At 63.9% G+C, this 109250-nt stretch carries 116 protein-coding genes and 1 pseudogene (2 of these 117 cut by a window edge); 52 read left to right on the top strand and 65 right to left on the bottom strand.

Annotation, left to right across the window (positions count from 1 at the left end; all coding sequences use genetic code 11):
- The 6 genes from AB4M76_RS05580 to lpdA all read left to right on the top strand — a co-directional run.
- Positions 1-1162, top strand: the 3' portion of a protein-coding gene (locus AB4M76_RS05580; RefSeq protein ID WP_368440818.1) for a 2-oxoglutarate dehydrogenase E1 component. 1799 nt of this gene lie to the left of the window's left edge; only the last 1162 of its 2961 coding nucleotides appear in the window; its start codon lies beyond the left edge, outside the window; the stop codon is at positions 1160-1162.
- Between the two features lie 3 nt (positions 1163-1165).
- Positions 1166-2755: a 2-oxoglutarate dehydrogenase complex dihydrolipoyllysine-residue succinyltransferase gene (odhB, locus tag AB4M76_RS05575; protein ID WP_368440817.1), complete on the top strand. Its 1590-nt coding sequence runs from the start codon at positions 1166-1168 to the stop codon at positions 2753-2755.
- 79 nt (positions 2756-2834) lie between these two features.
- Entirely contained in the window at positions 2835-3218 is a 384-nt protein-coding gene (locus tag AB4M76_RS05570) for an MAPEG family protein (RefSeq protein ID WP_368440816.1), read from the top strand.
- A gap of 12 nt (positions 3219-3230) precedes the next feature.
- Positions 3231-3494: a hypothetical protein gene (locus AB4M76_RS05565; RefSeq protein ID WP_368440815.1), complete on the top strand. Its 264-nt coding sequence runs from the start codon at positions 3231-3233 to the stop codon at positions 3492-3494.
- Positions 3491-3886: an MAPEG family protein gene (locus AB4M76_RS05560; RefSeq protein WP_368440814.1), complete on the top strand. Its 396-nt coding sequence runs from the start codon at positions 3491-3493 to the stop codon at positions 3884-3886. The genes AB4M76_RS05565 and AB4M76_RS05560 overlap by 4 nt, the downstream gene beginning before the upstream one ends.
- A gap of 94 nt (positions 3887-3980) precedes the next feature.
- The gene (gene lpdA / locus AB4M76_RS05555) at positions 3981-5369 is read left to right on the top strand and encodes a dihydrolipoyl dehydrogenase (RefSeq protein WP_368440813.1); all 1389 of its coding nucleotides are present in this window, start codon (positions 3981-3983) and stop codon (positions 5367-5369) included.
- 419 nt (positions 5370-5788) lie between these two features.
- On the opposite strand, the gene AB4M76_RS05550 is transcribed toward lpdA, so the two are convergent.
- The 4 genes from AB4M76_RS05550 to AB4M76_RS05535 all read right to left on the bottom strand — a co-directional run bounded on the left by AB4M76_RS05550 (position 5789) and on the right by AB4M76_RS05535 (position 8595).
- A complete protein-coding gene (locus AB4M76_RS05550) occupies positions 5789-6166 on the bottom strand; it encodes a hypothetical protein (RefSeq protein ID WP_368440812.1) in 378 nt (125 codons plus the stop codon).
- A gap of 115 nt (positions 6167-6281) precedes the next feature.
- Complete coding sequence (locus AB4M76_RS05545) at positions 6282-7016, bottom strand: lysophospholipid acyltransferase family protein (protein WP_368440811.1); 735 nt, start codon at positions 7014-7016, stop codon at positions 6282-6284.
- Entirely contained in the window at positions 7013-7921 is a 909-nt protein-coding gene (locus tag AB4M76_RS05540; protein WP_368440810.1) for a cell division protein FtsX, read from the bottom strand. The genes AB4M76_RS05545 and AB4M76_RS05540 overlap by 4 nt, the downstream gene beginning before the upstream one ends.
- Positions 7918-8595 carry a cell division ATP-binding protein FtsE gene (locus AB4M76_RS05535; RefSeq protein WP_368440809.1) on the bottom strand — a complete coding sequence of 226 codons (678 nt, stop codon included), beginning with the start codon at positions 8593-8595 and terminating at the stop codon, positions 7918-7920. Before AB4M76_RS05535 ends, AB4M76_RS05540 begins: the two co-directional genes overlap by 4 nt.
- Before the next feature lie 177 nt (positions 8596-8772).
- Between AB4M76_RS05535 and AB4M76_RS05530 the strand changes: the two genes are divergently transcribed.
- A complete protein-coding gene (locus AB4M76_RS05530) occupies positions 8773-9738 on the top strand; it encodes a zinc-ribbon domain-containing protein (RefSeq protein ID WP_368440808.1) in 966 nt (321 codons plus the stop codon).
- A 6-nt stretch (positions 9739-9744) separates the two neighbouring features.
- On the opposite strand, the gene AB4M76_RS05525 is transcribed toward AB4M76_RS05530, so the two are convergent.
- From AB4M76_RS05525 to argH, 6 genes are read right to left on the bottom strand one after another with little or no spacing between them, the layout of a single operon-like run.
- Complete coding sequence (locus AB4M76_RS05525; RefSeq protein ID WP_368440807.1) at positions 9745-12303, bottom strand: DUF4175 domain-containing protein; 2559 nt, start codon at positions 12301-12303, stop codon at positions 9745-9747.
- Positions 12304-12338: 35 nt separating this feature from the next.
- The gene (gene lysA, locus AB4M76_RS05520) at positions 12339-13604 is read right to left on the bottom strand and encodes a diaminopimelate decarboxylase (RefSeq protein WP_368440806.1); all 1266 of its coding nucleotides are present in this window, start codon (positions 13602-13604) and stop codon (positions 12339-12341) included.
- Between the two features lie 53 nt (positions 13605-13657).
- Complete coding sequence (locus AB4M76_RS05515; RefSeq protein WP_368440805.1) at positions 13658-13975, bottom strand: DUF2834 domain-containing protein; 318 nt, start codon at positions 13973-13975, stop codon at positions 13658-13660.
- Positions 13975-14106: a hypothetical protein gene (locus AB4M76_RS05510; protein ID WP_368440804.1), complete on the bottom strand. Its 132-nt coding sequence runs from the start codon at positions 14104-14106 to the stop codon at positions 13975-13977. The genes AB4M76_RS05515 and AB4M76_RS05510 overlap by 1 nt, the downstream gene beginning before the upstream one ends.
- Positions 14107-14114: 8 nt before the next feature.
- Positions 14115-14294: a hypothetical protein gene (locus tag AB4M76_RS05505; RefSeq protein ID WP_368440803.1), complete on the bottom strand. Its 180-nt coding sequence runs from the start codon at positions 14292-14294 to the stop codon at positions 14115-14117.
- On the bottom strand, positions 14291-15682 hold the full coding sequence (gene argH, locus AB4M76_RS05500) for an argininosuccinate lyase (RefSeq protein WP_368440802.1): 1392 nt from the start codon (positions 15680-15682) through the stop codon (positions 14291-14293). Before argH ends, AB4M76_RS05505 begins: the two co-directional genes overlap by 4 nt.
- 23 nt (positions 15683-15705) lie before the next feature.
- Between argH and AB4M76_RS05495 the strand changes: the two genes are divergently transcribed.
- Entirely contained in the window at positions 15706-16275 is a 570-nt protein-coding gene (locus AB4M76_RS05495; protein WP_368440801.1) for a TlpA family protein disulfide reductase, read from the top strand.
- A gap of 87 nt (positions 16276-16362) precedes the next feature.
- Here the strand turns inward: AB4M76_RS05495 and AB4M76_RS05490 are convergent, their stop codons facing one another.
- A complete protein-coding gene (locus AB4M76_RS05490) occupies positions 16363-17442 on the bottom strand; it encodes a Hint domain-containing protein (protein WP_368440800.1) in 1080 nt (359 codons plus the stop codon).
- Positions 17443-17652: 210 nt separating this feature from the next.
- Between AB4M76_RS05490 and AB4M76_RS05485 the strand changes: the two genes are divergently transcribed.
- Positions 17653-18180 (top strand): winged helix DNA-binding protein, encoded by a 528-nt coding sequence (locus AB4M76_RS05485; RefSeq protein WP_368440799.1) that lies wholly within the window; start codon positions 17653-17655, stop codon positions 18178-18180.
- Between the two features lie 22 nt (positions 18181-18202).
- Here AB4M76_RS05485 and gap read toward each other — a convergent pair whose 3' ends face one another.
- Complete coding sequence (gene gap / locus AB4M76_RS05480; protein WP_368440798.1) at positions 18203-19204, bottom strand: type I glyceraldehyde-3-phosphate dehydrogenase; 1002 nt, start codon at positions 19202-19204, stop codon at positions 18203-18205.
- 161 nt (positions 19205-19365) lie between these two features.
- On the opposite strand from gap, the gene AB4M76_RS05475 reads away from it, so the two are divergent.
- Positions 19366-20700 carry an aspartate aminotransferase family protein gene (locus AB4M76_RS05475; RefSeq protein WP_368440797.1) on the top strand — a complete coding sequence of 445 codons (1335 nt, stop codon included), beginning with the start codon at positions 19366-19368 and terminating at the stop codon, positions 20698-20700.
- A 9-nt stretch (positions 20701-20709) separates the two neighbouring features.
- Here the strand turns inward: AB4M76_RS05475 and AB4M76_RS05470 are convergent, their stop codons facing one another.
- The 5 genes from AB4M76_RS05470 to AB4M76_RS05450 are packed head-to-tail and all read right to left on the bottom strand — an operon-like array spanning position 20710 to position 23536.
- The gene (locus AB4M76_RS05470; protein WP_368440796.1) at positions 20710-21669 is read right to left on the bottom strand and encodes a TonB family protein; all 960 of its coding nucleotides are present in this window, start codon (positions 21667-21669) and stop codon (positions 20710-20712) included.
- On the bottom strand, positions 21666-22055 hold the full coding sequence (locus AB4M76_RS05465; protein WP_368440795.1) for an ExbD/TolR family protein: 390 nt from the start codon (positions 22053-22055) through the stop codon (positions 21666-21668). Before AB4M76_RS05465 ends, AB4M76_RS05470 begins: the two co-directional genes overlap by 4 nt.
- 2 nt (positions 22056-22057) lie before the next feature.
- The gene (locus tag AB4M76_RS05460; RefSeq protein WP_368440794.1) at positions 22058-22435 is read right to left on the bottom strand and encodes a biopolymer transporter ExbD; all 378 of its coding nucleotides are present in this window, start codon (positions 22433-22435) and stop codon (positions 22058-22060) included.
- Entirely contained in the window at positions 22428-23081 is a 654-nt protein-coding gene (locus AB4M76_RS05455; RefSeq protein WP_368440793.1) for a MotA/TolQ/ExbB proton channel family protein, read from the bottom strand. The genes AB4M76_RS05460 and AB4M76_RS05455 overlap by 8 nt, the downstream gene beginning before the upstream one ends.
- Complete coding sequence (locus tag AB4M76_RS05450; protein WP_368440792.1) at positions 23081-23536, bottom strand: hypothetical protein; 456 nt, start codon at positions 23534-23536, stop codon at positions 23081-23083. Before AB4M76_RS05450 ends, AB4M76_RS05455 begins: the two co-directional genes overlap by 1 nt.
- A gap of 205 nt (positions 23537-23741) precedes the next feature.
- Here AB4M76_RS05450 and AB4M76_RS05445 point away from each other — a divergent pair, with 205 nt between their 5' ends.
- Positions 23742-25139: a rhodanese-like domain-containing protein gene (locus tag AB4M76_RS05445; RefSeq protein ID WP_368440791.1), complete on the top strand. Its 1398-nt coding sequence runs from the start codon at positions 23742-23744 to the stop codon at positions 25137-25139.
- Positions 25136-25600: a sulfur transferase domain-containing protein gene (locus AB4M76_RS05440; protein WP_368440790.1), complete on the top strand. Its 465-nt coding sequence runs from the start codon at positions 25136-25138 to the stop codon at positions 25598-25600. The genes AB4M76_RS05445 and AB4M76_RS05440 overlap by 4 nt, the downstream gene beginning before the upstream one ends.
- A gap of 36 nt (positions 25601-25636) precedes the next feature.
- Here AB4M76_RS05440 and AB4M76_RS05435 read toward each other — a convergent pair whose 3' ends face one another.
- Positions 25637-25945 carry an ArsR/SmtB family transcription factor gene (locus AB4M76_RS05435; RefSeq protein WP_368440789.1) on the bottom strand — a complete coding sequence of 103 codons (309 nt, stop codon included), beginning with the start codon at positions 25943-25945 and terminating at the stop codon, positions 25637-25639.
- A 98-nt stretch (positions 25946-26043) separates the two neighbouring features.
- On the opposite strand from AB4M76_RS05435, the pseudogene AB4M76_RS05430 reads away from it, so the two are divergent.
- The 6 genes and pseudogenes from AB4M76_RS05430 to AB4M76_RS05405 form a co-directional block, all read left to right on the top strand.
- Positions 26044-26481, top strand: a pseudogene (locus tag AB4M76_RS05430) (YeeE/YedE family protein); the annotation flags it as partial.
- A 1-nt stretch (position 26482) separates the two neighbouring features.
- Positions 26483-26926, top strand: a complete 444-nt coding sequence (locus AB4M76_RS05425; RefSeq protein WP_368440788.1) for a DUF6691 family protein — start codon at positions 26483-26485, stop codon at positions 26924-26926.
- The gene (locus AB4M76_RS05420; protein ID WP_368440787.1) at positions 26923-27840 is read left to right on the top strand and encodes an MBL fold metallo-hydrolase; all 918 of its coding nucleotides are present in this window, start codon (positions 26923-26925) and stop codon (positions 27838-27840) included. Before AB4M76_RS05425 ends, AB4M76_RS05420 begins: the two co-directional genes overlap by 4 nt.
- Before the next feature lie 53 nt (positions 27841-27893).
- Entirely contained in the window at positions 27894-29672 is a 1779-nt protein-coding gene (locus AB4M76_RS05415; protein ID WP_368440786.1) for a SulP family inorganic anion transporter, read from the top strand.
- A 6-nt stretch (positions 29673-29678) separates the two neighbouring features.
- Entirely contained in the window at positions 29679-30140 is a 462-nt protein-coding gene (locus tag AB4M76_RS05410) for a CreA family protein (protein WP_368440785.1), read from the top strand.
- Between the two features lie 105 nt (positions 30141-30245).
- Positions 30246-31394 carry a lytic murein transglycosylase gene (locus tag AB4M76_RS05405; RefSeq protein WP_368440784.1) on the top strand — a complete coding sequence of 383 codons (1149 nt, stop codon included), beginning with the start codon at positions 30246-30248 and terminating at the stop codon, positions 31392-31394.
- Between the two features lie 6 nt (positions 31395-31400).
- Here AB4M76_RS05405 and AB4M76_RS05400 read toward each other — a convergent pair whose 3' ends face one another.
- Positions 31401-32741, bottom strand: a complete 1341-nt coding sequence (locus tag AB4M76_RS05400) for a FliI/YscN family ATPase (protein ID WP_368440783.1) — start codon at positions 32739-32741, stop codon at positions 31401-31403.
- A 70-nt stretch (positions 32742-32811) separates the two neighbouring features.
- Here AB4M76_RS05400 and flgB point away from each other — a divergent pair, with 70 nt between their 5' ends.
- Genes flgB through flhB form a run of 8 tightly spaced genes read left to right on the top strand, consistent with a single transcriptional unit; the run spans position 32812 to position 39028 of the window.
- On the top strand, positions 32812-33216 hold the full coding sequence (gene flgB, locus AB4M76_RS05395) for a flagellar basal body rod protein FlgB (protein WP_368440782.1): 405 nt from the start codon (positions 32812-32814) through the stop codon (positions 33214-33216).
- Positions 33217-33225: 9 nt separating this feature from the next.
- Positions 33226-33636, top strand: coding sequence for a flagellar basal body rod protein FlgC (gene flgC / locus AB4M76_RS05390; protein WP_368440781.1), 411 nt, complete (start codon positions 33226-33228; stop codon positions 33634-33636).
- Between the two features lie 7 nt (positions 33637-33643).
- Positions 33644-33976, top strand: a complete 333-nt coding sequence (locus AB4M76_RS05385; RefSeq protein ID WP_368440780.1) for a flagellar hook-basal body complex protein FliE — start codon at positions 33644-33646, stop codon at positions 33974-33976.
- Between the two features lie 3 nt (positions 33977-33979).
- Positions 33980-34249 carry a flagellar biosynthesis protein FliQ gene (gene fliQ / locus AB4M76_RS05380; RefSeq protein ID WP_368440779.1) on the top strand — a complete coding sequence of 90 codons (270 nt, stop codon included), beginning with the start codon at positions 33980-33982 and terminating at the stop codon, positions 34247-34249.
- On the top strand, positions 34246-35067 hold the full coding sequence (locus AB4M76_RS05375) for a lytic transglycosylase domain-containing protein (protein ID WP_368440778.1): 822 nt from the start codon (positions 34246-34248) through the stop codon (positions 35065-35067). Before fliQ ends, AB4M76_RS05375 begins: the two co-directional genes overlap by 4 nt.
- On the top strand, positions 35064-37148 hold the full coding sequence (gene flhA, locus AB4M76_RS05370; RefSeq protein ID WP_368440777.1) for a flagellar biosynthesis protein FlhA: 2085 nt from the start codon (positions 35064-35066) through the stop codon (positions 37146-37148). The genes AB4M76_RS05375 and flhA overlap by 4 nt, the downstream gene beginning before the upstream one ends.
- A 2-nt stretch (positions 37149-37150) precedes the next feature.
- On the top strand, positions 37151-37906 hold the full coding sequence (locus AB4M76_RS05365; RefSeq protein ID WP_368440776.1) for a flagellar biosynthetic protein FliR: 756 nt from the start codon (positions 37151-37153) through the stop codon (positions 37904-37906).
- A 3-nt stretch (positions 37907-37909) separates the two neighbouring features.
- Positions 37910-39028, top strand: a complete 1119-nt coding sequence (flhB, locus tag AB4M76_RS05360; protein WP_368440775.1) for a flagellar biosynthesis protein FlhB — start codon at positions 37910-37912, stop codon at positions 39026-39028.
- A 9-nt stretch (positions 39029-39037) separates the two neighbouring features.
- Here flhB and AB4M76_RS05355 read toward each other — a convergent pair whose 3' ends face one another.
- From AB4M76_RS05355 to fliL, 4 genes are read right to left on the bottom strand one after another with little or no spacing between them, the layout of a single operon-like run.
- Entirely contained in the window at positions 39038-39667 is a 630-nt protein-coding gene (locus AB4M76_RS05355) for a MotE family protein (RefSeq protein ID WP_368440774.1), read from the bottom strand.
- On the bottom strand, positions 39664-40065 hold the full coding sequence (locus AB4M76_RS05350) for a flagellar motor switch protein (protein WP_368440773.1): 402 nt from the start codon (positions 40063-40065) through the stop codon (positions 39664-39666). The genes AB4M76_RS05355 and AB4M76_RS05350 overlap by 4 nt, the downstream gene beginning before the upstream one ends.
- Complete coding sequence (locus AB4M76_RS05345; RefSeq protein WP_368440772.1) at positions 40046-40999, bottom strand: flagellar motor switch protein FliM; 954 nt, start codon at positions 40997-40999, stop codon at positions 40046-40048. Before AB4M76_RS05345 ends, AB4M76_RS05350 begins: the two co-directional genes overlap by 20 nt.
- Positions 40996-41532 carry a flagellar basal body-associated protein FliL gene (gene fliL, locus AB4M76_RS05340; protein WP_368440771.1) on the bottom strand — a complete coding sequence of 179 codons (537 nt, stop codon included), beginning with the start codon at positions 41530-41532 and terminating at the stop codon, positions 40996-40998. The genes AB4M76_RS05345 and fliL overlap by 4 nt, the downstream gene beginning before the upstream one ends.
- Positions 41533-41716: 184 nt before the next feature.
- Here fliL and fliF point away from each other — a divergent pair, with 184 nt between their 5' ends.
- From fliF to AB4M76_RS05315, 5 genes are read left to right on the top strand one after another with little or no spacing between them, the layout of a single operon-like run.
- Positions 41717-43417, top strand: a complete 1701-nt coding sequence (gene fliF, locus AB4M76_RS05335; protein WP_368440770.1) for a flagellar basal-body MS-ring/collar protein FliF — start codon at positions 41717-41719, stop codon at positions 43415-43417.
- Positions 43414-44082, top strand: coding sequence for a FliH/SctL family protein (locus AB4M76_RS05330; RefSeq protein WP_368440769.1), 669 nt, complete (start codon positions 43414-43416; stop codon positions 44080-44082). The genes fliF and AB4M76_RS05330 overlap by 4 nt, the downstream gene beginning before the upstream one ends.
- Positions 44069-44518 carry a FliM/FliN family flagellar motor switch protein gene (locus AB4M76_RS05325; protein WP_368440768.1) on the top strand — a complete coding sequence of 150 codons (450 nt, stop codon included), beginning with the start codon at positions 44069-44071 and terminating at the stop codon, positions 44516-44518. Before AB4M76_RS05330 ends, AB4M76_RS05325 begins: the two co-directional genes overlap by 14 nt.
- A complete protein-coding gene (gene fliP / locus AB4M76_RS05320; RefSeq protein WP_368440767.1) occupies positions 44505-45344 on the top strand; it encodes a flagellar type III secretion system pore protein FliP in 840 nt (279 codons plus the stop codon). Before AB4M76_RS05325 ends, fliP begins: the two co-directional genes overlap by 14 nt.
- A 23-nt stretch (positions 45345-45367) precedes the next feature.
- The gene (locus AB4M76_RS05315; protein ID WP_368440766.1) at positions 45368-46414 is read left to right on the top strand and encodes a flagellar motor switch protein FliG; all 1047 of its coding nucleotides are present in this window, start codon (positions 45368-45370) and stop codon (positions 46412-46414) included.
- 8 nt (positions 46415-46422) lie between these two features.
- Here the strand turns inward: AB4M76_RS05315 and AB4M76_RS05310 are convergent, their stop codons facing one another.
- From AB4M76_RS05310 to AB4M76_RS05260, 11 genes are all read right to left on the bottom strand, one after another.
- The gene (locus AB4M76_RS05310) at positions 46423-47250 is read right to left on the bottom strand and encodes a DUF1217 domain-containing protein (protein ID WP_368440765.1); all 828 of its coding nucleotides are present in this window, start codon (positions 47248-47250) and stop codon (positions 46423-46425) included.
- Positions 47247-47672 carry a flagellar biosynthesis repressor FlbT gene (locus AB4M76_RS05305; protein ID WP_368440764.1) on the bottom strand — a complete coding sequence of 142 codons (426 nt, stop codon included), beginning with the start codon at positions 47670-47672 and terminating at the stop codon, positions 47247-47249. Before AB4M76_RS05305 ends, AB4M76_RS05310 begins: the two co-directional genes overlap by 4 nt.
- A gap of 1 nt (position 47673) precedes the next feature.
- Positions 47674-48078, bottom strand: coding sequence for a flagellar biosynthesis regulator FlaF (flaF, locus tag AB4M76_RS05300; protein WP_368440763.1), 405 nt, complete (start codon positions 48076-48078; stop codon positions 47674-47676).
- Between the two features lie 105 nt (positions 48079-48183).
- The gene (locus tag AB4M76_RS05295) at positions 48184-49035 is read right to left on the bottom strand and encodes a flagellin (RefSeq protein ID WP_368440762.1); all 852 of its coding nucleotides are present in this window, start codon (positions 49033-49035) and stop codon (positions 48184-48186) included.
- 107 nt (positions 49036-49142) lie between these two features.
- Positions 49143-49520 carry a hypothetical protein gene (locus AB4M76_RS05290; RefSeq protein WP_368440761.1) on the bottom strand — a complete coding sequence of 126 codons (378 nt, stop codon included), beginning with the start codon at positions 49518-49520 and terminating at the stop codon, positions 49143-49145.
- On the bottom strand, positions 49517-49819 hold the full coding sequence (locus AB4M76_RS05285; protein ID WP_368440760.1) for a rod-binding protein: 303 nt from the start codon (positions 49817-49819) through the stop codon (positions 49517-49519). The genes AB4M76_RS05290 and AB4M76_RS05285 overlap by 4 nt, the downstream gene beginning before the upstream one ends.
- A 9-nt stretch (positions 49820-49828) precedes the next feature.
- Entirely contained in the window at positions 49829-50920 is a 1092-nt protein-coding gene (locus AB4M76_RS05280; RefSeq protein ID WP_246253378.1) for a flagellar basal body P-ring protein FlgI, read from the bottom strand.
- Between the two features lie 23 nt (positions 50921-50943).
- Positions 50944-52005, bottom strand: coding sequence for a flagellin (locus AB4M76_RS05275; protein WP_368440759.1), 1062 nt, complete (start codon positions 52003-52005; stop codon positions 50944-50946).
- Positions 52006-52012: 7 nt separating this feature from the next.
- Positions 52013-53431, bottom strand: coding sequence for a flagellar hook-associated protein FlgK (gene flgK / locus AB4M76_RS05270; RefSeq protein ID WP_368440758.1), 1419 nt, complete (start codon positions 53429-53431; stop codon positions 52013-52015).
- Between the two features lie 12 nt (positions 53432-53443).
- On the bottom strand, positions 53444-54712 hold the full coding sequence (locus AB4M76_RS05265; protein ID WP_368440757.1) for a flagellar hook protein FlgE: 1269 nt from the start codon (positions 54710-54712) through the stop codon (positions 53444-53446).
- 98 nt (positions 54713-54810) lie between these two features.
- Positions 54811-56577 (bottom strand): hypothetical protein, encoded by a 1767-nt coding sequence (locus AB4M76_RS05260; RefSeq protein WP_368440756.1) that lies wholly within the window; start codon positions 56575-56577, stop codon positions 54811-54813.
- A gap of 108 nt (positions 56578-56685) precedes the next feature.
- Between AB4M76_RS05260 and flgF the strand changes: the two genes are divergently transcribed.
- From flgF to AB4M76_RS05235, 5 genes are all read left to right on the top strand, one after another.
- Positions 56686-57429, top strand: a complete 744-nt coding sequence (gene flgF / locus AB4M76_RS05255; RefSeq protein ID WP_368440755.1) for a flagellar basal-body rod protein FlgF — start codon at positions 56686-56688, stop codon at positions 57427-57429.
- Between the two features lie 51 nt (positions 57430-57480).
- Positions 57481-58266, top strand: a complete 786-nt coding sequence (gene flgG / locus AB4M76_RS05250) for a flagellar basal-body rod protein FlgG (protein ID WP_368440754.1) — start codon at positions 57481-57483, stop codon at positions 58264-58266.
- On the top strand, positions 58266-58925 hold the full coding sequence (flgA, locus tag AB4M76_RS05245) for a flagellar basal body P-ring formation chaperone FlgA (protein ID WP_368440753.1): 660 nt from the start codon (positions 58266-58268) through the stop codon (positions 58923-58925). Before flgG ends, flgA begins: the two co-directional genes overlap by 1 nt.
- Positions 58922-59692, top strand: coding sequence for a flagellar basal body L-ring protein FlgH (locus AB4M76_RS05240; RefSeq protein WP_368440752.1), 771 nt, complete (start codon positions 58922-58924; stop codon positions 59690-59692). Before flgA ends, AB4M76_RS05240 begins: the two co-directional genes overlap by 4 nt.
- Before the next feature lie 80 nt (positions 59693-59772).
- A complete protein-coding gene (locus tag AB4M76_RS05235) occupies positions 59773-60339 on the top strand; it encodes a hypothetical protein (RefSeq protein ID WP_368440751.1) in 567 nt (188 codons plus the stop codon).
- 18 nt (positions 60340-60357) lie between these two features.
- Here the strand turns inward: AB4M76_RS05235 and AB4M76_RS05230 are convergent, their stop codons facing one another.
- The 6 genes from AB4M76_RS05230 to AB4M76_RS05205 form a co-directional block, all read right to left on the bottom strand.
- A complete protein-coding gene (locus tag AB4M76_RS05230; protein WP_368440750.1) occupies positions 60358-61029 on the bottom strand; it encodes a flagellar hook assembly protein FlgD in 672 nt (223 codons plus the stop codon).
- An 11-nt stretch (positions 61030-61040) separates the two neighbouring features.
- Positions 61041-62297: a flagellar hook-length control protein FliK gene (locus AB4M76_RS05225; RefSeq protein WP_368440749.1), complete on the bottom strand. Its 1257-nt coding sequence runs from the start codon at positions 62295-62297 to the stop codon at positions 61041-61043.
- A 23-nt stretch (positions 62298-62320) separates the two neighbouring features.
- Positions 62321-62998, bottom strand: coding sequence for a hypothetical protein (locus AB4M76_RS05220; RefSeq protein WP_368440748.1), 678 nt, complete (start codon positions 62996-62998; stop codon positions 62321-62323).
- Between the two features lie 217 nt (positions 62999-63215).
- Positions 63216-64154, bottom strand: coding sequence for a flagellar motor protein MotB (locus AB4M76_RS05215; RefSeq protein WP_368440747.1), 939 nt, complete (start codon positions 64152-64154; stop codon positions 63216-63218).
- A gap of 42 nt (positions 64155-64196) precedes the next feature.
- Positions 64197-64652 carry a MucR family transcriptional regulator gene (locus tag AB4M76_RS05210; protein ID WP_368440746.1) on the bottom strand — a complete coding sequence of 152 codons (456 nt, stop codon included), beginning with the start codon at positions 64650-64652 and terminating at the stop codon, positions 64197-64199.
- Positions 64653-64839: 187 nt separating this feature from the next.
- Positions 64840-65955 (bottom strand): hypothetical protein, encoded by a 1116-nt coding sequence (locus AB4M76_RS05205; RefSeq protein WP_368440745.1) that lies wholly within the window; start codon positions 65953-65955, stop codon positions 64840-64842.
- Between the two features lie 93 nt (positions 65956-66048).
- Between AB4M76_RS05205 and motA the strand changes: the two genes are divergently transcribed.
- Genes motA through AB4M76_RS05190 form a run of 3 tightly spaced genes read left to right on the top strand, consistent with a single transcriptional unit; the run spans position 66049 to position 67591 of the window.
- Positions 66049-66915 (top strand): flagellar motor stator protein MotA, encoded by an 867-nt coding sequence (gene motA, locus AB4M76_RS05200; protein ID WP_368440744.1) that lies wholly within the window; start codon positions 66049-66051, stop codon positions 66913-66915.
- Between the two features lie 26 nt (positions 66916-66941).
- The gene (locus AB4M76_RS05195; protein WP_368440743.1) at positions 66942-67169 is read left to right on the top strand and encodes a hypothetical protein; all 228 of its coding nucleotides are present in this window, start codon (positions 66942-66944) and stop codon (positions 67167-67169) included.
- Positions 67166-67591, top strand: coding sequence for a hypothetical protein (locus tag AB4M76_RS05190; protein WP_368440742.1), 426 nt, complete (start codon positions 67166-67168; stop codon positions 67589-67591). Before AB4M76_RS05195 ends, AB4M76_RS05190 begins: the two co-directional genes overlap by 4 nt.
- Positions 67592-67595: 4 nt before the next feature.
- On the opposite strand, the gene AB4M76_RS05185 is transcribed toward AB4M76_RS05190, so the two are convergent.
- Complete coding sequence (locus tag AB4M76_RS05185) at positions 67596-68513, bottom strand: MYG1 family protein (protein WP_368440741.1); 918 nt, start codon at positions 68511-68513, stop codon at positions 67596-67598.
- 503 nt (positions 68514-69016) lie between these two features.
- On the opposite strand from AB4M76_RS05185, the gene AB4M76_RS05180 reads away from it, so the two are divergent.
- The gene (locus AB4M76_RS05180) at positions 69017-70327 is read left to right on the top strand and encodes an NAD(P)/FAD-dependent oxidoreductase (RefSeq protein ID WP_368440740.1); all 1311 of its coding nucleotides are present in this window, start codon (positions 69017-69019) and stop codon (positions 70325-70327) included.
- Positions 70328-70344: 17 nt separating this feature from the next.
- Here AB4M76_RS05180 and pobA read toward each other — a convergent pair whose 3' ends face one another.
- Together pobA and AB4M76_RS05170 are read right to left on the bottom strand one after the other, a co-directional pair.
- Positions 70345-71514, bottom strand: coding sequence for a 4-hydroxybenzoate 3-monooxygenase (pobA, locus tag AB4M76_RS05175; RefSeq protein ID WP_368440739.1), 1170 nt, complete (start codon positions 71512-71514; stop codon positions 70345-70347).
- A 228-nt stretch (positions 71515-71742) separates the two neighbouring features.
- Positions 71743-71889 (bottom strand): hypothetical protein, encoded by a 147-nt coding sequence (locus AB4M76_RS05170; RefSeq protein ID WP_368440738.1) that lies wholly within the window; start codon positions 71887-71889, stop codon positions 71743-71745.
- A 205-nt stretch (positions 71890-72094) separates the two neighbouring features.
- Here AB4M76_RS05170 and AB4M76_RS05165 point away from each other — a divergent pair, with 205 nt between their 5' ends.
- Genes AB4M76_RS05165 through AB4M76_RS05155 form a run of 3 tightly spaced genes read left to right on the top strand, consistent with a single transcriptional unit; the run spans position 72095 to position 75773 of the window.
- Positions 72095-72601 (top strand): 2Fe-2S iron-sulfur cluster-binding protein, encoded by a 507-nt coding sequence (locus AB4M76_RS05165; RefSeq protein WP_368440737.1) that lies wholly within the window; start codon positions 72095-72097, stop codon positions 72599-72601.
- Positions 72598-73587 (top strand): xanthine dehydrogenase family protein subunit M, encoded by a 990-nt coding sequence (locus AB4M76_RS05160; RefSeq protein ID WP_368440736.1) that lies wholly within the window; start codon positions 72598-72600, stop codon positions 73585-73587. Before AB4M76_RS05165 ends, AB4M76_RS05160 begins: the two co-directional genes overlap by 4 nt.
- Positions 73584-75773 (top strand): xanthine dehydrogenase family protein molybdopterin-binding subunit, encoded by a 2190-nt coding sequence (locus tag AB4M76_RS05155; RefSeq protein WP_368440735.1) that lies wholly within the window; start codon positions 73584-73586, stop codon positions 75771-75773. The genes AB4M76_RS05160 and AB4M76_RS05155 overlap by 4 nt, the downstream gene beginning before the upstream one ends.
- 64 nt (positions 75774-75837) lie before the next feature.
- Here the strand turns inward: AB4M76_RS05155 and AB4M76_RS05150 are convergent, their stop codons facing one another.
- From AB4M76_RS05150 to AB4M76_RS05125, 6 genes are all read right to left on the bottom strand, one after another.
- On the bottom strand, positions 75838-76329 hold the full coding sequence (locus AB4M76_RS05150) for a metallophosphoesterase family protein (RefSeq protein WP_368440734.1): 492 nt from the start codon (positions 76327-76329) through the stop codon (positions 75838-75840).
- On the bottom strand, positions 76326-76865 hold the full coding sequence (locus AB4M76_RS05145) for an aconitase X (RefSeq protein WP_368440733.1): 540 nt from the start codon (positions 76863-76865) through the stop codon (positions 76326-76328). Before AB4M76_RS05145 ends, AB4M76_RS05150 begins: the two co-directional genes overlap by 4 nt.
- The gene (locus tag AB4M76_RS05140) at positions 76807-78033 is read right to left on the bottom strand and encodes an aconitase X (RefSeq protein WP_368440732.1); all 1227 of its coding nucleotides are present in this window, start codon (positions 78031-78033) and stop codon (positions 76807-76809) included. Before AB4M76_RS05140 ends, AB4M76_RS05145 begins: the two co-directional genes overlap by 59 nt.
- Before the next feature lie 16 nt (positions 78034-78049).
- Positions 78050-79051 (bottom strand): 4-hydroxyproline epimerase, encoded by a 1002-nt coding sequence (locus tag AB4M76_RS05135; protein ID WP_368440731.1) that lies wholly within the window; start codon positions 79049-79051, stop codon positions 78050-78052.
- Positions 79048-80283 (bottom strand): NAD(P)/FAD-dependent oxidoreductase, encoded by a 1236-nt coding sequence (locus tag AB4M76_RS05130; protein ID WP_368440730.1) that lies wholly within the window; start codon positions 80281-80283, stop codon positions 79048-79050. Before AB4M76_RS05130 ends, AB4M76_RS05135 begins: the two co-directional genes overlap by 4 nt.
- Before the next feature lie 228 nt (positions 80284-80511).
- Complete coding sequence (locus AB4M76_RS05125; protein WP_368440729.1) at positions 80512-82029, bottom strand: aldehyde dehydrogenase (NADP(+)); 1518 nt, start codon at positions 82027-82029, stop codon at positions 80512-80514.
- 105 nt (positions 82030-82134) lie between these two features.
- Between AB4M76_RS05125 and AB4M76_RS05120 the strand changes: the two genes are divergently transcribed.
- Complete coding sequence (locus AB4M76_RS05120; RefSeq protein WP_368440728.1) at positions 82135-83163, top strand: Ldh family oxidoreductase; 1029 nt, start codon at positions 82135-82137, stop codon at positions 83161-83163.
- A gap of 62 nt (positions 83164-83225) precedes the next feature.
- On the opposite strand, the gene AB4M76_RS05115 is transcribed toward AB4M76_RS05120, so the two are convergent.
- On the bottom strand, positions 83226-84188 hold the full coding sequence (locus AB4M76_RS05115) for a dihydrodipicolinate synthase family protein (protein ID WP_368440727.1): 963 nt from the start codon (positions 84186-84188) through the stop codon (positions 83226-83228).
- Positions 84189-84324: 136 nt separating this feature from the next.
- Positions 84325-85023 (bottom strand): GntR family transcriptional regulator, encoded by a 699-nt coding sequence (locus tag AB4M76_RS05110; protein ID WP_368440726.1) that lies wholly within the window; start codon positions 85021-85023, stop codon positions 84325-84327.
- Positions 85024-85247: 224 nt separating this feature from the next.
- Here AB4M76_RS05110 and AB4M76_RS05105 point away from each other — a divergent pair, with 224 nt between their 5' ends.
- From AB4M76_RS05105 to AB4M76_RS05080, 6 genes are all read left to right on the top strand, one after another.
- Positions 85248-85802, top strand: coding sequence for a TetR family transcriptional regulator (locus tag AB4M76_RS05105; RefSeq protein WP_368440725.1), 555 nt, complete (start codon positions 85248-85250; stop codon positions 85800-85802).
- Positions 85789-86937 carry an efflux RND transporter periplasmic adaptor subunit gene (locus AB4M76_RS05100; RefSeq protein ID WP_368440724.1) on the top strand — a complete coding sequence of 383 codons (1149 nt, stop codon included), beginning with the start codon at positions 85789-85791 and terminating at the stop codon, positions 86935-86937. Before AB4M76_RS05105 ends, AB4M76_RS05100 begins: the two co-directional genes overlap by 14 nt.
- Positions 86938-86970: 33 nt before the next feature.
- Positions 86971-90012, top strand: coding sequence for an efflux RND transporter permease subunit (locus AB4M76_RS05095; protein WP_368440723.1), 3042 nt, complete (start codon positions 86971-86973; stop codon positions 90010-90012).
- 135 nt (positions 90013-90147) lie between these two features.
- The gene (locus AB4M76_RS05090) at positions 90148-90567 is read left to right on the top strand and encodes a hypothetical protein (protein WP_368440722.1); all 420 of its coding nucleotides are present in this window, start codon (positions 90148-90150) and stop codon (positions 90565-90567) included.
- Positions 90564-91094: a plastocyanin/azurin family copper-binding protein gene (locus AB4M76_RS05085; protein ID WP_368440721.1), complete on the top strand. Its 531-nt coding sequence runs from the start codon at positions 90564-90566 to the stop codon at positions 91092-91094. Before AB4M76_RS05090 ends, AB4M76_RS05085 begins: the two co-directional genes overlap by 4 nt.
- Entirely contained in the window at positions 91091-91789 is a 699-nt protein-coding gene (locus AB4M76_RS05080; protein ID WP_368440720.1) for an RNA polymerase sigma factor, read from the top strand. The genes AB4M76_RS05085 and AB4M76_RS05080 overlap by 4 nt, the downstream gene beginning before the upstream one ends.
- Before the next feature lie 196 nt (positions 91790-91985).
- Here AB4M76_RS05080 and AB4M76_RS05075 read toward each other — a convergent pair whose 3' ends face one another.
- The 7 genes from AB4M76_RS05075 to AB4M76_RS05045 are packed head-to-tail and all read right to left on the bottom strand — an operon-like array spanning position 91986 to position 100334.
- On the bottom strand, positions 91986-93386 hold the full coding sequence (locus tag AB4M76_RS05075; RefSeq protein WP_368440719.1) for an amidase: 1401 nt from the start codon (positions 93384-93386) through the stop codon (positions 91986-91988).
- A 26-nt stretch (positions 93387-93412) separates the two neighbouring features.
- A complete protein-coding gene (locus AB4M76_RS05070) occupies positions 93413-94609 on the bottom strand; it encodes a M20 aminoacylase family protein (RefSeq protein ID WP_368440718.1) in 1197 nt (398 codons plus the stop codon).
- 12 nt (positions 94610-94621) lie between these two features.
- The gene (locus AB4M76_RS05065) at positions 94622-95290 is read right to left on the bottom strand and encodes a GntR family transcriptional regulator (protein WP_368442383.1); all 669 of its coding nucleotides are present in this window, start codon (positions 95288-95290) and stop codon (positions 94622-94624) included.
- 9 nt (positions 95291-95299) lie between these two features.
- Positions 95300-96904: a dipeptide ABC transporter ATP-binding protein gene (locus AB4M76_RS05060; RefSeq protein ID WP_368440717.1), complete on the bottom strand. Its 1605-nt coding sequence runs from the start codon at positions 96902-96904 to the stop codon at positions 95300-95302.
- The gene (locus tag AB4M76_RS05055) at positions 96904-97743 is read right to left on the bottom strand and encodes an ABC transporter permease (RefSeq protein WP_368440716.1); all 840 of its coding nucleotides are present in this window, start codon (positions 97741-97743) and stop codon (positions 96904-96906) included. Before AB4M76_RS05055 ends, AB4M76_RS05060 begins: the two co-directional genes overlap by 1 nt.
- 14 nt (positions 97744-97757) lie before the next feature.
- On the bottom strand, positions 97758-98726 hold the full coding sequence (locus tag AB4M76_RS05050) for an ABC transporter permease (RefSeq protein ID WP_368440715.1): 969 nt from the start codon (positions 98724-98726) through the stop codon (positions 97758-97760).
- Positions 98727-98780: 54 nt separating this feature from the next.
- A complete protein-coding gene (locus AB4M76_RS05045; protein ID WP_368440714.1) occupies positions 98781-100334 on the bottom strand; it encodes an ABC transporter substrate-binding protein in 1554 nt (517 codons plus the stop codon).
- Between the two features lie 151 nt (positions 100335-100485).
- Between AB4M76_RS05045 and AB4M76_RS05040 the strand changes: the two genes are divergently transcribed.
- Together AB4M76_RS05040 and AB4M76_RS05035 are read left to right on the top strand one after the other, a co-directional pair.
- Complete coding sequence (locus tag AB4M76_RS05040; protein WP_368440713.1) at positions 100486-101550, top strand: ornithine cyclodeaminase; 1065 nt, start codon at positions 100486-100488, stop codon at positions 101548-101550.
- A 3-nt stretch (positions 101551-101553) separates the two neighbouring features.
- Entirely contained in the window at positions 101554-102738 is a 1185-nt protein-coding gene (locus AB4M76_RS05035) for an amidohydrolase (RefSeq protein ID WP_368440712.1), read from the top strand.
- A gap of 320 nt (positions 102739-103058) precedes the next feature.
- Here the strand turns inward: AB4M76_RS05035 and AB4M76_RS05030 are convergent, their stop codons facing one another.
- From AB4M76_RS05030 to AB4M76_RS05000, 7 genes are all read right to left on the bottom strand, one after another.
- Complete coding sequence (locus AB4M76_RS05030) at positions 103059-103901, bottom strand: hypothetical protein (RefSeq protein ID WP_368440711.1); 843 nt, start codon at positions 103899-103901, stop codon at positions 103059-103061.
- Positions 103898-105103, bottom strand: a complete 1206-nt coding sequence (locus AB4M76_RS05025; protein WP_368440710.1) for an amidase family protein — start codon at positions 105101-105103, stop codon at positions 103898-103900. The genes AB4M76_RS05030 and AB4M76_RS05025 overlap by 4 nt, the downstream gene beginning before the upstream one ends.
- Positions 105104-105114: 11 nt before the next feature.
- Positions 105115-106413: a TRAP transporter large permease gene (locus AB4M76_RS05020; protein ID WP_368440709.1), complete on the bottom strand. Its 1299-nt coding sequence runs from the start codon at positions 106411-106413 to the stop codon at positions 105115-105117.
- A gap of 2 nt (positions 106414-106415) precedes the next feature.
- Entirely contained in the window at positions 106416-106925 is a 510-nt protein-coding gene (locus AB4M76_RS05015) for a TRAP transporter small permease (protein WP_368440708.1), read from the bottom strand.
- A gap of 92 nt (positions 106926-107017) precedes the next feature.
- On the bottom strand, positions 107018-107977 hold the full coding sequence (locus AB4M76_RS05010; RefSeq protein WP_368440707.1) for a TRAP transporter substrate-binding protein: 960 nt from the start codon (positions 107975-107977) through the stop codon (positions 107018-107020).
- A 65-nt stretch (positions 107978-108042) separates the two neighbouring features.
- The gene (locus AB4M76_RS05005) at positions 108043-108711 is read right to left on the bottom strand and encodes a hypothetical protein (RefSeq protein WP_368440706.1); all 669 of its coding nucleotides are present in this window, start codon (positions 108709-108711) and stop codon (positions 108043-108045) included.
- 165 nt (positions 108712-108876) lie between these two features.
- A protein-coding gene (locus AB4M76_RS05000; RefSeq protein ID WP_368440705.1) for a LysR family transcriptional regulator crosses the window boundary here: on the bottom strand, positions 108877-109250 show its final stretch. 505 nt of this gene lie beyond the right edge of the window; 374 of the gene's 879 nt are visible here — the last part of the coding sequence; its start codon lies beyond the right edge, outside the window — the gene reads right to left on this strand; it ends in the stop codon at positions 108877-108879.

Genomic DNA, 109250 nt, shown 5'->3' with positions numbered 1-109250 from the left:
GACCACCGTGCCCGAGGGTTTCCCGCTGCACAAAACCATTGGCCGCCTGCTGGAAGCCAAGAAACAGATGTTCGACAGTGGCGAAGGCTTCGACTGGGCCACCGCCGAGGCGCTGGCCTTTGGCTCGCTGATGACCGAGGGCTACAAGGTCCGCCTCTCGGGGCAGGACAGCACCCGCGGCACCTTCAGCCAGCGGCATTCGGCCTTCATCAACCAAGAGAACGAAGACCGCTACTATCCGCTGAACCACATCCGCGAAGGTCAGGCCGAATATGAGGTCATCGACTCCATGCTCAGCGAATATGCGGTGCTGGGCTTTGAATACGGCTACAGCCTCGCCGAACCCAATGCGCTGACGCTTTGGGAAGCCCAGTTTGGCGACTTCGCCAATGGCGCGCAGATCATGTTCGACCAGTTCATCTCCTCGGGTGAAAGCAAATGGCTGCGCATGTCGGGCCTCGTCTGCCTGATGCCGCACGGCTATGAAGGGCAAGGCCCGGAACACTCCTCGGCCCGTCTGGAGCGGTTCCTGACCATGTGCGGCGGCGACAACTGGATCGTGGCGAATTGCACCACGCCTGCCAACTACTTCCACATCCTGCGCCGCCAGCTGCACCGCAGCTACCGCAAGCCGCTGATGCTGATGACGCCGAAATCCCTGCTGCGGCACAAGCTTGCCGTCAACAAGGCCGAGGATTTCACCACCGGCTCCAGCTTCCACCGGGTGCTCTGGGACGATGCGCAAAAGGGCAACTCCGACACGCAACTGGTGGCGGATGACAAGATCAAACGCGTGGTGATGTGTTCGGGCAAAGTCTATTACGACCTGCTCGAAGAGCGCGACGCCCGCGGCATCGACGACATCTACCTTCTGCGCTTCGAGCAGTTCTACCCCTTCCCCGCGCAATCCGCCGTGAAGGAATTGGAACGCTTCAAAGGGGCCGAGATGATCTGGTGCCAGGAAGAGCCCAAGAACCAGGGCGCCTGGTCCTTCATCGAGCCCAATATCGAATGGGTCCTGGGCCGCATCAACGCCGATCACGGCCGCCCGACCTATGTCGGCCGCGCCACCTCTGCCTCGCCCGCCACGGGTCTGGCCAGCCAGCACAAAGCACAACAAGCCGCCCTCGTTGACGAGGCGCTGACCATCAAAGGAAAGTAAACCATGACAAGCGAAGTACGCGTCCCAACGTTGGGCGAATCCGTCACCGAAGCCACCGTTGCCACATGGTTCAAAAAGCCCGGCGATACCGTCGCGGTGGATGAAATGCTCTGCGAGCTGGAAACTGACAAGGTCACCGTCGAAGTGCCCAGCCCCGTCGCTGGCACATTGAGCGAGATCGTCGCGCAAGAAGGCGACACCGTGGGTGTCGACGCGCTGTTGGCCAATGTCAGCGAAGGCGACTCCGGCTCGGACGCCGCGCCGAAAGCCAAGGAAGCCGCGCAGGACCAGCAGGCTGTGTCCCAGTCCGACCGCGGCGGCGATGCGCCCAAGTCGATCGACGCCGGCTCCGCCGAGGTGGCCGCGCGCGAAGGCGAGAGCATCGACGTGCAGGTACCCACTTTGGGCGAGTCGGTGACCGAGGCGACCGTGAGCACATGGTTCAAGAAGGTCGGCGACAGCGTCGAAGCCGATGAGATGCTCTGCGAGCTGGAGACCGATAAGGTCAGCGTCGAAGTGCCCTCCCCCGCCGCGGGCGTGCTGGTGGAAATCCTTGCCGACGAAGGCACCACGGTTGAGGCTTCGGCCACATTGGCCGTGCTGAGCAGCGGCGCAGGCGCTGCGCCCAAGGGCGATGACGCCAAATCCGGCGCCGGCGCCGCGCCCGAGGCGAAAGCCGCCGATACCTCCGGCAAAGACGTCGAAGACGCGCCTTCCGCCAAGAAAGCCATGGCCGAAGCGGGCATCAGCCGCGATCAGGTCACCGGCTCGGGCCGCGATGGCCGGGTGATGAAGGAAGACGTCGCCAAAGCCCTGGCCGCCGGCACCTCCGCCGCGCCCAAGGCCGAGGCCAAACCCGCCGCGCCCCGCGCCGCCTCCGCCCCTGATGACGCCGCCCGCGAAGAGCGGGTCAAGATGACCCGCCTCAAGCAGACCATGGCGCGCCGCCTGAAAGAGGCCCAGAACACCGCCGCGATCCTGACCACCTTCAACGAGGTCGACATGACCGAGGTCATGGCGCTGCGGAATGCCTATAAGGCTGATTTTGAAAAGAAACATGGCGTCCGCATGGGCTTCATGTCTTTCTTCACCAAGGCCTGCTGCCACGCGCTGAAAGAGATCCCCGAGGTCAACGCCGAGATCGACGGCACCGACATCATCTACAAGAACTACGTCCATATGGGCGTCGCCGCGGGCACGCCCACGGGTCTGGTGGTGCCGGTGATCAAAGACGCCGATGCGATGTCCTTTGCCGAGATCGAAAAGGCGGTGAACAGCATGGGCAAGAAGGCCCGTGACGGCAAGCTCACCATGGCCGACATGACCGGCGGCACTTTCACCATCTCCAACGGCGGTGTCTATGGCTCGCTGATGACCGCGCCCATTCTGAACCCGCCGCAGTCCGGCATCCTCGGCATGGCAAAGATTCAGGACCGCCCGATGGCGATCAACGGCGAAGTCGTGATCCGTCCGATGATGTATATCTCGCTCAGCTACGACCACCGGATCATCGACGGCAAGGGCGCTGTGACCTTCCTCGTCCGTGTCAAAGAGATGCTGGAAGATCCGCGTCGCCTGTTGATGGATCTGTGATAGACTGGGCGGGGGGCAACCCCCGCCCTATCTGCCTGACGACATTGGAGGAACGCCTCCTGAACGAAAGGACCGGACCATGAGTGAAACAACCCTCCTCGCCGCCTATGGCCTTCTGGTCATGCTGACGATCCTCTTGCAGGTGCTGGGCGCGACCCGGCAGCTCTCGATGGGCTATCTCATGTCCGCGCGGGACGAGACGCGGACCACCACCGGCATGACCGCCCGTCTGGGCCGCGCGCTGGACAACTCCGTGGTGGCGCTGGCGCTTTTCGCGCCTGCCGTGCTGCTGGTCGAGATGCTGGGCCGCAACAACAGCGCCACGCTGCTGGCGGCGCAGGTCTTTCTGCTGGCGCGGATCATCTATCTTATCGTCTATGCGCTCGGCGTGCCGACGATCCGCACGCTGGCCTGGCTCGCGGGCTATGCCGCCACCGCCGTTCTCTATTTCCACGCGCTTTGAAAGGGCAATCCGATGCAAATGATCTGCCATCTCGACGTCACCGATTTCACCGCTTGGAAAGACGCCTTTGACGCCGACACCGAGGCGCGGCGCAATGCGGGGCTGACGGTGATGCAGATCTGGCAGCACGCCGACAGCAGCACCAAGGCCAGCGTTCTGCTCGATGTGAACGACCGCAAAAAGGCCGAGGAATGGCTGACCCGCTCCAATGCGCTCAGCAGCGATGACAAGGACACCGTGACCCATACTTCCGCTTTCTTCGTGAAAAACGCATGACCCCAGAGCTTACCGTCCTCGCCCTTGCCGCGCTGCTGCAAGGGGTGCAATTCGTAACCTACGCCGTCCCTGCCAACCGCGATCTTGGCCCCGGCTATACCATGTCCGCGCGGGACCGGGCGCCGTCGCGCGCGCTGTCGGACCGCACCGCCCGTCTGGGGCGCGCGCTCGACAACCATTTCGAAGGGCTGATCCTGTTTGGCATCGCCGTCGGCGTGGTGCAGATGTCGGGCCAGAACACCGCTTTCACCGCCACCTGCGCCTGGGTCTATCTCATCGCCCGCATCCTCTATGTCCCCGCCTATGCCATGGGCCTGCGCCCGCATCGCTCGCTGATCTGGATCGTGGGCTTTGCCGCGACCATGCTGATGCTGCTGGCGGCCCTCATTTAACCCTTTCCCCCAACACCCGCAGGCAGCGGCGCTTGCACCTGAAACCCGCGCCTCATACCTTGCCTGCACCACCCGACTGCTAAGGAGACCCCCCATGTCGAGCTATGATGTCATCGTGATCGGCTCCGGCCCCGGCGGCTATGTTGCCGCCATCCGTTGCGCGCAACTGGGCCTGAAAACCGCCTGTGTGGAGGGCCGCGAGACATTGGGCGGCACCTGTCTCAATGTCGGCTGCATCCCCTCCAAGGCGCTGTTGCACGCCACCCATATGCTGCATGAGGCCGAGCATAACTTCGGCGAGATGGGCCTGAAGGGCAAAGCCCCGTCGGTCGACTGGAAACAGATGCTGACCTACAAAGACAAGACGATCGAGACCAACACCAAGGGCATCGAATTCCTGTTCAAGAAGAACAAGATCGACTGGCTCAAGGGCTGGGGTTCGGTGCCCGAGGCGGGTAAGGTCAAGGTCGGTGACGAGGTCCATGAGGCCAAGAATATCATCATTGCGTCGGGCTCCGAGCCTGCGGCCCTGCCCGGCGTTGAGGTCGACGAGAAGACCGTTGTGACCTCCACCGGCGCGCTGGAACTGGGCAAGATCCCGAAAAAGATGGTGGTGATCGGCGCCGGTGTCATCGGCTTGGAACTGGGCAGCGTCTATGCCCGTCTGGGGACCGAGATCACCGTGGTCGAATACCTCGACGCGATCACTCCGGGCATGGATCCCGAGGTGCAGAAGACCTTCCAGCGGATGCTGAAGAAACAGGGCTTCAACTTCATCATGGGCGCGGCCGTGCAAAAGACCGAGGTGAGCAACCAGAAGGCCAAAGTGAGCTACAAGCTGCGCAAGGACGACAGCGAGCATGAGCTCGACGCCGATGTGGTGCTGGTCTCGACCGGCCGCAAGCCGGTGGTCAAGGGGCTGGGGCTCGACGGTCTCGGCGTGAAACTGACCGAACGCGGCCAGATCGCCGTGAACGAGCAGTGGGAGACCTCCGTCAAAGGCGTCTACGCCATCGGCGACGTGATCGAAGGCCCGATGCTGGCCCATAAGGCCGAGGACGAAGGCATGGCCGCCGCCGAGGTGATCGCGGGCAAGCACGGCCATGTGAACTACGGCGTGATCCCCGGCGTGATCTACACCCATCCCGAGGTCGCCAGCGTCGGCGAAACCGAAGCGACGCTGAAGGACGCGGGCCGGGCCTATAAGGTCGGCAAGTTCTCCTTCATGGGCAACGCCCGGGCCAAGGCGGTCTTTGCCGGGGACGGTTTCGTCAAGCTGATCGCCGACAAGGAAACCGACCGCATCTTGGGCTGCCACATCATCGGCCCCGGCGCGGGCGATCTGATCCATGAGGTCTGCGTCGCGATGGAATTCGGCGCCTCGGCGCAGGATCTCGCGATGACCTGCCACGCGCATCCGACCTATTCCGAAGCCGTGCGCGAGGCCGCGCTGGCCTGCGGCGACGGGCCGATCCATATGTAAGCCAATGGGGGCGGGCCAAGGGTCCGCCCCTTTGCGTTGCGCGGCCTGCGTGCGCTCAGGTGATAGGCTCTTCACCCCCGCGCCCTACAACCCTCCCCGTCGCGACATCCACGGAAGATCGGGCCCTTCGGGGTCATGTCGATACGTAGAGACATGCAGAGTGACGCCTGTCTTTTCCACCACAGCCCGGCGGCGCCGCCACTTTTATGGCTTCCCGACTATGTGAAATCTTGGCCCGCGAAGCATCGGCTTCGGCGGTCCCTTTGGCCTGTCAATCACGGAAAAAGCGGCGCCTGCGTCGGCTAGGGAGCGATCGCGCGAGTGAATTTCAGCACGGTGCCGCCAAACAGATTGGGGGCGACCTCAGGCCGCCCCCTTTTTTCATGCCTCAATTGACGGCATGCGTTCTCATTGAGGCTCTAGCCGGTGGTTGTCCGGCGGAATGTAATGCCACAGTTTCTCTGAACGCTGGTTCTTTCCAATGCTTCCAGCTCGCCCTTGAGACGGCCCAACTTCGCTGCCGTCTGCTTATCGCCTTTGATGAGGAAGGCGGCAGGCCAGAACACCACCAACGCAACCCCGGTGGCGACAGCATCGTTGCTGGCTTTCTTGTTCTGAACGCCGGACAGTTCGCCGACCTTGCCGCTAACGCGGTTCGCCTCTTGCACAAGCTGGTTACAGGAGTAGCCCTGATACGCGAGCGGTGAGACATAAGTCGGCCCGACATCCGCTGCCTTCTGTGCGCAACCGCTTAAGGCGGTGGCGATAAGAGCGAGCGGCAGTATAATCTTTTTCATTTAAATTTCCTGAATTTTCCTACCGGGCCTGACTAGCGGCGCCGGGGGGATCATTCCAGAAATAAATGCACTTATTACGAGAGTTATTCAGGCGACTGTGGCCTAAAAAGCGAACTCAGGCTTCCACAGGCCGCCACCCCGCCTCCTGCAACAAGGCGTTAGAGCGGCGCTCCACCTCTTCCTCCAGGCGCGCCATAAAGGCCCGCTTCTCCAGCCCCGGCTCGATCGGTGCCAGAAACTCCACCACCGCCACCCCCGGGCGGCGGTAAAGCCCCCGGCGCGGCCAGAAGTGGCCCGCGTTGGTCGCCACCGGCACGCATACCTGGCCCAATTGGTCATAGAGCACCGCCGTGCCGACCTTGTAGGGCGCGCTCAGCCCCGGCGCCACGCGGGTGCCTTGGGAATAGATCACCACCTGCCCCGGCTCGCGCCGCCCGGCGTTCACATCCGCCATCATCTGCGTAATCGCCTGCCCGCGCTTGCCGCGGTTGACGGCGATCATGCCCATGCGCTTGGCGTATTGCCCGATCACCGGGGTCCACAGCACTTCGCGTTTCATGATGAATTTGGCCCGCGGCAGGGCGTGAAAGATGATCAGGATATCCAGAAACGACTGGTGCTTTGCCGCCACCAGAACCTCGCCCTGCGGCACCTCTCCGCGGACTTCGCAGCGCAGGCCGATCAGCCAGCGCGCCGACCACATCGCCCAGGCGGCATAGGTCTTGCAGGCCCGATAGGCCCCGCGTTTGGAAAACATCGCCCAGGGCGCAAAGGCCAGACCAATGAGCGGCATCGCGATGGTCACCTGCACGATATAGGTGAGCGACCGAACCCATTGCAGCAGCTTCATGTCAATTCCCTCAAGCTGCGCCGCGCGGCGGCCCCGGTGGCGAGAAAGGCCACGGCCCCGACCAGCACCGGCACCAAGAGCGGCACCAGCCAATCGGCCCCGGCAAAGCCCAACCCGGTCAGAAAGCCGCCCGCTTCGCCCGGGTCGGGCAAGAGGATCACCGCCACCATGCCCAGCACCGTGCCAACGGCAGCGCCCAGCAAGGCCCGCAGGGTGAAACGGCGGATGAAAGCGCGGGCGATATAGTCATCTTTCGCGCCCACCAGACGCAGCACCGCGATCACCTGCGCATTGGCCGCAAGCGCGGCCTGTGCGGCCAATGTCACCATCGCGGCCACGGCAGTGGCAATCAGAAGCGTGGAGAGCCAGCCGAGCAGGCGCAGCCGGCTCGCCGCCGCCACCAGCGGCGCGCGCCAGCGGCTGTGGTCATCGAGCACCGCCCCCGGCACCTCGGCCGACAGCCGCAGCCGCAGCCCCACCGGGTCGAGCCCCGCGCCCTCTTCGACCACCTCAATGAGACGCGGCACGGGCAGGCTGTCAATCGCCAGTTCCGGGCCGAACCAGGGCGCCAGCAACGCCTCTTGCTCGGCATCCGTCAGCGCTCGGGCCGAGGCCACGCCCTTGGTGGTCTGAAGCACTTTCAGCGCCGCTTCGGTCTGCGCCGCCCGCTGGTCCAGAGGCGCCACGATCCGCACCGTGGCGGACTGCGCCAGCTCCTGCCCCCAGACCTTGGCCAACCGGCCCGAGGCGAGTGACAGCGCCAAGGCAAAGACCGCCAGAAAGGCCATCGCCCCGGCGGCAAAAAGCGTCAGCTGCGCGGTGAAACCCGATGGCGGCACAACCCGGTCCGCCTGCCGGTCGCCTTTGAAAATCGCGCGCAGCGCGCCCAGATCAAACCGCTTCACAGATCCGCCCCCGCCAGTTGAATGCGCCTATTGGCGATGCGCAGAACCCGCGCCTGCACATGGGCTTTGGTGGCGCGAATGAGGCCCAGATCATGGGTGGCGATCAACACGGTCTTGCCCATGCGGTTCAACTCCACCAGCAGATGCAGCAACCGCTGCGACATTTCCCAATCGATATTGCCGGTGGGCTCATCGGCCAGGATCACATCGGGCGACATGATCACCGCGCGCGCCAAAGCCGCCCGCTGGCGCTCCCCGCCCGAAAGCTCCGGCGGCAGCGCATTGGCCCGGTGGGTCAGCCCAACCCAGGACATCAATTCTTCGAGATCGGTGCCGCCCGCCTCGGCATGGCGGCCCGCGACGCTGAGCGGCAGGGCGATGTTCTCGGTCAGCGGCAAATGGTCGAGGAATTTCACATCCTGATGCACCACGCCCACACGCCGCCGCACCAGGGCGATGTCATCGCGCCCCATGCCGCGCACATCGGTGTTGAACAGGCGCAGATGCCCCGCCGTGGGCAAAAGCGCCCCGTAGCAAAGCTTCATCAAAGTGGTCTTGCCCGCGCCGGAGGGGCCGGTCAGGAAATGGAACGACCCGGGGGCGAGTTTCAGCGTGATGTCCGAAAGCAATTCGCCCCCGCCATAGCTGTAGGCCACATTTTCGAGCTCTATCACGCCACCATCCTAAACACTTCGACCTGTTGTGCCTCAGCACCGGAAAGGATTCAATCACCCAGAACCCGGCACCCCGCCCAGATATCACTTTTCCTACGTAATTCTAGGACATATGCTGCCTGTTGATGATCCAGAAGCCCGGAATACCGTCAGGCTCGAACAATCCTAGGAAGTACCATGCGGCTGATCTGCCCGAACTGCGACGCGCAATACGAAGTCCCCGACGAGGTGATGCCAAAGGCCGGGCGGGATGTGCAATGTTCGAACTGCGGGCAGACCTGGTTTCAGCACCACCCGGACAATGCCGCCGAGGAAGAGGAGGCGGAAGAGCAAGCCGCCTTCGATGCGGGTTTTACCGACCGCTCCGATGAGCTGCTGGAGGAGGATGAACCGGCAGATGTCGTTGCGGATGCCGCAGAGGATGTCTCGCCCGAGCATCCCTTCCCCAATCTGAAATCCGAAGCCGAGGCTGCCGCCGCGCCCCCGCCGCCACCCACCCGGCGCCCGCTGGACCCGGCGGTGGCCGAGATCCTGCGCCAAGAGGCCGCCGCCGAACAGGAAGCCCGCCGCCGGCGTCAGTCAGAAGCCCTGGAAAGCCAGCCCGATCTGGGGCTGGATGACGGCGCCTCGCTGCCGCCCGCGCAAGAGCGCGACGCGGAAGAGCCCGCCCCCGCGCAGCCGCAAGAGACGCCCCCCCATGAGGACGAGGCCGACCACCGCGCGCAGGAGGCCCGTCTGCGCATGGCGCGGATGCGCGGCGAGCCTGAGCCCGCAGAGACGGAGGAGGCCCAGGGCAGCGCCCCGCGCCGCGCGCTCTTGCCGGATATCGAAGAGATCAATTCCACCCTGCGCCATGACCGTGGCCAGACTGCCGGGCCCACCCCCACCGCCGCGCTCGACACGCCGCAGAAAGAGCGCCGCTCCGGCGGCTTCATGCGCGGCTTTGCCCTGATGCTGGCACTGGCTGCCGTCTTGTCGCTGATCTATGTCTATGCGCCGGAGATCGCGCAGACCCTGCCGCAGGCCGACCCCTATCTGTCTTCCTATGTGGCTTGGATGGACGATGCCCGGCTCTGGCTCGACGGGCAGGTGCAAGACCTGCTGGTCTGGCTCGATACCGTGGCCACCCAGTCGCAGGGTTAACCCCTTTTAGAAGCGATCCAACAGCCGGTTGAGGTAGTCGCGTTCCAACTCGGGCCGCTCTGCCTCTCCCGAACGGCGGCGGATTTCGTCCAGCAGACGCCGGGCCCGGCCCTGATCGTCCGGCCCCTGCGCCAGCGGCGCGTCAGAGCTGTTGGCCCCGTTGCCGCCCTGCTCGCGCCCCAGCGGATCACGCGCCTCGGCGCGGCGGTCGCCCTCGGCGCTGCCCTGGCCCGGCTGGCCCGCGCGCTCCTCTTGCTCCAGCGCGTCACCGAGCGCACGCATCCCTTCCCGCAGGGCTTCCATCGCCTGCGCCTGATTGTCGATCGCCTCGGCCAGATCATCGCGGCGCAGCGCCTCTCCGGCGCGGTCCATCGCGGTCCCAGCGCGGCCCAGAGCATCACGGGCGGCCTCGCCTTCCGGCGTGCCTTGCCCAGGCAGACGGCTTTGCTGCCGGCGCAGCTCATCGCGCAGGGCTTGCTGGCGCCCCGCAAGCCCCTCTGGACTGCCCTCCGGGCTGCTCTCTGGGCCCGCCTCGCCACCGTCACCCGGCTGGCCTTCGTGGCGCTGCCCGCGGCCCTGGCCGCCATCGCGGCCTTCATTGCCCTCATTCTCGCCCGCGTTCGCGCCGGGGTTGAACTGTTCCTGCAGGTCGCGGAACGCCTGATCGCTCAAGCCCTGCTGTTCGCGCAGCCTGTCCGACAGCCCCTCCATCGCCTGCTCACCGGGCGAGCCTTCGCCCTCCCCCGGCTGGCCCTGGGTCACGCGCATGTTCTCCATCAACTCCTGAAGCTCGCGCAGCGCCTGTTCGGCCTCGGCCATGCGGCCCTGTTCCATCAATTCCTGAATGCGGTCCATCATGCGCTGAAGATCATCCTGCGTCATCTGCATGGACTCGCCCTGCGGCTGCTGGCCCTCGCCTTCGCCCTCCTGCGCCTGCTGGCGTTGCAACTGCTTCAGGTAATCCTCTGTCGCGCGGCGCAGTTCTTCCATCAGCTCGGCGATCTCGGCCTGCGACGCCCCGTTCTTCATCGCCTCGTTCAACCGATCCTGCGCCCGCCGCATCCGCGCCAGCGCATCGGCCAGAACACCTTCCTCAAGCTCAATCGCCAGCGCCCACATGTCCTCGGCGATCTCGTCCTGCACATCTTCGTCGAGCCCGAAATGCGCGCGCAGTTCCAGCCGCCGGATCAACTGCCGCAGCCGCAGCTGCATGACTTCCGAGCGCAGATCCTCCCCCGGCGCATAGGTCACCGCCCGCAGCACCTGCGCGATGCGCGGCGCATTCTCGCGCGACCAGAGCAGGTCGCGCCGCATCTCGATCACCGCCGCCGCTGCCGGATCAAAAAAGCGCCGCCCCGGCAGGGTCAATTGGCTGACCTCGGTCGCGCCCTGCTGCTCGGCCGCATCCAGCACCGAAAGTTGCAGCGAGACCGGCAGGTTGGCCCAGGGGTGTTTGGAGAAATTCTCGATCAGAGCCTCTTCGAACTCTTGCCGCCCGCCGGCGATTGGCATCGGCAGGGGCACGACGATCTCGGGCCGGGGCTCCGGCGCGGGGGTCAGCCCATAGCGCCGATCGACCGACGCCAGATCAAGGCTGATCCGCGCCTCGCCCGCCTCCACCCCGTAGTCATCCCGCGCCTGAAACGGCAGGCTCATCTCACCAAGCGCCGTGACCTCGGGCGGCCCCTGACGTTCGACCTGTGGCGCGGCATCGGGCAAGAGCGTGATCTGCCATGCCCGCGCCCCCGGCCCGTCGATGGCAATGCGTCCGCTTTGGCGCAGGGTGAAGTCCTGCGCCGGGTCAGATGCCGCAGCGGCCTCGCGGCCCGACACGCTTTCCTCGACCGTCAGCGCGCCAAGCTCGCCATAAAGCCGCAGGGTGATCAGCGTCCCCTCGGGCAGCGAGAGCGCCCCGGCCTCAAGGTCATTGAGATAGAGCGTCGGCTTGCCGGTGTGACGCGGCGGCTCTGCCCAGCCTTCCCAAACCGGGCCGGAAGCCAGCGCACCGCCCGCCCCGCCGGGGGTCAGCGTGACCTCCCCCAGCCGCCAGACCGAGCCGAACACCAGCGCAACCATGAAGGCCAAAAGCGCCAGATAGCGCAGCGCATAGGGATCGGCCTTTGAGACCCGCAGATCGCCCTTCACCGGCTGCGCCTCTGCCGCCCGCGCCGCCATGCGCTTTTGATGCGCCCGCCAGACCGCCGCCGAAGCCGCATCGCCCGCGCCAATCGCCTGATCGTCCAGAAGCGCCCGAATGGGCCGCCCCGGCAGGCTTGCGTCCAGCCGCGCCAGCGCCGCCATTTGCGACGGCAGGCGAAACCGCCGCAGCGCAAAGATCAAGGTGCCAAGGAAAGCAAGACCGACAAAGGCCCAGGCCGCCCAGAGCAGATCGCCGGTCAGCCCATCCTGCACCCCCATCATCAGCAGCGCCATGACCGCCAGACAAAGCGCAAGCATCGGCCAGAGCGCCTGCACCGCCGTCTCCGCCAACATCCCCGCCCAGGTCAGCCGCAGGGGCCAGCGCAATGCGCGCAGCCCGCCTGTCCTATCGGTGGATGTCCTCATGCATTACGCTCCCGCGCTCCGCCGGCGGGATGCCGTCAGAGCCATTCAGGGATGGTATCGCGGTTTATCATTTCGTCAAAGCTCGGCCGTGGGCGGATAACCGCGAATTGATCGCCATGGACCAACACTTCGGGGATCAAAGGCCGCGAATTATACTCGCTGCTCATCACAGCTCCATAAGCGCCCGCCGAGCGGAAGGCCACAAGATCGCCCGCGCCCAGCACCGGCATCATCCGCTGTTTGGCAAAGGTATCGCCCGATTCGCAGACCGGGCCGACGATATCCACCGGGCGCGGCTCTGCCCCCGCTGCGGGCTCATTCAGCGGCACGATATCATGCCAGGCGTCATACATCGCCGGGCGGATCAGATCGTTCATCGCCGCATCAAGGATCAGGAAATCCCGCCCCTCGCCGGATTTGAGGTAGATCACTTCGCTCACCAGCACGCCCGCGTTGCCGGCGATCAACCGCCCCGGCTCAATCTCGACCTCGCAGTCGAGATGCCCCAGCACCCGCTGCACCATCGCCCCATAATCCGTGGGCAGGGGCGGGGCCGAGTTGGACCGCTCGTAAGGAATGCCAAGGCCGCCGCCGAGGTCCAGCCGCCGGATGTTATGCCCCTCGGCGCGCAGCACCTCGGTCAGTTCCGCAACTTTGCGATAGGCCTGCTCAAAGGGGGCGAGATCGGTCAATTGGCTGCCGATATGCACGTCGATCCCGACGATCTCCAGCCCCGGCAGCTTGGCCGCCATAGCATAGACTTCGCGGGCGCGGGCAATCGGGATGCCGAATTTATTCTCGCTCTTGCCGGTGGCGATCTTGGCGTGGGTCTTGGCGTCCACATCGGGGTTCACGCGAATGGTGATCGGGGCCACTTTGCCCAACTCCCGCGCGACCTGATCGAGCAGGATCATCTCCGGCTCGCTCTCCACATTGAACTGCCGAATGCCGCCGGTGAGCGCCAGTTCGATCTCTTCGCGGGTCTTGCCAACGCCGGAGAAGACGATCTTGTCGCCCGACACCCCCGCCGCCTTGGCGCGGCGGTATTCGCCGCCCGAGACCACATCCATCCCCGCGCCGGCCTGCGCCAGCGTGCGCAGGACCGCCTGATTGGAATTGGCCTTCATCGCATAGCAGACCAGATGGTCCATGCCCGAAAGCGCGTCGTCGAAAAGATGGAAATGCCGCAGCAATGTTGCGGTGGAATAGACATAAACCGGCGTGCCGACCGCTGCCGCGATCTCTGCCAGGCTGACATCTTCGGCATGCAAGACACCGTCTTTATAAAGAAAATGATCCATCTCTTCTTGGCCCCAAATATGTCCGCCGGCGGCATGAAACCTATTGTCCGGCCTTATCTGATCGGCGCTGTCCGCAGGAACAGATAGAGCGGCAGGCCACAGCTCACCCCAATACAGAACGTGGCAGGAATGGCAATCAGCGCGCCGAAATTCCGGCGCACCGCGACCTCGGCAATGATCCAAAGCGTGAGGGTGATCGCGGCAATGGTCAGGTCCCAGACCAGCCCGCTGGTGGCGGCGTTCACATGCCAGGCCTCGACCATGGCGCTCAGGCGCCAGCCCTCGGCGCGGAACCATGTGATGAAATAATACATCGGATGCAGCGCACCCCAGACCGCGAGGCCGAGATAGAGCATCCGCAGCAAAGACATCAGAAGGTCTTTACCACGCCAAAGCTGCCATAGCCCGAAACGCTCAGCCCCGGTTCAACCGGCGCGGCCTCAGGGGTTTTGGGCGCAGGCGGCGTGCAAGCTGCCAGCGCCGCCAGGCTCAGGAGCAGCATGGCCCCCTTCATCCGCCGAGCCCAAGCGCCACCGAGAACGGCCCGCGCGCCAGCCCCAGCGTGGTGCCGACCGCCACGCCCGAGGAGGACATGGTGACACTGGTGCTCGCCGTGGGCCGCACCGGCTCGCCATCCGCACCGCAGGCGGCGAGAGTCAGCAGAGAGAGGATCGCAAAGCTGCGTTTCATGTCAGGATTTCCTTCCAACGCGCAATCTGGGCCCGCACCTGCGACGGCGCGGTGCCACCATAGGACATGCGCGAGTTTACCGAATTATCGACGCCAAGCACATCGAAAACATCCGCGGTGATCTCGGCATGCACCGATTGCATCTGCTCCAGCGTCAGATCCGGCAGATCACTACCCTGCGCCTCGGCCATGGCGACCAGCGTGCCGGTCACATGATGCGCGTCGCGGAACGGCAGGTTCGGCACCCGCACCAGCCAGTCGGCCAGATCGGTAGCGGTGGAAAAGCCAGAGCCCGCGGCGGCGGCGAGGTTCTCGCGCTCGGCGGTCATGTCGCCCACCATGCCGGTCATCGCGGCCAGCGCCAGCATCAGGTTGTCGGCGGCGTCAAAGACCTGCTCCTTGTCTTCCTGCATGTCTTTGGAATAGGCCAAGGGCAGCCCCTTCATCACCATCATCAGCGCGGTGTTGGCGCCAAAGATGCGGCCCACTTTGGCGCGGATCAGCTCGGCGGCGTCGGGGTTCTTTTTCTGTGGCATGATCGAGGAGCCGGTCGAGAAACGGTCCGACAGCGCCACGAAACGGAACTGCGCGGAGGACCAGATCACCAGTTCTTCGGCGAAGCGCGACAGATGCATTGCGCAGATGCTCGCGGCGCCCATGAACTCCAGCGCGAAGTCGCGGTCGCTCACGGCGTCGAGGGAGTTCGCGGCGGGACGGTCGAAACCGAGCGCCTCTGCCGTCATCTCGCGGTCGATCGGGAAGGAGGTGCCAGCCAGCGCGGCGGCCCCCAGTGGGCATTCGTTCATCCGTTTGCGGGCATCGCGGATGCGCGACAGGTCGCGGCCAAACATCTCGACATAGGCCATCATGTGATGCCCCCATGTCACGGGCTGGGCGGTTTGCAGATGGGTAAAGCCCGGCATGACCCAATCGGCCCCGGCCTCGGCCTGAGACAAAAGCGCGCGGATCAGCGCTTGCAGACCCTCGTCGGCGGCGTCCAACTGGTCGCGCACCCAGAGTTTGAAATCGGTGGCAACCTGGTCATTGCGGCTGCGACCCGTGTGCAGGCGGCCTGCGGGCTCACCGATCAGCTCTTTCAGCCTTGCTTCGACGTTCATGTGGATGTCTTCGAGCGCGGCAGAAAACTCAAACCGGCCCTCTTCGATCTCTGACAAGATTGTGAGAAGCCCTTCCCGTATCGCGTCTGCATCGCTATCAGTCAGGATGCCCGTGGCTGCCAGCATGGCGGCATGGGCCCGCGACCCTTTGATGTCTTGCGCGGCCATCCGTTTGTCGAACCCGATCGAGGCGTTGATCGCCTCCATGATCGCATCCGGTCCGGCGGCGAAACGGCCACCCCACATCTTGTTCGAGGTCGTGTCGGTCATGTTGAATACCCTTGGAGGGACGTATGAAAAATCTGGTGCTCGGCTTCGTTTATACGCTGCTTGTCGCAGGTGCAAACCCCGCCCTTGCCGATGTCGCCGACATCGCGGGTCTGCGCGAGGGTGATATGAAAAAGCTGGTGGTGCATGACGCACCGCAGGCGGCCTCTGACGCGACCTTTGAACGTGAGGACAGCGGCGAGGCGATGTCGCTGGCGGATTTCGAGGGCCAATATGTGCTGGTCAACTTCTGGGCCACATGGTGCGCCCCCTGCCGCAAGGAAATGCCGCAGTTGAATGCGTTGCAAAAGGAATTTGGCGGAGAGGACTTTCAGGTTCTGACCATCGCCACCGGGCGCAATACGCCCGAGGGGATCAAGCGGTTCTTTGAGGAAGCCGAGATCGACAGCCTGCCGCGGCATCAGGATCCGAAGCAGAAGCTTGCCAGCCAGATGGGTGTCTTGGGCCTGCCGATCACGGTGCTTCTGGACCGTGAGGGCCGCGAGATCGCGCGGCTGCAGGGCGATGCGGAATGGGATTCCGAAAGCGCGCGGGCGATTGTGGCGGCGCTGATCGGGGATGCGGCGGAGGGCTAAGCGCTGCCTTTGGCCGCACCATGTCGCGCGCGTGGCTTGCGGCAGGGCCCCAATGGGGCGGCCCTGCCCTTTCGGGCCCGATAGCTCCTAGGCCACCTGCTGCAGGATCGCCGCTTCTGGGGTCGACAAGGTCCGCCGCGCGAACCCGCCATAGAGATGCGGATCGGAGCCGAGATCGGGAGAGGCGGCAAGCAGCCGCGCCCGATCCGTGGCGGCCAGCGCCTCCAGCGGTGCGGAGGCGGGATGAAAGCTCTCGGTTTCCACGCTATTGGCCCAGATCACCTGATGCCGGTCCAGCATCACATGGATATAGGTCATCCCGCGCAGGCCGGCATCCACGGTCACCGTGCTGTCATTGACCAGATCCTTCGCCGCGACCAGGACTTCATCCGTGTTGAACATCTCGCGCGCCTTGGCACCGCCCAGCAGAATGCGATGCTCGGGCGAGACCAGCAGCCCGCCATCGGGGATCATCTGACCCAAAGCACCCGCCCGAAAGCGCACCGGCCGCAGATGCGGCATGGCATGGAACCGCGCGCCGGTCATCTGGCGGCTGCCGATCCAGGCGATGGGCTGGCTGCCGTTGTCCTTGGTCTGGATCAGATCGCCTTCGCGCAGGTCTTCGATCAGGGCAAAGCCGCGCGGCGTGCGGATGCGGGTGCCGGGGGTGAAACAGATCACCCCGGCCGCGGCGCCCGCCGGGGCCAGATGCGCCTCGGGGCGGCGCCCCAACCGATGGTGCACGACCCAAAGCTCGGTATGGCGCGGCGGCATTTCGTCGATGAACATCAACAGCGGCTGCCGCCCGCACCCGGGATCGATCAAGGTGACCGTGTAGGAACAAACCCCGTCGGTGACCAGAAAACTGTTGTCCATCAAGGGGCTGTCATCGTGCACGACCGGGGGGTCGGGCGGCACATGGTCCGTCTCCTCCAGCGCCGCGCCGATCAGGCGCTGCACCCGCCCCGCCGCGCGCCGGCGCAGTTCTGCCGCCCCGTCTGCCCGGTCCAGCCGCAACACGTCGGTCGGGCCATCCACGCGGATGACATCGCCGCGCCACGCCCAGGCGGCGCCCACCTCAAGCGCCGATACCGGCGCGGCCTCCTGACCGTCGATCTCTGTTTGCGACCAGCCGATGACAAACGTGCCCCGAAAGCCCGTTTTCATCTCTGCTCTGCCTGTTTTACGTCTTTTTGTTATGGCGAGCCTAACAGGCGCGGCGCGTGCCCGGAAGATGGCCGGGACGCGGACCTTCAACCTGTTGCAATTTGATCTTGGCGGCGCGGCGCAGGGCCAATCGCCGCGCAGCACCGCGGAACGCTTGTAAATTATCAGCGTCTTGGTAACGTTATCCCGTCCAACAGCCGGAGGCCGCCCATGTCAGACCCCGACACCCCTGCCCCATCGCGGCGCATCGTTTCCTCGCGGCACCTGGCCGAGGGCGAGGGCTGGGAGGCTTCGGAACTCGAATACGGGATGATCATCGCCTATAACGCCTTCACCCGCTGGATGTCGCGTTGCATGGCGGCGGCGGGCAATGGCGATCTGACGCCCTTGGAAATCCTCGTGCTGCACAATGCCAACCACCGGGGGCGCGAAAAGCGGCTGACCGACATCTGCTTTTTGCTGAACATCGAAGACACCCATACGGTGAACTATGCGCTGCGCAAACTGGTGAAGGCCGAACTGCTGAGCGCCGAAAAACGCGGCAAGGAGGTATTTTATCGCACCTCCGAGACGGGGGCAGAGCTCTGCGAGGCCTATAGGGCGATCCGCAAGGCCTGCTTTCTGGACGGCCTGCCCCGCACGGATATTTCCGGCGAGGAGCTGCGCCGGATTGCGGCGCAGCTGAGGGCGATGTCGGGGCAATATGATCAGGCCAGCCGCGCCGCGGCATCGCTGTAGATAGCCCCCGAAGGATTTTCGATTAAAGCACTGCGGCCATGGCGCGGGCGGTGTCGTTCATCCGGTTGGAAAAGGCCCATTCATTGTCATACCAGCTGACCACGCGGATCATCCCACCCTCGGTGACCCGGGTCTGCTCGGGGGCGAAGATCGATGAATGCGGGTCGTGGTTAAAATCTGAGGAGACCAGCGGGGCGGGCTCCACGGCCAGCACGCCTTTGAGCGCGCCGCCTGCGGCCTCGGCCATCGCGTCGTTGACCGCCTCAACCGTGGCGGGTTTGGCGGGCATGATGCAGAGGTCCACCAGCGAGACATTGGCCGTCGGCACGCGCACGGCGGAGCCTTCGAGGCGGCCCTTGAGATGCGGGATCACCTGGCTGATCGCAGCGGCGGCACCGGTGGAGGTCGGCACCATCGAGAGCGCAGCAGCCCGGCCCCGGTAGGGGTCACGGTGCGGGCTGTCATGGGTCGGCTGGTCGCCGGTATAGGCGTGGATCGTGGTCATATAGCCGGTCTCGATCCCGAAGCTCTCGTCGAGCACTTTGGCCACCGGGGCAAGACAATTGGTGGTGCAGGAAGCGTTGGAGACGATCACATCTTCGGCGGTCAGCTCTTGGTGGTTGACGCCATAGACCACGGTGCGGTCCGCGCCCTTGCCGGGGGCCGAGATGAGCACGCGTTTGCTGCCGTTCTCAAGATGTTTCGCCGCCGCCTCGCGCGCGGTGAAAAGCCCGGTGCATTCATAGACGATGTCCACATCATCCCAGGGCAGTTTGGCCGGGTCACGCTCGGCCGTGACGCGGATGCCCTGCCCGGCGATTTGGAGCCTGTCGCCCTTCAGTGCGGCGTCTACGGGCAGGCGGCCATGGACGGAATCGTATTTCAGCAGGTGCAGCAGGTTTTCAGCATCCGCAAGGTCGTTGATCGCGACCACTTCGAGCCCGTCAAAGCCGTTCTCTACCAGCGCGCGCAGCACGCAGCGGCCAATGCGGCCAAAGCCGTTGATGGCGATTTTCGTGGTCATGGGGTCCTCCGACTGCCCGGCCAGCGGGCGGATTGGTTAGCGCTAACATTCATGCGTAACATAGGGTGGATTGTCGGAAAATCAACCGTTGTATCGGCTTTGCGCTGGCAGTCTTTGATGGGGGCGGTAGATTGGGCCGAGCTTTAGGATCGGAGTCTTCGATGAGCCATGTATTGCACCGTAATCTGCGCGCGACGCAGCCCGTGATCATCCGCGGGGAGGGGAATTTTCTGATTGATGCGCAGGGCAAACGCTATCTCGATGCCTGCGGCGGCGCGGCGGTGTCGAGCCTGGGGCATGACAATGCCGCGGTGCGGGCGGCGATTGCGGCGCAGTTGGATCAGCTTGCCTTTGCCCATACCGGCCTCTTCACCAACCCGCCGGCGGAGGCTTTGGCCGATTACCTCATCGCCCATGCGCCCGAAGGCACCGGAGAAGGCCGGGTCATGTATCTTGGCAGCGGCTCCGAGGCGATGGAGGCGGCGCTGAAACTGGCGCGGCAATATCATCTGGAGCGCGGTGACAGCGCCAGGGCCAAGATCATCGCCCGCAAGCCCAGCTATCATGGCAATACGCTCGGCGCGCTGGCGGTGGGCGGCCATGCCGGGCGGCGCGCGCCATTTGCGCCGATGCTGATGGATGTGGAACATATCGACGCGGCCTATGCCTACCGGCTGCAAGGCCCGGGCGAGAGCGAGGCCGATTTTGCGCGGCGTCTGGCGGATCAGTTGGAGGCGCGGATCATGGAGCTGGGGCCGGAGACGGTGGCGGCTTTTGTGGCCGAACCGGTGGTTGGCGCCTCGCTCGGCTCGCAGCCTGCGCCTGCGGGCTATTTCAAACGGGTGCGCGAGATTTGCGACCGGCATGGGGTGCTGTTGATTGCCGATGAGGTGATGTGCGGCATGGGGCGCACGGGCAGCCTGTTTGCGCTGGAGCAGGAGGGCATCTGCGCCGATATCACCACGATGGCCAAGGGGCTCGGCGCGGGCTATCAGCCGATCGCGGCGGTGATGGCGCGCCAAAGCGTGATCGACGCGATCATGGCGGGCAGCGGCAGCCTGTGGAACGGGCATACCTATATGTCGCATGCGGTGGCCACGGCGGGGGCATTGGCGGTGTTGCAGGAGGTCGAGCGGCGTGACCTGCTGGGCGCCGTGCGGGCGCGGGGGGCACAGTTGGAAACGGCCTTGCGCGACCGCTTTGGCCAGCATGCCCATGTCGGCGATATTCGCGGGCGCGGGCTCTTCTGGTCGATCGAACTGGTGGCGGAGCGGGATGCAAAGCAGCCCTTTGACGTGACGCGCAATGTCGCGAGCAAGGTGCAGCGGGCGGCGATGGAAGCGGGGATGATCTGCTACCCGTCGCAGGGCTCCGCCGATGGCACGGCGGGGGATCATGTCTTGCTGGCCCCGGCCTTTACCTCGCCGCCAGAAGAGATCGACCAGATCGTGGAGATACTGGGCGCGGCGGTGGATCAGGTGATTGCCGCGGGCTGACCCCCTACCCTAACGGCCCTTGATGCGGATCGAGAAATTGCGCTGCGCACCGGCGGGCGGGCGCGGAAAAGGGGCGGCCTTGCGGATGATCCCGAGGGCCGCCCGGTCCAGCGCCGAGGAGCCGGAGCTTTGCGCCACCCGGGCGCTGGCAAGCTGGCCGCTGCCCGCGACAGAGAAGGCGATGACGGCGGTGCCCCGCGACCGCACCCGGGGTTTGCCGGCGCGGGCGATACGGGCCATGACCTTGCCGGGGTAGTTGCTGGCGGCGGCGTTGCCGGAAGGCGCGGCGGCCTGCTTGCGCGCGCCGGATTGGCTGGATTGGCCCGCGCGGGCCGTGGTTTGCGCGCCCTGCGTGTTGTCGCGCTTGGCATTGCCGCGGGCGGTCTGCTTGGGTTTTGGCGCGGGTTTGGGTTTGGCTTCTTGAGCCGCTTCGGCCGCGCGCTCTGGATCGCGACGTTGGGGGCGCTGCGAGAGCAGCGGCGCGGGGGTGGCTTCGGGCTCTGCCGTGAGCGCCTCGGTCGGCGGGGCGCTGGCGGTCTCTGTGGGGGTTGCGGGCGGTGTCACCGAGGGGAGAACAGGTGCTTCGCTCGCGCTCACAGCCGGAGGTGCAAGAGGGATCGTCTCTGGTGGGGGCGCGGCCACAGGTGCGGTGGGCTGAAGTGTTTCGAGCGGTTCCGCTTGCTCTGCGGCCAAGGGTGTGGCTTCGGGCGCGGTGACCGGCTGGGGCGTTTCGGCCTGTAGCGGGAGAGGTTCGACCGCGGGCGTTGGCGTGATCTCCTCCACCGGCTGAGCGGTCAGCGTGCCTGCTGACATATCCTCAAACCGGGTGCCAAGCTGGGCCGCAGCGGGCGTGCCGCCGCCTGCGATCTTGGCGCTGTCATCTAGGCGCAACCACTGGGACGCGCCCAGAACCGCCCCGGCGGCGAGGCCGAGGGACAGCAGCTTGGCGAGGTTCGAGCCGGGGATCATTGCAGCGCCCTTTGGGTGACCAGCAGCACCCGCCCGGCCCCGGCGGCGCGCAGCTCGCGGGTCAGGCGGACGAGGGTTTTGGCGGGCAGCGCCCGGTCCGGCAGGAGCCGCACGCTGGCGCGGGCCTCTTCATCCAGTTGGGCGACGAAATCGGCGGCGTTGGTGATGTCTTGGGCGGCATGGGTCAGACGCCCGTCGGGATGCACGATGAGCGCATCGGGCGGCGCGCGGCCCTCGAGGTCACGGGTCTCGATCAGCTTGAGGTCGGGGTCGAGCGGCTGCGCGAGCGTGCCCGCCACCATGAAAAAGACCAGCATCAGAAAGACGATGTTGATCAGCGCGATGGTCGGTTCGCGTTGCGCTTTGCGTTTGGCGAGCGGGCGCATGTTCAGCCCTCCAGAACCGTGACGCGCAGCGCCGGGAAGGCACGCAGGGCGATGAGCAGATCGGCAAGACGCTGGCTGTCGACCGCGTCAGAGAGCGAGACCAGCAGCGGGGTGCCCTCTTTGGCCTCGGCCAGCGGGCTGGCGCTGAGGCGGTCGAGCGACACCGTCGCGCCGTTGAGGCGCAAGCGGTCCACGTCAAGCTGCAGGAAAAAGGGTTTGGCCTCCACCGCCGCCCCGGCACCGGAAGTGGCGGCGGTGAGTTCGATCTCGCTGAATTTGGAGAAGGTCGAGGTGAGCATGAAAAACAACAGCAAGAGAAAGATCACGTCGATCAGCGAGGTCATCGACAAGCGGTTGCGCCGGCGGCGTGGCCTAGCCATGGGCGGCCTCGGCCAGCGGGGCATGGCTGCTTTGGCCGGGGTGCAGCACGGTCAGGATGGCCTTGTCGGCGATGACCCTTTCGTTCTCCATACGCTGCTCCAGCCAGCTCAGCACCAGCGCGGTGGGCATGGCGACGACCAGCCCGACGGCGGTGGTCAGAAGGGCCACCCAGATGCCGCCCGCAAGGATCGACGGGTCGACCTGCGCGCCTGCGTCCTGCAGGGCGCGGAAGGCTTCGATCATGCCCAGCACGGTGCCGAAAAGCCCCAGCAGCGGCGCGAGCTGCGCCACGGAATCGAGCAGCCGGAAGCCGCGTTCGAGCTTGGCAAAACGCAGCTCTGCTTCGGCCTGCAGCCGGGCCTGACCGGCGCCGGGCGTGGTCATGGCCATTTTGACCACCGGAACGAGATAGCTTTTGGACCGGGTCAACGCGGCCTCTGCCGCCGGCCTGTCGCCCTGTTCCCATGCGCGCACGGCCTCCGACAGCGCCCTGTGGCGGCCCACGGCGGCGGCGCGGAACTGCCATGTCTTATAGAGCGCGACCGCAAGGGTCAGCACCGCGACGACCATCAGGATGACCACGACCGGGCCACCGGTTTCGGCAATGTCGCGCAGCGGGGCGAGCAGATCGGTCAGGGGGTCCATCAGCCCAGCACCTCAATCTCGGTGCGCGACGTGAGGCCGAGATCGCTCTCGCAGGTGCCCGCGTCCACCCCCTCGCCTGTGCAGGTCTGCGCGCCGTTAAAGAGGATGCGGCTCAGATTCTCGCAGCTGGTTTGCGGCACGACAAATTGGCGCACGCGGGGGCGGCCCACGGGCAGCGCGCCGAAATCAAAGAGGGTCAGCCGGTCAACGGTCCCGTTCTGGTCAAAAAGCACGGTCTCATAGACCGCCTTGTCGAGCGCTGTTTCGAGCCTGTTGGTGATGAGGAAGGTGAGCTTGCAATTCGCCTCGCTGGTTTCGGCGGCGTTCAATTCGACCTGGAGCCCAGCGGGGGCCGGGGCGGCTTCGACCCTAGTTTCGACCTTTGTTTCGGCCACCGCCGCATGGGCGAGCAGGACAGGCAAGGCCACGAGGGCGGCGAGACGAGAATGCGACATGGGTGGCTCCCTGAGCGTTTCGAAAGGCGGCGCGCGGCACCGAAAGGTGCGCACCGTCTGAAATCTATGGCCGCTGCCTAACAAAAGCGAAAGCCCTTCGCAATCCCGACTTTATTTGTCAGGTAAAAGGTTTTCACCACGCTGCGCAGCGCGCGGGCTGGAACCTGCAGGCCGCTCCTATCGTTTCCCGCAAAAGGAGAACGACATGACCCTGCGATTTGAACAGATCCTCGCCGATGGCGTCGCCGAATGCTCCTACCTGCTGGGCGACGATGCCACCCATACCTGCGCCGTGGTCGATCCGCGCCCGGATGTGGGCATCTATATCGAGACCGCGCGGCGCTTTGGCATGGCGATCACCCATGTGTTTGAGACCCATATCCACGCCGATTTCCTCAGCGGGGCGCGTGAATTGGTGGACCGTCTTGGCGGTCAGGCCAAGCTCTATGTCAGCACCGAGGGCGGGGCGGAATACGGTTTTGACCATGAAGCGGTGCGCGATGGGGATGAGTTCACCTTTGGCGGCATGCGGATGAAGGCGCGTTTCACCCCCGGCCATACGCCCGAACATATGTCCTACATGCTCTATGACGGCGACAAGGAGACGCCTTGGGGCGTGCTTTCGGGCGATGCGTTTTTCGTCGACAGCGTGGGGCGGCCGGACCTTCTGGGCGAGGATGAGACCGAAGCCTTGACCGAAAAACTGTTCCACACGGTGCGCGATGTTTTCATGGCGCTGCCGGATGATGTGATTATTTACCCCTGCCACGGTGCGGGTTCGGCCTGCGGGCCGAATATCGGTGATCGGATGTCCTCGACCATTGGCTATGAGCGGCGGTTCAACAGCTATGCTAGGATCGAAGACCTCGATGCGTTCAAAGAGACCATGCTGAACGACGCCCCGCCGGTGCCCTCGCATTACCCACGGATGAAGAAGGTGAATGCCAAGGGGCCGGAAGTGTTGCGCAACCTGCCGCGCATTCCGCCGATGACGGTGGAGGCATTTGCCAAGGTGGCCGAGGACGGGGCGCAGCTGCTCGATGTGCGTGACATGATGGGCTTTGGCGGCGGCTATGTGCGCGGCAGCCTGAACATCGGCCTGCGTCCGGAACTGTCGGTCTGGGCCGGGTGGCTGCTGGACCCCGAGCGCCCGATCTATCTGGTGACCGAAGATGATGCCGAAGTGGACGACGCGCTGCGCCTGCTGTGGCGCACCGGGTTCACGGATTTTGGCGGCTATCTCGCCGGTGGCATCGGGGCGTGGCGCGAGGCCGGGCGCGCATTGGCGCAGATCCCGCAGATTTCGGTGCATGAGTTGAAGGAGGCGGAGGACATCACCCCGCTCGACGTGCGTAAGCCGGACGAATGGGAGGGCGGCCATATCCCCGGTGCCACCCACGCCTTTCTCGGCGAGCTGCGCGACAGGCTGAGCGACCTCGACAAGACCGCGCCCTATGCCACCTATTGTGCCAGCGGTTTCCGCGCCAGCATCGCGTCGAGCCTGCTCGCGGCGCATGGGTTCACCAATATCCGCAATGTACCGGGAAGCTGGAAGGCCTGGACCGTCGCCGGCTATCCCATTGAAAAGGAGACTGAAGCATGACCAGTGACGCGCAAAAGATCGCAACGATTGACCCAAATCACACGGTGGCGCTTTTCACCCCCGATGCCGAGACACTGAAGCAGGTGGCATCCTCAGGCGTAAAGACGGTGGTGAATTTCCGCGCTGAGGGTGAGAAAGGCGGGCTGACGCCCGAGGAAGAGCGCCAGCAGGCGGAGCGTCTGGGGCTGAACTATCTTCATTACCCGGTGACGGCGGAAAGCCTCGATGCGGCGCTGGTGGATGAGTTCCGCTGGGCGCTGGATGACCTGCCGCAGCCGGTGTTTCTGCATTGCGCCTCGGGCAAACGGGCGGGCGCGATGACGCTGATGGCGCTGGCGGCGGATAAGGGTTGGGACGGTGAGACCGCGTTGCAGGAAGGCAAGGCGCGGGGCATTGATCTGACGGAAGAAAAGATCGGCCCATTCGTCACATCCTATGCGAATGAAAAGGCCAATGTATAGAACATCAGCGCGTCCGGTATCGCCGGGCGCGCGGCGTCATTCCCCGCGCGCGCAGTAGAGCTTGTGCAGGGTTTCCAACACGGCCGCGGCCTCAGGACCCTTCACGCTATAATAGATCGTCTGCCCCGCGCGGCGGCCTTCGACCAATCCGGCCTCTTTCAGCTTTTTCAACTGCTGCGACATGGTGGATTGCGACAGCCCGCAGGCCTGTGCCAGATCGCCCACCGACCGCTCCCCATGCAGCAAACGGCAGAGGATCTGCAAACGCGCCTCGGAAGCGAGCATCGTCATCAGTGCCGCCGCCCCCGCGATATCGCCGTCCAGAAAATCATCCACGTTTTTCATATTACGTCCATTGAATATTACGAACCTCGAATATATAGTTCTAGGCAGTTGGATACAAGGCCCGCCCGCGCCATGCCGCGGGCGCATCACGGAGATGGAATATGGAAACCGAATTTACCCCTTGGCTGTCGCTTGGCGGCGGCATGATGATCGGGGCCGCGGCGGTGCTGCTGATGGCCACCAATGGGCGTATCGCGGGCATCAGCGGGCTTACGGCCAAGATTTTCACCCGCAGCACCGATGGCGAAGCGCGCGGCGTCTCGGCGCTGTTCGTGTTCGGGTTGCTGCTCGCCGCGCCGCTGTGGTTGCTGGTCTCGGGCGGCTGGCCGCAGCAATGGGTGCCCTCGAACCCGGTTCTGATGGCCGTGGCGGGGCTGCTGGTCGGCTTTGGCGCGAGCTATGGCAATGGCTGCACCTCGGGCCATGGGGTCTGCGGGATCAGCCGCGGCTCGGCGCGGTCGATCGTGGCGACGGTCACCTTCATGGTGACGGCCTTTGCCACCGTTTTCGTTATGCGTCATGTGATCGGAGGCTGACATGAAACAGATTTTCGCCCTTCTCTCCGGCCTGATCTTTGGCATCGGCCTTATCGTCTCTGGCATGGCGAACCCGGCCAAGATCCTGAACTTCCTCGATGTCTTCGGGACATGGGACCCAAGCCTCGCCTTTGTCATGGGCGGCGCCATCGCCATCACCGCGCCGGGCTTTGCCCTGCTCTTCCGCAGCCGGCAGAAACCGCTGTTCGACAATAGCTTTCGCGTGCCGACCCGCAATGATCTGGAGCCGAAGCTGATCACAGGCGCTGCGATCTTTGGCATCGGCTGGGGTCTGGGCGGCTTTTGCCCCGGCCCGGCGCTGACCGCCTTGCCCCTTGCCGCGACCGGGACGCTGATCTTCGTGCCCTTCATGCTCGCAGGCATGTGGGCGGCGCGTCATACACCTGACATTTCACCGAACCCACATAAAGGAACCGCATCATGAGCGATCCGCTGAACTCCCCCATTGTCCGCCACTCCCCGTCCACCGGGGCCGGCAGCCCTGATGTCTGGGGCATCTATGAGCCTGACACCGGGTCGATCCAGTATATCTGCGCGGACCCGGCGACCAAACAGGCCGCGCTGATTGACGTGGTGTGGAACTTCAACCCGAAGAACTACCGTTTCTCGACCGAGAGCATGGATCAGGTCTTGGAGCTTGTGCAAGAGAACGGGCTGACCGTGGAATGGGTGCTGGACACCCACCCCCATGCGGATCACGTCATGGCTTCGGCCCAGCTCAAAGAGCGCACCGGTGCGCCCAATGCCATCGGGGCGCTGGTGCCGGAGATCGCGAAAATCTGGGCGGACCTCTACAACCTGCCTGAGGCCTTTGACCCGGACCGCGATTTTGACCATCTGTTCGAAGAAGGCGAGACCTTCAAGATCGGTGAGCTGGACGTCAAGGTGATGCTCTCGCCCGGCCACACGCTGGGGTCGATCTCCTACATCTGCGGCGATGCGGCCTTCGTGCATGACACGCTGATGCAGCCGGATGCGGGCACGTCGCGCTCGGATTTTCCCGGCGGCAAGACGACGGAGCTTTGGGACTCGATCCAGGACATCCTCGCCCTGCCCGGCAACACGCGGCTCTATGTCGGCCATGATTATGGCACCAAGGAGCGCAAGGAGCCGATGTGGGAGGCAACCGTGGCGGAGCACAAGGCCAACAACATCCACGTCAAAGATGGCACCAAGCGCGAAGACTATATCGAACGCCGCCAGACCCGCGACGCGACCCTGGCGCTGCCGAACCGCATCCTTGCGGCTTTGCAGATCAACCTGCGCGGCGGGCGGCTGCCTGCGGCAGAGGATGATGGCAACCATTACCTGAAACTGCCGGTGAACCGGTTCGACTAGGCTTGGCCGGGCGGCCCTGCGGGGCTGCCCTTTGCTGTGATGGATAATGTGACATGACCTTCCCCACCCTTGCCCGATATCTGCCGATCCTCGATTGGGGCCGGCGCTATGACCGGGACCAGTTCGCCGGAGACCTGCTGGCCGCCGTGATCGTGACGATCATGCTGATCCCGCAGTCGCTGGCCTATGCGCTGCTGGCCGGGATGCCGCCCGAGGCGGGGATCTATGCCTCGATCGCGCCGATTGTTCTTTATGCGATTTTCGGCACCAGCCGGGCGCTGGCGGTGGGGCCGGTGGCGGTTGTGTCGCTGATGACGGCGGCAGCGGTCGGCAATATCGCCGAGAGCGGGACGGCAGGATACGTCACGGCGGCGCTGACGCTGGCCTTTCTCTCGGGCGCGATGCTTTTGGCCTTGGGCCTGTTTCGGCTCGGGTTTCTGGCAAATTTCCTGTCGCATCCGGTGATCGCGGGGTTCATCACAGCCTCGGGCATTCTGATCGCGGCGAGCCAGCTGCGGCATATTCTGGGGATCGAGGCCGAGGGCCATACGCTGGTCGAGATCCTCGCCAGCCTCGCCGCGCATCTGGGGGAAGTAAACCCGATCACCCTGCTGCTGGGCGTGACCGCGACCGGGTTTCTGTTCTGGGTGCGCGGCGGGCTGAAGCCGCTGCTCAAACGCATGGGGCTGGGACCACGGTTGGCGGATATCGGGGCCAAGATGGGGCCGGTGCTGGCGATTGTCGGGACCACGCTGGCGGTCTGGGGTTTTGATCTGGGCGAAAGAGGTGTCGCGATTGTGGGCGCAGTGCCGCAGAGCCTGCCGCCGCTCACCCTGCCCTCCTTCTCGCCGGACCTGCTGTCGGAATTGTTCATCCCGGCACTGCTGATCTCGATCATCGGCTTCGTCGAAAGCATCTCTGTCGCCCAGACCCTCGCCGCCAAGAAACGCCAGCGCATTGATCCGGATCAGGAGTTGATCGGGCTGGGCAGCGCCAACCTTGGGGCCGCCTTTACCGGGGGGTTTCCGGTCACCGGGGGATTTTCACGCTCGGTGGTAAATTTCGATGCCGGGGCCGAGACGCCAGCGGCGGGGGCCTTTGCCGCCGTGGGGCTGGCGCTGGCGGCGCTTTTCCTGACACCGCTGATCTATTTCCTGCCCAAGGCCACGCTGGCCGCCACGATCATCGTCGCGGTGCTGAGCCTGGTTGATTTCTCGATCCTGAAACGCGCTTGGGCCTTTAGCCATGCCGATTTCGCCGCCGTGAGCGTGACGATTGCGCTGACGCTGATCTTTGGCGTCGAGGCCGGGGTGAGCGCGGGGGTGATCACCTCGATCCTCGTGCATCTTTACAAGACCTCGCGCCCCCATATGGCCGTGGTGGGCCGGGTGCCGGGGACCGAGCATTTCCGCAATGTGCTGCGCCATGAGGTCGAGACCCAGCCGCATGTGCTGTCGCTTCGGGTGGATGAGAGCCTCTATTTCCCCAATGCGCGGTTTCTGGAGGATCAGCTGGGCCGTTTCGCCGCCGAGAAGCCGGAACTGACCGATGTGGTACTGATGTTCCCGGCGGTGAATGAGATCGACCTCTCGGCGCTGGAATCGCTTGAGGCGATCAACACCCGGCTGAAGGATGCCGACATCCGCCTGCATCTGAGCGAGGTGAAAGGCCCGGTGATGGACCGGTTGCAACGCAGCCACTTCCTTGATGAGCTGACCGGAGAGGTCTTTCTGAGCCAGCATGAAGCGATTTGTGCCTTGTCGCAGAAGGCATCCGGGGCGGTGGGCAATATCGCGGCCAAGGCGGGAACCGCCCTGCCCCCGGCGCGTTAGGCTGGCATGAAGATGAAACACGCCCTTGCCGCCCTCACCGCCAGTCTGATCGCCACCACCGCCAGCGCCGAACAGGTCGGCAATGTCGACGTCGATTGGCTGGGCAATGATATCGTTGTCGAAGCGGTGGCCGACCCCAAGGTCAAGGGTGTGACCTGTCATCTGGCCTATTTCGAACGCGGGTTGATTGACCGCTTCCAAAAGGGCAATTGGTTTGAAGACCCGTCAAACTCCTCGATCTCCTGCCGCCAGACCGGGCCGATTGAAATGGGCGATATCGAGATGGATGACGAGGGCGAGAATGTCTTTAGCGAACGCCGCTCGATCATCTTCAAAACCCTGCGGGTGAAGCGGATTTTCGATCAGAAGAACAACACCTTGATCTACATCAGCCACAGCCAGCGGGTGCAGGATGGCTCGGCCAAGATGTCGATGTCCACCGTGCCGCTCTATACCCCCGGACAATAGCCCCGATCTTCGGCAAAGCCTTGCCACGGCTGCAAAGTCGCCTTGTCGGGCGGCGGACCTGCGATATGCTGCGTAAAACGCAATGGTGCAGCACAGGCAGGTTACATGAGACAGTCACGCAGAACATTCGCATTTGGTCTTGCAGCGCTCGGGCTGACCTCGGCCTGTTCTACCGGCGGCGGGGTGCTTGGCCCTGTCGCGGCGGCGGGTCTGGCGACGGATATGCAACCCGTGCCCAACGCGGGCTATGACGCTTGGGTGGCCGCCTTCAAAAGCCGCGCGGCGGCGCAGGGGATTTCGGCCAGCACGCTCAGCCAAGGTTTTCGCGGGGCGGGCTATCTGCCCGGCGTGGTCAAGCGGGACCGCAATCAGACCGAATTCAAACGCTCGCTCGAAGATTACCTTGCCATCGCCGCCTCTGACGAGCGCGTGTCGAAAGGCCGTGCAGCCTTTGCGCGGCACCGGAACACATTGAGCGCGATCGAGGCGCGCTATGGCGTGGCGGCGGAGATCGTGGCGGCGGTCTGGGGGCTGGAGAGCTTCTTTGGCGAGCGGCGGGGCGATGTGCCGGTGGTCTCGGCGACCTCAACATTGGCCTATGACGGGCGGCGCGGGGCGTTTTTTGAGAAACAGTTGCTCGCGGCGCTGGAGATCCTGCAACGCGGCGATATCAGCGCGGGCGGGTTGACCGGGTCCTGGGCCGGGGCGATGGGGCATACGCAGTTTATCCCGACCTCCTATCAGGCCTTTGCGGTGGATTTTAACGGCGACGGCCGGCGCGACATCTGGTCGGATGATCCCACCGACGCGCTGGCCTCGACCGCCGCTTATCTGGCGCGCAACGGCTGGCAGAAGGGGCTGAAATGGGGCGGCGAGCTGGGCGATCTGCCGGCCAGCGCGGGCACGGTGCTGCAGCCGCAGCCGGGCGGGCCGAAATTTGTCGTCACCCGCAATTTCAACGCGCTGAAACGCTATAACAACTCCGACAGTTATGCGATTGGCGTGGGCCATCTGGCGGATCGGATCGCCGGGGGCGGCCCGCTGCGCGGCAGCTTCCCGCCCGATGCCAATGGGTTGACCAAGGACGACCGGATGGAGCTTCAGCGCCGGTTGACCGCGCGGGGCTTTGACACCGATGGCGCCGACGGGGTGATCGGGCCGAACAGCCGCAAGGCGATCAGCGCCTATCAGCAGAGTGTCGGCCTGCCCGCCACGGGGGAGCCTTCGCTTGACCTGCTGCGGCGCCTGCGCTGACCGGGCCTAGCCGGGGCTGATCCCGGCGCGGTCCAACAGGCCCGCGATCTCGGCAAAGGCGGTCGCGGGCGGGGTGTGGTCGGATTTGCGCTGGCCGAGGAAAGCCTCGCAGGGGCCGGCAAAGGCGATGGCGCGGTCAAGCTCGGGGTTGCTGCCGCTGCGGTAGGCGCCGATGCGGATCAGTTCTTCCATGTCGGCATGGGCCGCCAGCGCCTTATGGGCCGCCGTGAGCAGCGTATATTCAACGTCACTGTGACAATCCGGCAACGTGCGCGAGACGCTGGCCAAGAGGTCAATCGCCGGATAACGGCCCTTTTCCGCGATGCGGCGGTCGAGCACGATATGCCCGTCGGTGATCCCGCGCACGGCGTCGGCGATGGGATCGTTCATGTCGTCGCCATCCACCAGCACGGTGAAAATCGCGGTGATATCGCCCTTGCCCATGGGGCCGGGACCGGCGCGTTCCAGCATCTGCGGCAGTTCGGAAAAGACGGTGGGCGGGTAGCCCTTGGCCGTGGGCGGTTCGCGTGAGGCAAGGCCGATCTCGCGCTGCGCCATGGCAAAGCGGGTCACGCTGTCCATCAAGAGCAGCACATGCTGGCCTTGGTCGCGGAAGTGCTCCGCCACGGCCATGGCGGTCCAGGCCGCCTGGCGGCGGGTCAGCGGCGGCTCATCCCCGGTGGCGACGACGAGAACGGCCTTTTCCATGCCTTCGGGGCCGAGGTCTGAGGCGATGAAATCCTGCACCTCGCGGCCCCGTTCGCCGACCAGCGCCATGACCACCACGTCACATTCCGTATAGCGGGCCAGCATGGCCATGAGGGTTGATTTCCCCACCCCGGAGCCCGCGAAAATGCCCAGTCGCTGGCCTTGGCAGAGCGGCGTGAACACATCCATCGCGCGCACGTGGGTCGCCAGTTTCGGCCCGATGCGCTTGCGGTCGAAGGCGCCCGGCGGGGCGGCGCGCAGGGGGCGGGGGTCGGTACCCTCGGGCAGATGGCCCTTGCCGTCGAGCGGCGTGGCCGAAGCACTGATGACACGGCCCTTCCAGCTTTCATCGGGGCGGATCACATCGCGGCCAATCGCCACCTCGACCCGGTCCCCCGCCGCGACCCCGCGCCACGAGCCGAAGGGGAGCAGTTCCGTGCCTTGCGTGCCGATGCCCACGACCTCCGCATGCACCGGCCCGTCGGCACCCTGCACGATGCAGCGCTCGCCAATGCCCAAGACCCGCTCCAACCCCACGGCGGTCAGGGTGATGCCGGTGATCGCGCGCACTTCGCCGGTGATCTCGGCCTCGCCCGCCTCACGGGCAAAGCTTGTCAGCTCGGAAAAGAGTGTCTGCATGGATAAATTTCCTCTAGGAGCACGGGGGAATATTTACTATACAAGGATTAAACAGGCTATAGGCAAAAGAATGAACTTGTCTAATCTTTCTATTCTTGGACTCGCCTCGGACCGGATGCAATGGCTCTCGGCCCGGCAAAAGGTGACCTCGGAAAACATCGCCAATGCCACCACGCCGAACTACAAGGCGCGGGATGTGTCGTCGTTTGAGACCATGCTGAGCGGCGAGCTGTCGCGCGGCACCGGGCTTGTCACCACCCATGACAAACATCTGACCGGCGTGGCCAATGTCACCCCCGGCGTGCGCACCACGGATGACCGCACGGCGCAGAATGTAAGGCTCGACGGCAATACCGTGAACCTCGAAGAGCAGTCCGTTCGCGCAAGTGAGATCAGCGATCAATACAGATTGGCAGCCCAGCTCTACCGCAAGAGCTACGACCTGCTGACCATGGCCGTCACCGGGAACAGGTAAGGACACCGCATGGATACGCTTCAATCTATCGCAAAAATCGCCGCCAGCGGCATGACCGCCCAGACCGCCCGTCTGCGGGTGATCTCGGAAAACGTCGCCAATGCGGATTCAACCGGCACCACACCGGGCGAAGACCCCTTTCGCCGCAAGACCATCAGCTTTTCCGAATTGATCGACCGCAACAGCGGCGGCTCGCTGGTCGAGGTGGAGGATATCGGGCGCGACCAGTCGCCGTTCCGGCGCGACTATGACCCGGCGCATCCGGCCGCGGATGAGACCGGCTATGTCAAACGGTCCAATGTCGATCCGATCATCGAGATGGCCAATATGCGCGAAGCCTCGCGCAACTATGAGGCCAATATGAACATGTTCGAAGCGGGCCGCCGGATGCGCAGCCAGATGCTCGACCTGCTGAAGTGAGGCTAAGATGAGCGATCCGGCGTCCTTGATCTCTACCGCCGCGGTCCGGGGGGCATACCGCACCTCGCAATCGCTGAGTGGCCCCAAGACCGAAGGCATCGCCGAAGAGGCCGGCGCCAGCGCCAATAGTTTCACCAACATGGTGCAGCAGGCCTCTGAAAGCGCGCTGGAGACCGTGCGCGGGGGCGAGGCGGTGGCCCAAGCCGGTTTGCGCGGCGAGGCGGATACGCAGCAGGTGGTGGAAGCCATGCTGGCGATGGAATCCACCGTGAAAGTGGCCGTGTCGGTGCGCGACAAATTCGTCGAAGCCTATCAGGAAATCCTGCGGATGCCGATCTAGGCCATGACTGAAACCCAGACCTATGACATCATCTCCGACACCGTCTGGGCCGTGCTTTTGGCCTCTGGCCCGGTTTTGGCGGTGGCTTTGGGCATCGGTCTGGTGATCGCGTTTTTCCAGGCGCTGACGCAGATTCAGGAAATGACGCTGACCTTCGTGCCGAAGATCGTGATGATCTTTATCACCCTGCTGGTCGCGACGCCCTTCATGTATGCCACCCTGAAGAACCTGTCGGACCGGGTCTTTGACCTTGTGCAGAGCGGGGGGCTGTGAGGGGCTGGCGGCATATCGCCGGCGCGGCGCTGCTGGGGGCTGTGCTGACCGCCCCTGCCCTCGCCCAGGGCTGGGGGTCTTTCTATGAGCCGACGCGCAAGGACAAGGTGACGCAGACCGCCCGGACGCTGGCCGCCAAGGGCGGGCCGGAGGGGATCTGCATCCGCGAAATTCTCGCCGCGCAGATCCGGCATGGCATTCCCGACAATCTGCTGCTGGCGATTGGCCTGCAAGAGGCCGGCACGCGGCGCAACGGGCATTTCACCGTCTGGCCCTATGCGGTCAATGCCGCGGGCGAAGGGCGGCTGTTCGACAGCCGCAATGCCGCGCTGGACTGGATCGCGGAGCGGCAGGCCAGCGGCATTCGCTCCATTGACGTGGGCTGTATGCAGATCAACATGCGCTGGCATCCAGACGCCTTTGACAGCCCCGCGGAAGGCTTCGATCCGCGGGTGAATGTCGATTACGCGGCGCGCTTCCTCAAGCGGTTGCACCGGCGCACGGGCAGTTGGATGCAGGCGGCGGGGTCCTATCACTCTTTCGAGCCGGAGTTTCGCGACACCTATCTTGACCGGCTGCAACAGAACATCACCGCCGCCAATGCGCGGCTGCCGGAGTTTCAGGCGCTGGCCAGCGCCAGCCCGGCCCCTGCCCGCCCGGGCAAAGCGGCGGGCCGCTATGACAGGCTGGCGGCCAAGGCCACATGGGGCGCGCAGATCGGCGGGGCGGCGAATGCGCGCCGCTCGCTCTATTCCGCGCATGAGATGCAGCCCGTGCTGCCACAGTTCACCACCGTCCGGGCGGAGGATGCGGGATGAGCAGCAAGCCGAACTCCGCCCTGCCGCAGTTGAGCATGTTCAGCGCCAATAAGGACGTCAGCTTTGCCGTCGGCATGGCGCTGGTGCTGGCGGTGCTCTTCCTGCCGCTGCCGCCGATCCTGCTGGACTTCGGGCTGGCGCTGTCGCTGTCGCTGTCGGTACTGATCTTCATGGTGGCGCTCTGGATTCCGTCACCCTTGCAGTTCAACTCCTTCCCGACGCTGCTGCTGGTGACCACCATGCTGCGCCTGTCGCTGAACGTGGCCTCGACCCGGCTGATCCTCAGCGAGGGCCATGCCGGGATGCATGCCGCCGGCGACGTGATCCAAGGGTTTTCCAAATTCATCGTGGCGGGCAATTTCGTCATCGGTGTGGTGATCTTTGCCATTCTTGTGATCATCAACTTCGTGGTGATTTCCAAGGGGTCGACCCGTATCGCCGAGGTTGCCGCGCGGTTCTCGCTGGATGCGATGCCGGGCAAGCAGATGGCAATCGACGCCGATATGGGCGCGGGGCTGATTGACGAGGATGAGGCGCGTCGCCGTCGCAAGGAGTTGGAAGACGAAAGCGCGTTTTTCGGGGCGATGGACGGTGCCTCGAAATTCGTGCGCGGCGATGCGGTGGCGGGGCTGATCATCACGCTGATCAACGTGATCGGCGGCATTCTGATCGGTGTCGTGCAGCGTGGCATGGGCGTGGGCGATGCTTTCAACGTCTTCACCTCGCTGACCATCGGCGACGGGCTGGTGAGCCAGATCCCGGCGCTGGTCGTCTCGCTCGCCGCTGGTCTGATCGTGACCAAGGGCGGCACCCGGGGCGCGGCGAATGAGGCGGTCTTTGACCAACTGTCGAACTTCCCCAAGGCGCTTTACATGGCGGCCCTGCTGCTCTTCGGCATCGGCCTCCTGCCCGGTTTCCCGCTGCTGGTCTTTGCCCTTCTGGCCGCCGCCATGGTGGGGTTGGGCCTGATGATCCAGCGCGGCGCGGCGGAGGCGGCAGAGGCCAAGGCGAAGGCCGACGCCGAGGCGCAGCAGAAAGAGGACATGCCGGAGGTCGACAGCAACCCGATGCACCTCGACGAGCTGCGGCTGGTGCTGGGCGAAGGGCTGGTGGCGTTGGCCAACCGCCCCGACGCGGTGCTGCCGAGCAAGATCAAATCCCTGCGCAAGCATTTCGCCGAAGAGTTCGGCTTTCCCATGCCTTCGGTGCGGATCAAGGATGATGTAAGTCTGCCGATCAACAGCTATGCCTTCCAGATCCACGGCGTCGATGTGGCCAAGGGCGACATTCGCGCCAACCAGATGATGGTGATCAACCCCGAAGGCGCGCCGCTGCAACTGCCGGGTGAGGCGACGCGGGAGCCGACCTTTGGTCTCGATGCGCTTTGGGTTGACAGCAAGGTTGCCGATCAGGCCGAAGCGCAGGGCTATACGGTGGTGGACCCGGAAAGCGTCATCACCACGCATCTGACCGAAGTGGTCAAAGAGAACATGTCCGAGCTGCTCACCTATGGCGCGGCGAAAGAGGCGATCGAGGGGCTGGACCGAAACTATCAGAAACTGGTCAACGACCTGCCCGTCCCCTCCCCCGCGATACTCGTGCAGCAGGTCTTGCAGGAACTGCTGCTGGAACGTGTTTCGATCCGCAACCTGCCGCTGATCGTCGAGGCGATGGCCGAGGCGACGCGCCAGACTTCCAAGCCCGCGCTGGTGCTGGAAAACGTCCGCCGCCGCCTGTCGAGCCAGATTTGCCAAGGGCTGGCCGATGGCCAGGGTTTCGTGCCGGTCATCACCCTGTCGCCATCCTGGGAGGCGGAGTTCATCGAGGCGGTCAAAATCGTGGGCGAGGATCGCACATTCGTGATGTCGCCCAAACGGGTGCAGGAGTTTGTGCTGCAAGCCCGCCAGCAGATTCAGCGCTTCGCCTCTGAGGACAGTTGGCCCGCGTTGATGGTCAACCCCGAGGCGCGCTCCTATGTGCGCTCCATGCTGGAGCGGGTCAGCCCGATGACGCCGGTGATCTCCAACGCCGAAATCCATCGCAAGGTATCCCTGCGGACCGTCGCCACCATCGGGGGCTAGGGATGGACCTTGCCGCCTTTCTGACTGACGCGCTGATGGGGTATTTCGTGGTCTTCGCCCGGATCGGCAGCGCGCTTTTGTTCATGCCGGGCTTTGGCGAGACCTCTGTCCCCATGCGGCATCGGCTGTTCTTTGGCCTGATCCTGAGCGCCGCGCTCTATCCCGCAACCGGCCTGGGGCCGGTGTCCGAGGACCGGCCCGCCGCGCTTTTGCTGATCTTTGGTGCGGAAATCACCGTCGGGCTCTGGATCGGGCTGGTGGCGCGCACGCTGCTCTCGGCGCTGCAATTCGCAGGCTATCAGATGGCGCTGATGTCGGGGCTGGCCAATGCGCTGGCGCCGAGCATTGGCGCCTTTGAGGGGGCCACGACCATGGCGGCGATGCTGCTGGCGGCGGCCACGGCGCTGATCTTTATCACCGATCTGCACCATCTCATCATCGAATCCCTGCTGATGTCCTATACGGTCTTTGTCCCCGGCAGTTTCATGCTCTCGGACCTCACCGACCAATTCGCCCGCGCCGCACAGGTCAGCCTCTACCTCGGCCTGTCCATCGCCGCGCCCTTTTATGTGGCGGGGCTGGTGCTGAACGTCGGCATGGGGCTGGCGAACCGGATGATGGCGAGCCTTCAGGTCTTCTTTATCGCGCAGCCCCTGCTGATCGCCGCCGGGCTGGCCTTGATGGTGCTGGCGGTTCCGACCATGATGCGCGGGTTTTTGGAGCCTTTCGCGCAGTGGCTCACCAGCTACGGATTCTGAGCCATGTCGGAAGAGGACAAGAGCAGTAAGACCGAAGAGCCGACGGAGAAAAAGCTCCGCGACGCGCGCAAGAAAGGCGATGTGCCGCAATCGCGCGAGACCGGGACGGCGATGGTGGTCTTCTCCTTGCTGATGGTGCTGGTCTTTGTGCTGCCCAGTTCGATCGGCGGCATTGTCGACGCGCTGCAACGCCCCCTGAGCAACGCGAGTTTCACCGCGATCGGCACCGGCAGCACCGGCGTGGTCGAGGCCGGTCAGGTGCTCAAGGGCCTGGGCTTTACCCTGGGGCTGGCGATGATGCCCGTGGTGGGGATCATGGTATTGGCGGCGCTTTTCGGGGTCTTGATCCAGGGCGAGACCGTGGTCTCGACCGAGCGGATCAAGCCGAAACCGTCGAAGCTGAACCCGCTTTCGGGGTTCAAACGGTTGTTTTCGCCGGATGCCTTTGTGGAATTTGCCAAGAACACCGCCAAGGTGCTGATCATCGGCTTCATCACCGTCTGGGTGGTGCGCGATATTGCGCGCTCCTTGGGCCAGACACAGGCGTTCATCCCCGAAACCTTGCTGGCTGAGACCTTGGACAAGGTGCGCTGGATCTTTCTGGTCACCACCGTGATCCTCGTCCCCATCGCCATTGCCGACATCATCTGGAAGCGCTTTCAGTGGAAGAAAAAGCAGATGATGAGCCTCAAGGAAATCCGCGATGAGCATAAGGACAGCGAGGGCGATCCGCAGATCAAGGCGCGCCGCGCCGAGCTGCGCCGCGCCCGGGCACGTCAGCGCATCGCGCAGGCGATCCCCAATGCCAGCGTGATCCTGACCAACCCGACCCATTTCGCCGTGGCGCTGAAATATGAACAGGGCGAGGACGACGTGCCGGTCTGCGTGGCCAAGGGGGCCGATGTCATGGCGCATCGCATTCGGGAGTTGGCCAAGGAGCACGACATCCCGATGATCGAAAACCGCCCGCTGGCGCGGGCCCTGCATGCGACTGTCGAGGTCGATGAGCGGATTCCGATGGAGCATTGGCAGGCGGTGGCCGAGATCATCGGCTTTGTCATGGACCTGCGCCGCAATGTGCGCCGCAAACCGCCCGCAGGCTCCACGGTGCGCGAGGATTGAGCGGTTGCCCTAGCGCAGCTTGAGCCCTTCGAGATTGCGGTCAGCGGGGAGTTTGGAGCGCTCCAGCAGGATTTTGGTAATCAGCCGCGCCCGGACAAGGCTGAACGACCCCATGATCTGCGCCGCGTCCCGCTCGGGCATGGCGCCGATCACCTGCACGGCGGTCTCAATGTCGATCTCATCCATGATGCCCGCGGCGACCTGCGGTTTCATATTGCGGTAGAGCTCGACCAATTTGGTCATGTCCTGATTGTTGGCCTCATCAATGACCTTGAGCTGGGCGCCGATCTCATCCCGCAGCCGCGCCAGCCGGGTCTGCTCGGCCTTGAGGCTCTGTTCGGCCAGTGCGAGCTTCGCCTCGCGGTCCGCGATGGTGGCGCGTTGGTCTTTCAGCAGCGCACGTTCTTCGGCGATGGCCTCGGCGATCAGATGGCTCGGCTCGCACATGCCGCTTTCGCCCGGCGCGCTGGCGTCATAGCTGGGCGGCGCGGGGGCGGCGGCAAGCTCGACCGGCACCGGCGGGTTTTCCGCCGGGGTTTCGGCAATCGCCATCATCGGCATGAACTCAACCGTGAGCTTCAGCACCCCGGCGACGCCAAGCCCCATCAGGGCGAGTTTGGGCAGGGAAATACGGCTCATTCCTTGCGCTCCTTTGTGATGTCGAAAAAGGTGCGGACCAGTTCGGATTTGCCCTGCACCGCCGCCTGCCCCTGTACCGGGGCGCGGTTTTTCAGCCGGGCCGCGCGTTTCTGGGCGGGGCTTTCACCACCGGGGGCCGGTGCGACGGTCTGGGGTCGCGGCTGCGGCGCCTGCTTTTGCACCGGCGGCTCAGGGCGCCGCGCCTGCGTGCTGAGATCGCGCAGTTCCTCGACCGATTTGGCCGATTGATCGACCGCGGTGCTGAATGCGCCCACCATCGGCTCCATATCCTTGAGCGAAGCCATCAGATTGCGCACCCGGCGGTCAAGGATAAAGGCATAGACCAGCGTGCCGATGAGCAGCACGATGATGATAATATCAATCAAGGCTGACATCATCGGCGATCTCCTCCTCGGTTTTCTGCGGCAGCAGCGATTGGATCACCCGCAGCGCCAGCGCCCCATTGCTGCGCTGGCCAAAGGCCGCTTGAAACATCGGCTGCGCATTGACCATGCCCACCACGGGCGTGTCCACCGTCATGCCCAGATCGATCACCTGCCCGGGCTGCCATTCCATGACCTCGCGCAGGGGGATTTTCATCTCTTGCAAGACCCCGGTGATGGTGACCGTGGTGCCGGAGATCTGCGTGTTCATATCCTTGCGCGCGTTGCTGTCGGTGGGCGAGCGCCCCCCGAGGAAGGGCTGGGCGAGCTTGGCGCTGACCTCGTCAAGATTGCCGTAGGGCAGGATGAAGGTCATATGTCCGCTGCGGTCCTCAAAGGCCATATGCAGCCGCACGGCGACCGTCGCGGTGCGCGGCGCAGCCAGCATGACCGAACGGGGGTTGGATTCAAGCGATGCGATGCTGAAGCTCACCGGGCTGACGTCGCTCATACATTTGCTCAGCCCTTTCAGCGAAAGCTCCGCCAACCGCCGCCCCAGCTTCTGCTCAATGGCCGTGAGGCTGCGGGGTTTCCACTCATTGGGCTGCGCGCGGCGCCCGCCCAACATGATCTCCAGGACCGAGAACAGCAGATCAGGCTCGATCACACAGGCGATCTGGCTGTTCCAGTTGTCCGCATCGGCAATGGCGTAGAGCGAGGGCGCCTGCGTGGCCTCCATCGCGTCCTCATAGGGGAGGTAATCCAGCGATTGCAGCTCAATCTCGGGCGCGATGGTGCAATAGGATTTCAGGTCTGGGACCATGGCCAGCAGGAGCCGGTCAAGGACGATCTCAAGCGTGGGCAGGCGCTGAAAGCTCTCCCGCGCCTGCCGGATCATGGTTTCCTCTAGCTTTACAGCATCACTTTGCGGGGAGGTTGCCGGGCTCATTGCACCACCATATCCGCAATCAGGATTTCGCGCGGCGCCTCGGTATGGGCGACGGCCCGGGCGCGGCGCAGCAGTTCGGTCTTCATCATCGCCAACCCATAGCTGCCGCTCAGATCGCTGACATGAAGCTGGCGCAGAAAGTCTTGGAAACTGTCGCGCAGATAGATTTCCCGCGCCACCAGACGGTCCGCCCCGTCGAGCGTATCGTCGTAGACCATCAGCATGTTCAGCTTGAGAAACCGGCTGGTCTTGCCGCCCTGCGGCCCGGTGTCGGTGACGTTCACGATGATCTCAGGGAAAGGCATCACCGGCATCTTGGCCTTCTTGACCGTGTCCCCTTCGCCCTGCGCCTCGGCCTTGCCCTCCTTGCCGGTCTCCGCTTCGGCCTGTTTTGGATCTTCCCCGGCAGCGGCCTCCCCGCCCAGCCCGACCATCTGCAGCATCACAGAGGGCCCGATGGCCAGCGTGGCACCGCCAATTGCGGCGACAGCGCACAACAGAGCAATGGCAAGGATAGCGACAGTCTTTTTCATAAAATCAGTCTTACTCAGATCGCGCGCCCTGCGCTAGACACAAGGACAAATACATATCCATTCAAGCTTTATTGCAACAGAAACCTGTTTATTTCCAGCGCTCAGCAAGTATAAATCGATATATACTTGCATAGCCACGCCCAAGTGGGGAATGCTGGGGTCCAATCAACTCAAGTGAGGCCACGTGAACCAGATCGTCGAAAACCTCAAGGATTTGGGTCCGAAACGTCTGGCACTGCTGGGCGGCATCGGTCTGGCCCTGACGGCGGCGATCCTGATCGGGGCGCGAACGATCTTTGCGCCGACCTATGTGCCGGTTTACAGCCAACTCAGCCCCGGCACCGCCTCGCAGATGATGCAGACGCTTGAGCAGGCCGGGCTGACGGTCGATCTGTCGCGCAATGGTGATACGATTTCGGTGGCCGAGGATGACATCGCCCGCGCCCGCATGGCGCTGGCCGATGCGGGGCTGCCCGGCGAAGGCGTGCCGGGCTGGGAGATTTTCGACGATATGTCGGGCATGGGGATGAACTCCTTCATGCAAAAGGTGAACCGGCTGCGCGCGCTTGAGGGCGAATTGGCCCGCTCGATCCAGACCATCAGCGGCATCAAGGCCGCGCGGGTGCATCTGGTCCTGCCGGAACGCGCCGCTTTCTCGCGCAGCCAGCCTGAGGCCAGCGGCTCGGTCATCGTGCGCGCGCAGGCCAATGCCAGCATCACCCGCCGTCAGGCGCAGGCGATCCAGGCGCTGGTGGCCTCTGCCGTGGCGGACCTTGAAGCGCAGAATGTGACGGTGCTCTCGGGCACGGGCGAGACGATCCTCGCCAAGGATGATGGCGGCAGTTCGGACTATTCGCTGCAGGGCCAGCGCAGCATGATCGAAGAGCAACTGGCGCAGAAGGTTGAATCGATCCTCAACGCCCGCGTCGGCCCCGGCAATACCCGCGTGCGGGTCAGCGTCGATCTGACCACGGAGCGCGAGGTTCGCGTCTCGCGCAGCTTTGATCCGGCCCAGCAGGTCGCCCGCTCGATCGAGACCCGGACCCGCAATTCCAACGAGACCGACCCGGCAAACGGCACCGTCGATCTTGGCAACAACATCCCCGACGAGCTGCGCGATGACGCGGGCGGCGGGGCGGCGGGGCAATCGACGCGCAGCGAGAATGACGAGATCATCAACTACGAGATCGGTTCGGTACAGAGCGAGCTGGTGCGCGAGCCCGGCGATATCGAGCGGATCTCGGTCGCGGTGCTGGTCAACGGCAGCTACGGCACCCTGCCCGATGGCTCGGAAGGCTATATCGAGCGCAGCGAAGAAGAGATGCAGCGTCTGACGCAATTGGTCAGCACCGCGATTGGCTTTGACCAAAGCCGGGGCGATCAGGTGCAGGTCGATAGCCTTCAGTTCCTCGACTTCGATTCCGAATTCAGCGGCCCGGCCAGCCGTGGCCTGGGCGCGGTGCTGGCGGATAATGCGATGACCATTCTGCGCTCGCTTTTCGGCCTTGCGCTGGTCGCGATCATCATGTTCTTCGGCGCCCGCCCCCTGCGCATGGTGCTGGACAGCGTCGCACCGCAGCCCGCCCTTGCTGGCGCGGGGGCCGATGCCGCCTTGCTGGATGGGCCGGAGAGCAATGAGACCAGGGCGCTTTCGGACCAAAGCAGCCCGCAGCAGCAGAACCGCCTGCCCACCCCGGCAGAGCCGCAGATGGGCTCTGTCCTGGCCCCGCTGGACGAGGCGCCGCGCGACATGGTGCATCTGGCCTCGGTCGATGGGGCGGTGCAGCACAGCCAGATCCGTACCGTGGCCGAACTGGCCCAGAACAACCCCGACGGGGCGCTGCGGGTTTTGGGCGAATGGCTGTCTGAGGAGTTCATCACATGATCACCACATTGAAACTGCGCAACTTTGATGAGGACGCCAATCCGACCGCCTCGCAGCCGGACCCGGAGCAGCCCACCGTCGAAGAGATCGAGGCCAAGATCAAAAAGGCGCATAAGCAGGGCCATATCGAGGGCTATCTTGCGGGCGCCGATGCGGGCCGGGCCGAGATGCACAAGCAGATGCAGGGCGAACATGCCGAGATGGCCGAGAAGCTGGCGCAGGAGCTGGCGCGGCTGGCGACCGCGATGCAGGGGCATAACGAGGCTTTGGTCGCGCAGGTCGTGGGCTTTACCCTGCAAACCTGCGAAATCGTGCTGCCAGAGGTGATCGAACGGCTGTCGACCGAACGGGTCAAGAAAACCGTGACCCAGTCATTGAAAATGGCCATCGGCTCAAGCCGCATCAAAGTCCGGCTGTCACCCCAGACCCTGGCCCAGATCGGCCCCGAGCTGCAAAGCCGCGCGGCCTATTACAAATGCGACAATGTGCTCGACGTGCAGGCCGACCCGGCCATTGCCGATGGGGATGCGCGGATGGAATGGGATCACGGCGCGCTCGACTACGGATTCAAAAAGATTTGCGACCGCCTGCTCGCCGAACTGCGCGAGACCCATAAGCGGGCGCTAGAGGCACAAAAGGAGAAGGACGGACATGGACAAGCCTGATCTGCAATCCCCCAAGGATACCGAGGCCAGCGGCGGCACAGCGGTCGAAAACAGCCCGGCGGACCAGCCCCGCGCGGATGCTCTGGGCAATACGGAGGGTCAAAGCGCCGCCGAGGCCGGTGTCTTTCCGCAGCTTGATACCGAGGAGTCGCGCAACGCGTTGGCGCCCCGGGGCGAAACTGGCAGCACCGGCATCAATGCCATGTTGAACGTCGGGCTCGATGTGCAGATCGTGCTGGGCCAGGCGCGGATGCCGATCTCGCGGCTGCTGGAACTGACACGCGGCTCGATCGTGGAGTTGAACCGCAAGATCGGCGCGCCGGTGGATCTGATGGTCTCCGACCGTCTGGTCGCGCGCGGCGATCTGGTCAAGGTGGGCGAAGACCGCTTGGGCGTCTCCCTGACCCAGATCGTCAAGGATTATGCGCCTGACTGACCTCCCCTCCCCGCGCGTCTCGGCGCTTGGCCGCTTTGGCCTTGCCCTGCTGGTGTTTCTCGCCGGCAGCGGCATGGCTATGGCGCAGGACGGCGGTTTTCTCGGCACGCTGTCGGATGTGATCGGGGACGCGGCACCGGGCAGCGACGAAAACGCCAATCTCTCGGGGCGGATCGTCCAGTTCATCGCGCTGATCACGGTCTTGAGCATCGCGCCGGGGCTGTTGGTGGTGATGACCAGTTTCACCCGCTTTGTCATCGTGCTGTCGATGCTGCGCTCGGCGCTTGGCCTGAACCAGACGCCGCCCAATATCGTGCTGACCTCGCTGGCGCTGTTTATGACTTTCTTTGTCATGCAGCCAGTGTTCGAGGACGCCTATGAAGGCGGGGTCGTGCCGCTTTTGAACAACGCGATTGCCGAAGAACAGGCGCTGGAGCGCATCGCCGATCCGTTCCGCAGTTTCATGTTCGTCAACACCCGCCCCGAGGACTATGCCCTGTTCCTGCGCGTCACAGCGCCCGAGAGCGAGACCGGCGCGCCCCCGCAGATGCCCGAAACCGCCGAGGAGGCCAGCTTTCGCCATCTGGTCCCGGCCTTTATGATCTCGGAACTGCGCCGCGCCTTTACCATCGGGTTTCTGATCTACCTGCCCTTCGTGGCGATCGACCTGATCGTCGCCTCGGTGCTGATGAGCGCCGGCATGATGATGCTGCCCCCGGTGCTGATCTCTTTGCCGTTCAAGGTGATTTTCTTTGTTTTGATTGATGGCTGGTACATGCTGGCCGGATCGCTGATCGAAAGCTATGTGCCCCTGACCGGTGGCTGATCTGCGCGAGAAAGGAATTTTCAATGTCCCTGTCCCCCACCAAGAGCCGCCGCGCCAATTTCGACGCCGCAGATCTGACCGGCCCGACCAAAGCCGCCATCACCTTTCTGTGCCTTGGCGAACAGGAAGGCTCGGAGCTGATGAAAAAGCTGGGCCATGATCAGATTGAGCGCATCACCAGCGCCATGAGCCGGCTGGGGCCGATCCCCTCCGAAGTGGTGGAAACGGTGCTGAGCGAATTTACCCAGAAGGTCATCAGCGGCAGCAGTTCGGTGGTGGGGTCGCTTTCCACCGCGGAATCGATGCTGCGCAAATTCATGCCCGAAGAAGAGGTCGCCGGCATCCTGGAAGGGCTGCGCACCACCGAGCGCGAAAGCGCCATGTGGCGCGGCTTTGCGGCGCTGGATGAGACCGTGATCGCCAATTACCTCGCCGGGGAACATGACCAGACCGCCGCGGCCATCCTGAACAATGTGGAAACCTCGGTGGCGGCAAAGGTGCTGCCCCTGCTGGGCGCGGAGCGGATGCGCGACATTGCCGAGCGGATGATCGCGATGGAACCTGTGCCTTTGCATATGATGCAGCAGATTGAGGAAACGCTGAAACAGGACATCCTGTCCAACACCATGCACACCAGTTCGGTGGAGACCCATCAACGCATGGCGGATGTGTTCAACCAGTTGGACGGCCAGGCCTTTGAGGAGCTTTCCTCGGCCCTCGACAAGCGCATCCCCGATGCCTTCCAGGCGATCAAGCAGCGGATGTTCGTCTTTGACGATCTGTTCCGCCTGCCGATGCAGGACCTGGCGCAGGTGATGCGCGGGCTGGATGGGGCGACCCTGCCGCTGGCGATGCGGGGGGCCACGAAAGAGCAGCGTGATCATCTGATGGAATGTCTGCCGCAGCGCTCGCGTCAGATGCTGATGGATGAAATGGCGGCCACCGGCCCGGTGCGGGGCCGCGACGTGCGCACGGCGCAGGCGGCCATGGTGGAATATGCCAAGTCCCTCGCCGATCAGGGCGCCATTGAGCTGCCTTCGGCGACCGAAGACGACGAATTCATCGAATAGGGCCGCGCTCAGCGGTAGGCGCTGTAGCCGCCGCCCGAGATCGTGGGGATGTTGATGGTGGCGGTGGCAAAGCTGCCCCCCTGCCCTATCGACACGGCCCCCTGCATCAGTTGCAGCACCGTGTTGGACTGGGACCCGACGCCTTCCAGCGCGTCATGGATCGCGGCAAAGCGCGAGACCAGCCTATCCACCTCGGCCGGGTCTTTCAGTTTCTTGATGTCGTATTTCTGTTCAAACAGCGCCACCTGACGGTCGAGGTCCACCTTGACCGCTTCGTCGGGCAGGCCAAGCGCGCGGCGCATGAATTGCCCCAGTTCGCGGTCTTTCAGCACATCGAACCAACTGTCGATATCCGCCGCCTTGGCCTTGAATTCCAGGGCGATGCCCGCGCCGCTGTTGTCCTCGGCGGCAGCGTTCAGCACGATGCGCTCCTTGAACCGCTCGACCACCTCGGCCTGCCAATCGGGCTTGGCGAAATTCTCGCTGGGGCCGCCTTTGGGGCCAAAGCCAAGGGACTGGTACATCTCGCGGATGCGGGGGTCAGACAGGCGGTTCACCAGCGCCGAACGGTCGCTGATGTCGCTTTCAAGCACCTTGCGCATCATCGCCTTGCCAAAGATCTGATCTTCCAGATCAAAGGCGCGCATCACGAAGGTGAAAACCTCGGTATCGGCGATCAGCTCCTTGGGCGAGGTGATTGTGCCGATACGTTCTTCAAAGGCTTCGATTTGCCGGGCGTTCAGAGCGTTTTTGCCAGCGAGATCAAGCTGCTTGTCACGCGTTGCGTCAAACAGCTTGACCGCCACCTGCGTGCTCATGCCGCCCAGCGAGATCATGCGTGCGCGGCCTCCTGCCCCGCGGCGGGGGGCACCGGGCGCAGCTGCATCAACTCGGTCTCATATTTCAACACTGCCCGCAGTTCGCTCATTGCTTTGTAGAAATCCGACATGGAGACGAAATTCGCCGCTTCCATGATCCGGGCGCGCATCTCGGCGCCAAAGCAACAGGCCAGATCGGCCAAGCCCTGCTGGATCATCGGCAGGATCTGATCGCGGGTGTCGGGCCGAATGAGCGCGGTTTGCACGAGGAAATAGACTTTGGAGACCGGCGTGGATTCTGCGTCGGGCTTCAGCAGATCAGATTCGCGCACGATGTCGGCGCGGTTCTCGACCGTCAGCGCCTGGCGGCGGTCGCCGTTGCGGATGACGCAGCCGTTCACGACCACACGTTCACGGGGGCGGAGGGTGAGTTTCAGCATCTTACACCTCCTGCATCTGCGGCGCGGTCTGCCCGGCCAGACCGGCAGCGATGTTGCCGTTGATCTCGACAAGACCGGCCAGACGCCCCTCGCCAGCCATCAGTGCGGTGCTGTGACGGTCGACCCAAAGCGCAATGGAAATCAGCGAGGCTTTCAGCCCGTCGGGCATCTTGTTTTCCGGCTCCGAAAGGTCAAAGCGCAGGGCCGACCAGAACCGTTGATTTTCATAAATTGCATCGCGCAGACCGGAGGCGAGGATGCTCAACCGCTCAGCCTTGTCTTCGGTCGCATCAAAACCTTGGCCCTTTTCGGCAAGGTCATGTGTGACGCGGCTCAGAATGCGGCGCTCGATCTGCCGCGGGGTTTCGCTTTCGCGAATGGTTCGTTTGTATGCTGCCAGCCCCATAGGAATTCTTCCTTGTTTTTATAGTTTGCTGCCTGCCAACCGCAAATTCTGACGCGGTTGGATCGGGGCCAAAGCGCTAGGCCTTGGCCCCGAAAACCCTAATCCTTAACGGAACAGGCTCAGGATGTTCTGCGGCGCCTGGTTGGCGATCGACAGGGACTGCGAAGCCAGCTGCTGCTGAACCTGAAGCGCCTGAAGACGGGCGGCTTCTTCTTCCATATTGGCATCGACCATCGAACCCACGCCGGAGTCAAGACGATTAGTTAACTCGTTAAGAAAGCTCTGCTGTGTCTCAATAGATTTTTCCTGGACACCGAGATTTGTAGCAGTCGTAACTACTGTTTTCATCTCAGCCTCGGCAAGTTTCAATTGCGCCTCCAAATCCGCTGAAGTAGTAGCGCTGCCAATGTTACCGGCAATTGTCTTAAACGTTCCTGCAACTGTTTCTAAATCGACTGTAGTATACGTTTGCTTAGTGGTTGAGATATCGGCGCCTGCGCGGCTCACGCCAGTCGTTGTTGTTTTCGTGGCTTGTGCAGCCACGCCGGCTGTACTGATTAAATTCTCGCCGTTAAACGAAGACTGCGTGATTGCCGTGATCATTTGGTCCGCTAGCGCTTCTAGTTCTTTCTGAACGACAGCCTGATCAACGCCTACTTCCTGCGCGAACGCCGCACGTTCCATATACTTCTTGCCAAGCTCTTGCATCGTTTCAGCCCCAAGACGTGCCGTTGCAAACGAACTTTTCGCTAGGTCCAAACCCTCATTGACAGCTTTATTCATACCGCTTTCCGAACTCATTGTGCTCGAAATCGAGAAGTAAGATGCGTTGTCTTTAGCGGATGAAACTTTCAAACCAGTCGAAATTCGACCCTGCGTTTTATTTAAATCTTCGTTAATGCCACGCAAGGTGGACAGAGCGTTCATCGCGGAGTTGTTTGTGTTGATCGAAGACATATTCTTATTCCAGACTATTCTAGTTCGTTATGTCGTCTTTCTGACAACTGCGGGGCGAACCCGCTTGATTACGTTTTTACGCGAAAAACTGGCAACATTGAGGCAATTCAGAAACTTTTGTCCACGGTGGCCATCACTGTTGCGCGGTTGTCACGTTTAGCACCGCTCCGGCCGTAAATACCTGCAATGCTGTGCTTTTCCCGGACTTGGGAAACCTCTTTGATCATCTCTGACGTGGCCTGGCGGGCCAGTTGCAGGTGGTGATGATCACGCGCGATCAGGTCTTTCAGATCGCGTAACTTGTCTTTGCTGACCGCCTCGGGATTCTCGTTTAACTGGTATTCCAGTTCGGCGGTGATTCGGGCTTTCTCGCTGGCGAAACTGACCAATTGGTCGAAAGACCCGCCCTCGACCGCGGCAATCTCGCGGCGCAGCAGGGTGGCGAGCGCGTCGACCGCGGCGAGGGCTTTGCGCGGATCGCTCATTTCGCGGCTCCTGACTGATAGCGGGCTATGGCAGTTTCGATGCTGCGCGCGATGCCGGTGCTGTTTTGCTCAGCGATGCTTTCGCCAATCGCGTTGGACAGAAAACTGCGCCATGTTTCCTCGGCATGGCCCCCGCCAAAGCTCCCGACGTCAACGGTGGAGAGCATTTCATCGACCATCTGACCGAGGAACATGGCCTCAAATTCCTTGGCCGATTCCGCCGTGACCGGGTCCGCTGGGCGCGACGCTGCTGCGGTATTGGCCACGCTGGCCGGGGTGGGAAGGGAGGCGAATTCCATGATCAGCCCTCAGATGATTTCAAGGTCGGCGTGCAGCGCACCCGCGGCCTTGATGGATTGCAGGATCGAAATGGTCTCGGTCGCGCCGACGCCGATGGCGTTGAGCCCGTCGACCAGCCGTTGCAGGCTCACCGATCCGTCGATCACGGCGAATTGGGCGTCGCGCTCTTCGACCTCGACCGACGTGTTGGGCACGACAACGGTGGTGCCGCCAATGGAGAGGGTCTCGGGCTGGCTGACGTTGAAATCGTCGCGCACGGTGACGGTCAGCCCGCCTTGGCTGACGGCGACCTGATCGATGCGCACATTGGCGCCGATGACGATGGTGCCGGAACGTGCGTCGATCACCACTTTGGCCACCTGATCGGGCTGCACCTGAAGCGGCTCGATCAGCGCCATGGTCTCCATCAGAGACTCTTTGCCAAAGGGGGTGACGGAAATGGTGCGCGAATCCAGCGCGGTGGCGACCGGGCCGACGGCTTGGTTGATGGCCCGCTCGACCCGTTGCGCGGTGACGAAATCGGGGTTGCGCAGGGCCAGTTTGATCGTGCTCAGCTCGTTGAATTCAAAGGCGACCTCGCGCTCCACAATGGCGCCATTGTCGATCCGGGCGCCGGTGGGCACGCCTTCGACGATGGAGGCGTTCAGCCCCTGCGCGGCGAATCCGGCGACGGCGATCGGGCCTTGGGCCACGGCATAGATCTCGCCATCCGCCGCGGTCAGCGGGGTCACGATCAAAGTGCCGCCGCGCAAAGATGAGGCATCGCCGAGCGAGGAGACCACCACGTCAATGGTGCTGCCCATCCGGGCGAAGGGCGGCAGGGAGGCGGTGACCATGACGGCGGCTGTATTGGCGGTGCGCATCTGATCTTCGGTCAGATTGCCGATGCCGAGCCGCTCCAACATGCCTTCAATCGCGCGTTCGGTGAAAGGCGCGTTGCGCAGGCTGTCGCCGGTGCCGTTGAGGCCCACGACAAGCCCGTAGCCCACCAATTGGTTCGCCCGCACGCCTTCAACCGTGACGATGTCCTTGATCCGCACCTGCGCGCTGGCCGGGGCGGCCAGGGCCAGGGTGAGGCTGATCAGAAGGAATTTGAACATGGTTTTCATGGTCGGCGGTCCGGTCAGAGGTAGTTGAGGAAAGACAGGCGCGACAGGCGCGCGGTGACGGCAAAGCTGGAGTCGAGTTGGTTTTGCAATTGGGTCAGCCGGGTCGCGGCGTCATATTGATCCGCCCCTTCGAGTTTGAGCGTTTCCTGATCGAGGAACTGCCCCCGGCTTTGCTGCGCTGCGAGCGTGTCTTGTAGCTGCGCGCGTTTCAACCCGGTGACGGTTTCAAGGTCGACCAGCCCGTCCAGCCCGGACCCGATGGCATTGCGGGCCTCGGTCAGCCAGGCGTCGCGGGCCTCGACATCCGGGATATCGCCTGCGTCCACGGCGCTGAGCATCGCCAGCCCGCGCATCAGATCGCGCATCGCCGGATCATTGGCCTGCACCCCTTGGGTCAGCGTCTGGGTTTCCGAGATGCGCGAGGTCAGCGGCGGGTTCCAGGAGGGCGCGCCGTTGTAGAACGTCCGCTCGAAATTGTGATCGGAGTAATAGGCATGGTCGTCGAACCCTGCCTTCAACGCGCTGATCGCCCTTTGCACATCGGCCATGTTTCTTGGCGTGCCGCCGATCATATGATCGACCGACATTGCAGGGGATTCACCGGTTCTGGGATTGACCTCATCCCAGGCTTGCAGCGGGTTGGTATCGCTGCGCGTGCCGGCCATAAGATAGCCCGAACTGTCGCTCACCGCCGCGCGTTGGATCACCGTATCAAGGGCGGACCGCGCCGCGCGGGTGAGATAGGTCGAGGACGGCCCGCCGGTCACCTGCGCCGTGAGCGCCTGTTCCATCACCGCCTGCCCCGCCTCACGCATCGCGCCGAGGGAGGTTTCCACGGCCAGAAAACGGCGGTCCAGCAGGGTGTTTGAGGTGATGAAACCATCGTTGCGCGCGACCTGCATGCGGATGGCGATGGCGTCCGAGGATTTATGGCCCAGATCATCATAGGGCCGCGCCTTGAGCCCGGTGCTCAGCTCCTGCGAGACCTGCGCCAGTTCCGCCGAGAGCCGGCTGGTGGTTTCACGCTGCCGCAGGCTGTGCAGCGCGGTGGAGACGGTACGGGAGATGTCGCTCATCTGGTCCTCACACGCTGCTTAAAAGGGTATCGAGCATCGTCGTCAGGCTGCTCAGCACCTGCGAATTAGCGCCGTAGGATTGTTCGATTTCGATCAGCTTTTGCAGCTCGGTATCGACGTTGACCCCTTCGACAGCACTGCGGTTGTCCTCAAATGTGACAAGCCGGATGCGCGCGGTCTCGGCCCGGCTATCGGCGCTGACGCGGACCATGTTTTGATGGCCCACCATATCGGCTGCGAAGTCGCCGATCTTGGCGTCGGTGTTCAGCCCGCTGGCGCTGTCAAAGCCAAAGCCCGTCTCGAATACATCAATGAAGGCGTTGATCTGCGTGGAATCGCTCGGCTCCCGGCGATAGTTGGCCGCGGCCCCATCGCGCAGCCGCGACAGGGTGCCGCCGCGCTCGGGGTCGACGCTGGCATTCACGGCAAGACGCCCGGCCAGTCCTTCCCTCTGCGTGGGGTCAAAGGCCGCGCCCGCATCGGTAAAGAGCCCCGCATCATACGGCCCGAGCGAGTGGTCGGCGGCCTCAAAGCCTTGCACCAACCCGCGGGCAAGTTCGTCGAGCTGCAGCTTCATCTGCGGCAATTCGCGCGAGATGATCTGGCTCAGCCCCGCCAGCCGCCCGCTGTCAGACCCGCGCGCCCCCGCGGCCCCCGGTGTGATCTCGATCTCTCCGGCAAAGAGCGCCCCGGTCTCGGGATTGGCGGTCAACCGGGCGGCATGTTCCCCGCTGACCAGTTCGGTGCCGCCGGTGGTGTGTAGGGTCAGCGAGCCGTCGGCCTCCCAACGGGCCGAGAAATCCATCTGCCCGCCCAGAGCATCCAGACGGCGGTTCATGTCGTCCTTCAACCCGTTCACGGCACCCGCATCCGGCCCCGCCACGCGAAGCTTTTGGTTCAGCGCGGCGATGCCAGCCAAGGCGCTGTTGGTTTCCTTCACGCTCGTCAGATAGCTCTCGCGCGCCTGCACTTGGCTGTCTGCCAAGGCATCGGCGGCGCTGTTGAGGCTTTGCACCAGATTCTTCGCGCGCGAGAGGAGATCATTCTGCGCCGCCGGATCAGCGGGGTTGTTCGACAAAAGGTCAAGCCCCGCCTGAAACTCGGCAATCCGGGCGGCGGGGGATATCTCGTCATTGGGGTTGCCCAGGGTCAGCAGATAGCCGCCCAGCACCTCATTGGCGACCTTTGCCTGCCCCATCTCGGCGGTGGCATTGCGGGTCAGCCCTGCCAGCCGTTCATCCACCTGCCGCTGCATGCGCAGCTCAACGATGCTGCTCTGCCCGCCCCCGGTGCTGACCTGCGCGCCTTCGCGCCGCGCATAGCCTTCGGTCTGGGCGTTGGCGATATTGCCCGCGACCAGATTGGCCCGCCCTTCGGTGGCGCTCAGGCCACTGCGGGCGACGTTAAAGGCAGAGGAGATGCTCATTCAGGCACCTATTTAGCGTTTGATACGCAGGGTTTCGTCCAGCATCTCATCGCTGGTGGTGATGATCTTGGCGCTTGATGAATAGGCCCGCTGGGTCTGGATCAGGTCGGTCAATTCTTTCGCGATATCGACATTGGCCCCTTCCAGAGCGCCGCTGGTGATGCTGCCCAAACCGCCGGTCATGGCGCCGCCAAGGCTCACCGCCCCGGATTCGCGCGTGGCGACAAAGGCGTTGCCCTCGACCGAGCGCATCTGATCGGGGTTGGAGACATTGGCCAGCGGCACCTGGAACAGCGCCCGGCGCTGGCCATTGTCGAAGACCCCGAAGAGCACGCCGGAATCGCTCATCTCGGCGCGCTCAAGACTGCCGGTCTCGGTCCCGTCGTCGGTGAATTGCGGGGGCGTATAGTCGCCGGCAAATTGGGTCATGCCCTGAAAGCTGCCAGGCGCGCCAAAGTTGATCTCCAGATTCTGCGGGGTGGCACCGTTGTTGATCGTCAGATTGACGATCCCGGTCGCCGGATCGAGGGGCAAAGAGCCCGGGGCGTAGAAGGCCGGGCTGCCGGCGCCCGCGCCGCTGTCATTGAAGTTAACGAAGCCGGTCCCATAGTCGGTGCCATTCGCGTCACGGATGTTCACCGTCCATTCATTGGGGATCGCACCGGGCTGCCACGACAGGGTCAACTGGTCCGAACCGCCCAGAGGGTTCACATAGCGCAGCGTCGATTCAAAAGGCGCGCCGGGGGTGGCCTGCCCGGTCTCTTGCGAGGGGACGTTGCCCGAGACATCGATCCGCGCGCTTGGCGTGCCCTGAACCTGATAGCTGGCGATATTGACCGTGCTGAGATCGTTATAGCTGGTGCTGCTCACACTCCCCGTTGCACCTGTCGCGTCGGTGGGATACCCGCTGAGGAAATAGCCCGCCGAGTTGCGCAGATTGCCATTCTGATCGGGGGTGAAAGAGCCCGCACGGGTCAGGTAATAATTCGCCTCGACCGGATCATTGGGGTTGCGCGACACGACAAAGAACCCGTCGCCCTGCACCGCGAGATCGGTGGAACGGCCGGTGCCCATGATATTGCCATTCGCCGAGATATCGGCCCGAACATCGCTCAGCACCCCCGCCTGCGAGGAGCTGGTGTTCTGGGTCACGAATTCCGAAAAGCTGCGGCGATAGCCCACGGTATTGGCGTTGGCGATATTGCTCGAAATATTCTGAACCCGGGAGGAGTTGGCCTGCAACCCGCTGACCCCGATCTGAAGGGCGCCTGTAATGCTCATGACGTGCTCCTGCTCGCAATTATTATTCTTGCTTTATACATGAATAGGCGGAACTTACATGCACAAATCAAGAATAAAATTTATATTTGATAATTTTATCACTCGCTTTCCTTTACGTCGGTGACATGAGTCACCGCGTCCAGAATGCGGTCCGCGCTGCGCATGCTGTGGCGCATCTCCTCCTGCCCCACCGGCCCGGCCTTGGCCCCCGCGCCCAATGTCGCGGCGATCGCGCCCCAAGCGGGCAGTTCGGTCAGCGTGGGAAAGGCCGATGCCGCCCGCGCCACGGTATCACGGTCGCCGGTCTCATAGGCGGCGAGGGTCAGGCGGGTGGCATCGGCAAAGCTGAACTGGTCGGGATGGGCCTGCCACATCTCCAGGAACGCCAGCCGCGCGGCGGCCCATTTGCCGGTCTCGTAAAGCGCCACGGCGCGGCTGCGGCGCAGCCCCATGTCCTGCGCCTTGACCCGCAGCGTGGCCAGCTCATCCGACCGCCCGGCCTGCGCCAAAGCGTCGATCAGCAGCGCTTCGGCTTCGGCATTGATCCCCTGCGCATCGGCAAAGCCGCTGAGCAGATCAACCGCCGCATCCGCCTGGCCGCCGGCCAAGAGGGCGCGCGCCTCCTGGCTCCGCAGATCGGCAATCAAGCCGGGGTCCGCCCCGCCCCGGCGGCTCCCCGCTTCGGCCAGCTCGCGCAGGGCGCGGAACTCACGGGCGGCCAAGGCGGTCATCCCGGTCTCGAACAGACGTTGCGGCACGGCCCGCGCATGGGCGGCAAAGCCCGCGTCAAAGCGCCAATGGTGCGCGATACGCGCATGGCCCTCAAGAAAGGCGGAAAGATCAATCTCCCCTGCCGCGCCGGCGCTGTAAAAGCGGCCATAGACCGCCCGCGCCCGCGCCCGCAGCGCCTCGACCTCCTCCTCCGATGCGTCTTTGATCAGATGGCCCAAGGCCCAGAGCGCGGCGTCACGGTCCCCGGCCTCCTCGGCCAGAGACGCCAGAAGCCTGACACCGTCGCGCGCCACCTCATCCCCCCGCCAAAGCCAGCGGGCGGATTTGAGCAAGGCAACCGCATCCGTCAGCGGCAGGCTGTCGGTCGCGCGCCCCATCCGCACCAGCGCCAGCCGCGCCCGATGGGCATAGCGATCCCGGCCCTGCGCCGCCTCGGCATAGCCATCAAAGGCCATCAGATAATCCCCCGACAGTTCAGAGGCCCGTGCAAGCAGGTAGCGATAGGCCGGCCCGTCGCGCAGGGCGGCATGGGCGGCGAAACGCTCGGCCAGCGCCTGCGCGGCTTCCCAATCCTGCGCCAAAAGCGCGGCCTCCAAAAGGTCCGGCAGGAGCGCGGCCTCGATCGCGGAGGAAAGCCCGGTGAAGCTCGCGGTAATATCCGGCAACAGCCGGGCGGCCTCCTCCACCGCGCCGATCCGGGCGAAAGCCGCGGCGCGCAGCGCCTGCCCCTGCCCCCATCCGACCGAACGCGACACCGCCTGCCCAAGCCCGTCCGGCGATGCCTGTTGATCCAGAAGCGCCAGCGCAAGGCCCAGCGTCCGGTGCCGCCGCTGGGCGGCTTGCGGCAAGCTTTCGGGGTCAAGCGCGGCAAGGTAGCCGCCAGCCTCCGGGCGCAGCATCCATGCCAGATGAAGCTCCGCCATATCCAACAGAAGGTCTGCCGTCGGCGCCTGATCTGTCCCGGCTTCCCCTTGCGGGCGGGCCTGAACCATCTGCTTAGAAAGGTCCTGTCGCGCGGTGAGGAAATCACGCTGCCCCTGTTCGGTCAGACGCAGGGGGGCGAAAACAGCCGCCTCCTGCGCCATCACCGGCGCAGCAATTGCCAAAGAAAGCCCAAGAACAATGTTGTGCAAATGCGTCATCTCTATGGATAGATGCACTTTATTCTTGTATAAATCCATTCATTATTTCACAGTGACCTAGAAAAAGTCGCTTCATCCTTGCAGCCCTTGAGGTGCACCATGACAGAATCCACCCATATCGGCATGTCGCTGGCGACATCCTTGCAGCGCCAGTTGGACATCACCGCAAACAACATCGCGAATGCCAGCACCGCAGGGTACAAGGGTGAGCATGTGGTCTTTGAGACCTTCCTGCAGGACAACACCCTTTCGGCCGATGACCAATCCGCCTTTGTCAGCGACACCGGCTCCTATATCGACACCCGCCCCGGCGCCCTGTCCCAGACCGGCAACCCGCTTGATGTGGCCCTGCATGGCGCGGGCTGGTTCAGCTATCAGACCCCCGAAGGCCAGCAGGCCTATGGCCGCGACGGCAGTTTTGCCATTGATACGCAGGGCAACTTGACGCTGCTGTCGGGGGCGAAAGTGCTTGATGCGGGCGGTGCGCCGATCCAACTGCCGACCCAGGGCTTGGGCGAGATCAACATCTCCGAAGATGGCACGATTTCGGGCAGTGAGACCGGACCGCTGGGCAAGATCGGGGTTTTCGATGTCCCTGAAATTCAAAGCTACAAGCGCCTCGGCGCGGGCATGTTGGTCGCCCCCGAAGGCGCGGCCAAGCCCGGCCCGGCAGAAGGCACCGCCGTGCGCCAAGGCGCGCTGGAACTGAGCAATGTAAACCCGGTGCGCGAGATGACCCGGCTGATCGACGTGCAACGCGCCTATGAGCGCACCAATACCCTGATGGGCAATGCGGACGACCTGCGCCGCGACTCGCTTAAGCGGATCATGCAGGCCGTCTGACCCCGGATTTGGCCCCAGATGGGGCATCCGTAGAACGGAAGGAACGAAGCAATGAAGGCACTCAGCATCGCCGCCACCGGCATGATGGCGCAGCAGACCAATGTCGATGTGATCTCCAACAACATCGCCAACGCCAATACGACCGGTTTCAAGGCCAGCCGCGCGGCGTTTCAGGATCTGATCTATCAATCCATGCAACGCGAAGGGGCGCTGACATCTGAGGCCGGCTCGACCCGGCCCGTGGGCGTGGACATCGGCATGGGGGTGCAGACCGCCGGGACCGTGCGGCTCAATACCCAAGGCGGCATGGTCGCCACCGAGAACCAGTTGAACGTCGCCATCGACGGGCGGGGCTATTTCTCGGTGCTGATGCCCGACGGCAATCAGGCTTTCACCCGCGACGGGTCTTTCCAGCTCTCGGCGGAGGGTGAGATCGTCACCATGCAGGGCTACCGCGTCGATCCCGGGCTTGTCGTGCCGCCCAACACCACCTCGGTAGAGATCAACGAGCAGGGCGTCGTCATGGCCTATGTCGAGAATGACCCGATTCCGGTGGAACTGGGCCAGCTTAGCCTGACCACCTTTGTCAACGAGCCGGGGATGCGCCCCGTGGGCAACAACTTCCTGCTGGCCACCGAAGCCTCGGGCGAGGCGCAGGTCGTCACCCCCGGCGCGCCCGGCACCGGGCTGCTGCGGCAGGGCTATCTTGAGGCGTCGAACGTGAATGTGATCCAGCAGATCACCGATCTGATCTCGGCGCAGCGCGCCTATGAGATGAACTCCAAATCCATTGAGACCGCAGACCAGATGCTGTCCGCGGCGAACCAGATCCGCTGATGAGACGTTTGGGCACATTCCTGCTTGGCGTGATGCTGCTTGCCGGGCCGGCTTTCGCGGCCCCTCTTGCCGTGCTGGTCGAAGAACGCGCGCGCTCGGATTACGCCGACAGCCTGCCGCCCGAGGGCGCCTTCGAGATCACGGTCAAAGAGCCGCCAAAGGGCGAAGTCCTCACATTGGCCGAGTTCTGGATGGACCCGCGCAGCGGCAAGTTTCTGGCCAATGCCGTGCTTGAGACCGGCGATGTGCAGCGCATCGGGGGGCTGGCGCTGATCACCCTGCCGGTGCCTGTGCCGACCCGCCGCCTGTTGCCAGACGAGATCATCATGGAAGATGACCTGACCGTCATGCGCCTGCCCGTGGGCCGGGTGGGTGCCTATGTGGAGACCGAGATCGAAGAGGTCATCGGCAAGCAGGTGCGCCGGGTGCTGACCCCGGGCCGCCCCATTCAGGCCCAGTCGATCATTCACCCGCTTGTGATCAGCCGGGGCGACCGGGTCGAGATCAGCTTCAGCGACGGGCTGCTCGCCCTGCGCTCGCCGGGCCGCGCGCTCAGCGACGCGCATGAGGGGCAGGAAGTCCGGATCGTGAACCTTATCAGCAACAAGACGGTCACCGGCATCGCCACCGGCGCAGGGACCGTGGAGATCGTGCAATGACAGCCGCTTTCACCCGCCCCGGCCTTCTGGCTCTGGGCGCGTCCCTGATCCTCTCTGGCTGCGCCGCCGACCGTCATTTTGACCGCGATCCCCAGCCCTCGCCGCTTGTGGTCGACAGGCAGACGATCCCCGAGGTCGCCCGCGTGCAGGTGCCGATGCCCGCCGCCGCGATGGAGCCGCCCCGCAGCGGCAGCGCCCGCGCCTCGCTCTTCTCGGCCAAACATGAGGCGCTGTTTTCCGATCAGCGCGCCGATGACATTGGCGATATCGTGACCGTCGTGATCTCGATCGACGACCGCGCGCAACTGCGCAATTCCACCGACCGGGAGCGCGAAGGCGCAAGTTCGATCGGTTTCCCGACCTTCTTTGGCTATGGCGCGAAAATTGCCGCAATTCTGCCCGGAATCAGCGCCGCCGATCTGCCCAGTGGCGATGTGGTTGAGATCGGATCGGCCTCCGAAGCGAGCGGCTCTGGCGCGATTTCGCGCAATGAGCGGATCGAGTTGAAAGTCGCCGCATTGGTGATCGACAAGCTGCCCAATGGCACGCTGGTGGTCGCGGGACGCCAAGAAATCATGGTGAATCAAGAGCTGCGCGAGCTGCGCATGGCCGGGATCGTGCGCCCTGCCGACATCCGCGACGACAACACCATATCCTATGACAAGATCGCTGAAGCCCGCATCGCCTATGGCGGCAGAGGCACCCTGTCGCGCGCCCAGGAGCGCAGCTATGGCGAAGACGCGATGGATGTGATCCTGCCCTATTAATTCGCGACTTGGTCACAAAGTGAGACCATTGCCGTCGCAATCGGCCTGTAAACCTGACGCAAGCTCAGGAAAGGTCGAAGATGAAAAAGGCAGCAATCGCATTCGTGGCACTCCCCCTGCTTTGCATGGGCGCGGGCTATGGGGCTGGTCTGGCTCTGGCCCCCGCCCCAGCCCCTGAGGATCTGGCAAAGAAGGACCAAGCGCAGGCCGACGAGGTCGCGCAGGGGGCTGAGGGGACCACCCCCGGCAAGAAGGGCGCGGCAGAGGAGCAGGCCGCCCAAGACGCCGCCCCGGCGGAATTGGACCGCTACATGTTGGCACAGGACCGCAAGATCGTCCGCGTGGGCCAGATGACGATCCCGGTCGAAAAGACCAACAGCATTTCCTACGTAGTTGCGGATTTCGCGCTCAAGCTTGAATCACTGGAACTGGCCGAACGCTACCGCCGGGTCGAAGACGCCACCCGGCTGCGGGATTCACTCTTGCAGGCCATGAACCTTGCCGCCGAAAGCACTGTGTTGCGCGGGGTGGCGATCGACAGCGACGCGCTCTCGCAGCTTTTGCGCGACCTCATCAGCCGCGACCATAGCGGCATCGACGATGTAATGTTCGTGTCGCTCTACAAACAGGATGTGGCGCGCCTCTGAGCCGGGGCCGCCTGCCCGTTACAGAACCGACCGAATGGTCTGGGACAACACCGCCTCGCCATTGTCGAGCACCAGTTCGGCCCCATTCGCGGTAAAGTTCACCCGCGCCACCTCTGCCCGGGTCAGCGGCGTGACGCGCACGTCATTTCCGGCTGAATCCTTGGCCGCGATTTCCACCCGGACAGTATCAGGCGGCACCGGCAGACCTTGGGAATCGCGCCGGTCCCAGGCCACGTCGATCACCTCGCCCGATTCTGTCGAACTGCCCGGCAACTCGCGCAGCAGATTGCCGTCTTGCGAATAGATGCGGATGTTCACAGCCTCGGCCCCCGGGGCGACCTCATAGCTCAGCGGAAAATCGGTTTCCGTCATGCGCACCTGACTGGACGGCACCAGCACATCGCGCCCGATCAACTGCATGTCAGACATGGCCCCCACCGTGGAGAGCATCGTGCTGATCTGTTCGAGGTTCGCATTGGTGGCGATGCTTTGCTCGACCTGTGTCAACTGCGCCAGCTGCGAGACGAATTGGGTCGAATCCACCGGCTTCAGCGGATCCTGGTTCGAGATCTGCGCCGTGAGCAGGGTTAGAAAACTGTTGTAGCTCTCTTGCAACTCGCCCGCCGAAGTGGCCGCCGCACTGGAACCGCTGCTGGTCGCCAGAGTATTCGAATTCAGTCCATCAATCATGATCTCGCCTTTCAGGTGAGGATGTCCAACTGGCCGGGGCCGCTGGCATTGCGGGGGGCCGGGGCGGCGCTGGCGTCGCTGTCAGACAGGTCGTCGGACTGGCCTGCCCCTTCGGCCATCTGTGGCATGGGTGCAGGGGCGTCGCGCCCGTCCTGACGGCCGCGTTCGCCAAAGGTCTGGAAATCCAGATCGGCACTTTCGGCGCTGATGCCGCGCGCGTTCAGCGCTTCCAGCAGGTTTTCGCGGTCATGGCGCAGCATTTGCAGCACCGAGGCGCTTTCGGCGGTCATGGCGATCTGCATCCGCCCGCCCTCGCCGCGCATCACTTCGATTTCAATGTCGCCCATGCCATAGGGCGAAAGCGAGAAACGCATCTTATTGTCGGTGGTCTCAAAGCTGCGAATCTGCTGCGCGACATGCTGGCGCAGCTGCGCGTCCGGCGTGGCGGTGGGGCTCGGCGCGGGGGCCGTGCCCGCAGGCGCAGGCGGGGAGAAGCGCTGAGGCTCTGCGGTAAGCGTCTGAGGGGCCGGCGCTGCCTCGCGCAGGATGGCCTCGGCACTGCTGCCGGTGTTGGCCGTTTGCAGCCCCTTTACCGCATCGGCAAATTGATCAGGGGCAGCCGCGCGCGGGTCGGCATTGGTCAGGTTCACGCGGGCATCCATAAGGGATGCGGCAGGCTGCGCCCCGCCCTCTTGCCGTAGACCCATGGCTTCTCTGAGCGCCCCATCGGCGGCGGTGGTCAGGCCTGCAGCCTCGCCGGGCTGAAGCCCCTGCGGCGCGGCGCTGGCCATCGTCACGCGCCCGACGACCGGCACCCCGGCAGAGGCAAGGCTGAGCTGCCCCACGCCCGCGGCCAAACGCAAGGCGCCGTTGATCTTATCCTGCAAAGCCGCCGCAGTTTCCGGGTCCGCCAGCTGCGCCACCGCCGCCAGGTCGTCCACCGTTTCCACCGGCCCTTCGCCAAGTGCCGCAGCGAACGCTGCAAGTGCTGTCTTGCGCGTGACCTGCGCGCTGCCGGCGTGAAGCCCGGCGATCGTATCGTCCAGAAGCGCCATCAACCCCTCTGCCGTCTCGGGCGTGGCGGTCTCGGCGTCCTCTGCCCCCGCCGCCGCTTCGGCCAGTGGCTCCGGCGTGTCTTGGCCCTTCGGCGGGACGACGCCCCGCTCCCCGCCGCCCATGAGCGCGGCAAAGCCCGCCGCCGCACCGGGCTCAGAGCGCGCGGCGGCTGTGGGGGCCGAAACACTGGTGGATGAAATCTGCGCGATCATCTGGCGTCCCCCGCCCTGACGGTTCAGGAAATTCTGACGTTGCCGCGCTGCCCCTCACGGACAGGCTCGGACAGGTTGCCCTTGATCAACGCCTTGAGCGCAAGGGTCCATTGGTTCAGCGTCAATTGCGCCTTGCCCCCGGTCAACGCCTGAAGCGAGGGCTGACTGGCGGCATTATCGGCAGAGAAAACCGCCATACTGTCCACCGGGCGGCCCCAATATTGCGCGAGCACCGCGTTCAGCCCCGCCCGGAACGCAGCGGGCTCCAGCCCCAAGCGCAGAAGCTCATCCGCCTCGGCGGCATGGTGATAGGCCTGCCCCAAGGTGTGCAGCACGCTGTCTTCGTCCATCATCGGGAACAGGCCGCGCCCGATAATGCCGATCAGCACTTCACCGACCAAGGCACCGGCGGCCTGAGAGATGTTTTGGAAATTGTCGCGTTTGCGAATAACGACGAGCGAGCCGAAAGGCACATCGGCGTCGAGCTCTTCGGCCAGAATATCGCCCAGACAAAAGCCGGGGATCGGCTCGATACAATCTGGCATTGCAACCGGATGACCGGCCCAATCCTGCATTTCAAAGACCGAGGCCTGCACCGGAATCAAAGCCCGGATCAGCATATTAAAGTGACGGCCATCGGCCGATGAATCTATGTGGCAGGCACCCTTCCAGATGCCACCGATAAGTGAATTAACCTGCATTTTCGCCTCGTTCAGGACATTCTGTCCATGGTTTATCCAGGCGGTTTTTTAAGGTTTTTTGGGTGCCTGGTGCTCGTTTGTTACATAAGGTCTAGATTGCAAGACCTTGACCGTCAACAATTTTACACAGCAGCGCCAGAATTTCATCCGCAGGCGGCAGGGATGTCGCAGTTTTCGCACAGGCCATATCGGCCCGCATCGGCTTGGGAATAAGGGGTCAGCCTGCCTGATAGACAAGGCGGATCGATATGCGGCGATTCTCGGGCGCGAGCGGGTCTGTCGTGTTGATCGGCTGGGTGTCGGCCACGCCCGAAACCCGCAGGAACCTTGCCGCTGATATGCCGGCATCCATCAGGGTGCGGCGCGTCGCATTGGCGCGGTCTGCTGACAACTCCCAGTTGCCATAGCCATTGCGCGCGCCAAAGGCGGCGGCATCGGTATGACCGACAATCTCGACAGGTTGGTTCTGGGCGGCGATGACATCGCCGATGGCCAAGAGCAGCTCGCGGGTCTTGGCGGAAATATCCGCGCTGCCCCGCTCAAAGAGCGACCGCTCGTCCTGATCGAGCACCTGCACCGTCAGCGCCCCGCTCGATTTTTCCAACCGCACATTGCGCGCCAGATCGCTGAGTTCCGCGTCGGAGGTGATGCGCTCGGCGATATCCTCGGCCATGCGGTCAATCTCGGCCTGGCGGCGCTCGGCCTCCTCGGTGGCGGCGAGTGTGGCAGGGTCCGCCGCCTGTTCCGCCTCGGCCGGATCGCTGGTCTCGGCATATTCAACCACCACCGCCGGCGCCTTGTCCCGCAGGCGGCTGTCGAAGACCATCATCGGGTTGTCGCGCCCGAATGTCGGTTTTTGCACATTGCCGGTATTGTCCACCGCCCCGGTCATCACCCCCGCCGCCATTAAGGGGCGCAGGTCCGCCGCCGCATCCGAAGAAGAGCCGCCGTCAGAGACCGTGGGTGTGAAGTAATTGGCCAGGCCGCGCAGCTTCTCTTCGTCCGAGGCGGCGAGAATCCACAGCAGCAGGAAAAACGCCATCATCGCTGTCATGAAGTCGGCATAGGCCACCTTCCAGCCGCCGCCGTGATGGGCGTGGCCGCCCTCCGCGTCATAGCGCTTGATGATGATCATCGCGTTCTTTTTGTCAGCCATGACAGGGCCTCCCGGCGTGTCGCGATCGGGCGCGGGCCCGGATCAGGAAAGCTCTGTGTTGCGGTCCGACTTGTCGCGGGTGTATTTGCCCAGACCGGCGCGTTTCGCATATTCCGCCTTGCGCTTGGAATAGCTCGGCGCGACCAGCGGTGCATCGGCAGGCAGGTTGAACATGACGCGGTATTCCGCTTCGGTCAGCCCGTGCTCCGCACCGATATGGCGCTTGAGCATCTTGAACCCTTTGCCGCAGCAGAGACAAAAGATCGTGTCTTCGGTCATGGTCTGCTCAACCGCCGCCGCCGGGATCGCCCGCGCCTTTGGCGCCGCCGTCATGCCGGGAATGGCGGTTTCTGTCTGCGCGTCGGCTGCGGTGCCGCGCAGGCGGTCGACCAGCGTCATGATATCGTCGATCGTGACATCGCTGCGGCTGGCGAAACCCGACACGATGGTCGCGATTGCGGTATCGCTCAGGTTCTGCTTGTGGGTGACATTAGGCATGAAGAAACTTCCTTCGTTAAGTTAATCTTGCCTTCTGCAAGGTCCACAAAAGCCCGGTGAAGAGCTTCAAACTCCAAGTGCAAAGATAGATCATCCTTTGCCATTTATTCTTACCACGATTCTACTTGTATTTGGAACCCGCGCAAGCATTGACAAGCACTTTTTCGCCACTTTTGCGGAAAGCGGGTCATGGCTGCATTTGCGCGACGGATTCGAAAACCGCCGGTGTTGCGGTCACGCGGGGGGCGGGATCATTGCCCGTCGTCTGCGCGATAATCGTGCTGAAGAGCCCCGTGACACCCAGACCCGCGACCGCGATCAGCGGGATGTGCAGGCTCTTCCACAGGCTCTTGCGTGGCGCTGCCGCCTGCGGGGTCAATGTGGCGGGATCGAGCAATTCAGGCTCAGGCTGCTCCGGCACGTCGATTGCGGCGCCAAACTCGACAAAGATCCCGCGCGGCATGACCGCCACTTTGACTTCGCGGCGCTGGCAACTGTCGCTGAACCCTGCCGGGAACAGTTCCGCCGGGATGTCGATCACCATGTTATCCTTGGGCCGCCAGTCCGAGGCCAGCGTATCGCGGGGGATATAGACCGAGGCGAAATCATCGCGAAAGGCAATGTCGCGCACCAGTGTCGGCACCATCGGCAGCGGTTGGTCCGGGTCGCTCGCAATGCGCATCCGCCCGCCGGTGAGCCACATCTCAAGGCTCAGGTAATAGCATTCCCCCGATGTCACCTCGGCAGAGGGCACATAGCCTTCTGGCGGGCCCGCGCGCAGCTTGCGCCGCTTGCGGCCATTGCGCGACCCGAGCGGGAAGATCTTATCGGTGGTGACCCGCAGCCCCTGCCCCTCGTCAAAGTCGAAACGCGGGCGCATAAGCTCGTCAAAATCCAACCCCTCTTCGCGCGCGAAACTGTAGTTGATGAGGTAATCGGCGGCGGTTTCCTCAAGGGTCTTGCTGTCCTGGATCGCCTTCAGCAGCGCGTTTTCCTCCGAAAAAAGCAGGCGCCGGGTCGGATGGCCTTCGACCTCGGGGCTCACGGCAAAACTGCCGACGGGGCGGTCAAGGATATCCGCCACCCGGTCAAAGACCACGCTTTCCTCGTCATTGTGAAAGACCACGAATTCGCATAGCCCCGCCGCATCCATGCAGAGCAGCAGCCGCATCCCCTCGGGCCAGCCCTGCACAAGCTGCACAAGTTCGGCTGGATCGACGAAATAGGCGAAGGCATCAGGCTCTGCCGAACCCGCTGCGTTTTCGCTCAACTCTTCTTTGACAGAAAAACCACTATTCATCATGAAAACCCAAGTTCTTTCCTACATAATACTTGCCGAAAGGTTATCACTCAAGGATAAAGTAAGAATAGTTTAGTTTTGGAGGCGTGTGCGGCAATGACACTCTTTATTGGCCTTGTGATGATCTTTGGGATGGTCTTTGGCGGCTTCATGTTGTCGGGCGGCAACATGGACATCGTCCTTTACGCCCTACCCTATGAAGGCATGATGATCGGCGGCGCCTCGATCGGGGCTTTCGTGATCGCCAATTCCTTCGGGGTGGTGAAATCCTCCGCCAAGGGCGTCTTGCGGGTGATCAAGGGGCCGCGCTGGAAAGCGCAGGATTACAATGACATGCTTGACCTGATGTTCGAACTGTCACGGCTCTATAAGACCAAGGGCATCGTGGCGATGGACGAGCATATCGAAAACCCCGAGAGCAGCGCGATCTTTCAGCGCTACCCCAAGCTGATGAAGGACCACTTCATCACCGACCTCATCGCGGACAGCTTCCGCATGATGTCGATGCAGTTCGATGACCGCTTTCAGATGGAAGACGTGATCAACCGCAAGATCAAAAAGCATCATCATGAATCGCTGGTTTCCGCCAGTGCGATCCAAAGCATGGCCGACGGGCTGCCCGCGATCGGCATCGTTGCGGCGGTTCTGGGCGTGATCAAAACCATGTCCTCGATCGACAAACCGCCAGAGATCCTTGGCGCTATGATCGGCGGGGCGCTCGTTGGCACCTTCCTTGGCGTGTTCTTGGCCTATTGCATGGTGCAGCCCATCGCGGGCCGTCTTGAGCAGATCGAGGAAGAAGACAGCGCGATCTATACGGTGATCCGTGATGTGATCGTGGCCATCGTCGCGGGCCACCCGCCCAGCATCTGCATTGAACTGGGCCGCGGCAATATCCCGACGACCAAACAGCCCGGCTTTTCTGCGGTGGAGGCTTCGCAGCGCGAATTGCCTGCGGTGTGATGCGCCACGGGTTTTTCATAACCTCTATGCTGGCCTTGCTCGCAGGGCCGGCTTTGGCCGCGCCGGCGGCGCAGGAAGAGGCGGGCGACACGGCAAAAGACGCGCCTGCCGCACCCGCCCTGCCCGCTTCGATGCAAAGCCATGGGGTGATCGGCCATGTCCCGCCCCTGACGGGCCTGCCGCTGCTCGACCCGGAGATCCTCGCCCGCATGCGCGAACGCCTCATCGTCCTCTCGCAGGAGCCCGACAAGTGAAGCCCAAGCGCGGCGACGGTCTGGCGGTGCTTTCACGCCTCAAACGCTACGAGATGGAAAACGTGGCGCAGGAGATGGCCGAGGTGAACCGCGCCCTGTCTCAGATCGAGACCGAGCGCCAAGACTTGATGACGCAGTTAAACGATCGCGGCGATCCAGACGCGGTGGAGGCGACGCGGGTGGTCTCGGCCTTTATCCGCAATGTGTCAGAGACGATCCACGGCAAGGAAGCCGAGGCCGAGCGGCTTCGGGCCGACAGCGCGGGCATTCACGACCGGCTCAACGGTCTCTTTGCCGAGGCCAAACGCATTGACCTCATCCGCCGCCGCCGCGCCGAGGCGCGCCAGCAGGCCCTCAATGCGGCCGAGACCGCCGCGCAGGCCGAAGGCTTCCTGTCGATCTGGCTGGAAGACCGCAGGTAGCCGCTCAGCGCGCCTCCGCCACCGCAAGCTCGGCCATTTTCAAGATCGCCTCCCGGCTCTGCGCCACCGCGATGAAACGCGCGTTATGGCAGAAGGTCGCCCCCGCGACGCCGCTGGCCTCTTCCAAGGCGGCATCTGTCAAGCCGGCCCAGGCCTCTGGCAGATCCGCCCGCGCCTCGAAACTGTCACCGCTTTTGCGGATCGTGGTCAGCGCCCAATCGGTGCCGCGCGGGTGAACCACGAAGAGCAGATGATCGGCCCCGGCCTTTTCCACCGCCGCGCGGAATGGCATGCCCTGCGGCAGCTCCAACACGCGGCCCTCACCGGCATCTGCGATGGCCTGCAAGACCACCGCCTCGGCCCGCCGCTTCGCCGCCTTGCCCCGGACCGCCGCTTCGACAAAGGCGCGCGCCACGGGCAAAGCGGCCATAAAGGCCGCGTCGTCCGCCTGCGGGTCACGGGCGTCGAAGGCGGGTTTCAGCGATTCGAGCAGCACCGGCAGGGTCATCCCCGCAAGCGGCCCCGCGACCGAAGGCTCAAGCGCACCATTGTCGAGCAGGTCAATCGGCAGCACGAAACCGCTGTCGATACTGGCGTGGATCTCCTCGACATCCCCCTCGGGCACATCCAGGCTGCGCAGATAGTCGCGGCCGAAATGCCGCCAGATCAACCCGAATGAACTATAGGGCTGACCATCCTCGCGCAGCGGGTTGGGCCGCTGGTGATGGTCGAATATCCCCGCCTCTGCATCATAATCGCGACCCACGTCATAGATGATCTTGCCCGCGCCGGGGCTGATCCACTCCGCTTCCCGCGAGCGCAGCAGCGTGGCCTCGGGAAACAACTGCGTCAGAATAACCGAAGACAGCAGTTCATCCGCGTGAAAGCCGCCGGAATGGGTAACAAGATGGGTAACGCGCATGGGCCGGCCTCGCTCTTGGGAAACGGGCCTTGGACATGATTGACGACCCCTAGGGCAGTTACCGTGAGGCGGGGCCAAGTTTCAACCATAACCAGCGTCATGCGCGCGGCGAGGGGGCGCAGAGGTATTTAAGAAAGGATGAAAGGGAGCAAGCGCGCCTTGCGGCCGGATCGCCGCCCCAGAAAAGGCGCGCTTTCACCCCGGGCGCTTAAAGGCGCCACAGTCTCTGCCACACAAGTAGAATGCCCCTGGGCGAGACCCCTTCCCCTTCTTCATCCTTTTTCAAATACCGATGCACCACAGGTCCCCATACGCCCCGCCTGTGTTCTGCAAGATGGCGTCAATGCGGCAGTAGCAGCAAGCGGGCCGCCGATTGGCGGTGACGTTGGATCCGGGCATGTGCTTCATTGACAGCCCGGCCCGCGGTGATATGTAATTTGATCAAATCTTTCACCATGCCGCATACCCGCAGCCTCACCCCTCAGCAAACCGGAGGACCCCTGATGTCACGGCCCAGCCACCCCTACGCCGGCGACGGCAGCCATACCACCAGCTACTACGCGGCCTCGGCCAACCCGGCGCCGGAACGTCCGGTTTTGCAGGGCGACCACGAGATCGACGTCTGTATCGTGGGCGCGGGCTATAGCGGGCTGTCGACCGGTCTGCATCTGGCCGAGAAGGGCTATAAGGTTGCCATCATCGAAGGCGCGCGGGTTGGCTGGGGCGCATCGGGGCGCAATGGCGGGCAGATCGTCAACGGGCTGAACGCGAGCCTGCAAACGATCAAACGCCGCTATGGCCAGGACACCGCCACCTTTGTCGCAGGTCTGGTGCAGGAAGGCGGCGAGATCATCCGCGAGCGGGTCCGCAGCTATGACATCAAATGCGATTTGAAAGACAAGAACATCTTCACCGGCCTGACCTCAGCCCATATGCGCGAGTTGGAAGAGCGGATGAAGCTTTGGGAAAGCTACGGCATCAAGAACCAAGAGATGCTGGACAAGGACCAGCTGCGCGCGCATGTGAACTCCGACCTCTATGCCGGGGGGATGATCGACCATTCCGGCGGCCATATGCACCCGCTGAACCTCGCCCTTGGCGAAGCGGCGGCCTTTGAGCAAAACGGCGGCACGATCTATGAGATGTCACCGGTGACGGGCGTGGACCATGAGGCCGCGCGCCCGGTGGTCAGGACCGACAAGGGGACGATGACCTGCAAGACGCTGGTGCTCTGCGGCAATGCCTACCTCGGCCATGTGGTGCCAGAGCTTGCGCCGCGGGTCATGCCGGTGTCGACCCAGGTCATGGCGACGGAACCTTTGGGAGAGGATCTTGCGCATGAGCTCTTGCCCAGTGACGCCTGTGTCGAAGACATTCGCTATATCCTCGATTACTACCGCCTTTCGGGCGACAAACGCATGCTCTTCGGCGGTGGCACGGTCTATGGCGGCGCCGACCCGCGCGACATCGAAGCCAAGCTGCGGCGCAATATGGACAAAGTCTTTCCGCAGTTGAAAGGCATCAAGATCACCCATGCCTGGAGCGGCAACTTTGCCCTCTCCTTTAGCCGCGTGCCGCAGATGGGGCGGATCGGCGACAACACCTATTTCGCGCATGGCTACAGCGGCCATGGGGTGACCGGCTCGCATACCTTTGGGCGCATTCTGTCCGAGGCGATTGACGGCGATCTGACCCGCTTTGACGTTTTCGCCAATGTACCTTGGTATCCTTTCCCCGGGGGGCGGATGCTGCGCGTGCCCTATTCGGTGGCCGGGTCCTGGTGGTACGGGTTGCGGGATCGACTGGGGATCTGAGGCCGGAGCGGGCGCCCCTAATAGGGCAGCCCGACGTAATTCTCTGCCATCGCCAGCTGCGCGGCGTGGTTTGATCGCAGGAAGTCCAGTTCAGCCAATTGCATCTTTAGATCAAATTCCGATTGATCCGGATAGCGGTGCAGCAGGGACGAAAACCACCAAGAGAACCGCTCGACCTTCCAAACCCGGCGCAGGGCCTTGGCAGAATAGCTGTCGATGCCCGCCGTCGATCCCTTCAGATAGAACGCCTTCAGCCCCTGGAACAGGTAATGCACATCAGACGCCGCCGTGTTCAGCCCCTTGGCCCCGGTGGGCGGCACGATATGCGCGGCGTCGCCGCAGAGAAACAAACGCCCCCAGCGCATCGGCTCGGTCACGAAGGACCGCAGCGGGGCGATGCTTTTCTCGATGGAGGGGCCGGTGACCAGTTTTTCGGCCATATCCGTGGGGATGCGGCGCTTCAGCTCCTCCCAAAAGGCGGCATCGGTCCAATCTGACGGGCTCTCGCTCAGCGAACATTGAATGTAGTAACGGCTCAGATGATCGCTGCGCATCGAGCATAGGGCAAAGCCGCGCTTCGAGTTGGCATAGATTAACTCGTCATGCACCGGGGGTGTTTCGCTCAGGACACCCAGCCAGCCGAAAGGATAGATTTTCTCATACTCGCGGCGCACCGAAAGCGGGATCGCCTGTCGGCTGACACCGTGAAACCCGTCGCAGCCCGCGATAAAATTGCAGTCGATCCGCTGCGCCTGACCGTCGATGTCAAAGGTGACATAGGGGCTGTCCCCATCGGCGCCGTGAATTTGCACATGTTCCACGTTGAACAGGATCTGCCCCCCGGCCTTCTCGCGGGCATCGTAGAGATCGCGGGTCACCTCGGTCTGCCCGTAGACCACGACCGATGCATCGACCAAGCCTTTGAAGTCGATCCGGAAGTCCTCATCCCCGTAGGAGATCAGCGCCCCATCGTGCACATGGCCCTCCGCATGTAGCCGATCGGCGCAGCCTGCTTCTTCCAGCATCCGCACCAGCCCCTGCTCCAGCACCCCAGCGCGGATACGGCCGAGGACGTAATCCTTGGTCTGACGCTCCAGCACAATGCTCTCGACGCCCACGGTGCTGAGCAATTGCGCCAAAAGCAGCCCCGACGGCCCCCCGCCAATGATTGCCACTTGGGTCTTCATCCCTGCCCTCCCCTATTTGCGGGCAGCATCACATAACCGCGCGCGTAAGAGCAACGGCTGACAGGGAAAATCGTGATGCGCCTTGCCGAATGCGGACTGACGGGGAGCTATAGCGGTTGCTTTGTGGCAAGCAATTTAGGGCGACCCAACGCACGCAGGCAGGCACAAAAAAGCCGGGTGCCAAGTGTTTCTCTCGGCCCCGGCGTGATCGCGCTGCTTGAGCGTCGCTTAATCCTTCTTATCGACCTGCTTTTGCGGGTTCTGCGTGTCGAACTCTTCGGGCCGATGCGCGGCGCCTTCGTGGTCGTCCTGCGCGTGCTGCCGCTTGCGGTGCGGTGGGCGTTTCTCTTTGGCGTGTTCTGGCTCATTGGGCATTTTCGGCCTCCTATGTCCTTTTGAGATCACCTGCGTCTTACAATTTGAACGCCGGGCCAGAGCCGGATGTTCCCCAGCCGCAGCGGCGGTCTTCCGCCGCCTTTCTGAACCGCCGCCCTTGCTGAGCGTCGCCCCCGCTTTACGTCTCGCCCCAATGACCAAGCTGGATAGCCCGTCCAGCACCGATCCGGCGGGAGGAATTGACATGGAGACAGAACTCACCATCAACGGCAGGCAGTACCGGCTAGAGCTGGATCCAAGGACAACCCTGCTCGATGCCCTGCGCCACCATCTGGGGCTGACCGGCAGCAAGAAGGGCTGCGATCACGGGCAATGCGGGGCCTGCACCGTTATGGTGAACGGGCGGCGCATCAATGCCTGTCTTACGCTCGCCTGTATGCATGACGGGGATGAGATCACCACCATCGAAGGCATTGGCCAGCCCGGCAATCTAAGCCCGCTGCAACAGGCTTTTCAGTCTGAGGACGGGTTCCAATGCGGCTATTGCACCCCCGGCCAGATTTGCTCCGCCACGGCCATGCTCGAAGAGATTGCCGAAGGCTGGCCCAGCCATGCCACCGAAGACCTGGATGAGACGCCCAAACTGACGCCTGCGGAGATTTCGGAACGGATGAGCGGCAATCTCTGCCGTTGCTCGGCCTACCCCAATATCGTGGACGCGATCCGCAAAGCCGCGGGGGAAAGCGCATGAGACCCTTTGACTACGCCCGCGCCAACAGCCGGGCGGAGGCCGCCCAGCAGGCCGCGGGCGGCGGCAGCTTCATCGCCGGGGGCACCAATCTGCTGGACCTGATGAAACTTGAGGTCATGACCCCCGAGAAGCTGGTCGATATCAACCGGCTGGACCTGTCGCAGATCGAAGAGACCGCGGAGGGCGGGCTGCGCATCGGGGCGCTGGTGACCAACAGCGATCTGGCCAATGACACCCGCGTGCGCCGGGATTGGCCGGTGCTCAGCCGTGCGCTTTTGGCCGGGGCCAGCGGGCAGCTGCGCAACAAGGCGACCACCGGGGGCAATCTGCTGCAACGCACCCGCTGCCTCTATTTCTATGACCGGGCCGCGCCCTGCAACAAGCGCGACCCCGGCAGCGGCTGCGCCGCGCGGGAGGGGTTCAACCGCATCCTCGCGGTGCTTGGCACTTCGGAACATTGCATCGCCACGCATCCCAGCGACATGGCCGTGGCTATGCGCGTGCTGGACGCTGAGGTGGAGACGTTGAAACAGGACGGCGAGACACGCCGCCTGACGCTGGACGCGCTCTATCTGCTTCCCGGTGATCACCCCGAGCGGGAAACCGTTCTGGAACCCGGCGAGTTGATCACGGCGGTCGTCCTCCCTGCCCCCATCGAGGACGCGCGGCAGACCTACCGCAAGGTGCGGGACCGGGCGTCTTACGCCTTTGCCCTTGTCTCTGTCGCGGGGATCATGGGGCTGAAAGACGGGCGCATCAGCCATGCCGATCTGGCCTTCGGGGGGCTTGCCCCGAAACCTTGGCGCAATGCGGAAGTCGAAGATCTGCTGCTCGGCGAAGCGCCTTCGGAGGCGCTCTTCAACAAGGCGGCGGACATCCTTTTGGCCGAGGCGCAGGGCTTCGGCGCGAATGACTTCAAAATCCCCCTCGCCCGCAGGACGCTGGTGTCGGTGCTCACTGAATTGACCAAGGAGGCAGGCGCATGACCGAGGTTTTCAAGATGGACGCCCCGGCCACGGACCGGCGGCTTGATGATATGGCGCAGGGCCTTGTCGGGGCGCCGCTGGACCGGCCAGAGGGGCCGCTCAAAGTGACCGGACAGGCGACCTATGCCAATGAATGGCAGGTCGAGAATATGGCCCATGGCGTCATGGTCCGCGCGCCGGGGCCAAGCGGGCGTGTCGTTCTGAGCAACCGCGATGATGTGGCCGCGATGCCGGGCGTATTGGCGGTGATCCAGGACGAACGGCTGCTGCGCAACCCGGCGCAGGGCAAGGCGAATGAAGCCCCGGTACAGGGGCCGCAGCAGGCGGCCTATATGGGGCAGTTGATCGCCCTCGTGGTGGCCGAAACCTTTGAACAGGCACGCCACGCGGCGCAGTCGGTCAAAGTCACACTTGGGAACGCCGAGGTCGTGGCGGTCACGACAGAGACCGCCGCGGTCGAGCCGCAGGAGGCCCAATCCCTCGACCAAGGCGATCTGGACGCGGCGATGCGCGACGCGGCGCATACGGTGGACTCGACCTATACCACCCCCTCCCATTCCAGCACGCCGATGGAGCCGCATGCCTCGATCGCCTCATGGGAAGGCGAGGATCTGACCCTGCGCGGCAGCTATCAGATGTTGAAATACAACCGCAACGAACTGGCGGATTCCTTGGGGATTCACCCCGATCGGGTGCGGATCCTTGCGCCCTATGTCGGCGGCGGCTTTGGCTCCAAACTCGGGATCGCGCCCGAGGCGGTGGCGGCGGCCATTGCGGCGCAAGAGGTCGGGCGCCCGGTCTCCGTCGCCTTGCTGCGGCCACAGGTCTATGAGGCGACGATGCGGCGTTCGGATACACGCCAGCGCATCCGGCTCGCTGCCGATGCCGAGGGCCGCCTGATCGGTCTCGGCCATGACGCGCTGGTCTCGAACCTCCCGGGAGAGACCTTTGCCGAGCCGGTCTTGCAGGCGTCGCATTTCCTCTATGGCGGGGCGAACCGGAAAATGTCGATGGATCTGGCGCGGGTGCATAGGCTCTGCTGCGGCTCCGTCCGCGCGCCGGGGGAAGCGGTGGGCGTGACCGTGTTTGAAAGCGCGATGGATGAATTGGCGCAGCAGATCGGCATGGACCCGGTGGAACTGCGCCGCCGCAACATTCCCGACAAAGACCCCGAAAGCGGCAAGGCGTTCTCCTCCCGCCGGTTTGAGGACGCCTTGGACAGCGGCGCGAAAATCTTTGGCTGGGCCGACCGGCCCGGTCTGAAGGAACGCCGAGAAGGTGAATGGCTGATCGGCTATGGTATGGCGTCGGCGGCCCGGGTGAACATCCTGATGGAATCCCAAGCGCGTGTCACGCTGACGCCGCAAGGCACGGCCCGGGTCGAGACCGATATGACCGACATCGGCACCGGCACCTATGCGATCCTTGGCCAGATCGCCGGGGACATGCTGGGCCTGCCGCGCGATGCTGTCGAGGTCGTCTTGGGCGATACCGCTTTGCCGCCCGCCTCGGGCTCTGGCGGGTCTTGGGGGGCCTCATCGAGCGGGACATCGGTCTACATCGCCTGCCAAGCCATCCGCCAGCAACTGGCCGAACGGCTGGAGGTAAGCGAGACGGACCTGACCCTCAAGGACGGGCGCGCGACCTTTGCCAATCAGACCCGCGATCTTGCCGATATCCTGCAGAACGATGAGATCGTGAAGCTGGGTCATGTGGAGGCGGGCGAGACCTCTGAGGCCGTGCGTCAGGCCACATTCGGTGCCTATTTCGCCGAAGTCGCCGTCCATGCGGCCACGGGGGAGACGCGGGTGCGGAGGATGCATGGCAGCTTTGCCGCGGGGCGCATTTTGAACGCCAAGACCGCGCGGTCGCAATGTCTGGGCGGCATGACCTTTGGCATCGGCATGGCGCTGACCGAAGAACTGGCCTTTGATCCCCGCGACGGCCATGTGGCGAACCATAATCTGGCCGAATACCACATTCCGGTGAACGCCGATGTGCCGCAGCTGACGGTTGAACTGCTCGAAGAGCGGGACGACTGGGCCAACCCGATGCAGGCCAAGGGGATCGGTGAGCTGGGCATCTGCGGCGCGGCGGCGGCGATCCTCAATGCGATCTATAATGCCACCGGCGTGCGGGTGCGTGACTACCCCGCGACCCTGGACAAGGTCATCGCCGGGATGTGACGGTGCGGCGCTGTTGACCGACGTCTGTGCCGCTTGGTTGCAGGCTGCGGCAGGGGCGGGTGGGTCAGATCGCCAGGGGATGGATCACGGCACGGGGGCGGCCGCCCTCGTTCCAGAGATAGGCCAGGGTGATCGGCAGGCGAAAGCGGCGCGGCCCCGCGGCGCCGGGGTTCAGCCAAAGCGGGGTGCCGCCGTCTTCGATGCCGGGCTTGTGGGAATGGCCCGAGATCACCACGTCCCATCCTTCACCTGCCGGATCGGCCCGCAGATCCTTCCGGTCGTGGATCATATGGATATGCAGCCCCAAAAGCGTGACACTCACCGTTTCCGGCAGCGCGTCGGCCCAATCGCCCCGGTCGATATTGCCGCGGATCGCGGTCACCGGTGCCATCCGCGCCAGCAGGTCCAGATGCGCAGGATCGCCAATATCACCCGCATGCAGGATATGACCGACACCGTCGAGCGCCGCCACTGCCTCGGGGCGCAGCAGCCCATGGGTGTCCGAAATGACGCCGATGCAGGCGTCTAGGGGAGGCTGTGGGCTGCTGCGGGTCATTCCGGCGCCGCTTCTTTTCCGGCTTCTGTCAGCCAGGCGGGCGGCTCCGCCCCTGCCCGCCCGCTGACCGCCGCCGCCACACAATCGGCGATACTGCCAAAGCGCACCGCGCGGCCCGAAAGCCCGGGCGCGTAATGGGCGTATTTGCCGGAATTGGTCATCAGCACCTTGGCCGAGGGCGGAAAGACCGGTTCCGTGATCGAGCACCAGCAGATGTCCGGCACAATCTGCACCCCCGCCGCTTCGAGCCGCGCAGGCGTGCCGTCGGTGGTGATGGCTGCAAGCGTGTCTTGGCCGAGCGTCACGATCACCGCCGTCTCGGGGTGGCGCCTGCGCCCGGCCAGAGCAGCGTCCAAAGCGCGGCATTCTGCCGCCGAGAAATGCGGGCTGCCAAAGGCAACGAGATCGACCTTCGCGGGCCCGGTGTTGAACTGCCGCCAGACCCGTCGCAGATCGTCTGAGGTGATGCGGACCGTGTCAGCCTCCGGACCCGGCGCCAGATCGGCCTCGGGTGTGATCCCCGCCAGATGCAGCATCGGCGCGGCAGACAGAGGTGGTGCCAAAGGCCGCGCAGAGCGCTTTGAGGTCGTCCTCATTCGGCACCGCCGACCCCAGCCCGCGCAGCAGCGGTATCCTATCGGGTGCCGCCTCCCCCGCGAGCCAGCCGAGCATCGGCCAGATCGCCTCGTCATAGCCTGCGGGCAGCTCCACCTCGATCACCCGGCGCGGCGCGCGGGGGGCATCGAGATAGACCCCCGAGAGCGGCGCACGTCCGGTCAGCGCGATGCAGAGGTCAAAAAAATCGGGATGTTTCACCGTTCGCGCGCCGAGCACGCTATTGGCATAGATCACCGCGTTGGATTCCGACCAGCCGATGAACTCACCCCGCGCGGGCGCTGCGGGCAGTTGGTAGGGCGCGCAGGTGAAGCTGGGCCGGGCGCCCATGGCGACATAGGCATCGGCCAAACGGCTTGCGGGCAGGCCGAAATCCGGTGGCACCCCCTGCGCCTGCCAATTGCCGTGATCGACCGAAATCGCATTCATCGTCGTCGGCACCCGCACCCGCGCCCCCCTATCGGCCATGGTTTGGGCAAAGAGCAGGTTGGCGGGGCTGGCGTAGATACAGCCGTCGATATGCACCCGCGTCACATCGACGAGCCGCGCCGCCCCCTGCGCCCGCGCCATGGTGCAGATGATCTCCATCGCCAGTTGCACGGCCGCGCCTTCGGCCCCGTCGCGCATCGCCTGATCCGCCGCCGTCAGATGCAGATCGCAGGCGGGCCTGTCCGACAGGGGCAGCTGCCAATCCGCCGTCCGCAGCATCCGGGGGGTGATCTCGGCCCGGCGGGCTGTCGCCAGACGGTCATATTCCGCGGCCCCGAGGCGCAGCACGGCGAGCGGCTTGTCGAACATCTTGCCCGCGATCAAGGCGCCAAGGGTCAGGATGTCCTCGGCCTCGCGAAAGACCAAGGCGGCGGGCGCATGACCGTTGAGCGCCAGTTCCAGCAACACGGCGCTGCCGGTGCAGGACCCTCGACTGGTGGGCATCAGGACGACCTTGCCGGCCAGTGACTGGCCGCAAAGCGGATGATGCGCGTCGATCACCACGCCGCTGGCCGGATCGACGCCACCCCAAAAGCTTACCCCTTCTGGGGCGGCGAGCACCGCGCCTTCAGCCTCGGCAGGGACGATGATCTGCGCCATCGGCGGGCTCCCCCGTTCAGGTGACGACAAAGCCATGGGCAAAGGGGTCACGCTCATCAATGAAGATGGTGTTGAACCCCGTCACCCGCGCCCAACCGGCGATGGAGGGGATGATCGCGGGCTTGCCCGCCACCTCCGCCGCCGCTTCGACGCGGCCTTTGAACATCGAGCCGATGATGGATTCATGTACGAAGTCGTCGCCCACGTTCAGCTTCCCCTTGGCGGCCAGCTGCGCCATCCGCGCCGAAGTGCCGGTGCCGCAGGGGGAGCGGTCAATCGCCTTGTCGCCATAGAAGACCGCGTTGCGGGCATCGGCCTCGGGCGCGCGCGGGGCGCCGGTCCAGAGGATATGGCTCAGCCCGTTGATCGCGGGGTGCTCAGGGTGGATGAACTCAAATTTCGCATTCAGCGCCGTGCGCAGTTTCGGGCTCAGCCCGACCAGTTCGGAGACCGAGAAATCCGCCATATCGCGGAAGGTCTTTTGCGGCTCGACGATGGCATAGAAATTGCCGCCATAGGCCACATCGACCACCACTTCGCCCAGGCCCTCGACCTCCGCCGTCAGTCCTTCGGCATGTAGAAAGGCCGGCACATTGGTCAGCCGCACCTCTTCGACAAAACGCCCCTCTTGGCGGTAACTCACATCGACCCGGCCGGCGGGGGTTTCGAGCCGCAATTGGCCGGGGGTGGCGGGGGTGACCAGACCGTTTTCCAGCGCGATGGTGACGGTGCCGATGGTGCCATGGCCGCACATCGGCAGGCAGCCCGAGGTCTCGATAAAGAGCACCGCAATGTCGCAATCCTCGCGCGTCGGCGGGTAAAGGATCGCACCCGACATCTGGTCGTGGCCACGCGGCTCGAACATCAGACCGGTGCGGATCCAGTCATAGTCAGCCAGAAAATGCGCGCGTTTTTCCAGCATATTGGCCCCTTTCAGCAGGGGCGCGCCGCCGGTGACCAGCCGCACCGGGTTGCCGCAGGTATGGCCGTCGATACAGGGGAATGTGTGTTGCGTCATGTCAGCCTCGTGAAACGCGCGGGGGAGAATGGGGTGAGGTCGATGCCGGGGTCTTGGCCGGTCATCAGATCAGCGATCAGCGCCGCCGTGCCTGCCGATTGGGTTAACCCCAGATGGCCGTGGCCGAAAGCGCAAAAGACATCGGGGCGGCCCGGCAAAGCACCGATCGCGGGCAGGCTGTCGGGCAGTGAGGGGCGGAACCCCATCCACTGGCTGCCGCCTGTGGTGTCGAGCCCCGGCAGGAAGCGTTTGGCCTTTTTCAGCATCGCATCGGCGCGGGCAAAGTTCGGCGGCAGGTCGAGCCCGCCCAGCTCCACCGCGCCGCCCACGCGCAGCCCGCCGCCCACTTTGCTGATGACAAAACCATGGCTGCCAAAGGTGATCTGCTGGCGCAGTTCAAACCCGCGGTCCGGCAGGGTGGTGTTATAGCCGCGCTCGGTCTCCAGCGGGATTTTCACGCCCGCGCTGCGGGCCAGATGATGTGAATGCGCGCCGGCGGCCAGCACCACGCGGCCCGGCATCATGCCTTCGGAGGTCTCCACCCCGCCTGCGACCAGCCGCTCGGCGCGGGCGATGGTGATCGCGCCACCCCCCGCCCGGAAGCGTTCGGCCATCGCCAGCACATAGTCGCGCGGGTCCGAGATCGACTGCCACTCGGGGGTAAAGGTCGCATGGGTGAACTCAGGCGCCAGACCGGGTTGATAGGCCGCGATCTCATCGCCCTTGATATGCGTGAAGGGGATGCCTGCCTCTTCCCGCGCTTGCCAACCGGGCAAGGAGGCGCGGAACGCAGCCGCGCTTTCATAGACCTGCAACTGCCCGTCCCGCCGCAGCATATGCGTCAGACCGCTCTGCGCCAGATGCGGCTCAAGCGCGGCCTGCGAGAGCTTCATCAGCGCGGTCTGCGCCACGGTCGAGGCCCGCACCTGCGCGGGCCAGCTGGCCTTCCAAAAGCGCCACATCCAGGGCGCGATGCGGGCGGCATAGCGCGGCGGCACGGAAAGCGGGCCAAGCGGATCAAGCAGCCATTTCGGCGCCTGCCGGATCATCCGGGGGGAGGCGAGCGGCAGGATCTCGGTAAAGGCAAAAGCGCCTGCATTGCCTGCCGAGGCGCCCGCCGCGGGGCCTTCACGGTCGATCACCCGCACGGCCAGCCCGCGCGCCTGAAGCGCCAGCGCGATGGAGAGCCCCACCACGCCTGCGCCGATCACCGTCACCGGGCCGTGCTGCATCAGCGTAGGCCCGACAGGTCTTGACGGGGCGCGGCGGGAGGCAGATTGCCGAGGCTCGAAAATGGCATGGATTTCCCCTTTAGGACCCGTCGCGCAGCTAAGAAACGGCGCGCGCTTGGGGTGAAAAGAACAGCGGATCGCGACGGAATACAATATGTATTCTTGGCATCTGCGGCGGTGTGGAGCGGGTAGAGCCGCGCCTGCGGCCCGGCTCTACCCTGCGTCAGATCACTTGCCCGCGTCTTCCGGCAGCAGCGCTTCCGGCAGGTTCTGATAGGCCACGGGCCGCAGGAACCGGCGGATCGACAGCGTGCCCACGCTGGTCGCGCCGAAGTTGGTGCTGGCCGGGTACGGCCCGCCATGCACCATGGAATCCACCACTTCAACACCCGTGGGGAAGCCATTCGCCAAGAGACGCCCCGCCTTGCGCTCCAGCACCGGCATCAGCCGCTGCGCGGCCTCGACATCTGCATCATCCATATGCAGCGTGATGGTCAGCTGACCGTCCAGATCAACCGCCAGCGCGCGCATCTCTTCGACCGACGCCACGCGCACCACCAGCCCGAGCGGGCCAAAGACCTCTTCATGCAGCGCCGGGTTGGCCTTGAACTCGGCGCCCGTGGTTTCAAACAAGGCCGGCGCGGCGCTGCGGCCGGTGCTGTCGGCCAGATGCACCGGGCGCAGGCTCGGATCGGCTTTGAACTTGTCGCGGCCAGCGCAATAGGCCTCTGCGATACCGTCGGTCAGCATGACCTGTTCCGCGACGCCTTCCAAGGCTTTGGCCGCGCTCTGCACGAAACTGTCGGCGCTGGCGCCCTCGATCACCACGGCGATGCCCGGATTGGTGCAGAACTGCCCCGCGCCCATGGTCAGCGAGGCGGCCCAGCCTTTGCCCAGCTCCTCGGCGCGGGCCTCCATCGCGGCGGGCAGCATGAACATCGGGTTGACCGAGCCCAGCTCGCCAAAGAAGGGGATCGGCTCGGGCCGCGCGGCGCAGAGGTCAAAGAGCGCCCGGCCCCCGGCAAGGCTGCCGGTAAAGCCCACGGCTTTGATCAGCGGATGCTGCACCACGGCCTGCCCCACAGCCCGGTTGCCGCCCTGGATCAGCGAGAAAACCCCGCGCGGCATGCCGCAGCTTTCAATCGCCGCATGGATCGCTTCGGCCACGATCTCGCCGGTGCCGGGATGGGCGGAGTGGCCTTTGACCACCACCGGGCAGCCCGCCGCCAGCGCCGCCGCCGTGTCGCCGCCCGCCACCGAGAAGGCCAGCGGGAAGTTCGACGCGCCAAAAACCGCCACCGGGCCGATGGGGCGCTGCACCATGGTGATCGCCGGGCGCGGGGCGGGCTGGCGGTCGGGCATGGCGGCATCGAAACGGCTGTCGAGGTAGTCACCCTTTTCGATATGGGTGGCGAACAGGCGCAGCTGGCCCACGGTGCGGCCCCGCTCGCCCTCAAGCCGGGCTTCCGGCAGGCCGCTTTCCTGACTGCCGATCTCGGTGATCTCGGCGCCGCGGGCGTCGATCTCATCGGCGATGGCATTGAGGAACCTCGCCCGCGTGGCGCGGCTGGAATAGCCATAGTCCCAAAAGGCCGCCTCTGCCGCTTCACAGGCTTGATCCACCAGATCGACGCTGCCGACGGAGAACTCATGCGCCGGGCCATGCGCGGGGCTGGAGCTGAAGCGGTCGTCGGTGGCGATCCAGTCACCAGCGATCAGATGTTTGCCGTGAGGGGTGAAGGCCATAGGGAATCCTTTCTTTTCGGTTCGCGGCTGGGTGCCAGCTTGCGTCTTTGCAGCATTGGATACAGTATGTATGCAAAATTACAACCCAAGCTGACGAGGATTCAAATGTCCGATACCACCCTCACCCATGGAGAACTCCACGCGATCGTCATGCGGATTTTCGAAACCGGCGGCCTGACCCCGCTGCATGCGGCAGCCCTGGCCCGGGTGATCGTGGCGGGCGAAGGCGACGCCTGCAAATCGCATGGCATCTACCGCATCGAAGGCTGCCTGCGGACCATCAAAGCGGGTAAAGTGGTGCCGGACGCGGTGCCGCAGGTGACCTCTGACGACAGTGCCATCGTGCGGGTGAACGCGGGCGGCGGCTTTTCCAACGCGGCCTTCGAAGCGGGCGCGCCGGTGCTGGCCGAACGCTGCCGCGCCACCGGGATCGCCGCGATGGTGATCAATGATTGCACCCATTTCGCCGCCCTCTGGCCCGAGATCGAGACCCTGACCGACATGGGGCTGGCGGCGATGGCCATGTGTCCCAGCTATGCCAGCGTCGCCCCGTCTGGCGGAACCGAGCCGCTGATGGGCACCAACCCCTTTGCCTTTGGCTGGCCACGCGGAGAGACCAATCCTTATGTCTTTGACTTTGCCACCAGCGTCGCGGCGCGAGGCGAGATCGAATTGCACCGCCGCGCCGGCACCCCCCTGCCCGAGGGCTGGGCGATTGCGCCCGACGGCACCTCCACCACCGACCCCGAAGCCGCGCTTGCCGGGGCGATGTTGCCCTTCGGCAGCCACAAGGGCTCGGCCATTTCCACGATGATCGAACTGCTGGCGGCGGTGATGATCGGCGATCTGACCAGCCCCGAGGCGCGCGACGCGCTTGGCACGCTCAGCCTCGCGCCCGCGCATGGCGAGCTGGTCATCGTCTTTGACCCCGCCCGTTTCGCCGCCGGTCGCCCCGGTGATCCGATGGCCCGCGCCGAACAGCTGTTCGGGGCGATCCTCGGCCAGGGCGCGAGGCTGCCCTCGCAGCGCCGCTTCAAAGCCCGCGCGGAAACGCGTGCGCAGGGTATTCCGCTCACCACCACGGAAAAGGAAAGCCTTGATCGTCTGCTGGCTCAAGGGCTCGACGCGGTCTGACATGAAAAAGGCCCACCGCTTCCGCGGTGGGCCGGTCCGACGGGGAGACGTCGAAGGGGCGATCAGGCCGCGTATTTGGCCACCGCGCCGCCCTGTTGCGACCAATCGGCGTACCAGCTGCGGAACAGTTTGTACTGCGCTTCGGCATAGCCGCGCTGGCTCTCGGAAAGCGCATCTGTCTCGTTGAAATGCAGCTCATATTCTGCATGGCCTTCCAGCACCATCAGATGTTTATAGTAAAGCACCAGATCCGGCCCCTCATCGAAAGAGGACAGAACCCCAAGCGCCGCGTCAAGCTCCTGCGCCCGCTGGCGTGCTTCCGCATCCCCCGCCGCAGCGGCTTGGCTCAGGGCCACCAGATGCAGCACTTCGCGTGGCAGCACATTTCCGATCCCGGTGATCGCGCCCGTCGCGCCGCAGTTGACGAAACCGTAGTAGACCGTGGTGTCGACGCCGATCATCAGCGTGATGTCGTCGTCTTGGCTGGTGATGTTCTCCGCCGCATAGCGCAGATCCTCCGCGCCGCCAAACTCCTTGAACCCGACAAGGTTCGAATGTTCCGCGCGCAGGGCAAAGAACAGATCCGCGCGGGTGGCAAAGCCGTAATAGGGGCTGTTGTAGATCACCGCAGGCAGGTCAGGCGCTGCCGCCAGCACGGTTTTGAAATGGTCCTTTTGCGCCGCCACCGAAGAGCCGCGCGACAGGATGCGCGGGATCAGCATCAGCCCCTTGGCGCCCACTTTCTGCGCATGGGCCGCATGTTCGGCCGCCAGTTTGGTGTTCACCGCCCCGGTACCAACCACGACCGGCACGCCTGCTTCGACCAGACGCTCGACGCCTTCCATCCGCTCGGCATCGGTCAAAAGCGGCCAATCGCCCATGGAACCGCAATAGACCACCGCGCTCATACCGTCGGAAATGAGCTTTTTGCCCATGCGCACCAGCGCGTCAAAGTCTGGCTTACGGTCGGCGGTGCAGGGGGTCATCAGGGCTGGAATACAGCCGGAAAAGATCGTCGAGGTCATAGGGTGCTCCATCATAGAAACCGAACGCAGCATGGTGCTGCGCCAAGGCATTACGCATATCTTACCTATTGTATTTTACTTGTCGACAAAAAAATCAGCCGTGAGAGACCCGGCCTGTTAGGGCCGTTTCACAGATTCAAAGCTCGATATGTTGCCGCCGGTCGCGCGCGATCAGCGCTTGGATTTGATGCACAATCTGATCCGCATGGGTCTTGGCCAAAGCATCCGCCTTTTCCACGTCGCGGGCCTCCAGCGTGGCGATAAGATGTTCATGTTCCTGAACATATTCGCGCGGCAATTGGTCGTCGAAGGATTGGTAATACAACCGCAGCAAGCGCCGGCCTTCGTCCAACAGCCGCAGGCAAAGCGCCTCGTAATAGGGGTTGCGCCCGGCGCGCGCCACTTCGGCGTGGAACTCGCGGTTGGTGGCGATCATCGCCAGCGCGTCCTGCGCTTCGACCGCCGCCGCGAAATCCTGTTGCCGGAGCCGGATCGCGGCCAGATCCGCAGGCGTGTGAAACTGCGCGGCCAGCCTCGTGGTGACCCGGTACATCAAGGTCATCGCGTCAAAGAAAGTGTGCAGGTTGATAAAATCGATGTTGGACACGACCGTCGACCGATTGGGTAAGGTGGTCACCAGCCCCTCACTCGCCAGCCGCACCAAAGCCTCCCGGATCGGCGTGCGCGACATCGAAAGCCGTTCGGACAGGCGGATTTCGTCAATCGGACTGCCCGGCGCCAAGGTCAGATCAAGGATTTCATCACGCAAGACCGAATAGACATATTGCGCCCCAGAGCCCCGTTTGCGCTCTGATGATTTTGCTGTGCTGCTCATGTGAAACCCTTGGGAACTGGACTCTCAAGACCTAGCCGTTCGCTCGTGAAACTACAATGTTGCGCTCTGCCCGTCGCGGCCGAAGGGCCATGCGTGCGCGCGCTACAGCGAGCCAAGCGCCTCGTCCTGCCCCCAAGTCAGGCCGGCGTCATCCCGCGCACTCTTGACCCACTTCGTGCAGCACCCTAAGAGATGCCCAACCTAAACCGACCAGACGGTACAGTGTGAACAAGGCCAAACAACCAGCCGGATCTCAAAACGCCTCCTTGAGAATTCTCGAGGCCGCGCGGGCCATTGCTGCGCGCGAGGGGGCCGGGAAGATAACGATCGATGCGGTGGCCCGCGAATCCGGGCTGAGCAAGGGCGGTGTGCTTTACAATTTTCCCAGCAAGAAAGCGCTGCTCTCTGGCCTGTTAAATCAAATGCTGACGGCCCACCGTGAGCTGGTTGAAACCCTTCCCCAAGACCTGCCCTCGCGCTGTCTGCGCGGGCAGTTGGAAGCGATCCTGAAGATGCGGGAAGCGGATGTGGACCTCTCCATGGCGATCCTCGCGGCGGCGGCGTCGGACCCGCAGTTGCTGGACCCGCTGCGAGCTGAATTATCGGAACAGATAGAGGTTATCCTTTCTGAAACGCAGGACAGGGCAACCGCGATGATCGTTGTCCTTGCGCTGCAAGGTCTGCGGTTCCAAGACCTGCTGGCCCTGCCAGACGGGGGCCCGCAGGTACGAAAAAGCGTCGTTGAACGGCTAAGGACAATGATCGATGAACTTGAATAAAACCAATCCAAGCTGGAAACGGCTGGCGGCTGTGACCGCGCTCGCCGCTGCGATGACCCTTGCCGCAACTGTCATACCGGGGGCATCCGGTGGCCTCTGGGCACAAACAGACGCGCCTGCCGAACAGGGCGGCGCAGAAGGCGCGACCGGCGCGGCGACTGACCAGCCGATGACCGTTGAGGTGACCGAGGTGGTCAGCCGCATGGTCAACCAATCCCGCTCTGTGACCGGGCGGGTCAAACCTGTTCGCACCGTCGATATCGCCTTTCAGGTGCCGGGGCAGATCATTTCCATCGCGGTGCAACCGGGCTCGCATGTGGACGAGGGCGATTTGATCGCCCAGCTTGATCAGACCGATTTTGAACTGGCGGTCGACCGCGCGCAGGCGTCTCATGCCCTTGCCGATTCAGAACTGAAACGCGCCACGAGCCTGGCCGAACGCGGGGTCGCCGCCGATGCGCGGCTCGACTCGGCGCGGGCGCAATTCGCGCAGGCCGATGTCTCCCTGCGCGAGGCCAAGCGGCGCTATGACCAGACCCGGATCGTCGCCCCTTTCGATGCGATCGTCGCGCGGACCTTTGTCGAAGAATATGTCAACGTCACCTCCGCAGCACCGGTGGCCCGTTTGCAGGACATCAGCGAAATGCGGGTCTTGATCTCCATGTCGGAAGAGCTTGCCGCCGTCGGACGCATGGCGCCTGACGCCTATGAGATCGTCGCCTCCTTCCCCGCGGTGCCGGGCTATACCGCGCCGCTGGTGCTTCGGTCTTTTGCCACCGATGCCGATCCAACCGCCCAGACTTATGACGTGGAATTCGCCATTTCGGGCGAGATCGACCCCCGCATCCTGCCGGGCATGACCGCGGATGTGCGGATCTCGACCACCTCGGTCGAGAACCCTGAGCCGTCTTATATTATCCCCGTTTCAGCCGTGGATACGACAAGCCGGACCGACCCTTCGGCCTGGATCTATGACCCGGCCTCGCAAACCGTCACCCGCCGCACGATCCGGCTGGGGCTTCCGGTCAATGACGACTTTATCGTGCTGGACGGGCTTGAGGCGGGCGAAATGGTCGTCTCTGGCGGCTGGTGGCGGTTGAGCGACAATCAGACAGTGACAGTCGCGGGGCGTTGATCCCGTCACATTTAGCGGGACTTGGATAGACCTATGGCAATCAGCATCTCACGTGCGAGCATCAGACGCCCTGTCGCTGTTTGGCTCGCCATCATCTTTTGCCTTTTGGGCGGCTACTGGGGTTTGAACACGGTGGGGCGTCTTGAAGACCCCAACTTCACCCTGAAAACCGCGCTTGTCTTTGTGCCCTACCCCGGCGCGACGGCGGTCGAGGTCGAGGAGGAAGTGTCCGATGTGGTGGAAAACGCGCTGCAGCAGATGAAGCAACTTGACCGGGTGGAATCCAAGTCCATGCCCGGCATGGCGCAGATCACCGTCGAGATTGAGATGACCTATGGCCCGGATGAGATTCCGCAGGTCTGGGACGAGATGCGCCGACGCATCAGCGACGTGCAGGGCAAGCTTCCCGCCGGGGCGCAGCCGCCGATCATCAATGATGATTTCGGCGATGTCTACGGCATGTTCTACGCCGTCACCACCGAAGGGCTCAGTCCCACCCAACAACGCGATCTGGCCAAGACCCTGCGGCTGGGGCTGGTCACCGTCGATGGGGTAGCCAAGGTCGAGGTTCAGGGGCTTACCGAAGAGGTCATCGACATATCCGTCTCCTCCTCGCGGCTGACCGAGCTGGGCCTACCGCCGAACCAGATTCTGGGCATTCTTGCGGATGAAAATCAGGTCTTTACCAATGGCGAAATCACCGAAGGCCCGGCGCGGATCAGCCTTTCTGTGCCACCCGGTTATGTCAGCCCGGAGGGGATCGAAGAGCTTCGGATCGGGCGGGCCGGACAGGTCGGGCAGATCGCCATATCCGACATTGCACGGGTCACCCGCGAGGAAGCCGAACAGCCGAGCCAGATCATCCGGCAAAACGGTGTCACCGCCTTTACGCTTGGTGTCTCCGCCCTCACCGACCGCAATGTGGTCGAGGTCGGCGACGCGGTTTCGGCCCGGCTGGAGGAACTGAAGGCCAAGCTGCCAAGTGATGTGGAAGTCATCCCGGTCTACGAACAGCACCGCGTGGTGGATCAGGCCGTTTCAAGCTTTCTGGTCAGCCTTGCGCAGTCTGTGGGCATCGTGGTCGCTGCCTTGATGCTCACCATGGGCTGGCGCGCGGGCTTGGTGGTGGGCGCCACCCTGGGCCTGACGGTGTTTTCCACCCTGTTTTTCATGTCGGCCTTCGGCATCGCGATGGAGCGGATCAGCCTTGGCGCCCTGATCATCGCCATGGGGATGCTGGTCGACAATGCCATCGTCATCACCGAAGGCATGGTCATCGGCATGGCCCGTGGCAAGAGCGCCGAAGACGCCGCCGCGGAAACGGAAACCGCCACCTCGATCCCGCTGCTGGGGGCCACGGTGATCGGGATCATGGCCTTTTCCGGCATCGGTCTGTCGCCCGATGCCACCGGCGAATTCCTGTTCTCGCTCTTCGCGGTCATTGCGATCTCCTTGCTACTGAGCTGGGCGCTGGCGGTGACGGTGACGCCCTATTTGGGCCGCCTGCTGCTGCGGGCGCCAAAGAATGCCTCGGACGATCCCTATCGCGGCGCGTTCTACGGCATGTATCGCGGGGTTCTCTGGCTGGCGCTGCGGATGCGGGTGCTGGTCGTCATCATCATCCTGGGCATCACCGTCGGCTCCGTGATGGCCTTTGGTCAGGTCAAACAGGCGTTCTTCCCCGCGTCGAACACGCCGCTATTCTATGTTCAGGTCCAGATGCCGCAGGGGACGGATATCAACGTCACCGATGCCGAGATGCGGCGGCTCGAAGAGATGCTGCTGGCCGAAGACAACGTGACCGGTCTGACCACGCTGGTCGGGCGCGGCGCGAGCCGCTTCATGCTGACCTACAACCCCGAGCAGGCCGATTCCAGCTATGGGCAGCTCATCGTCCGGGTCGACGACGCCGAAGTGATCCCCGCCATCGCGAACCGGCTGAACCGGGTTCTGCCGCATGAGTTCCCCCATGCGCTGATCCGGGTCGAGCAGATCGTTTTTGGCCCGCCCTCTGGTGCTGATGTGGCGGTGCGGTTCTCCGGGCCTGACCCGGTTGTCCTGCGCCAGCTTGCCGATGACGCGATGGAAGTCTATGCGCAGGCCGGCACGATCACCGATCCCCGCACCAACTGGCGGCAGCGGGAAATCCTTGTCGAGCCGATTGTCGATGAATCCCGCATGCGGCTGGCCGGCGCCACACGTGGCGCGATTGCCGATACGATCAAATACGGCAGTTCCGGTCTGCGGGTCGGCGATCTGCGCGAAGATGATGAGGTCATCCCGATCCGCCTCCGCCTTCCCGAAGATGCGCGCGACGGGGTCGATCGGCTGCGCGACCTCTCGGTCTGGTCGGACGGGGCGGGCGCCTATGTGCCGATCACCAATCTGGTCGAGCGGTTTGAGACACGTCTGGTCGAAGCGCTGATCCACCGGCGCGACCGCGAGCGGACCATCTCCGTTCTGGGCGGCGCGCGCAGCGACCTCACCGCCGACGAAGCCTTCCGCAGTGTGCGGGCCGATATCGAGGCGATCCCCCTGCCCGATGGCTATGCGATGGAATGGGGCGGTGAGTTTGAAAGCGCGCAGGACGCGCAGGCGAGCCTTGGCAAACAGCTGCCGCTGGGTTTTCTGGTGATGCTGACCATCTCGATCCTGATGTTCAACAAAGTCCGCCAGCCGCTCATCCTGTGGCTCGTCGTGCCCATGTCCGTCACGGGGATGGTTCTGGGCCTGCTGTTTACCGGGCTGCCCTTCACTTTCACCGCCTTGCTGGGCTTCCTTTCGCTCTCTGGCATGTTGATGAAAAACGCCATTGTTCTGGTGGAGGAGATCGACCAGCAGCGCGCCGATGGGGTGCCGGATTACAAGGCCGTGGTTGACGGATCGGTCAGCCGTTTGCGGCCCGTGATCCTTGCGGCCGGCACGACGATCTTCGGGATGATCCCCCTGCTGCCGGACGCTTTCTTTGCCTCGATGGCGGTGACGATCATGGGCGGCTTGGCCTATGCGTCGATCCTCACCCTCCTCGCGGTGCCGGTGCTCTATGCGATCTTGTTCCGTATTCGGGCGAAGTAGCCTTCAGGGGGGTGCCCTTATGCGCGGAGGGCGTTAGCACAACACACACATTTCCGGGAACCTTTCGGGTCAAGCTGCATCTAAGGATCTGAGCGCCGACAGAAGGCGCTGTGCATGACACCGAAAGGAAATGAGATGTTAAGATCCCTATTGCTCACGGCGGCATTGATCCCCTTCACCGCCAGCCTCGCCCGCGCGCAGGACAGCGAGGCCGTCAAGACATCGCCGCCGAGCGCGCCCTATGTGCAGGTCAGCGACGTTCTGCCTCTGCCTGAATTTCTGCCCGGTCTTGGCACGCTCTTCGTGGACCCCGAAACATTGCCAGCAGGCCCGTTTCTGGCCTATGATCACGACGGCCGCCTCTCTGCGACAGTCTATATGACCCCGCTCGACGCGCTTTCCGAGGGAACGGCCTATAATGACCTGCAGTTGGGGCTGCAGGAGGTCACGTCGGTCGATGTCTATTACAATGCCGGTCATCCGGGGGTGGGGGTGCCGCATGCCCATGTGGTGCTCTACCACGATGACGGGGCCAAAGGGCGGTTGGCGCAATGACCTTGGCGCGCCGCCGGGTTCTGCAATTGGGGGGTGGCGCCTTTGCCACCCTCCTGCGGCCTGCTTTGCTGCAGGCCGCAGCGTTACAGGAGGTTGAGATGCGCGGGACCGCCCGGGGCGAGCATGTCTGGTTCCACCCGCATGGTCTTGCGGTGGCCGTCGGCACCAGGGTTCGCTTTATCAACCGCGACCCGGGCAACAGCCATACCGCCACCGCCTATCACCCCGAGAATTTCGACCGCGCCCGGCGCATTCCAAAGGCCGCCGCGGCTTGGGATAGTGACTTTCTGCTGCCCGACGAGAGTTTCGAGGTCCTGCTGTCGGAACCCGGGGTCTACGACTATTACTGCCTGCCGCATGAGATGGCCGCGATGGTCGGGCGCATCGTCGTCGGAACGCCCAGCGATCCCCGGTGGCAAGGGCCGAGCCCCGATACCAATGATATATCTCAGGCGGTCCTAGAGGCGTTTCCGCCCGTCGATGTTATCCTCAAGCACCGACAAGTGACCCGGGAGGATGCGATGTGACCGCCCAGCCAGAGCACAAGACCGCCGCTTTGCCAGACCCAACCACGCCGGAGGCCGTGCTTGTCACGCGCGCTCGACAAGGGGATGAACCCGCCATCCGAGAGTTGATCCGGCGGATGAACCCGCGCCTGTTCCGGATCGCGCGGGGCATTGTTGCCAGTGATGCGGATGCCGAAGAGGTGGTGCAGGAAAGCTACCTCAAAGCCTTCACCCGGCTCGACAGCTTCCGCGCAGAAGCCCGGTTTTCGACATGGCTCATTCGCATCACGATCAACAGCGCGCGGATGAAGCTGCGCGCGTCCCGGCCGGAGGAGGCATATGACACCGTGACCGAAACCAGAAGCGCGCCCGGCGCCATCCTCGCCTTCCCGGGGCAGGACGCCAATATGCCCGAGGCCCAGCTTGGCCGCACCCAGATCCGCGCCCTTTTGGAGAGCACGGTGGCGCAGCTGCCGTCTGACCTTCGCCTGCCCTTTCTGATGCGAGAGGCCGAAAACATGAGCGTACTAGCCATCGCCCGTGATCTGTCACTCAACCCGATCACCGTGAAAACGCGCCTGTTTCGCGCGCGGCGACGGCTCCGCGCGGCGCTTGAAGAGCGTATCCACGGCGGTTTCGACGCGATCTTTCCCTTCGATGGCGCCCGCTGTGCCGACATGGCGGATCGGGTGGTGGCGGGGCTTAGGCAGTCTTAGGGAGGAAGTATTTCCGGCGCCCGGGACGCTGCCGGATCGCCGTGCCAGTGTCGCGGCGTCCAGCAGGGCCATCAAGAAAGCCGCCGTGGATGCGCGGGCCGCACAACGAACCCTAAGCATCTTTTGGCGAAAAGCGCGGAGACGCAGCGCCATTTGGCGCTGCTTTCTGCAATCTCTCGGGATCAGTGGGGACAGGTCAAAGACGCTGCCACAGCGTGCCGAGTTCTCGCTCCAGCCGCTCTGCCACATCCAGCAGGAAACCATCTTGCTGCATCGGGCCGACCATCTGCACGCCGAGCGGCGTTTGGCCCTCAAGATGTGTCGGCAGCGCCACCGAGGGCAGCCCGAGGACGTTGATTGCCAGGAGGGGGGATTGAGCCGAGACAATGTCGCTGAGCGTATCGGGCTCTTTGAAGTCCTGATCATTTCGGAAGGGTTTTTGCAACGAGGTCGGCAGCAGCAAGACATCAATGTCGGTAAACATCTGCGCCCAGGCCCGCTGGCAGACAATTCTGCGCTGCATCGCCTGCATCAACCCTTTCAGATCGGTGGGGGCGAAATGTTTTACAAAGGCCTGATAGTAATCCCACATCTCGGGCGAGCCGTCCTGTTTGATCGTCTCCCGCAGCAGGGTCTCCGCCTCGGTGAACATCAGCGTCCCCCAGAGATCGGGCAGATCCGCCGCGGCGGGCGGGGTGATTTCCTGCAGGGTCGCGCCGCTGTCCTTCATCGCGGTGATCGCCGTCTGCATGGCCCTTTCGACTTCCGCATCGATCCGACCGGCGAAGGGGTTTACCGCATAGCCGACTTTCAGAGGTTCGCCAGAGGTATGTTTCCTGTCCCCCGGATGGGCCCAAAGCGGGTCGCGCAGGTCTTGCTGGGCCATCACCGAGAGCCCGGCGCGGACATCGGCAACAGAGCGCGCGATCGGTCCCTGCACGGCCATGAGCTGGGTGAAGGGGCCGCGTTCGATCCCGGCGGCCGATTGCGTCGGGTTCATCGCCGGGATGCGTCCCAGCGAGGGGCGGATGGTGGCGACCCCGCAGCAATAGGCCGGGTAGCGCAGCGAGCCGCCCAGATCATTGCCGTGCCCGATTGCCCCGATGCCGCAGGCCACCGCCGCCGCGGCGGCCCCGCTGGAGCCGCCGGGGGTCAGGGCCTCGTCCCACGGGTTGGTGCTGACCCCATGGATCGGGTTCGAGGTGAACCAGCGCATCGAGAATTCCGGCGTGCTGCTGCGCCCGACGATCACGGCGCCGCCGCGTTTGAGATTGGCCACCACGGGGGAATCATCTTCCGACAGGGCGTTGGCATTCGCCGCGACACCGTTGGAGTTCGGATAGCCCTTCTGATCGACGTTGATCTTGGTGGTGACGGGCACGCCCCAGAGCGGCCCGGCATCCTCGGGCCGCCCCTTTTCGTCCAGCGCCCTGGCCACATCGAGGGCTTCTTCGACCGGGGTGGTGAGCGCGTTGATCTTGGGGTTGACCGCCTCGATCCGGGCAAGCTGCGCCTGCGTGACCTCGACCACTGAAACCTTGCCGCGTTTGAGCTGATCCGCGGTTTCCGCAACCGACCAATAGTGCTTTTCTGTCATGTTATAACTTTCTGAAAAGAGGGGGATCACGCCGTTTCGGCGGGCAGGCTGCGCTGCGCCAGTTCGATCCAATAGGAGATGCCGTGGCCAAGCGCCTCGTCGTTGAAATCATAGGCCGGGTTATGAAGCGCTGCGCTGTCGCCATTGCCGATGAAAACATAGGCGCCCGGCACTTCGCGCAGGAAAAACGCGAAATCTTCGGAGCCCATGACGGGCTGCAGGTCCTGATGCACCTTGTCGGCCCCGGCCACGGCGGTCATTGCCTCAATGGCCAGCTGGGTCTCGGCAGGATGGTTCACCGTCGGGGGGTAAGGCGTCATTGGCGGGCGATCGATCTGCACGCTACAGCCATGGGCCGCGGCCGTATTGCTGCAAATCCGGCGCAGTTCCGCTTCGATGCGCGCCGAAACCGTCTCCGAAAAGCTGCGGAAATTGCAGCGCATTTCGATCTGGTCCGGGATGACATTCCAGGCTTCGCCGCCATGGATCGAGGTGATCGACACCACGGCCTGATCAAAGGGACTGATCGTTCTTGAGACAATCGACTGCACATTCGCCACGATCGCCGAGGCGCAGACGATCGGGTCACGCGCCTGATGCGGCTGCGCGGCATGGCCGCCTGTGCCCTGCACGGTGATCAGCACCCCATCGGCAGAGGCCATGGCGCCACCATGGATGACGCCGAACTCACCCACGGGCATCTGCGGCCAGTTATGGGCGGCATAGGCGGCCTTGACGGGAAACCGCTCCAGCAGCCCTTCGTCAATCATCACCTTCGCCCCGCCGCCCAGCTCTTCGGCCGGCTGAAAGCAGAACACCAGCGTGCCATCGAAATTCCGGGTCTCGGCCAGATGCTGCGCCGCCCCCAGAAGCATGGTCGTATGGCCATCGTGACCGCAGGCATGCATCCGCCCCGCGACCTGCGAGGCATGGGCGGCCTTGGTGGTTTCCTCGATCGGCAGGGCGTCCATATCGGCGCGCAGAAGCACCCTCTTGCCGGCGTCCGACGCCGGGCCGGATTTGCCGTGCAGGATGCCAACAACGCCGGTCTTGGCGATGCCCTCGATGACCTCGTCAAAGCCGAAAGCCTTGAGCCGGGCCGCAACGATCCCTGCGGTGCGCGGCAGATCGAAGCTGAGCTCGGGGTGCTGATGCAGGTCGCGCCGAAAGGCTTGCAGCTCCGGCAAGGCGGCGGTGATGGAATTGGAAAGGGGTTTGTTCATATCCTGCCCTTCTTAAGCGGTGTCAGTGGTGTCTTTGCGAAAGCGGGGGGCGACGTCCTTGCGCCAGAATTCGGCATCCTTGCGCATGATCTCCTGCGCCTGCGCGTATTCTTCCTCCACCATCGCGGTCCAGAATAGGCGCAGGGTATCCGTGATCCGGACCATCCGGGCCTCGGGGTCCGACACGTCGATCAGGGCCGTCACGATGTGGAATTGGCGGTAGAGCGACAGCGCATGGGCCGCGAGAACCCGGTTGTGCAACTGCGCGACTTGGCGTTGGCGAAAGGCAAAAAGCGTGTTGGAAAAGGCGACTTTTTCGGTGGTGTCGATCGTGTCGATGTCCTTCAGGATCGCCCGCCGGGTGGCGTGATCCGAATAGGATTGAAAGTCGTAGATCAGTGCCGGGTCGATCCACCGTTTCACCTCATAAAGATCAACGATCTGATCCGAGGTGAAATCCGCTACGTAAAAACCTTGACGCGGGCGGCTGACCAGCAGCCCCTGCCCTTCCAACTCGCGCGCGGCTTCGCGCACCGGGCCGCGGCTTACGCCAAAGCTCTCGGCGAGATGCACCTCGTTCAACCGCTCCCCCGGTTTCAGCCCGCCCTGCGCGATCAGCCGAAGCAGTTCCTCTCCGATCGTTTCAGAAAGCCCTTTGCGTTGGACCTTATCAATCTGCATCGTCACAGCTTAAACCTCCACCTGTGCCAAGGCCCGGCCGCCAACCGGGAACCATTCCTGTCCCGGTATCGCATTCATCAGCTCTTCGACATAGGGGTGAAGTTCGCCCTCAAGGATCTCTGCCGGGGCGCCCGCGGCCACCACCTTGCCCGACCGCATCACAATCAGGTCGTCGCAGATTTCCGCGGCGACGCGCAGGTCATGGGTGATGAACAGAATGGTCAGATTGTGCTTTTCGCGCAGGTCAGCAAAGAGCGACAGCATCTGGCGCTGCACGGAAACATCGAGCGCGGAAAGCGCCTCGTCGGCGATCAGGATCTCGGGCTTGGCGGCGAGGGCGCGGGCGATGCAGACCCGCTGGCGCTGACCGCCCGAAAGCTCATGGGGAAAGCGGTCAAAGAAATGCCGGTCGAGTTTCACATCTTCCAGCAGGGACATCGCGGTTTCCCGCAGGGCCCGCCGCGGGCAGCCGTTCACCCGCAGCACGTCGATCACGGTGCGGCCAATGGTATGGCGGGGGTTGAGCGCCGCATTCGGGTCCTGAAACACCACCTGCATCACCTTGCGGTGGTCTTTGCGCTGTCTCAAAGGCAGGGCAAGGAGATCGGTGCCGCCCACGTTGATCGTGCCGCCGTCGGCCTCTTCCAGACCCACGAGGCATTTTGCGATCGTCGATTTGCCAGAGCCGCTTTCGCCGACGATGCCGACGGTTTCGCCGCGTTTGGCGCGCAGCGAGACATGGTCGAGCGCTTTGACATCGCCGCCTTTGGTCGCGAATGTCTTGACGACATCCACCGCATCGACCAGCGCCGGGGCCGCCGCTGTCGCGGGGCGCGGTTGCCAGTCGGGGATCGCGGCGATGAGTTCGCGGGTGTAATCGCTCTGCGCATTCCGCAAAAGCTGCGGCGCCGTGCCCTTTTCCACCACTTCTCCGTGGCGCAGCACCACCACCTCATCCGCGATCTGCGCGACCACGCCGAAGTCATGGGTGATGAACAGCACCGCCGTGCCGAAATCCCTTTGCAGGTCTCGAATGAGCCCGAGGATCTGCGCCTGTGTCGTCACATCGAGCGCCGTAGTCGGCTCGTCGGCGATCAGCACGTCGGGGTTCAGCGCCATCGCCATGGAGATCATCACCCGTTGGCGCTGCCCGCCGGAAAGCTCGAAGGGATAGGCGTCCAGAATGCGCGGCGGATTGGGCAGCCGGGCCAGTTCCAGCAGTTCCAGCATCCGCGCCCGGCGCCCTTGGTCGGGTTCGATGTCATGGCTGGAGAAGACCTCGTCGAACTGGGTTCTGATGCCCCGCACCGGGTTCAGCGCCGACATCGGATCCTGAAAGATCATCGAGATCGACCGCCCCCGGATCGCCCGCATGTCCCGCGCGGGCCGCCCCAGCAAGGTCTCGTCATGGTAGCGAATATCACCCCCCGACACATAGAGCTTCTTGGACGGCAGAAGATCCATCACCGCATTGGCGATCATCGATTTGCCAGAGCCGCTTTCCCCGACAAGGCAGGTCGTCCGGCCTTTTTCGACCGCAAAGGACACCCCTTTGACGATCTGCGCCTCTGCGCCGTAGCTGACTTGCAGGTTATCAATCGAAAGCACGCTCATCAGGTTGTCTCCCGGCGGTCAAAGAAGGGGTCTTGGCTGTCGCTGATCGCGTCGCCGATTGTCGAGATGGCCACCACCGTCAGCATGATCGCGAGGCCCGGCATGAAGGTGAGCCACCAGCTTTGCGAAATCACTGCGCGTGCGGCGCCGATCAGGTAACCCCAGCTGACCACATTCGGATCGCCCAGCCCCAGAAAGCTCAGCGCGCTTTCGAACAGGATCGCCATCGACACCATCAGCGCCGCCATGACGATAAGCGGCGACAGCGCATTGGGCAGCACCTGTGTCAGGGCCACGCGCAGGTTGCTTTGACCCGAAAGCAGGGCCGCCTGCACGAATTCCCGCCGCCGCAGGCTGAGGAACTCGGCCCGGGCCAGCCGGGCCACCGGCGGCCAGCTGACCACCGAGATTGCCACCACGACCGAGGTGATGGAGGGCGAATAGACTGCGATCAAAAGCAGCGCGAGAGCGAAGTTCGGGACCGTTTGAAACATCTCGGTCGCGCGCATCAGGAAACTGTCGACGCGCCCGCCAAAGAACCCCGCCGCGCCGCCGACGGTCAGCCCCAGCAAGACGGCGACCACGGTCGAGACCAGACCGATGCCAAGCGAGGTGCGCGCGCCATACATCATCATGGTGAGCATATCGCGGCCAAGCGCATCCGTGCCGAGCAGATGGCGGTCATCCTGAAACGGCAGTTGAAAGGGCCGCGCGACCATGCGCCATGGCCCCTCGGGAAAGAGCAGCGGCGCAAGCAGCGCCGCGCTGCCGACGATGACCAGAAACAAGACCGCGATGATGCCGTCGGGGCGGGTCAGGATGGATTTCCAGATTGGCATTTTTTGGGCCCTTCTCAAGCGGCGCGGGTGCGCGGGTCGACGTAGCGATACAGAAGATCAACCACGAGATTGGCGAGGATGACGATCAGCGAGGTCATGATGAAGACACCGATCACCACGTTGTAATCACGGGCGATCAGGGCGTCGTACATCAGCCGTCCGATCCCCGGCCAGGCAAAGACGGTTTCGGTCAGGATCGTGCCGGCCACCAGCTGCCCGGCCTGAACCCCGGCCATCGTGGTGATCGGCAAGAGCGAGGTGCGCAGCACATGGCGGAACCAGATCTTGATCGGCGCCATGCCCTTTGCATGGGCCGCCTTGACGAAAAGCGTATTGGCCAGATCGGTCATCGAGGCGCGGACGAGGCGGGCATAGATCGCCATGGTGAACAGCGCCGAGGCGGTGGCGGGCATGATCAGATGGTGGATATAGTCGAGCACCGCCCGCCAGCCTTCGTAATCGGCGCCGATGGTCTGCGTGCCCCCGGCGGGCAGCCAGTTCAGCTTGGCCGAAAACAGGATAATGGCGAGCAGCGCGACCCAGTAATAGGGCGATGAAAAGAACAGGACCGACCCGAGCGAGATGACCCGGTCAACCCATCTGCCGCGAAACACCGCCGCAACGAACCCCGCGAGCGTGCCCAGAACCAGCGCCAGCACAAAGGCGGTGCCCGCCAGAATGAGCGTATTGGGAAGCCGTTCGAGGATGATCTCCAGAACCGGCCGTCCTTCGCGGTAGGACATGCCGAAATCCAGTGTCGCGACATCGCGCAGATAGATGCCAAGCTGGACGATCACCGGCTTGTCCAATCCCATCTGCATCCGAAGCTGCTCGATAAAGGCCGGATCGCCCGACGCCGCTTCGCCGGCGATGAATTCAGCCGGATCGCCGGGGGCGGATCGGATCAGCAGAAAGGTCCCGGTGATGACCACAAGGATCACCAGCAAGCGCTTGAGTGTTTCGATTACGAGGGTGCGTGTCATCTTAACTCCGTGATGGCAAATATCGGGCGGCGCGGGCGCCGCCCGATGGGCTGCTTACTCTTCGATCCACACGCCGGCGAAGTTCGAGCTCAGCCCCGTCGCGTCAGAGATCAGATCCTTGACCTTGCTCTTGTAGAGCGTCGGGAAATCCAGCTCGGCCAGCCAGACCACGGGCGCCTGTTCGGCAATGCGGCGTTGGGCCTGCGAATAGAGCTCGGCGCGTTTCGCCTCGTCGGTCTCGGCATCGGCGGCGGTCAGAAGCTTGTCGGCCTCCGCGTCCTGGTACATCGCCACGTTGTTCCAGGGCGAGCCGGGCTTGGCGGTGGAAGACAGGAAGTTGCGTGACACCCCGATCGCCGGATCGCCGCGCTGGTAGAGATACATCTGCCCCATGTCATAATCACGCTCGGAAAGTTTCTTAAGGAAAGACCCCACATCCATCGAATCGAGCGCGGCGTTGATGCCGACGTCGCGCAGCGCCTGCACCTGATATTCCGCCAGCCGGCTCCAGCTTGAGCCGAGGAAGGAGGCAGGCACCAGTTTCAACTCGCGCCCGTCATAGGAGGATGCGGCAACCAGTTCCTTGGCCTTTTCGGGATCATAGGCATAGGCTTCGGTGGCTTCGTCAAAGAACCGGGTGCGCGAGCCGATTGGCCCCTTGGCCGGTTTCGCGTGACCGCTGAAGACGACATTGCGGATGAATTCCTTGTCCATCGCGTAGTTCAGAGCCTGACGGAAACCCTGTTCGTCAAAGGGCGCTTCGTCATTGTTGAGCCACATGAAGGCATGCGGCGAGAAGAACTCCCAGCCCGCATTCGTGATCTCGGCATCATCGGTCTGGGACAGACGGTCCACATCGAACAGTTCCAGATTGGAGGCCGAAACCACATCAATCGCGCCCTGCTCAAAGGCCACGGCGCGGCCCTGGCTGTCGGGGATAATCACGAAATAGAGGTTGTCGAGATAGGGCTGGCCATCGACATGGTAGCTGTCATTGCGCTCCAGCTTGATGAAATTGCCCTTCTCCCATTCCGCCAGTTTGAAAGGCCCGGTGCCGACCGGCTGGTCATTCATCGGGTTTTCACGGAAGGAGGCGCCATCGCCATAAATATGATCCGGGATCACCGCCATGCTGCCAAGCGCCAGGCCATAGGGCAGCGCGGGCATTGGTTTCTTGAGATTGAAGACAACCTCATGCGGGCCGGTGGCTTCGACCGAATCGATCTGTGCCGCGATCACGGCAAGGTTCGGGTTCTCGGTGGCGAAAACATTGAAGGAGGTGACGACGTCCTCGGCGTCAAAGTCTTCCCCGTCGTGCCATTTCACGCCCTGCTTGAGCTGGACGGTGAACTTCAGATGGTCGTCTGACACGGCCCAGCTCTCGGCGAGGATCCCGCGCGGCTCAAGGGTTCCTTCGTAGGTGAACAACCCCTCGTAAATCTTGGAATAAAGGATTTCGGCAGCGCCGAGACCGGACATCCCCGCGACGGCGCTTGGCGGTTCGGGATGCAACGCAACTTTCAGCGTGCCCCCCCGCTCTTGCGCAAACGCGGGCAGTGACAGCGCGAGTGCAGCCCCCACAGCGGCGACAAAGTTCATGATACGCATTTAGACCCTCCCATTGGTCGTGCTGGGTTCGCAACAAATCAAACCCGATGTGAATGACTGACATCTCCACACGCCTTCTGTCAACTGTTGACAGTTAACCTTAGTCGGGTATTCAGGGTCTCAACGTGAAAAAACCTGCCGAGATGATGTGATGACAGCCCTACAGCCCAGCCAAAACAGCCTCGTTCCCTTCGTGAGTGTGGATAATATGATGCGCCTCTTGCTCGATATCGGCATCGAATCCATGCTCTTGGAACTGGCCAAGACGATCGAGGAAGACTTCCGCCGCTGGGAGCTCTTCGACAAAATCCCCCGCGTCGCGGCCCATTCCGCTAAGGGCGTCATCGAATTGATGCCCACCTCGGACGGTGAGACCTATGCTTGCAAATATGTGAACGGCCACCCGCAAAACACCCGCAGCGGCCGCCAGACCGTGACCGCCTTTGGCGTCTTGGCCGATGTCGAGACCGGCTATCCCCTGATGATCAGCGAAATGACGCTTCTGACCGCCCTGCGCACGGCGGCGACCTCGGCGCTGGTCGGCAAATACCTGATGCCGCGGGAGGCGCCGACCATGGCGATGATCGGCAATGGGGCGCAGGCGGAATTCCAGTCGCTGGCCTTCAAGGCCATCTGCGGCATCCAGCGGGTACAGCTTTACGACATCGACCCCGCCGCGACGAAAAAGGCCGCGCAAAACCTCGCGGGGCTGGGCCTGGAGGTGGTGATCTGCGATAGCGCCGAAAAGGCCGTGCAAGGCGCAGAGATCATCACGACCTGCACCGCCGACAAGCAATATGCCACGATCCTGACCGACAATATGGTCGGCGCGGGCGTGCATATCAACGCGATCGGGGGCGATTGCCCCGGCAAGACCGAACTCCACAAAGACATCCTGACCCGCGCCGATATCTTCGTCGAACTGCCCGAACAGACCCGCATCGAAGGGGAAATCCAGCAGCTGGACCCCGACCACCCCGTCACCGAAATCTGGCAGGTGATCGGCGGCAAGGTGGCGGGCCGGACCTCGGAGGCGCAGATCACCCTGTTCGACAGCGTCGGCTTCGCCACCGAAGATTTCAGCGCCCTGCGCTACATCCGCGAACAGATCAAGACCCGCGCCTATTACACCGAGATTGACCTCTTGGCCGATCCGGACGATCCGCGCGATCTCTTCGGCATGGTCCTGCGCAAACAGCAACAGATGGCGGCCTAATCCATGGCAATGACCGATACACAATTGTTCACCGAGCAAGACCTGCAAGACCTGACCCAATGGCGGCGGGAACTGCACCAATACCCCGAGCTTTCCGGCGAAGAATCCGCCACCGCCGACCGGGTCGTGACCCTGTTGCAAACCTGCGGGCCGGACAGGGTTCTGACCCGGTTGGGCGGTCATGGGGTCGCAGCCATTTTTGATGGCAAGACCGCCGGCCCGACCGTGCTGCTGCGCTGCGAACTCGATGGGCTGCCCATCGAAGAGCTGAACCCCACCCTGCCCCACCGCTCGAAAACCCCGGGCAAAGGGCATCTTTGCGGGCATGACGGGCATATGGCGATTCTGGCGGCCACGGCGCGCTGGCTCAGCCGCAATCGCCCCGACCGAGGCCGGATCATCCTACTCTTTCAACCGGCCGAGGAGGATGGCTCGGGGGCGGCAAAGGTCATCGCCGACCCGCGTTTCGCCAGGGTCGCCCCGGATTACGCCTTTGCCCTGCATAATTTCCCCGGCATTCCCATGGGCGCCGCGGTGCTCGCCCCCGGCCCTCTGAACTGCGCCTCGCGCGGGTTGAAAATCACCCTGACCGGGCGCACGGCCCATGCCTCGCAGCCCGAGAACGGCATCTCCCCGGCCCCGGCGGTGGCAAGGCTCCTGACCGCGCTGCCGGGCCTGGGACGATCCAGCGAGACTTCCGATCCCGATTTTGCCCTGGTCACGGTCACCCACGCCCGTCTCGGAGAGCCCGCTTTCGGCATCGCGCCGGGACAGGCCGAGGTCTGGGCCACGCTGCGCACGCAAAAGGACGCGGCAATGGCAGATCTGGTCCGCCGCGCAGAGAGCGAGATTGCGGATGTGGCGCAGTCAGCGGGGCTGGATCACCAGCTGTCCTATCACGACGTGTTCCAGCATTGTGAAAACGATCCCGACGCCACCCGCATCTTGGACCGCGCCCTCGACACCGCCGGGCTGGCGCGGGCGGAAGCCGAAATGCCAATGCGCGGCTCAGAGGATTTCGGCCGCTTCGGCGCAGAGGCCAAGTCGGCGATGTTCCTGCTGGGATCGGGGATGGAGACCGCCAGCCTGCACAACCCCGACTTTGATTTTCCGGACCAATTGATCCCCAAAGGGGCGGCGGTGTTCATCGCGGCAGTGCAGGAGCTTTGCGGGGCAGAGGCGCGATAGGGTGGCGGGGCGATCTGGCAGCTGCACCCGATGTTTACCGTGGGCAGTATGACTTAGAAACGGCGAAAACCCCAAGGCTATTTCGCGACATGGAATGTGGTCCAGTTGCTTCCAGACTACCGGACGGATATCACGGACGATCCTGAGAGCCGGCAAATGAGTACGACGAACCGGAGCTACATCTTTTGCAGCCCTTCGTTTACGGTGCAATGTTCGCCGAAAAGGGAGCGGAGCCGCCAGTCGTGGTCAGCAGAGCGCGATGCAGCGATAGCCATCAGCTCAATCTGGCGCGCCGTGGTCGCGCGAACCCAATGCATAGGTCAAACGGGGATCAGAAGCGTCACCCGATCCGGGTTCATTTCGGCGATGACCACCGTGCCGTCGGCCTGCACCGCCAGCCCGTGACCGTAGGTCGAGAATGTCCGGCAACGGCCGATGAGGCGGCCCGTGGCGTCATAGGCCGACAGACGCGGGGTCTGGTCGGTGACGAGCAGGTGCCCCTCGGGGGTCAGCGCCAAGGCCATCGGTTTGTGAAGCCCGCCGATCTGCCCCAGCCAGTTGCCCTCTGCATCGAACATCTGAATGCGGTTGTTCTCGCGATCGGCCACGCAGAGCCGACCCTGCGCATCGAAGAGGACGCTATGGGGCGTCGAAAACTCGCCGGGCGCGTCTCCCGGACCGCCGAAGCTCTTCAGATGCCGCAGTTCGGGGTCGAAGATATGGACCGCACTGTTGCCGTAGCCATCCGCCACATAGTAGCGCCCATCGGGCCCGCGTGTGCAGTCGCAGGGGTGGTTGAAGGGCCGCCCCAGCCCCGGATGTTCCGCGCAGTCCAGCCGTGCGACCTCCTTCAGGGCGGCGTCGAGGAGCAGGATCTTGTGGCCATCGACATCCGTCACGGCAAGAAGATCCGGGCCGATGCGGCGCAAGCCATGCCCGCAGACGAGGTCGGGGAGCGCCTGACCCTGCCCGGCCAGACTGCCGTCCAATTGCAGGGGGACGAGTTCCGGCTGGCCGCGCCTGAGGGCTACGACCCGCGCGCCAAAGACCGCCACATCGCTGATGCCGGAAAGCTCCGGCCCCGCGATATGCGCCACCCGGTAGCGTTGCTCGGCCAGAGCAACATAGGCCGGGGGGCGCGCGGTCTCGGCGGGCGTCGTCATAGGGCGGGCGCCAATTCCTCGGCCATCGTCAGCAGCGCGGCGTCCCGGCCCTGACTGGCGGTCAACATCAGCCCGGCGCCGGGGTGGCTGGCCAGCGGCAGGCTCACCGAACAGCCGTCGATGACATTTGCAAAGCTGGTGTTGCGCAGGGCGAGCAGGTTGATCCGGTCATATTCCGCATCCTCAGCCAGATCGCTGAGCTTTGGCGGCATGACGGCGACGCTGGGCAGCGCGACCGGCGTCTCGCCAAACAGACGGGCGGCTTCCGTGATCAAGGCCGCGCGCGCGGCAAGGGTGCGGGCAAAGTCTATCGCGGTCACCCCCTCGGCACGGGCCATGCGCGCGGCCACGCGCGGGTCCAGATCGGCGCGCGCAGTGTCATAATGCGACCCGTGATGGGCGCGGGATTCCACTGCGGAAAATTGCCAGACGGGCAAGGCGCGGTAGCGCTCGAAAATGTCGAGCGACAGGCGCCGCAGGCTGACCCCGGCCGCCTGCAGGGCGCTCAGCGCGGTCTCGAAGGCGTCGAGGGCTTCGGCATCAGCACCGTCGAGACCGAAGTTCTCGGGCACGATGACGGTGCGCGGCAGGGTCGCTTCGGGCAGCCTTTGGTCGCGCAGCACGTTCAGCGCAGGCCGCAGAAGCCCGACCTCGCGGGCGATCAGACCGACGCTGTCGAGCGAATGCGACAGCGCCACCGCGCCCACGCGGGACACGGTGCTTGCCGTGGGCTTGAAGCCCGCGATCCCGCAGAAGGCAGCCGGGATGCGCAGGGAGCCGCCGGTGTCACTGCCAAGCGCGAGATCGGCCACGCCGCGTGCCACGGCAGAGGCCCCGCCGGAGGTCGATCCGCCGGCGATACAGCCCTCGCGCAGCGGCGTCATGGGGGTGCCGTAATGCGGGTTCAGGCCCAGGCCGGAATAGGCAAACTCGGTCATGTTGCTATGCCCGATCAGCCCTGCCCCGGCGCGGCGCAGGCGCGCCACGGCCTCCGCATCCTCAGTCGCGGCGGGGGTGCCGGCGCGCACCTTCGACCCGGCCCGCGTGATCTGTCCGCGCACATCAAAGAGGTCTTTCACCGCCACCGTGAGCCCGGTCAGCGGGCCTTGGCCGCTGGCCGGGTCATCGAACAGCTGGGTGAAATCCGGCGCACTTGCCCGGGCCCTTGCGGCCTCAAGACGTGTCTGGGGGGTATCGGTCATTCTATCGGCCCTCAAATTGTTTGCTGCACAAGCCAGGTGGCGATCCCCGGAAAGGCGGTGAGCAGGATCACGGAAAGGACGAGGATCATGAAGTAAGGCAGAACCATCCGGGTGATCTCAAAGATGGACCTACCGGTCAGGCTTTGGATCACGAAGAGGTTGAAGCCCAAAGGCGGCGTGATCTGTGCCATCTCCACCACGATGATCAGATAAATGCCGAACCAGACCGGATCGATCCCAACGGCGGCCACCGCCGGCATCACCACCGAGGTGGTCAGAACCACGATCGAAATCCCGTCCAGAAAACAGCCCAGCAAGACAAAGAACACGGTCAGCACGGCGATCAGACCGGGCGCGCCCAGCCCGCTGGAGGAAATGATCTCGGCCAGTTGTCCCGGCAGCCCCGAAAAGCTCATCGCAGAGGTCAGAAAGGCCGCGCCGAGCAGGATCAGCCCGATCATCGCGGAGGTCCGCGTGGCGCCAAGCAGGGAATCGGTGAAGGTGCGCAGGTTCAGTGACCGCCCGAAAGCGGCGATGATCAGGGCCCCGGCAACGCCGATCGCGGCGGCTTCGGTGGCCGTGGCGACCCCGGCATAGATTGAGCCGATCACCCCGATGATCAGCCCGACCACCGGCAGCAGCATGCGCAACCGGCGCAGGCGCTCGCCCAGAGAGACCGCTTTTTCGGGCGCAGGCACGCCGGTCGGATTGAATTTGGACCAGATCGCGATATAGCCCGAGAACAGGGCCATGAGCATCAGCCCGGGCAGCACGCCCGCGATGAACAGACGGTTGATCGAGACCTGTGCCGCCACCCCATAGACGATCATCACGATCGAAGGCGGGATCAGCAGGCCAAGCGTGCCCGACCCCGCGAGCGAGCCGATCGCCAGCCGGTCGGCATAGCCGCGCGTTTTCAGTTCCGGCAGGGAGATGCGGCCAACCGTGGCGGTCGTCGCCGCCGAAGAGCCGGACACCGCCGCGAAGATGCCGCACCCCACGACGTTGACATGGGCCAGACCGCCCGGCAGCCGCCCGACCCAGGGGGCGAGGCCAGAGAAGAGGTCTTCGGCAAGACGGGTGCGATAGAGGATTTCCCCCATCCAGATAAAGAGCGGCAGCGCCGTGAGGGTCCAGCTGGCAGAATGGGCCCACATGGTCGTGCCAAGGATCGCCTCGACCGGTGTCGAGGTGAAGAGCATGAAGATCACGACGCCAGAGGCCAGAAGCGCCACCCCGACCCAGACCCCCAGGCCCAGAAGGATCAGCAGGGTGAGGACCAGAACGGCGGATTGTGTCAGAATGTCCATATTCACTCCCCCCGCGCCTGTTCGTCACGGTCATCCATTTCGACCGGCAGGCCGAGGATCAAACGCAGACTGCGTTCTGCAAAGGCCAGGGCAAAGAGCACGGAGCCCAGCACCATGGCCGATTGGGGGATCCACAGCGGCACCGCCACGACGCCCTGGCTCAGGTCGTTGTAAGACCAGCTCTCCATGACATATTGAAAGATCGCCCAGGCCGCCCAGCCCATCAAAGCGGTGGCAAAGAGTGCGGCGAGCACATCCGCCGCATGGCCCAGCCGCGCCGGCATCAGCTGCCGCAGGGAGGTGACCCGGATATGGTCGCCGCGGATCAGGGTCGCGGGCAAGGCCAGAAAGATCGACGCGCTGAGCCCCCAGGCCGCAAAATCATCGGCTGACGGGATTTGGCGCCCGACCATCCGCAGACCGATCTGCGACAGGATCAAGACGGCAATCCCCAAGAGAGACAGGGCGGCGAGAGCCCCGCACAGAGTGAATATATGGCGGGTGAACGGCATGCTGCGGGCTCCAGATCGGGAAGCAGGGCGCGTGCCCCGCTTCCGGTGTTTGTGGTAGAAGCCCGGGCGGCATCCCGCCCGGGCAAGGTTGATTACTTCAACGCATCGACGATCTTTTGCCCGTCTTCGCCGGCCTGTTCCAGCCATTCGCTGCGCATTGTCTCGGCAATCGCTTCGAAATCGCTGGCCAGTGCTTCGGGCGTCGGCAGAACCTGCATGCCATTCTCGGCCATCGTTTCGGTCGCTTCGGTGGTGGCCTCCTCGGCCATCTCGAACCCGCGGGCCTCGGCCAGTTCCGCCGCTTCCTGCAGCGCCGACTGGACCTCTTCGGACAGGCCGTCATAGGCTTGCTTGTTCACGATCACCATATTCTTGGGCAGGAATGCCTGCACATCGTAGTAATGCGAGACGAAGTCCCAAGCCTGGCTGTCGACGCCGGTGGAGGGGGAGGTGATCATGCCGTTGATCACCCCTGTCGAGAACGCCTGGCTGATCTCGGAGGTCGCGATGGTGGCGGGCACGGCGCCCAGAAGTTCGGCCAGACGCGCGGTCGACGGGTTATAGGCGCGGAACTTCACCCCGTCGAAGGACGATGCATCGGTGACTTCCTGGTTCATGTAGATCCCCTGCGGGGGCCAGGGCGCGGCATAGAGCAGGACAAGACCGTCTTCGGCCAGCTTTTCCTCGTAGATCGGGCGGGAGGCTTCCCACAGCGCGCGCGCTTCGTCGAAAGTCGTGGCCAGAAGCGGCACCGCGTCGGCGGAATAGACCGCGTCTTCATTGCCGAGCGCCGAGATCAGGACTTCGCCGATCGGCACGATGCCCCGCTGCACGCCGCGCTTGAGTTCGGTCCGCTTGAGCAGCACCGAGTTCGACACCACGTCGATCTCCAGTTCGCCGTCCGAAAGCCGCGCCACATCATCCGCGAAGGCGCGGATGTTCTGGGTCAGGTAGTTGCCGTCGGGCGCATCGGCCGACATCTTCCATGTTTCGGCATGGGCCATGCCGGCGGCCAGCGCGGCGCAGGCGGTCGTGATCAAGAACTGTTTCATCTTAGGTTTCTCCTTGTTGGGTCGTTATTTCTGACCGGCCCGGTGAACCCGGACCGGCGCGGCGATCAGTCTTCTAGGGCGGGCAGGTCGTGTTCGTCCAGCGCCCACATCAGACGGAAGGTTTCGGCCTCGCGCAGGGCATCGCCAAACGCTTCGGTAAGCTGGCGCAGGGTCGCCTCGGCAATCGGCTCCGAGGAGACATCCACGGCGAGACAGGGGGCCAGCACACGGCCTTCGCTCGCCTCGGAGGGCAGCGGCGTGGACAGTTCCGCATCCGGCACCATGTAATGGGCCCGCAGGACGCCATCCTCTTTCATCAGGCCTTCCAGCAGATCGTTCACCTGCTCATCAGCAACCGCGCCCGGTTTCAGTTCGACCAAAACCAGCGCCGCGCCCCAGCCGAAGCCGCCTTCCTGCGCCACCTGCATCACCCGGCGGCGGGTGTTGGACATGCGGCCAAAGTTGGTGACGGACCATTGGGTCTGTTTGGTAAATGCCTTTTGATATGCCGCCGAGGTGAAAGCAGCCAGAGTCTCGGCCCGATAGAGCGCCAGATAGCGCCGTGCGGCATTGGAGACCGCCCGATACCGGCGCGCTCCGGTGAAGCCGGGGATGCGCACCCGCTCTTCCATATGTTCACGATCATACCACTGGTTGAAATCAGCTTCATGATCGGGGTCGACATCACTCCAGACAAATAGCTGCGCCTGATCTGTCTTGCGGATATTGGACATTCTGGTTCCTGTAATTGAGACCGACCCATCCGCGCAGCATGTGGTAAAGACCCCCCGCTGCGGCCACCTGAGCCGGTCGTTTTCGTCAGGGGGCACCCTTGGCCAGAACGGCCCCTGCCGCAAACGGGATTATTTCACAGGGGGTGATCGGAATTGGTGATCACCTCAGGACAGTTGGTGATGACGCTCGGCACAGGCGCGCGCCAGTTCGGCGATTGCCTTATGGGTCGCGGCATCGGAACTGCGCCGCCAGACGCAATAGAGCGGCAGCGATGGCAGTTCGGCATCGACCTCCAGCTTGTGCAGCCCCGGCCCGGCAAGATCGCATCCCAGCGGCAAGGTAGCGATGCCCAAACCGCGCCGGGTCAGCCGTGCAATCGCGGCCAATGAGGTGATGCAATGAACGATCGTCGGCCGCAGCCCCTGTTCGCTAAACAGTGACAGAACATTCGCATGGGGCCGAGAATTGCGGGTAAAGGTGATCAGGGGACTTGAAGCCACGTCAGACAAAGTGAGCGCCTCGTCGCGCATCCCTTCGG

Origin of the sequence: Sulfitobacter sp. PS-8MA (assembly GCF_040933935.1) — a bacterium.
Taxonomy (GTDB): Bacteria; Pseudomonadota; Alphaproteobacteria; order Rhodobacterales; family Rhodobacteraceae; genus Sulfitobacter.
This window is presented reverse-complemented; position numbering and strand designations above follow the sequence as displayed.

What these genes read in the sequence shown, in the direction of transcription:
- odhB (WP_368440817.1), top strand. Translation starts at nt 1,166, where the DNA reads ATGACAAGCGAAGTACGCGTCCCAACGTTGGGCGAATCCGTCACCGAA.
- AB4M76_RS05570 (WP_368440816.1), top strand. Translation starts at nt 2,835, where the DNA reads ATGAGTGAAACAACCCTCCTCGCCGCCTATGGCCTTCTGGTCATGCTG.
- AB4M76_RS05565 (WP_368440815.1), top strand. Translation starts at nt 3,231, where the DNA reads ATGCAAATGATCTGCCATCTCGACGTCACCGATTTCACCGCTTGGAAA.
- AB4M76_RS05560 (WP_368440814.1), top strand. Translation starts at nt 3,491, where the DNA reads ATGACCCCAGAGCTTACCGTCCTCGCCCTTGCCGCGCTGCTGCAAGGG.
- lpdA (WP_368440813.1), top strand. Translation starts at nt 3,981, where the DNA reads ATGTCGAGCTATGATGTCATCGTGATCGGCTCCGGCCCCGGCGGCTAT.
- AB4M76_RS05550 (WP_368440812.1), bottom strand. Translation starts at nt 6,166, where the DNA reads ATGAAAAAGATTATACTGCCGCTCGCTCTTATCGCCACCGCCTTAAGC.
- AB4M76_RS05545 (WP_368440811.1), bottom strand. Translation starts at nt 7,016, where the DNA reads ATGAAGCTGCTGCAATGGGTTCGGTCGCTCACCTATATCGTGCAGGTG.
- AB4M76_RS05530 (WP_368440808.1), top strand. Translation starts at nt 8,773, where the DNA reads ATGCGGCTGATCTGCCCGAACTGCGACGCGCAATACGAAGTCCCCGAC.
- AB4M76_RS05525 (WP_368440807.1), bottom strand. Translation starts at nt 12,303, where the DNA reads ATGAGGACATCCACCGATAGGACAGGCGGGCTGCGCGCATTGCGCTGG.
- lysA (WP_368440806.1), bottom strand. Translation starts at nt 13,604, where the DNA reads ATGGATCATTTTCTTTATAAAGACGGTGTCTTGCATGCCGAAGATGTC.
- AB4M76_RS05515 (WP_368440805.1), bottom strand. Translation starts at nt 13,975, where the DNA reads ATGTCTTTGCTGCGGATGCTCTATCTCGGCCTCGCGGTCTGGGGTGCG.
- AB4M76_RS05510 (WP_368440804.1), bottom strand. Translation starts at nt 14,106, where the DNA reads ATGCTGCTCCTGAGCCTGGCGGCGCTGGCAGCTTGCACGCCGCCTGCG.
- AB4M76_RS05505 (WP_368440803.1), bottom strand. Translation starts at nt 14,294, where the DNA reads ATGAAACGCAGCTTTGCGATCCTCTCTCTGCTGACTCTCGCCGCCTGC.
- argH (WP_368440802.1), bottom strand. Translation starts at nt 15,682, where the DNA reads ATGACCGACACGACCTCGAACAAGATGTGGGGTGGCCGTTTCGCCGCC.
- AB4M76_RS05495 (WP_368440801.1), top strand. Translation starts at nt 15,706, where the DNA reads ATGAAAAATCTGGTGCTCGGCTTCGTTTATACGCTGCTTGTCGCAGGT.
- AB4M76_RS05490 (WP_368440800.1), bottom strand. Translation starts at nt 17,442, where the DNA reads ATGAAAACGGGCTTTCGGGGCACGTTTGTCATCGGCTGGTCGCAAACA.
- AB4M76_RS05485 (WP_368440799.1), top strand. Translation starts at nt 17,653, where the DNA reads ATGTCAGACCCCGACACCCCTGCCCCATCGCGGCGCATCGTTTCCTCG.
- gap (WP_368440798.1), bottom strand. Translation starts at nt 19,204, where the DNA reads ATGACCACGAAAATCGCCATCAACGGCTTTGGCCGCATTGGCCGCTGC.
- AB4M76_RS05475 (WP_368440797.1), top strand. Translation starts at nt 19,366, where the DNA reads ATGAGCCATGTATTGCACCGTAATCTGCGCGCGACGCAGCCCGTGATC.
- AB4M76_RS05470 (WP_368440796.1), bottom strand. Translation starts at nt 21,669, where the DNA reads ATGATCCCCGGCTCGAACCTCGCCAAGCTGCTGTCCCTCGGCCTCGCC.
- AB4M76_RS05465 (WP_368440795.1), bottom strand. Translation starts at nt 22,055, where the DNA reads ATGCGCCCGCTCGCCAAACGCAAAGCGCAACGCGAACCGACCATCGCG.
- AB4M76_RS05460 (WP_368440794.1), bottom strand. Translation starts at nt 22,435, where the DNA reads ATGGCTAGGCCACGCCGCCGGCGCAACCGCTTGTCGATGACCTCGCTG.
- AB4M76_RS05455 (WP_368440793.1), bottom strand. Translation starts at nt 23,081, where the DNA reads ATGGACCCCCTGACCGATCTGCTCGCCCCGCTGCGCGACATTGCCGAA.
- AB4M76_RS05450 (WP_368440792.1), bottom strand. Translation starts at nt 23,536, where the DNA reads ATGTCGCATTCTCGTCTCGCCGCCCTCGTGGCCTTGCCTGTCCTGCTC.
- AB4M76_RS05445 (WP_368440791.1), top strand. Translation starts at nt 23,742, where the DNA reads ATGACCCTGCGATTTGAACAGATCCTCGCCGATGGCGTCGCCGAATGC.
- AB4M76_RS05440 (WP_368440790.1), top strand. Translation starts at nt 25,136, where the DNA reads ATGACCAGTGACGCGCAAAAGATCGCAACGATTGACCCAAATCACACG.
- AB4M76_RS05435 (WP_368440789.1), bottom strand. Translation starts at nt 25,945, where the DNA reads ATGAAAAACGTGGATGATTTTCTGGACGGCGATATCGCGGGGGCGGCG.
- AB4M76_RS05425 (WP_368440788.1), top strand. Translation starts at nt 26,483, where the DNA reads ATGAAACAGATTTTCGCCCTTCTCTCCGGCCTGATCTTTGGCATCGGC.
- AB4M76_RS05420 (WP_368440787.1), top strand. Translation starts at nt 26,923, where the DNA reads ATGAGCGATCCGCTGAACTCCCCCATTGTCCGCCACTCCCCGTCCACC.
- AB4M76_RS05415 (WP_368440786.1), top strand. Translation starts at nt 27,894, where the DNA reads ATGACCTTCCCCACCCTTGCCCGATATCTGCCGATCCTCGATTGGGGC.
- AB4M76_RS05410 (WP_368440785.1), top strand. Translation starts at nt 29,679, where the DNA reads ATGAAGATGAAACACGCCCTTGCCGCCCTCACCGCCAGTCTGATCGCC.
- AB4M76_RS05405 (WP_368440784.1), top strand. Translation starts at nt 30,246, where the DNA reads ATGAGACAGTCACGCAGAACATTCGCATTTGGTCTTGCAGCGCTCGGG.
- AB4M76_RS05400 (WP_368440783.1), bottom strand. Translation starts at nt 32,741, where the DNA reads ATGCAGACACTCTTTTCCGAGCTGACAAGCTTTGCCCGTGAGGCGGGC.
- flgB (WP_368440782.1), top strand. Translation starts at nt 32,812, where the DNA reads ATGAACTTGTCTAATCTTTCTATTCTTGGACTCGCCTCGGACCGGATG.
- flgC (WP_368440781.1), top strand. Translation starts at nt 33,226, where the DNA reads ATGGATACGCTTCAATCTATCGCAAAAATCGCCGCCAGCGGCATGACC.
- AB4M76_RS05385 (WP_368440780.1), top strand. Translation starts at nt 33,644, where the DNA reads ATGAGCGATCCGGCGTCCTTGATCTCTACCGCCGCGGTCCGGGGGGCA.
- fliQ (WP_368440779.1), top strand. Translation starts at nt 33,980, where the DNA reads ATGACTGAAACCCAGACCTATGACATCATCTCCGACACCGTCTGGGCC.
- flhA (WP_368440777.1), top strand. Translation starts at nt 35,064, where the DNA reads ATGAGCAGCAAGCCGAACTCCGCCCTGCCGCAGTTGAGCATGTTCAGC.
- AB4M76_RS05365 (WP_368440776.1), top strand. Translation starts at nt 37,151, where the DNA reads ATGGACCTTGCCGCCTTTCTGACTGACGCGCTGATGGGGTATTTCGTG.
- flhB (WP_368440775.1), top strand. Translation starts at nt 37,910, where the DNA reads ATGTCGGAAGAGGACAAGAGCAGTAAGACCGAAGAGCCGACGGAGAAA.
- AB4M76_RS05355 (WP_368440774.1), bottom strand. Translation starts at nt 39,667, where the DNA reads ATGAGCCGTATTTCCCTGCCCAAACTCGCCCTGATGGGGCTTGGCGTC.
- AB4M76_RS05350 (WP_368440773.1), bottom strand. Translation starts at nt 40,065, where the DNA reads ATGATGTCAGCCTTGATTGATATTATCATCATCGTGCTGCTCATCGGC.
- AB4M76_RS05345 (WP_368440772.1), bottom strand. Translation starts at nt 40,999, where the DNA reads ATGAGCCCGGCAACCTCCCCGCAAAGTGATGCTGTAAAGCTAGAGGAA.
- fliL (WP_368440771.1), bottom strand. Translation starts at nt 41,532, where the DNA reads ATGAAAAAGACTGTCGCTATCCTTGCCATTGCTCTGTTGTGCGCTGTC.
- AB4M76_RS05330 (WP_368440769.1), top strand. Translation starts at nt 43,414, where the DNA reads ATGATCACCACATTGAAACTGCGCAACTTTGATGAGGACGCCAATCCG.
- AB4M76_RS05325 (WP_368440768.1), top strand. Translation starts at nt 44,069, where the DNA reads ATGGACAAGCCTGATCTGCAATCCCCCAAGGATACCGAGGCCAGCGGC.
- fliP (WP_368440767.1), top strand. Translation starts at nt 44,505, where the DNA reads ATGCGCCTGACTGACCTCCCCTCCCCGCGCGTCTCGGCGCTTGGCCGC.
- AB4M76_RS05315 (WP_368440766.1), top strand. Translation starts at nt 45,368, where the DNA reads ATGTCCCTGTCCCCCACCAAGAGCCGCCGCGCCAATTTCGACGCCGCA.
- AB4M76_RS05310 (WP_368440765.1), bottom strand. Translation starts at nt 47,250, where the DNA reads ATGATCTCGCTGGGCGGCATGAGCACGCAGGTGGCGGTCAAGCTGTTT.
- AB4M76_RS05305 (WP_368440764.1), bottom strand. Translation starts at nt 47,672, where the DNA reads ATGCTGAAACTCACCCTCCGCCCCCGTGAACGTGTGGTCGTGAACGGC.
- flaF (WP_368440763.1), bottom strand. Translation starts at nt 48,078, where the DNA reads ATGGGGCTGGCAGCATACAAACGAACCATTCGCGAAAGCGAAACCCCG.
- AB4M76_RS05295 (WP_368440762.1), bottom strand. Translation starts at nt 49,035, where the DNA reads ATGTCTTCGATCAACACAAACAACTCCGCGATGAACGCTCTGTCCACC.
- AB4M76_RS05290 (WP_368440761.1), bottom strand. Translation starts at nt 49,520, where the DNA reads ATGAGCGATCCGCGCAAAGCCCTCGCCGCGGTCGACGCGCTCGCCACC.
- AB4M76_RS05285 (WP_368440760.1), bottom strand. Translation starts at nt 49,819, where the DNA reads ATGGAATTCGCCTCCCTTCCCACCCCGGCCAGCGTGGCCAATACCGCA.
- AB4M76_RS05280 (WP_246253378.1), bottom strand. Translation starts at nt 50,920, where the DNA reads ATGTTCAAATTCCTTCTGATCAGCCTCACCCTGGCCCTGGCCGCCCCG.
- AB4M76_RS05275 (WP_368440759.1), bottom strand. Translation starts at nt 52,005, where the DNA reads ATGAGCGACATCTCCCGTACCGTCTCCACCGCGCTGCACAGCCTGCGG.
- flgK (WP_368440758.1), bottom strand. Translation starts at nt 53,431, where the DNA reads ATGAGCATCTCCTCTGCCTTTAACGTCGCCCGCAGTGGCCTGAGCGCC.
- AB4M76_RS05265 (WP_368440757.1), bottom strand. Translation starts at nt 54,712, where the DNA reads ATGAGCATTACAGGCGCCCTTCAGATCGGGGTCAGCGGGTTGCAGGCC.
- flgF (WP_368440755.1), top strand. Translation starts at nt 56,686, where the DNA reads ATGACAGAATCCACCCATATCGGCATGTCGCTGGCGACATCCTTGCAG.
- flgG (WP_368440754.1), top strand. Translation starts at nt 57,481, where the DNA reads ATGAAGGCACTCAGCATCGCCGCCACCGGCATGATGGCGCAGCAGACC.
- flgA (WP_368440753.1), top strand. Translation starts at nt 58,266, where the DNA reads ATGAGACGTTTGGGCACATTCCTGCTTGGCGTGATGCTGCTTGCCGGG.
- AB4M76_RS05240 (WP_368440752.1), top strand. Translation starts at nt 58,922, where the DNA reads ATGACAGCCGCTTTCACCCGCCCCGGCCTTCTGGCTCTGGGCGCGTCC.
- AB4M76_RS05235 (WP_368440751.1), top strand. Translation starts at nt 59,773, where the DNA reads ATGAAAAAGGCAGCAATCGCATTCGTGGCACTCCCCCTGCTTTGCATG.
- AB4M76_RS05230 (WP_368440750.1), bottom strand. Translation starts at nt 61,029, where the DNA reads ATGATTGATGGACTGAATTCGAATACTCTGGCGACCAGCAGCGGTTCC.
- AB4M76_RS05225 (WP_368440749.1), bottom strand. Translation starts at nt 62,297, where the DNA reads ATGATCGCGCAGATTTCATCCACCAGTGTTTCGGCCCCCACAGCCGCC.
- AB4M76_RS05220 (WP_368440748.1), bottom strand. Translation starts at nt 62,998, where the DNA reads ATGCAGGTTAATTCACTTATCGGTGGCATCTGGAAGGGTGCCTGCCAC.
- AB4M76_RS05215 (WP_368440747.1), bottom strand. Translation starts at nt 64,154, where the DNA reads ATGGCTGACAAAAAGAACGCGATGATCATCATCAAGCGCTATGACGCG.
- AB4M76_RS05210 (WP_368440746.1), bottom strand. Translation starts at nt 64,652, where the DNA reads ATGCCTAATGTCACCCACAAGCAGAACCTGAGCGATACCGCAATCGCG.
- AB4M76_RS05205 (WP_368440745.1), bottom strand. Translation starts at nt 65,955, where the DNA reads ATGATGAATAGTGGTTTTTCTGTCAAAGAAGAGTTGAGCGAAAACGCA.
- motA (WP_368440744.1), top strand. Translation starts at nt 66,049, where the DNA reads ATGACACTCTTTATTGGCCTTGTGATGATCTTTGGGATGGTCTTTGGC.
- AB4M76_RS05195 (WP_368440743.1), top strand. Translation starts at nt 66,942, where the DNA reads ATGCTGGCCTTGCTCGCAGGGCCGGCTTTGGCCGCGCCGGCGGCGCAG.
- AB4M76_RS05185 (WP_368440741.1), bottom strand. Translation starts at nt 68,513, where the DNA reads ATGCGCGTTACCCATCTTGTTACCCATTCCGGCGGCTTTCACGCGGAT.
- AB4M76_RS05180 (WP_368440740.1), top strand. Translation starts at nt 69,017, where the DNA reads ATGTCACGGCCCAGCCACCCCTACGCCGGCGACGGCAGCCATACCACC.
- pobA (WP_368440739.1), bottom strand. Translation starts at nt 71,514, where the DNA reads ATGAAGACCCAAGTGGCAATCATTGGCGGGGGGCCGTCGGGGCTGCTT.
- AB4M76_RS05170 (WP_368440738.1), bottom strand. Translation starts at nt 71,889, where the DNA reads ATGCCCAATGAGCCAGAACACGCCAAAGAGAAACGCCCACCGCACCGC.
- AB4M76_RS05165 (WP_368440737.1), top strand. Translation starts at nt 72,095, where the DNA reads ATGGAGACAGAACTCACCATCAACGGCAGGCAGTACCGGCTAGAGCTG.
- AB4M76_RS05160 (WP_368440736.1), top strand. Translation starts at nt 72,598, where the DNA reads ATGAGACCCTTTGACTACGCCCGCGCCAACAGCCGGGCGGAGGCCGCC.
- AB4M76_RS05155 (WP_368440735.1), top strand. Translation starts at nt 73,584, where the DNA reads ATGACCGAGGTTTTCAAGATGGACGCCCCGGCCACGGACCGGCGGCTT.
- AB4M76_RS05150 (WP_368440734.1), bottom strand. Translation starts at nt 76,329, where the DNA reads ATGACCCGCAGCAGCCCACAGCCTCCCCTAGACGCCTGCATCGGCGTC.
- AB4M76_RS05145 (WP_368440733.1), bottom strand. Translation starts at nt 76,865, where the DNA reads ATGCTGCATCTGGCGGGGATCACACCCGAGGCCGATCTGGCGCCGGGT.
- AB4M76_RS05140 (WP_368440732.1), bottom strand. Translation starts at nt 78,033, where the DNA reads ATGGCGCAGATCATCGTCCCTGCCGAGGCTGAAGGCGCGGTGCTCGCC.
- AB4M76_RS05135 (WP_368440731.1), bottom strand. Translation starts at nt 79,051, where the DNA reads ATGACGCAACACACATTCCCCTGTATCGACGGCCATACCTGCGGCAAC.
- AB4M76_RS05130 (WP_368440730.1), bottom strand. Translation starts at nt 80,283, where the DNA reads ATGCAGCACGGCCCGGTGACGGTGATCGGCGCAGGCGTGGTGGGGCTC.
- AB4M76_RS05125 (WP_368440729.1), bottom strand. Translation starts at nt 82,029, where the DNA reads ATGGCCTTCACCCCTCACGGCAAACATCTGATCGCTGGTGACTGGATC.
- AB4M76_RS05120 (WP_368440728.1), top strand. Translation starts at nt 82,135, where the DNA reads ATGTCCGATACCACCCTCACCCATGGAGAACTCCACGCGATCGTCATG.
- AB4M76_RS05115 (WP_368440727.1), bottom strand. Translation starts at nt 84,188, where the DNA reads ATGACCTCGACGATCTTTTCCGGCTGTATTCCAGCCCTGATGACCCCC.
- AB4M76_RS05110 (WP_368440726.1), bottom strand. Translation starts at nt 85,023, where the DNA reads ATGAGCAGCACAGCAAAATCATCAGAGCGCAAACGGGGCTCTGGGGCG.
- AB4M76_RS05100 (WP_368440724.1), top strand. Translation starts at nt 85,789, where the DNA reads ATGAACTTGAATAAAACCAATCCAAGCTGGAAACGGCTGGCGGCTGTG.
- AB4M76_RS05095 (WP_368440723.1), top strand. Translation starts at nt 86,971, where the DNA reads ATGGCAATCAGCATCTCACGTGCGAGCATCAGACGCCCTGTCGCTGTT.
- AB4M76_RS05090 (WP_368440722.1), top strand. Translation starts at nt 90,148, where the DNA reads ATGTTAAGATCCCTATTGCTCACGGCGGCATTGATCCCCTTCACCGCC.
- AB4M76_RS05085 (WP_368440721.1), top strand. Translation starts at nt 90,564, where the DNA reads ATGACCTTGGCGCGCCGCCGGGTTCTGCAATTGGGGGGTGGCGCCTTT.
- AB4M76_RS05075 (WP_368440719.1), bottom strand. Translation starts at nt 93,386, where the DNA reads ATGACAGAAAAGCACTATTGGTCGGTTGCGGAAACCGCGGATCAGCTC.
- AB4M76_RS05070 (WP_368440718.1), bottom strand. Translation starts at nt 94,609, where the DNA reads ATGAACAAACCCCTTTCCAATTCCATCACCGCCGCCTTGCCGGAGCTG.
- AB4M76_RS05065 (WP_368442383.1), bottom strand. Translation starts at nt 95,290, where the DNA reads ATGCAGATTGATAAGGTCCAACGCAAAGGGCTTTCTGAAACGATCGGA.
- AB4M76_RS05060 (WP_368440717.1), bottom strand. Translation starts at nt 96,904, where the DNA reads ATGAGCGTGCTTTCGATTGATAACCTGCAAGTCAGCTACGGCGCAGAG.
- AB4M76_RS05055 (WP_368440716.1), bottom strand. Translation starts at nt 97,743, where the DNA reads ATGCCAATCTGGAAATCCATCCTGACCCGCCCCGACGGCATCATCGCG.
- AB4M76_RS05050 (WP_368440715.1), bottom strand. Translation starts at nt 98,726, where the DNA reads ATGACACGCACCCTCGTAATCGAAACACTCAAGCGCTTGCTGGTGATC.
- AB4M76_RS05045 (WP_368440714.1), bottom strand. Translation starts at nt 100,334, where the DNA reads ATGCGTATCATGAACTTTGTCGCCGCTGTGGGGGCTGCACTCGCGCTG.
- AB4M76_RS05040 (WP_368440713.1), top strand. Translation starts at nt 100,486, where the DNA reads ATGACAGCCCTACAGCCCAGCCAAAACAGCCTCGTTCCCTTCGTGAGT.
- AB4M76_RS05035 (WP_368440712.1), top strand. Translation starts at nt 101,554, where the DNA reads ATGGCAATGACCGATACACAATTGTTCACCGAGCAAGACCTGCAAGAC.
- AB4M76_RS05030 (WP_368440711.1), bottom strand. Translation starts at nt 103,901, where the DNA reads ATGACGACGCCCGCCGAGACCGCGCGCCCCCCGGCCTATGTTGCTCTG.
- AB4M76_RS05025 (WP_368440710.1), bottom strand. Translation starts at nt 105,103, where the DNA reads ATGACCGATACCCCCCAGACACGTCTTGAGGCCGCAAGGGCCCGGGCA.
- AB4M76_RS05020 (WP_368440709.1), bottom strand. Translation starts at nt 106,413, where the DNA reads ATGGACATTCTGACACAATCCGCCGTTCTGGTCCTCACCCTGCTGATC.
- AB4M76_RS05015 (WP_368440708.1), bottom strand. Translation starts at nt 106,925, where the DNA reads ATGCCGTTCACCCGCCATATATTCACTCTGTGCGGGGCTCTCGCCGCC.
- AB4M76_RS05010 (WP_368440707.1), bottom strand. Translation starts at nt 107,977, where the DNA reads ATGAAACAGTTCTTGATCACGACCGCCTGCGCCGCGCTGGCCGCCGGC.
- AB4M76_RS05005 (WP_368440706.1), bottom strand. Translation starts at nt 108,711, where the DNA reads ATGTCCAATATCCGCAAGACAGATCAGGCGCAGCTATTTGTCTGGAGT.